The organism is uncultured Piscinibacter sp. (genome assembly GCF_937952055.1).
Lineage (GTDB): Bacteria > Pseudomonadota > Gammaproteobacteria > Burkholderiales > Burkholderiaceae_C > Piscinibacter.
Genome location: NZ_CALFYO010000019.1, coordinates 1 through 110,386 on the forward strand (window position 1 = coordinate 1; position 110,386 = coordinate 110,386).

General features: G+C 69.5%; 109 protein-coding genes, 2 pseudogenes and 1 riboswitch (1 of these 112 cut by a window edge). Of the genes and pseudogenes, 60 read left to right on the plus strand and 51 right to left on the minus strand.

The genetic code is table 11. The features are described from left to right. Nucleotides 1-203 (plus strand): annotated as a pseudogene (locus tag Q0599_RS07440) (histone); the annotation flags it as partial. Between the two features lie 62 nt (nt 204-265). On the opposite strand, the gene Q0599_RS07445 reads toward Q0599_RS07440, so the two are convergent. Next, complete coding sequence (locus Q0599_RS07445) at nt 266-1,213, minus strand: tetratricopeptide repeat protein (RefSeq protein WP_298827842.1); 948 nt, start codon at nt 1,211-1,213, stop codon at nt 266-268. A gap of 108 nt (nt 1,214-1,321) precedes the next feature. On the opposite strand from Q0599_RS07445, the gene purE reads away from it, so the two are divergent. From purE to Q0599_RS07475, 6 genes are all read left to right on the plus strand, one after another. Further along, nucleotides 1,322-1,786, plus strand: coding sequence for a 5-(carboxyamino)imidazole ribonucleotide mutase (purE, locus tag Q0599_RS07450; protein WP_298829316.1), 465 nt, complete (start codon nt 1,322-1,324; stop codon nt 1,784-1,786). A gap of 8 nt (nt 1,787-1,794) precedes the next feature. After that, nucleotides 1,795-2,967 (plus strand): 5-(carboxyamino)imidazole ribonucleotide synthase, encoded by a 1,173-nt coding sequence (locus Q0599_RS07455; protein WP_298829318.1) that lies wholly within the window; start codon nt 1,795-1,797, stop codon nt 2,965-2,967. A 3-nt stretch (nt 2,968-2,970) separates the two neighbouring features. Continuing rightward, on the plus strand, nt 2,971-3,951 hold the full coding sequence (locus Q0599_RS07460) for an L-threonylcarbamoyladenylate synthase (protein WP_298827844.1): 981 nt from the start codon (nt 2,971-2,973) through the stop codon (nt 3,949-3,951). A 45-nt stretch (nt 3,952-3,996) separates the two neighbouring features. Then, on the plus strand, nt 3,997-4,968 hold the full coding sequence (locus Q0599_RS07465) for an SGNH/GDSL hydrolase family protein (protein ID WP_298827847.1): 972 nt from the start codon (nt 3,997-3,999) through the stop codon (nt 4,966-4,968). A gap of 175 nt (nt 4,969-5,143) precedes the next feature. Beyond that, a complete protein-coding gene (locus tag Q0599_RS07470; protein ID WP_298827849.1) occupies nt 5,144-6,298 on the plus strand; it encodes an SGNH/GDSL hydrolase family protein in 1,155 nt (384 codons plus the stop codon). Between the two features lie 22 nt (nt 6,299-6,320). Continuing rightward, nucleotides 6,321-6,962, plus strand: a complete 642-nt coding sequence (locus tag Q0599_RS07475; RefSeq protein ID WP_298827851.1) for an OmpW family outer membrane protein — start codon at nt 6,321-6,323, stop codon at nt 6,960-6,962. 19 nt (nt 6,963-6,981) lie between these two features. Here Q0599_RS07475 and Q0599_RS07480 read toward each other — a convergent pair whose 3' ends face one another. Both Q0599_RS07480 and dacB read right to left on the minus strand, forming a co-directional pair. Continuing rightward, nucleotides 6,982-7,248: a SemiSWEET transporter gene (locus tag Q0599_RS07480; protein WP_298829319.1), complete on the minus strand. Its 267-nt coding sequence runs from the start codon at nt 7,246-7,248 to the stop codon at nt 6,982-6,984. A gap of 23 nt (nt 7,249-7,271) precedes the next feature. Next, nucleotides 7,272-8,708 (minus strand): D-alanyl-D-alanine carboxypeptidase/D-alanyl-D-alanine-endopeptidase, encoded by a 1,437-nt coding sequence (dacB, locus tag Q0599_RS07485; protein WP_298827854.1) that lies wholly within the window; start codon nt 8,706-8,708, stop codon nt 7,272-7,274. Between the two features lie 58 nt (nt 8,709-8,766). Between dacB and tsaB the strand changes: the two genes are divergently transcribed. The 4 genes from tsaB to Q0599_RS07505 are packed head-to-tail and all read left to right on the plus strand — an operon-like array spanning nt 8,767 to nt 13,178. Continuing rightward, entirely contained in the window at nt 8,767-9,483 is a 717-nt protein-coding gene (tsaB, locus tag Q0599_RS07490) for a tRNA (adenosine(37)-N6)-threonylcarbamoyltransferase complex dimerization subunit type 1 TsaB (protein ID WP_298827857.1), read from the plus strand. Nucleotides 9,484-9,521: 38 nt separating this feature from the next. Beyond that, a complete protein-coding gene (rimI, locus tag Q0599_RS07495) occupies nt 9,522-9,974 on the plus strand; it encodes a ribosomal protein S18-alanine N-acetyltransferase (protein ID WP_298829320.1) in 453 nt (150 codons plus the stop codon). Further along, nucleotides 9,961-10,740, plus strand: a complete 780-nt coding sequence (locus Q0599_RS07500; RefSeq protein WP_298827859.1) for a uracil-DNA glycosylase — start codon at nt 9,961-9,963, stop codon at nt 10,738-10,740. Before rimI ends, Q0599_RS07500 begins: the two co-directional genes overlap by 14 nt. Further along, nucleotides 10,737-13,178, plus strand: coding sequence for an EAL domain-containing protein (locus Q0599_RS07505; protein ID WP_298827862.1), 2,442 nt, complete (start codon nt 10,737-10,739; stop codon nt 13,176-13,178). The genes Q0599_RS07500 and Q0599_RS07505 overlap by 4 nt, the downstream gene beginning before the upstream one ends. Here the strand turns inward: Q0599_RS07505 and glmU are convergent. Further along, nucleotides 13,168-14,556 (minus strand): bifunctional UDP-N-acetylglucosamine diphosphorylase/glucosamine-1-phosphate N-acetyltransferase GlmU, encoded by a 1,389-nt coding sequence (gene glmU / locus Q0599_RS07510; RefSeq protein ID WP_298827866.1) that lies wholly within the window; start codon nt 14,554-14,556, stop codon nt 13,168-13,170. The two genes, Q0599_RS07505 and glmU, sit on opposite strands and share 11 nt — an antisense overlap. Here glmU and Q0599_RS07515 point away from each other — a divergent pair. Further along, the gene (locus tag Q0599_RS07515; protein WP_298827869.1) at nt 14,555-15,448 is read left to right on the plus strand and encodes a DUF6279 family lipoprotein; all 894 of its coding nucleotides are present in this window, start codon (nt 14,555-14,557) and stop codon (nt 15,446-15,448) included. The two genes, glmU and Q0599_RS07515, sit on opposite strands and share 2 nt — an antisense overlap. Nucleotides 15,449-15,469: 21 nt before the next feature. Here the strand turns inward: Q0599_RS07515 and Q0599_RS07520 are convergent, their stop codons facing one another. The 4 genes from Q0599_RS07520 to Q0599_RS07535 are packed head-to-tail and all read right to left on the minus strand — an operon-like array spanning nt 15,470 to nt 18,163. After that, nucleotides 15,470-16,057, minus strand: coding sequence for a DUF4136 domain-containing protein (locus tag Q0599_RS07520; RefSeq protein ID WP_298827872.1), 588 nt, complete (start codon nt 16,055-16,057; stop codon nt 15,470-15,472). Nucleotides 16,058-16,086: 29 nt separating this feature from the next. Further along, nucleotides 16,087-16,995, minus strand: a complete 909-nt coding sequence (ttcA, locus tag Q0599_RS07525) for a tRNA 2-thiocytidine(32) synthetase TtcA (RefSeq protein ID WP_298827875.1) — start codon at nt 16,993-16,995, stop codon at nt 16,087-16,089. Beyond that, on the minus strand, nt 16,992-17,390 hold the full coding sequence (locus Q0599_RS07530) for a dihydroneopterin aldolase (protein WP_298827879.1): 399 nt from the start codon (nt 17,388-17,390) through the stop codon (nt 16,992-16,994). The genes ttcA and Q0599_RS07530 overlap by 4 nt, the downstream gene beginning before the upstream one ends. Before the next feature lie 2 nt (nt 17,391-17,392). Further along, nucleotides 17,393-18,163 carry an SDR family oxidoreductase gene (locus tag Q0599_RS07535; RefSeq protein ID WP_298827881.1) on the minus strand — a complete coding sequence of 257 codons (771 nt, stop codon included), beginning with the start codon at nt 18,161-18,163 and terminating at the stop codon, nt 17,393-17,395. A 19-nt stretch (nt 18,164-18,182) separates the two neighbouring features. On the opposite strand from Q0599_RS07535, the gene Q0599_RS07540 reads away from it, so the two are divergent. Both Q0599_RS07540 and Q0599_RS07545 read left to right on the plus strand, forming a co-directional pair. After that, a complete protein-coding gene (locus Q0599_RS07540; protein WP_298827883.1) occupies nt 18,183-19,280 on the plus strand; it encodes an SAM-dependent methyltransferase in 1,098 nt (365 codons plus the stop codon). 9 nt (nt 19,281-19,289) lie between these two features. Further along, the gene (locus Q0599_RS07545; protein ID WP_298827885.1) at nt 19,290-19,481 is read left to right on the plus strand and encodes a DUF2905 domain-containing protein; all 192 of its coding nucleotides are present in this window, start codon (nt 19,290-19,292) and stop codon (nt 19,479-19,481) included. Here the strand turns inward: Q0599_RS07545 and Q0599_RS07550 are convergent. The 4 genes from Q0599_RS07550 to Q0599_RS07565 form a co-directional block, all read right to left on the minus strand. Next, entirely contained in the window at nt 19,478-20,701 is a 1,224-nt protein-coding gene (locus Q0599_RS07550; protein WP_298827887.1) for a multifunctional CCA addition/repair protein, read from the minus strand. The two genes, Q0599_RS07545 and Q0599_RS07550, sit on opposite strands and share 4 nt — an antisense overlap. A 34-nt stretch (nt 20,702-20,735) precedes the next feature. Continuing rightward, entirely contained in the window at nt 20,736-21,416 is a 681-nt protein-coding gene (locus Q0599_RS07555) for a glutathione S-transferase family protein (RefSeq protein ID WP_298827889.1), read from the minus strand. Nucleotides 21,417-21,521: 105 nt separating this feature from the next. After that, nucleotides 21,522-22,478, minus strand: a complete 957-nt coding sequence (locus Q0599_RS07560) for a complex I NDUFA9 subunit family protein (protein ID WP_298829321.1) — start codon at nt 22,476-22,478, stop codon at nt 21,522-21,524. Between the two features lie 41 nt (nt 22,479-22,519). After that, nucleotides 22,520-24,571 (minus strand): lytic transglycosylase domain-containing protein, encoded by a 2,052-nt coding sequence (locus tag Q0599_RS07565; protein WP_298827891.1) that lies wholly within the window; start codon nt 24,569-24,571, stop codon nt 22,520-22,522. 17 nt (nt 24,572-24,588) lie between these two features. Between Q0599_RS07565 and Q0599_RS07570 the strand changes: the two genes are divergently transcribed. Next, a complete protein-coding gene (locus Q0599_RS07570; protein ID WP_298827894.1) occupies nt 24,589-25,155 on the plus strand; it encodes a 5-formyltetrahydrofolate cyclo-ligase in 567 nt (188 codons plus the stop codon). Here the strand turns inward: Q0599_RS07570 and Q0599_RS07575 are convergent. Next, nucleotides 25,133-26,119, minus strand: coding sequence for a LysR substrate-binding domain-containing protein (locus tag Q0599_RS07575; protein ID WP_298827897.1), 987 nt, complete (start codon nt 26,117-26,119; stop codon nt 25,133-25,135). The genes Q0599_RS07570 and Q0599_RS07575 overlap by 23 nt on opposite strands. 91 nt (nt 26,120-26,210) lie before the next feature. Here Q0599_RS07575 and Q0599_RS26150 point away from each other — a divergent pair. Beyond that, nucleotides 26,211-26,393, plus strand: a pseudogene (locus Q0599_RS26150) (DUF2917 domain-containing protein); the annotation flags it as partial. Nucleotides 26,394-26,455: 62 nt separating this feature from the next. Here the strand turns inward: Q0599_RS26150 and Q0599_RS07580 are convergent. Further along, nucleotides 26,456-26,836, minus strand: coding sequence for a TfoX/Sxy family protein (locus tag Q0599_RS07580; protein ID WP_298827900.1), 381 nt, complete (start codon nt 26,834-26,836; stop codon nt 26,456-26,458). A 47-nt stretch (nt 26,837-26,883) separates the two neighbouring features. Here Q0599_RS07580 and Q0599_RS07585 point away from each other — a divergent pair, with 47 nt between their 5' ends. After that, nucleotides 26,884-27,465: a 5-formyltetrahydrofolate cyclo-ligase gene (locus Q0599_RS07585; RefSeq protein WP_298827902.1), complete on the plus strand. Its 582-nt coding sequence runs from the start codon at nt 26,884-26,886 to the stop codon at nt 27,463-27,465. 111 nt (nt 27,466-27,576) lie between these two features. On the opposite strand, the gene Q0599_RS07590 is transcribed toward Q0599_RS07585, so the two are convergent. The 4 genes from Q0599_RS07590 to ahcY all read right to left on the minus strand — a co-directional run bounded on the left by Q0599_RS07590 (nt 27,577) and on the right by ahcY (nt 31,390). Continuing rightward, nucleotides 27,577-28,182 (minus strand): OmpW family outer membrane protein, encoded by a 606-nt coding sequence (locus tag Q0599_RS07590; RefSeq protein ID WP_298827904.1) that lies wholly within the window; start codon nt 28,180-28,182, stop codon nt 27,577-27,579. A gap of 140 nt (nt 28,183-28,322) precedes the next feature. Beyond that, nucleotides 28,323-29,171: a methylenetetrahydrofolate reductase [NAD(P)H] gene (gene metF, locus Q0599_RS07595; RefSeq protein ID WP_298827906.1), complete on the minus strand. Its 849-nt coding sequence runs from the start codon at nt 29,169-29,171 to the stop codon at nt 28,323-28,325. After that, nucleotides 29,164-29,937 (minus strand): TlyA family RNA methyltransferase, encoded by a 774-nt coding sequence (locus Q0599_RS07600; protein WP_298827909.1) that lies wholly within the window; start codon nt 29,935-29,937, stop codon nt 29,164-29,166. The genes metF and Q0599_RS07600 overlap by 8 nt, the downstream gene beginning before the upstream one ends. Before the next feature lie 19 nt (nt 29,938-29,956). Continuing rightward, a complete protein-coding gene (gene ahcY / locus Q0599_RS07605) occupies nt 29,957-31,390 on the minus strand; it encodes an adenosylhomocysteinase (protein ID WP_298827912.1) in 1,434 nt (477 codons plus the stop codon). 78 nt (nt 31,391-31,468) lie between these two features. Beyond that, a riboswitch (S-adenosyl-L-homocysteine riboswitch) is annotated at nt 31,469-31,544 on the minus strand. 86 nt (nt 31,545-31,630) lie between these two features. Between ahcY and Q0599_RS07610 the strand changes: the two genes are divergently transcribed. From Q0599_RS07610 to Q0599_RS07620, 3 genes are read left to right on the plus strand one after another with little or no spacing between them, the layout of a single operon-like run. Then, nucleotides 31,631-32,401: a glucose 1-dehydrogenase gene (locus Q0599_RS07610; protein ID WP_298827915.1), complete on the plus strand. Its 771-nt coding sequence runs from the start codon at nt 31,631-31,633 to the stop codon at nt 32,399-32,401. Nucleotides 32,402-32,403: 2 nt separating this feature from the next. After that, nucleotides 32,404-33,315 carry a DMT family transporter gene (locus Q0599_RS07615; protein ID WP_298827918.1) on the plus strand — a complete coding sequence of 304 codons (912 nt, stop codon included), beginning with the start codon at nt 32,404-32,406 and terminating at the stop codon, nt 33,313-33,315. Nucleotides 33,316-33,374: 59 nt separating this feature from the next. Beyond that, nucleotides 33,375-35,435, plus strand: coding sequence for a spermidine synthase (locus Q0599_RS07620; protein WP_298827920.1), 2,061 nt, complete (start codon nt 33,375-33,377; stop codon nt 35,433-35,435). Between the two features lie 34 nt (nt 35,436-35,469). Here Q0599_RS07620 and Q0599_RS07625 read toward each other — a convergent pair whose 3' ends face one another. The 6 genes from Q0599_RS07625 to Q0599_RS07650 form a co-directional block, all read right to left on the minus strand. Continuing rightward, a complete protein-coding gene (locus tag Q0599_RS07625; protein WP_298827925.1) occupies nt 35,470-37,200 on the minus strand; it encodes an IlvD/Edd family dehydratase in 1,731 nt (576 codons plus the stop codon). Beyond that, the gene (locus Q0599_RS07630) at nt 37,200-38,111 is read right to left on the minus strand and encodes an NAD(P)-dependent oxidoreductase (protein WP_298827928.1); all 912 of its coding nucleotides are present in this window, start codon (nt 38,109-38,111) and stop codon (nt 37,200-37,202) included. Before Q0599_RS07630 ends, Q0599_RS07625 begins: the two co-directional genes overlap by 1 nt. Before the next feature lie 4 nt (nt 38,112-38,115). Beyond that, the gene (locus Q0599_RS07635; protein ID WP_298827930.1) at nt 38,116-38,988 is read right to left on the minus strand and encodes a carbohydrate ABC transporter permease; all 873 of its coding nucleotides are present in this window, start codon (nt 38,986-38,988) and stop codon (nt 38,116-38,118) included. Further along, nucleotides 38,985-39,884 carry a carbohydrate ABC transporter permease gene (locus tag Q0599_RS07640; RefSeq protein ID WP_298829322.1) on the minus strand — a complete coding sequence of 300 codons (900 nt, stop codon included), beginning with the start codon at nt 39,882-39,884 and terminating at the stop codon, nt 38,985-38,987. The genes Q0599_RS07635 and Q0599_RS07640 overlap by 4 nt, the downstream gene beginning before the upstream one ends. Before the next feature lie 105 nt (nt 39,885-39,989). After that, a complete protein-coding gene (locus Q0599_RS07645) occupies nt 39,990-41,321 on the minus strand; it encodes an extracellular solute-binding protein (RefSeq protein WP_298827933.1) in 1,332 nt (443 codons plus the stop codon). Between the two features lie 52 nt (nt 41,322-41,373). Next, the gene (locus Q0599_RS07650; protein WP_298827935.1) at nt 41,374-42,447 is read right to left on the minus strand and encodes an ABC transporter ATP-binding protein; all 1,074 of its coding nucleotides are present in this window, start codon (nt 42,445-42,447) and stop codon (nt 41,374-41,376) included. 97 nt (nt 42,448-42,544) lie between these two features. Between Q0599_RS07650 and Q0599_RS07655 the strand changes: the two genes are divergently transcribed. The 5 genes from Q0599_RS07655 to Q0599_RS07675 are packed head-to-tail and all read left to right on the plus strand — an operon-like array spanning nt 42,545 to nt 46,768. Then, the gene (locus tag Q0599_RS07655) at nt 42,545-43,294 is read left to right on the plus strand and encodes a FadR/GntR family transcriptional regulator (protein ID WP_298827936.1); all 750 of its coding nucleotides are present in this window, start codon (nt 42,545-42,547) and stop codon (nt 43,292-43,294) included. Next, nucleotides 43,195-44,205, plus strand: coding sequence for an L-threonate dehydrogenase (ltnD, locus tag Q0599_RS07660; RefSeq protein WP_367180928.1), 1,011 nt, complete (start codon nt 43,195-43,197; stop codon nt 44,203-44,205). The genes Q0599_RS07655 and ltnD overlap by 100 nt, the downstream gene beginning before the upstream one ends. An 11-nt stretch (nt 44,206-44,216) precedes the next feature. Next, nucleotides 44,217-45,008, plus strand: a complete 792-nt coding sequence (otnI, locus tag Q0599_RS07665) for a 2-oxo-tetronate isomerase (RefSeq protein WP_298827938.1) — start codon at nt 44,217-44,219, stop codon at nt 45,006-45,008. Nucleotides 45,009-45,011: 3 nt separating this feature from the next. Further along, nucleotides 45,012-46,019 (plus strand): D-erythronate dehydrogenase, encoded by a 1,008-nt coding sequence (gene denD / locus Q0599_RS07670; RefSeq protein WP_298827939.1) that lies wholly within the window; start codon nt 45,012-45,014, stop codon nt 46,017-46,019. Next, nucleotides 46,016-46,768: an SDR family NAD(P)-dependent oxidoreductase gene (locus tag Q0599_RS07675; protein WP_298827941.1), complete on the plus strand. Its 753-nt coding sequence runs from the start codon at nt 46,016-46,018 to the stop codon at nt 46,766-46,768. The genes denD and Q0599_RS07675 overlap by 4 nt, the downstream gene beginning before the upstream one ends. Before the next feature lie 13 nt (nt 46,769-46,781). On the opposite strand, the gene Q0599_RS07680 is transcribed toward Q0599_RS07675, so the two are convergent. Beyond that, the gene (locus Q0599_RS07680; protein ID WP_298827944.1) at nt 46,782-47,879 is read right to left on the minus strand and encodes an enolase C-terminal domain-like protein; all 1,098 of its coding nucleotides are present in this window, start codon (nt 47,877-47,879) and stop codon (nt 46,782-46,784) included. Nucleotides 47,880-47,913: 34 nt separating this feature from the next. After that, nucleotides 47,914-48,054: a hypothetical protein gene (locus Q0599_RS07685; protein WP_298827947.1), complete on the minus strand. Its 141-nt coding sequence runs from the start codon at nt 48,052-48,054 to the stop codon at nt 47,914-47,916. Nucleotides 48,055-48,306: 252 nt separating this feature from the next. On the opposite strand from Q0599_RS07685, the gene Q0599_RS07690 reads away from it, so the two are divergent. After that, a complete protein-coding gene (locus Q0599_RS07690) occupies nt 48,307-48,756 on the plus strand; it encodes a DsrE family protein (RefSeq protein WP_298827950.1) in 450 nt (149 codons plus the stop codon). A 10-nt stretch (nt 48,757-48,766) separates the two neighbouring features. Here the strand turns inward: Q0599_RS07690 and Q0599_RS07695 are convergent, their stop codons facing one another. Then, on the minus strand, nt 48,767-49,474 hold the full coding sequence (locus tag Q0599_RS07695; protein ID WP_298827953.1) for a haloacid dehalogenase type II: 708 nt from the start codon (nt 49,472-49,474) through the stop codon (nt 48,767-48,769). A gap of 42 nt (nt 49,475-49,516) precedes the next feature. On the opposite strand from Q0599_RS07695, the gene Q0599_RS07700 reads away from it, so the two are divergent. Further along, entirely contained in the window at nt 49,517-50,320 is an 804-nt protein-coding gene (locus Q0599_RS07700; protein WP_298827956.1) for an HAD-IIB family hydrolase, read from the plus strand. After that, on the plus strand, nt 50,317-51,468 hold the full coding sequence (locus Q0599_RS07705; RefSeq protein WP_298827959.1) for a YbfB/YjiJ family MFS transporter: 1,152 nt from the start codon (nt 50,317-50,319) through the stop codon (nt 51,466-51,468). Before Q0599_RS07700 ends, Q0599_RS07705 begins: the two co-directional genes overlap by 4 nt. 241 nt (nt 51,469-51,709) lie before the next feature. Here Q0599_RS07705 and Q0599_RS07710 read toward each other — a convergent pair whose 3' ends face one another. Beyond that, complete coding sequence (locus Q0599_RS07710) at nt 51,710-52,795, minus strand: crosslink repair DNA glycosylase YcaQ family protein (RefSeq protein WP_298827961.1); 1,086 nt, start codon at nt 52,793-52,795, stop codon at nt 51,710-51,712. 43 nt (nt 52,796-52,838) lie between these two features. Here Q0599_RS07710 and Q0599_RS07715 point away from each other — a divergent pair, with 43 nt between their 5' ends. Next, on the plus strand, nt 52,839-53,792 hold the full coding sequence (locus Q0599_RS07715; RefSeq protein ID WP_298827964.1) for an MBL fold metallo-hydrolase: 954 nt from the start codon (nt 52,839-52,841) through the stop codon (nt 53,790-53,792). Nucleotides 53,793-53,820: 28 nt separating this feature from the next. Here the strand turns inward: Q0599_RS07715 and metK are convergent, their stop codons facing one another. Then, complete coding sequence (gene metK / locus Q0599_RS07720; protein WP_298827967.1) at nt 53,821-55,002, minus strand: methionine adenosyltransferase; 1,182 nt, start codon at nt 55,000-55,002, stop codon at nt 53,821-53,823. A gap of 132 nt (nt 55,003-55,134) precedes the next feature. On the opposite strand from metK, the gene Q0599_RS07725 reads away from it, so the two are divergent. The 6 genes from Q0599_RS07725 to Q0599_RS07750 all read left to right on the plus strand — a co-directional run bounded on the left by Q0599_RS07725 (nt 55,135) and on the right by Q0599_RS07750 (nt 60,646). Further along, nucleotides 55,135-55,995, plus strand: coding sequence for a lysophospholipid acyltransferase family protein (locus Q0599_RS07725; protein ID WP_298827969.1), 861 nt, complete (start codon nt 55,135-55,137; stop codon nt 55,993-55,995). A 7-nt stretch (nt 55,996-56,002) separates the two neighbouring features. Next, nucleotides 56,003-56,878 (plus strand): lipid A biosynthesis acyltransferase, encoded by an 876-nt coding sequence (locus Q0599_RS07730; protein WP_298827972.1) that lies wholly within the window; start codon nt 56,003-56,005, stop codon nt 56,876-56,878. Nucleotides 56,879-56,896: 18 nt separating this feature from the next. Beyond that, nucleotides 56,897-57,751: a diaminopimelate epimerase gene (dapF, locus tag Q0599_RS07735; protein ID WP_298827975.1), complete on the plus strand. Its 855-nt coding sequence runs from the start codon at nt 56,897-56,899 to the stop codon at nt 57,749-57,751. Between the two features lie 10 nt (nt 57,752-57,761). Next, the gene (locus Q0599_RS07740; protein WP_298827979.1) at nt 57,762-58,439 is read left to right on the plus strand and encodes a DUF484 family protein; all 678 of its coding nucleotides are present in this window, start codon (nt 57,762-57,764) and stop codon (nt 58,437-58,439) included. After that, complete coding sequence (locus Q0599_RS07745) at nt 58,439-59,377, plus strand: tyrosine recombinase XerC (protein WP_298827982.1); 939 nt, start codon at nt 58,439-58,441, stop codon at nt 59,375-59,377. The genes Q0599_RS07740 and Q0599_RS07745 overlap by 1 nt, the downstream gene beginning before the upstream one ends. An 87-nt stretch (nt 59,378-59,464) precedes the next feature. Then, entirely contained in the window at nt 59,465-60,646 is a 1,182-nt protein-coding gene (locus Q0599_RS07750) for a class I SAM-dependent methyltransferase (RefSeq protein ID WP_298827984.1), read from the plus strand. Here Q0599_RS07750 and Q0599_RS07755 read toward each other — a convergent pair. Beyond that, nucleotides 60,636-61,124: an Lrp/AsnC family transcriptional regulator gene (locus Q0599_RS07755; protein ID WP_298829323.1), complete on the minus strand. Its 489-nt coding sequence runs from the start codon at nt 61,122-61,124 to the stop codon at nt 60,636-60,638. The two genes, Q0599_RS07750 and Q0599_RS07755, sit on opposite strands and share 11 nt — an antisense overlap. A 148-nt stretch (nt 61,125-61,272) precedes the next feature. On the opposite strand from Q0599_RS07755, the gene glmS reads away from it, so the two are divergent. Together glmS and Q0599_RS07765 are read left to right on the plus strand one after the other, a co-directional pair. Then, complete coding sequence (gene glmS / locus Q0599_RS07760; RefSeq protein WP_298827986.1) at nt 61,273-63,141, plus strand: glutamine--fructose-6-phosphate transaminase (isomerizing); 1,869 nt, start codon at nt 61,273-61,275, stop codon at nt 63,139-63,141. Nucleotides 63,142-63,693: 552 nt separating this feature from the next. Further along, a complete protein-coding gene (locus Q0599_RS07765) occupies nt 63,694-64,302 on the plus strand; it encodes a hypothetical protein (RefSeq protein ID WP_298827989.1) in 609 nt (202 codons plus the stop codon). A 645-nt stretch (nt 64,303-64,947) separates the two neighbouring features. Here Q0599_RS07765 and Q0599_RS07770 read toward each other — a convergent pair. After that, complete coding sequence (locus Q0599_RS07770) at nt 64,948-65,757, minus strand: DUF2182 domain-containing protein (RefSeq protein WP_298827992.1); 810 nt, start codon at nt 65,755-65,757, stop codon at nt 64,948-64,950. Between the two features lie 236 nt (nt 65,758-65,993). Here Q0599_RS07770 and Q0599_RS07775 point away from each other — a divergent pair, with 236 nt between their 5' ends. From Q0599_RS07775 to Q0599_RS07835, 13 genes are all read left to right on the plus strand, one after another. Next, on the plus strand, nt 65,994-66,608 hold the full coding sequence (locus tag Q0599_RS07775) for a DUF1326 domain-containing protein (RefSeq protein ID WP_298827995.1): 615 nt from the start codon (nt 65,994-65,996) through the stop codon (nt 66,606-66,608). A 179-nt stretch (nt 66,609-66,787) separates the two neighbouring features. Beyond that, nucleotides 66,788-68,392: a PQQ-binding-like beta-propeller repeat protein gene (locus Q0599_RS07780; protein ID WP_298827998.1), complete on the plus strand. Its 1,605-nt coding sequence runs from the start codon at nt 66,788-66,790 to the stop codon at nt 68,390-68,392. Nucleotides 68,393-68,607: 215 nt separating this feature from the next. After that, nucleotides 68,608-68,820, plus strand: a complete 213-nt coding sequence (locus Q0599_RS07785; RefSeq protein ID WP_298828001.1) for a hypothetical protein — start codon at nt 68,608-68,610, stop codon at nt 68,818-68,820. A gap of 366 nt (nt 68,821-69,186) precedes the next feature. Next, nucleotides 69,187-69,483, plus strand: coding sequence for a hypothetical protein (locus tag Q0599_RS07790; RefSeq protein ID WP_298828004.1), 297 nt, complete (start codon nt 69,187-69,189; stop codon nt 69,481-69,483). A 196-nt stretch (nt 69,484-69,679) separates the two neighbouring features. Beyond that, nucleotides 69,680-70,033 carry a hypothetical protein gene (locus Q0599_RS07795; protein WP_298828007.1) on the plus strand — a complete coding sequence of 118 codons (354 nt, stop codon included), beginning with the start codon at nt 69,680-69,682 and terminating at the stop codon, nt 70,031-70,033. Between the two features lie 265 nt (nt 70,034-70,298). After that, nucleotides 70,299-70,682, plus strand: a complete 384-nt coding sequence (locus Q0599_RS07800) for a hypothetical protein (protein ID WP_298828009.1) — start codon at nt 70,299-70,301, stop codon at nt 70,680-70,682. Between the two features lie 99 nt (nt 70,683-70,781). Then, nucleotides 70,782-71,126: a hypothetical protein gene (locus Q0599_RS07805; RefSeq protein ID WP_298828011.1), complete on the plus strand. Its 345-nt coding sequence runs from the start codon at nt 70,782-70,784 to the stop codon at nt 71,124-71,126. Between the two features lie 1,279 nt (nt 71,127-72,405). Next, nucleotides 72,406-73,584: a serine hydrolase gene (locus Q0599_RS07810; protein ID WP_298828013.1), complete on the plus strand. Its 1,179-nt coding sequence runs from the start codon at nt 72,406-72,408 to the stop codon at nt 73,582-73,584. Nucleotides 73,585-73,978: 394 nt separating this feature from the next. Then, nucleotides 73,979-75,082 (plus strand): transposase zinc-binding domain-containing protein, encoded by a 1,104-nt coding sequence (locus tag Q0599_RS07815; protein ID WP_298828016.1) that lies wholly within the window; start codon nt 73,979-73,981, stop codon nt 75,080-75,082. Next, nucleotides 75,004-75,750 carry a transposase gene (locus tag Q0599_RS07820; protein WP_298828019.1) on the plus strand — a complete coding sequence of 249 codons (747 nt, stop codon included), beginning with the start codon at nt 75,004-75,006 and terminating at the stop codon, nt 75,748-75,750. The genes Q0599_RS07815 and Q0599_RS07820 overlap by 79 nt, the downstream gene beginning before the upstream one ends. Before the next feature lie 103 nt (nt 75,751-75,853). After that, a complete protein-coding gene (locus Q0599_RS07825; protein WP_298828021.1) occupies nt 75,854-77,620 on the plus strand; it encodes an ATP-binding protein in 1,767 nt (588 codons plus the stop codon). A gap of 2 nt (nt 77,621-77,622) precedes the next feature. Beyond that, entirely contained in the window at nt 77,623-78,438 is an 816-nt protein-coding gene (locus tag Q0599_RS07830) for a response regulator (RefSeq protein WP_298828023.1), read from the plus strand. Nucleotides 78,439-78,466: 28 nt separating this feature from the next. Beyond that, nucleotides 78,467-79,207, plus strand: coding sequence for a Crp/Fnr family transcriptional regulator (locus Q0599_RS07835; protein WP_298828025.1), 741 nt, complete (start codon nt 78,467-78,469; stop codon nt 79,205-79,207). Between the two features lie 6 nt (nt 79,208-79,213). Here the strand turns inward: Q0599_RS07835 and Q0599_RS07840 are convergent, their stop codons facing one another. Beyond that, a complete protein-coding gene (locus tag Q0599_RS07840) occupies nt 79,214-79,414 on the minus strand; it encodes a hypothetical protein (RefSeq protein ID WP_298828027.1) in 201 nt (66 codons plus the stop codon). A gap of 433 nt (nt 79,415-79,847) precedes the next feature. Here Q0599_RS07840 and Q0599_RS07845 point away from each other — a divergent pair, with 433 nt between their 5' ends. Next, on the plus strand, nt 79,848-80,162 hold the full coding sequence (locus Q0599_RS07845; RefSeq protein WP_298828028.1) for a hypothetical protein: 315 nt from the start codon (nt 79,848-79,850) through the stop codon (nt 80,160-80,162). Between the two features lie 770 nt (nt 80,163-80,932). On the opposite strand, the gene eutC is transcribed toward Q0599_RS07845, so the two are convergent. The 4 genes from eutC to Q0599_RS07865 form a co-directional block, all read right to left on the minus strand. Beyond that, nucleotides 80,933-81,721 (minus strand): ethanolamine ammonia-lyase subunit EutC, encoded by a 789-nt coding sequence (gene eutC, locus Q0599_RS07850; RefSeq protein ID WP_298829324.1) that lies wholly within the window; start codon nt 81,719-81,721, stop codon nt 80,933-80,935. Between the two features lie 104 nt (nt 81,722-81,825). Next, the gene (locus Q0599_RS07855) at nt 81,826-83,223 is read right to left on the minus strand and encodes an ethanolamine ammonia-lyase subunit EutB (protein ID WP_298828030.1); all 1,398 of its coding nucleotides are present in this window, start codon (nt 83,221-83,223) and stop codon (nt 81,826-81,828) included. A gap of 1,595 nt (nt 83,224-84,818) precedes the next feature. After that, nucleotides 84,819-86,444: a GMC family oxidoreductase gene (locus Q0599_RS07860; protein ID WP_298829325.1), complete on the minus strand. Its 1,626-nt coding sequence runs from the start codon at nt 86,442-86,444 to the stop codon at nt 84,819-84,821. An 86-nt stretch (nt 86,445-86,530) separates the two neighbouring features. Then, complete coding sequence (locus Q0599_RS07865) at nt 86,531-88,045, minus strand: CoA-acylating methylmalonate-semialdehyde dehydrogenase (RefSeq protein ID WP_298828031.1); 1,515 nt, start codon at nt 88,043-88,045, stop codon at nt 86,531-86,533. 118 nt (nt 88,046-88,163) lie between these two features. Here Q0599_RS07865 and Q0599_RS07870 point away from each other — a divergent pair, with 118 nt between their 5' ends. Then, on the plus strand, nt 88,164-89,051 hold the full coding sequence (locus tag Q0599_RS07870) for a LysR family transcriptional regulator (RefSeq protein ID WP_298828033.1): 888 nt from the start codon (nt 88,164-88,166) through the stop codon (nt 89,049-89,051). Between the two features lie 176 nt (nt 89,052-89,227). Here the strand turns inward: Q0599_RS07870 and Q0599_RS07875 are convergent, their stop codons facing one another. Genes Q0599_RS07875 through Q0599_RS07895 form a run of 5 tightly spaced genes read right to left on the minus strand, consistent with a single transcriptional unit; the run spans nt 89,228 to nt 94,111 of the window. Continuing rightward, the gene (locus tag Q0599_RS07875) at nt 89,228-89,638 is read right to left on the minus strand and encodes a globin family protein (RefSeq protein ID WP_298828035.1); all 411 of its coding nucleotides are present in this window, start codon (nt 89,636-89,638) and stop codon (nt 89,228-89,230) included. Beyond that, a complete protein-coding gene (locus tag Q0599_RS07880; protein WP_298828037.1) occupies nt 89,635-90,018 on the minus strand; it encodes a c-type cytochrome in 384 nt (127 codons plus the stop codon). Before Q0599_RS07880 ends, Q0599_RS07875 begins: the two co-directional genes overlap by 4 nt. Continuing rightward, nucleotides 90,018-90,596 (minus strand): DUF3365 domain-containing protein, encoded by a 579-nt coding sequence (locus tag Q0599_RS07885; protein ID WP_298828039.1) that lies wholly within the window; start codon nt 90,594-90,596, stop codon nt 90,018-90,020. The genes Q0599_RS07880 and Q0599_RS07885 overlap by 1 nt, the downstream gene beginning before the upstream one ends. 58 nt (nt 90,597-90,654) lie before the next feature. Further along, a complete protein-coding gene (locus Q0599_RS07890) occupies nt 90,655-92,130 on the minus strand; it encodes a cytochrome c3 family protein (RefSeq protein WP_298828040.1) in 1,476 nt (491 codons plus the stop codon). Nucleotides 92,131-92,134: 4 nt separating this feature from the next. Beyond that, nucleotides 92,135-94,111, minus strand: coding sequence for an FAD-dependent oxidoreductase (locus tag Q0599_RS07895; RefSeq protein WP_298828042.1), 1,977 nt, complete (start codon nt 94,109-94,111; stop codon nt 92,135-92,137). 291 nt (nt 94,112-94,402) lie between these two features. Here Q0599_RS07895 and Q0599_RS07900 point away from each other — a divergent pair, with 291 nt between their 5' ends. The 3 genes from Q0599_RS07900 to Q0599_RS07910 all read left to right on the plus strand — a co-directional run bounded on the left by Q0599_RS07900 (nt 94,403) and on the right by Q0599_RS07910 (nt 99,363). Next, nucleotides 94,403-94,855 (plus strand): Rrf2 family transcriptional regulator, encoded by a 453-nt coding sequence (locus Q0599_RS07900; RefSeq protein WP_298828044.1) that lies wholly within the window; start codon nt 94,403-94,405, stop codon nt 94,853-94,855. Nucleotides 94,856-95,141: 286 nt separating this feature from the next. After that, a complete protein-coding gene (locus tag Q0599_RS07905; RefSeq protein ID WP_298828046.1) occupies nt 95,142-96,125 on the plus strand; it encodes a tripartite tricarboxylate transporter substrate binding protein in 984 nt (327 codons plus the stop codon). A gap of 22 nt (nt 96,126-96,147) precedes the next feature. Further along, nucleotides 96,148-99,363 (plus strand): BTAD domain-containing putative transcriptional regulator, encoded by a 3,216-nt coding sequence (locus Q0599_RS07910; protein ID WP_298828049.1) that lies wholly within the window; start codon nt 96,148-96,150, stop codon nt 99,361-99,363. Between the two features lie 51 nt (nt 99,364-99,414). Here Q0599_RS07910 and Q0599_RS07915 read toward each other — a convergent pair whose 3' ends face one another. The 5 genes from Q0599_RS07915 to Q0599_RS07935 form a co-directional block, all read right to left on the minus strand. Next, nucleotides 99,415-100,755 (minus strand): hypothetical protein, encoded by a 1,341-nt coding sequence (locus Q0599_RS07915; protein ID WP_298828051.1) that lies wholly within the window; start codon nt 100,753-100,755, stop codon nt 99,415-99,417. Next, entirely contained in the window at nt 100,752-101,600 is an 849-nt protein-coding gene (locus Q0599_RS07920) for a hypothetical protein (RefSeq protein ID WP_298828053.1), read from the minus strand. Before Q0599_RS07920 ends, Q0599_RS07915 begins: the two co-directional genes overlap by 4 nt. A gap of 73 nt (nt 101,601-101,673) precedes the next feature. Next, a complete protein-coding gene (locus Q0599_RS07925) occupies nt 101,674-101,964 on the minus strand; it encodes a hypothetical protein (RefSeq protein ID WP_298828054.1) in 291 nt (96 codons plus the stop codon). An 82-nt stretch (nt 101,965-102,046) separates the two neighbouring features. Beyond that, a complete protein-coding gene (locus Q0599_RS07930) occupies nt 102,047-102,469 on the minus strand; it encodes a group III truncated hemoglobin (RefSeq protein WP_298828055.1) in 423 nt (140 codons plus the stop codon). After that, nucleotides 102,466-102,900, minus strand: a complete 435-nt coding sequence (locus Q0599_RS07935) for a cupin domain-containing protein (RefSeq protein WP_298828056.1) — start codon at nt 102,898-102,900, stop codon at nt 102,466-102,468. The genes Q0599_RS07930 and Q0599_RS07935 overlap by 4 nt, the downstream gene beginning before the upstream one ends. A 96-nt stretch (nt 102,901-102,996) precedes the next feature. Between Q0599_RS07935 and Q0599_RS07940 the strand changes: the two genes are divergently transcribed. After that, nucleotides 102,997-103,452: an Rrf2 family transcriptional regulator gene (locus tag Q0599_RS07940; RefSeq protein ID WP_298828057.1), complete on the plus strand. Its 456-nt coding sequence runs from the start codon at nt 102,997-102,999 to the stop codon at nt 103,450-103,452. Nucleotides 103,453-103,524: 72 nt separating this feature from the next. Here the strand turns inward: Q0599_RS07940 and Q0599_RS07945 are convergent, their stop codons facing one another. Beyond that, nucleotides 103,525-103,767: a hypothetical protein gene (locus Q0599_RS07945; protein WP_298828059.1), complete on the minus strand. Its 243-nt coding sequence runs from the start codon at nt 103,765-103,767 to the stop codon at nt 103,525-103,527. Between the two features lie 180 nt (nt 103,768-103,947). Between Q0599_RS07945 and Q0599_RS07950 the strand changes: the two genes are divergently transcribed. The 3 genes from Q0599_RS07950 to wrbA are packed head-to-tail and all read left to right on the plus strand — an operon-like array spanning nt 103,948 to nt 106,272. Further along, nucleotides 103,948-104,862 carry a DMT family transporter gene (locus Q0599_RS07950; RefSeq protein ID WP_298828061.1) on the plus strand — a complete coding sequence of 305 codons (915 nt, stop codon included), beginning with the start codon at nt 103,948-103,950 and terminating at the stop codon, nt 104,860-104,862. Continuing rightward, nucleotides 104,859-105,632: a pirin family protein gene (locus tag Q0599_RS07955; protein WP_298828063.1), complete on the plus strand. Its 774-nt coding sequence runs from the start codon at nt 104,859-104,861 to the stop codon at nt 105,630-105,632. Before Q0599_RS07950 ends, Q0599_RS07955 begins: the two co-directional genes overlap by 4 nt. A 13-nt stretch (nt 105,633-105,645) precedes the next feature. Next, on the plus strand, nt 105,646-106,272 hold the full coding sequence (gene wrbA, locus Q0599_RS07960) for an NAD(P)H:quinone oxidoreductase (protein WP_298828065.1): 627 nt from the start codon (nt 105,646-105,648) through the stop codon (nt 106,270-106,272). Nucleotides 106,273-106,290: 18 nt separating this feature from the next. On the opposite strand, the gene Q0599_RS07965 is transcribed toward wrbA, so the two are convergent. From Q0599_RS07965 to Q0599_RS07975, 3 genes are all read right to left on the minus strand, one after another. Then, nucleotides 106,291-107,187: a LysR family transcriptional regulator gene (locus Q0599_RS07965; protein ID WP_298828067.1), complete on the minus strand. Its 897-nt coding sequence runs from the start codon at nt 107,185-107,187 to the stop codon at nt 106,291-106,293. A gap of 460 nt (nt 107,188-107,647) precedes the next feature. After that, entirely contained in the window at nt 107,648-107,893 is a 246-nt protein-coding gene (locus Q0599_RS07970) for a hypothetical protein (protein WP_298828069.1), read from the minus strand. Between the two features lie 32 nt (nt 107,894-107,925). Continuing rightward, nucleotides 107,926-108,450 carry a DUF4396 domain-containing protein gene (locus tag Q0599_RS07975; protein WP_298828071.1) on the minus strand — a complete coding sequence of 175 codons (525 nt, stop codon included), beginning with the start codon at nt 108,448-108,450 and terminating at the stop codon, nt 107,926-107,928. Nucleotides 108,451-108,653: 203 nt separating this feature from the next. Between Q0599_RS07975 and cueR the strand changes: the two genes are divergently transcribed. Beyond that, entirely contained in the window at nt 108,654-109,223 is a 570-nt protein-coding gene (gene cueR, locus Q0599_RS07980) for a Cu(I)-responsive transcriptional regulator (RefSeq protein WP_367180913.1), read from the plus strand. Here cueR and Q0599_RS07985 read toward each other — a convergent pair. Further along, nucleotides 109,217-110,386: the 3' portion of an efflux transporter outer membrane subunit gene (locus Q0599_RS07985; protein ID WP_298828072.1), read on the minus strand. The gene runs 279 nt beyond the window's last position; the window shows 1,170 of its 1,449 coding nt (coding positions 280-1,449); its start codon lies beyond the right edge, outside the window; its stop codon occupies nt 109,217-109,219. The genes cueR and Q0599_RS07985 overlap by 7 nt on opposite strands.

Below are 110,386 nucleotides of genomic sequence, written 5' to 3' on the forward strand. Positions count from 1 at the left end.
AGAAGGCTGCGGCGAAGAAGGCCCCGGCGAAGAAGGCTGCGGCGAAGAAGGCCCCGGCGAAGAAGGCTGCGGCGAAGAAGGCCCCCAAGAAGGCCGCCGCGAAGAAGGCGCCTGCGGCGCCTGCCCCTGCGGCTGCCGCTCCAGCGAAGACGGCGCTCAGTCCGCAGGCTGCCTGGCCCTTCCCGACGGGCACGAAGCCTTGACACCTTGACCACGGGGCTCCCGCAACGGAGCCCCGTTCTCACTGCTGTGGCGACGACGCTGGTCAGAACAGTGCCATGCTGAGTCGCCGGTGGTAGGTGTCCGCGACGGACTGCTGTGCGGGCGGCGAAGCCCGTGCAACCAGTGTGCTCGTGGCGTCAGGGAGCGCGGCAGTGGAGGCGGCCTGCATTTCTTCACGGCGCAGCAACTGGAGTACCGCGAGATAGGTCGTCCGAGCCAGTCCTTCGTGCCATTGCTTGTCGCGCATCAGAATCTCTAGCAATTGGTCGAGCGCGTCCGTGAATCGGCCTCGAGAGAACTGCCACTGCGCGAGCTGGAAACGTGCCTCCAGGTCTCTGGGGTTGGCCTGGATTCGGCTCAGTGGACCCTTGTCGCTCTCACCTCGCATTGCCTTGCAGGCTCGAAGCCACATTGCGCAGGCCGCCAGATCCTCTCCCAGCGTCGTTGATCGACCGGCCACCGGCCTCATCGCAGCTTCCGCCTCCGCAATCCTGCCTGCGCCGAGCAAAGCCCGCAGATAGACGGCTCGCGCTGCATCGTTGTCCGGATCGAGTGCAACGGCCTGTTTCAGGCGCTCGATCGCATCGTCCACGCGGCCGGACTGGAGCAACTCGTGGGCCTCCGAGACATCCTCGCGTCCCGCCTGCTCCTGCTCACTTGGCACGTGCTTGTCGAGGAACTGGCGCAGTTCCCCTTCCGGCAAGGCGCCGACGAAGCCGTCGACCGGCTGTCCTTGTTTGAACATCACGCAGAAGGGGATGCTGCGCACGCCGAACATCTGCGACAACTGTCCGGCGATCTCCGGCTGCTCGTCGGAATTCAACTTGGCGAGCACGAACCGGCCGGCGTACGCCGTCTCCAGCTTCTCGAGCACCGGCCCAAGCGACTTGCACGGGCCGCACCACGGCGCCCAGATATCCAGCAAGACGGGCTGCCGCATGGACGCGTCGATGACATCGTGCTCGAAGTTGGTGAGGGTGATATCCAGCATGGCGGGCGGTAAGGTCGGGCAGTGTCACGGACGCGCCGCCTACAATGGCGGGCTGTTCGGAGACCGGAGAGAGCCGTGACCACCGCCCCCTGTCTCGTCGGTGTCGTCATGGGATCCAGCAGCGACTGGGAGACCATGCGTCACACGAGCGAGATTCTCGCCGAGTTCGGCGTGCCGCACGAAGTGCGCGTCATCTCCGCGCACCGCATGCCCGATGACATGTTCGCCTATGCCGAAGCAGCGGTCGGTCGCGGATTGCGTGCCATCATTGCCGGTGCCGGCGGAGCCGCCCACCTGCCTGGCATGTTGGCGTCGAAGACGACCGTGCCGGTGTTGGGCGTTCCGGTGGCGAGTCGGCACCTGCAAGGGGTGGACTCGTTGCATTCGATCGTGCAGATGCCCAAGGGAATTCCCGTCGCCAGCTTCGCCATCGGCACTGCCGGGGCCGCCAATGCCGCCCTGTTTGCCGTGGCCATGCTGGCTGGGGAGGACACTTCGGTGCGCGCCCGACTCGAGGCCTTCCGCTCCCGCCAGACGGAAGCCGCCCGCGCGATGACCGCCGAGCTGAAGTGATCGAGCCGATGCCGACTTCCTCCCGCTTCGTTCCTCCTGGCGCCACGCTCGGCGTGATGGGTGGCGGCCAACTCGGCCGCATGTTCGTCCATGCAGCGCAGCAGTTGGGCTATTTCACGGCTGTGCTGGACCCCGACCCCGCGAGCCCGGCCGGACTGGTCGCTCAATTCCACATTCAAGCGGCCTATCTCGACGAACAAGGCCTCGCGCAGTTGATGCAGCGCAGTGCAGCCATCACCACGGAGTTCGAGAACGTGCCGGCTGCCGCCCTGGTCACGCTCGGCGCACATCGACCGGTGGCACCGGATGCCGACGCGGTAGCGATCTGTCAGGATCGTGCGCTCGAGAAGTCGCACTTCCTTCGTTGCGAGGTGCCCTGCGCAGCCCATGCGGTGATCGAGAGCGCCGAGCAATTGGAGGCACTGGATGCTGGCGCGCTGCTGCCAGGCATCCTCAAGACCTCGCGCCTGGGCTACGACGGCAAGGGCCAGGCCCGCGTAGAAAGCCGTGCCGACTTGTTCGCGGCCTGGAATGCGATGAAGCGGGTGCCTTGTGTGCTCGAACGGAGACTCGATCTCGCGGCCGAGATCAGCGTCATCGTCGCCCGATCGGCCGACGGCACGCTCGTCCACCTGCCGCTCCAGCATAACCTGCACCGCGACGGCATCCTGGCCGTGACGACCGTGCCCGCTCCCGACTTGGACGACGCAATTCAGCGCAAGGCGATCGATGCCGCCGCGCGCATCGCCGCGTCGATGGCGTACGTCGGCGTTCTGTGCGTCGAGTTCTTCGTGCTGCGCGACGGCTCGCTGGTCGCCAACGAGATGGCGCCGCGTCCGCACAACTCCGGCCACTACAGCATCGATGCCTGCGACGTCTCGCAGTTCGAACTGCAGGTGCGTGCGTTGACCGGTGCGCCGCTGGTGCAGCCGCGTCTGCACTCGCCTGCCATCATGCTCAACCTGCTCGGCGATCTGTGGTTTCGCGCCAGCGACGAAGCGGTCGAACCAGACTGGGCCGCGGTGTTGGCGCTCCCCGGTGTGCACCTGCACCTCTACGGCAAGGCACAGGCGCGACGGGGACGGAAGATGGGTCACCTGACCGTGACCGCGGACACGGCTGCCCACACCCGCGCGGTGGCGCTCCAGGTCGCTGCGCTTCTGGGCATCGAGGCGTTCTGAATCGTGTTGCTCCCGGGGTGTGATGAAGCGGCGATCGAGCGCGCGGCCGATGCGCTGGCGGCGGGAGAACTGGTCGCCTTCCCGACCGAGACCGTCTATGGCCTCGGTGCGCGCGCCGACAGCGACGAGGCGGTGGCCGCCATCTTCGCGCTCAAGGGCCGCCCCAGCGATCACCCACTGATCGTGCATGTGGCCGATGCGAACGATGCGGAACGTTTCGCAGCCGGCCTTCCCGAGGTGGCGCGCCGCCTGATCACCGAGTTCTGGCCGGGACCACTGACCGTCATCGTGCCGCGTGCGCCCGGCTTGGCCGAGGCCGCAGCCGGTGGCCAGGCCACGATCGGCCTGCGCTGCCCGGCTCACCCGGTCGCACGCGCCTTGCTGGCGGCGGCACGCCGGCGCGGCGTTCTCGGGGTTGCCGCGCCCAGCGCGAATCGATTCGGGCGCATCAGCCCGACACGAGCGCGTCATGTCGTCGATGAGTTCGGCGACGGACTGCTCGTGCTGGACGGCGGCGACTGCGCGGTCGGCATCGAGTCCTCGATCGTCGACTGCTCGGGCTCCGCGCCTGTCCTGCTGCGACCTGGGCAGATCGGCCGCGAACGCATCGAGGCCGCCGGCGGAGTGCCGCTCGGCAAGCCGAACGAGGAGTCCCCGCGCGCCCCGGGAACCCTCGAGGCACACTATGCGCCGCGTGCACGCCTTCGCTTGATGCCGGCGGAAATGTTGAACACGGCGTTGCAGATGCTCGGCGACAGTGCTCTGAAGCTGGCGGTATATTCCCGCTCGGTGGCGTTGCCCGCCGGTTCGCGCCTGACCCGACGTGTCATGCCTGCCGATCCCGAGCAAGCGGCTCGCGAACTCTTCGCCACCTTGCGTGAACTCGACGCCGAAGGCCTGGATCTCATCTGGGTCGAGGAACTGCCTCCGTCGCCCGAATGGGATGGCGTTCGGGATCGCCTCACGCGCGCCGCGGCCGCGTGAGCGCGGGCACGTCCAAGTCTTGCACCCTCAATTTCTGGAGCATCGATGAACTTGCTGGCCCATGGACATCGCCGCGTCGCGCTGGCGCTCACGCTCGCAGGGGCGGCGCTGCTTGCCTCGTGCGGGGGCGGTGATCCGGTCGTTCCTTTCGAGCCGACGCGCGTGCTCGCTTTCGGCGACGAGAACAGCGTCATCACCAGCGAGGGACGCAAGTACACGATCAACACGCTGGCGACGGACGCTGACGGCGTGAAGACGATCGACTGCGAACTCGGCGGGTTGTGGGTGCAGCGCCTGGCGACGGGATATGGCCTGGTCTTCCCGGACTGCAATCCGAATGCCGTGCCCGATCCGCGCAGTCGCATCTATGCAGTGGCATTCAGCAAGGTGGCCGATCTGGAGGCGCAGATCAGGGCACATCTCGACACGCCGGACACCTTCTCCGGCAAAGACTTGGTCACGCTCCTGACCGGCCAGAACGACGTGCTCGCGCAGTACGCGCTGTACGACGGCACCAACGAAGCGCAACTCCAGGCCGCCATCTACGCGGCCGGGTTGGAACTGGCAAGACAGGTCTCCCGCATCGCCAGTGCCGGCGGCAAGGTGCTCGTGTCGACGGTGCCAGACCTCAGCCGCTCACCGTTCGCGCTGGCCGAGAACACCGCAGCCGGAGATACCAGCCGCAGTGCCCTGATCGGACGCCTCGTGGCCAAGTTCAACGAAGGTCTGCGCGTGGGCATCGCCGGAGAATCCGGCGCCGAGGTGGCCATCATGCTGACCGACGAGCTGATCCAGTCGATGGCCAAGTTCCCGTCCTCCTACGGCATGTCCGACGTCACCACGCCGGCCTGCGACGAGGCGCTCGCGGCGACCGTCGACCTGTGCACGACCGACACGCTCGTCACTGGCGCGACCGCGAACAACCACCTGTGGGCCGACGAAACGCACATCAGTGCCGGCGCGCACATCTATGTCGGTTCGCTGGCTGGCACGCGCGCGCGGGCGAATCCGTTCTGAACCCTTGCGCTCGATCAACCGGAACGCAATCGGCCGGGTTTGTCCCTGATCGTCCCTTCAGATCGCCCCCCTAGAGTGGGCGCGGGGGGCGGAGAATCGTCCGTCGTTCCCCTGACCTCGGGAGGTGTGCATGAGATCGATCCGGACCTTCGCCTCGCTGACCATTGCGGCGCTGTTGCTCGCCGCGTGCGGCGGTGGCGACCCTTACGTACCCGGCAGCGGTGCCCCCACCGGCGGGCCGACCACGAAGGGAACCTTCAGCGCCGTGGTGTCGTTCGGCGACAGCCTCAGTGACCTGGGCACCTACACGCCGGCCACTGCCATCCCGAACACCGACCCGCAGTTGTACTTCGGCGGGAAGTTCACCACGAACAGCGCCACGAGCACCGTCTGGGTCGAGAACGTCGCGGCCTCGCTGGGGCTGAGCATCACGCCGGCCGAGGTGGGTTACGCGGGCGTGTCCGTGAAGTGCCCTGCGGCGGCCGACCCGGCACTGGCGAACACCTGCACCGGCTACGGCCAGGGCGGTGCACTCGTGACCGACCCGGACGGAGTGCGTCACAGCAGCGGAGCCCTGACGGTGCCGCTGAAGACCCAGATCGCCAACCACCTCGAGCGGTTCGGCAGCTTCAAGGACAGCGATCTGATCCTCGTGCAGGGGCCGGGCGGCAACGAAGTCTTCAAGCTGATGGACACTTCGGATCCGACGAGCTTCGGTTCATTCGTGGTCCAGGTGCTGACGCAGGTGCAGACCGGGGCCATCACTGCGGAGCAGGCCTCTGCGTTGCTGTTCCAACCGCAAGCCGACGCCCAGGAGGTCATGAAGAAGGCTGCAGTCGAAACGGCCGGCTATGTCCGTGACGAGATTCTCGCCAAGGGCGGCAAGTATGTTGCGGTGACGAACATGCCCGACCTGTCCGTCACGCCGGAGGGTTCGGCCTTTCCGGCGCCGATCTCGAACATCCTGTCCGTGCTGTCGCAGACCTACAACCTGTGGCTTCGCGAGGGGCTGTCAGGACAGCCCGTTCAATGGATCGACCTGCCCGCGGTCTTCAGCGACGTCAAGGCCAACCCGGCGGACTACGGCCTCCTGAACGTCACCGACCGGGCTTGCAGCATTTCGACCATTGCCGCCATCACCGGCGGATTGATCACCGACGGCTTTTCGCTCTTCTGCAACGCCACACCCGGCGTCCCTTACAACGGCCTGGAAGCCGGCGCCGATCCGCTCACCTGGCTGTGGGCCGACGGCAATCACCCGTCGACGGGCGGACACAAGGCATTGAGCGACGCAGTCACCCGGCAACTCCAGGCCGCGGGCTGGCTCTGAAGAACGCGACATGGAGAACAGCATGAGCAAGACAACAATCCAGGCGTTCGTACTCTCGGCACTTGTGGTAGTTCCCTTCGCGGCCGCACAGGCGCAGGACTCGTCGATCAAGGTCGGCGTGGCGCGCTACACCACGAACTCGAAGAGCACGGGAATCACCGGCGTAGGCATCCCGAGCGGCGCCGATGCCGAGACGGGTGACGCGACGACCCTGCTGTTCGAGTACGAACGCTGGCTCAACCCGAACGTAGGCATCGAACTGGCGCTCGGCCTGCCGCCCAAGATCGATGCCAAGGCGACAGGCAGCGTGGCCTTCCTCGGCGAGGTGCTCTCGGCCAGAAACGTGACGCCTACGCTGTTCGTCAACTACCACTTCGGCGGGACCGGCGACCGTTGGCGCCCCTATGTCGGACTTGGCGTGAACTACACCAAGTTCACCGACATCAAGAACCCGTTCGGATGGAACGTGGAGATGAGCGACTCGGTCGGTATTGCCGGCAAGGCCGGCATCGAGTACGCGCTGTCGGGCCAGTGGGGCATCTTCGCCAGCGTGACCGCCCTGAAGGTGAAGAGCGACCTGGTCGCCAGCGGCTCGACGGTGCTGACGACGACAATCGATTTCCGGCCGGTGGTGTACTCGATCGGGGCTTCGTACCGGTTCTGAGGCCGTCGCGACGCGGGGCTCAGGGGTCCCGCCGCCCGAGCACGATCTTCATCGTCAGGATGCACGCGGCCAGTGCCAGCGTGATGAGATTCGCCACGATCACCGGCCAGGCACCGAGCATCACGCCGTAGACCAGCCACAGCAGCACGCCCAGCGTGAAGGCGCTGTACATGCCCAGCGAGATGCCGCTCACGTCGCGCGTCTGGAAGGTGTGCCAGGCCTGCGGCACGAAGGACAGCGTGGTCAGCGCGGCGGCGGCGTAGCCGAGCCAGTCGGTGGTGCTCAGGGTCGGGGTCATCGGAGGGGCCGTCAGTTCCGGCGTTCGCGCTGCGGGTGCTGTGCGCCGGCATCGTCGACGACCCATTGCACCAGCGCATCGATCGCCGACCTCGCCGCATTGGCATTCGGATGGTTGACCACCGCGACGACGACGTAGCGGTGCCCGTTCTGCGCGAGCACGAAGCCCGCGACGCCGGCGACGTCGCGCAGCGAGCCGGTCTTGAGATGCGCGCGGCCGGCCGACGCCTTCGACCGCAGCAGCGTGCCGTCGGTGCCGGAGACCGGCAGCGAGGCCAGCAGCTCGGGCATCACCGTGCTGCTCCAGGCCGACTGCAGCACGCGCGCGAGCTGCTGCGCAGTGAGCCGCGTCTCGCGCGACAGGCCCGAGCCGTTGTCGAGCACCGCGCCCTCGGCGGCACCGCCGATGCGCTCGGCCAGCCAGCCGCGCAGCACCTCGCGTGAAGCTTCGGGGGAGCCCGAGCCGGCGCGTGCCAAACCCAGCGTGAGGAAGAGCTGCTGCGCCATCACGTTGTTGCTGAACTTGTTGATCTCGCGCACCACCTCGGACAGCGTCGGCGAGACGCTGGTGAAGCTCGGCGGCGCGGCAGGTGCCGTGCCGTCGCGAACCGTCCCCGTCAGCGTGCCGCCCATCTCGCGCCACAGTCCGGCAAGCACGCGGTCGTCGTAGCGGCGCGGGTCGGCATAGGCCAGAGGCCAGGTCTTTTCGCCGCAGGCGGCGGGGAAGCTGCCGGTCAGCCTCATCCGCGTCGTGTCCCCGAAGTCGGCCTTTAGCTCGGCGCGCCAGTCGCCGCACGGTCCCGGGGAGAGCGGCACGCTCGTGTCGATGCGCACGCCCGCCAACGTCGGCTCCATGCCGACCAGCGCCATGCCGCGCGCCGGATCCGGCGTGATGGTCAGCACCACCGAGCGGTAGGCCAGCAGGAGAGCGTCGGGCCGCACGTTATAGGGCCGCAGCGGCTCGCCGTCGAAGTCGGCCGCATGTCCTTCGGGCACGCTGAAGGCACTGCGGTCGAGCACGATGTCGCCACGGATCTCGCGCACGCCCAGCTGCTGCACGCGCCGCAGCAGCAGCCAGAGCCGCTCGGGCACCAGCTTCGGGTCGCCGTTGCCCTTGATGACGAGGTTCCCTGCGAGCACACCATCGGTCACCGTGCCCTGCAGCCAGACCGGCGTGTCCCAGGCCCATGCCGGGCCAAGCAGGTCGAGCGCCGCATAGGTGGTCAGCAGCTTGGTCAGCGAAGCCGGGTTGACCGGAACGTCCGCGCGCCACGCCAGGCGCGCGCGCGACGTGCCGGCTTCCTGAACGACCACCGACATTGCATCCGCCGGAAGCCTGGCGCGGTCCAGCGCGATGCGCACCTCGGGCGGCAGGCGTGCCGCGGCCGGACCGGCGATGACGACGAACAGCGCCAGCAACAGCGATCGCAAGAACGACGTGCAGGTCATGCTGCGATGATCGCATGGGCTCCCGGGGCGCAGCGGGCCTTGACCTAAACTCGCCGCCATGACCTGCCTGCTGGCCATCGACAGCTCCACCGAGGCAATGTCCATTGCCCTGAGCCGCGCCGGCGAGACCCATGTCTTCGAAGGCGAGGGCGGCGCGCAGGCGTCCGCCCGCCTGCTGCCGGAGCTGCTGTCACTGCTGCAGCGCGCCGGCTGCACGCTGCGCGAAGTCGATGCCGTCGGCTTCGGTCGGGGCCCGGGCGCCTTCACCGGCCTGCGCAGTGCCTGCTCGGTTGCCCAGGGCCTTGCGCTCGGCGCGGGCAAGCCGGTGCTGTCGCTGGACAGCTTGCTTCTCGTCGCGCAGGACGCGCTCGACGAACTCGGTGAGGACGGCGCGGACTGCTGGGTGGCGATGGACGCCCGCATGGACGAGGTCTATGCGGCGCACTATCGCTTCGCGGCGGGCCGTTGGCAGGTGCGAGCGGCGCCGATGTTGTGCCGCCCTGCCGCATTGAACGAACGCTGGGCGGTGGAGCCGCCGCTGCTCGTGGCCGGAACTGCCCTCGACGCGCTCGGCGCGCAGCTGCACCTCGCCACGGCGCAGGCGAGGCCCCGGACAAGGTCGCGCGCCCGGGCGCTGGCACGCCTGGCCGAGGCCGCCTGGCACGACGGTGGCGCGATCGACGCCGCCTTGGCGCTGCCGGTCTACCTGCGCGACAAGGTCGCGCAGACGACGGCCGAGCGCGAGGCCGAGCGCAGCGCGAAGGTGTCTGCGTGAGCGCCGTGGCTCCGTCGCAACAGCGCGTGCTGCTGCCGATGACCACGCTGCACCTCGACGCGGTCATGGCCATCGAGGTGTCCGCGTACGCCTTTCCCTGGAGCCGCGGCAACTTCGTCGATTCGCTCGCTTCCAGCTACATCGGCCGCGTGCTGTACGACGATGCAGGCGCGATCCTCGGCTATTTCGTCGCCATGGCCGGCGTCGAGGAGATGCACCTGCTCAACATCACCGTGGCGCCGCGCGTGCAGCACCGCGGCCATGCGCTGTTCATGCTCGACGCGCTGGCCGCACTGTGCCGCCAGCGTGGCGCGCGGCAGCTCTGGCTGGAGGTGCGCGAAAGCAATCAGCGGGCGCGAGCCATCTACCTGCGGCACGGCTTCGTCTACGTGGGGCGGCGCAAGGGGTACTACCCTGCGCCGAAGGGCCAGCGCGAGGATGCCGTGGTCATGAGCCTGGCGATCGATGGAGCGGGCCATGAGCTGGACTGAGCGCCAGCGCGCCATGCTCGCGGAGATGGGAGTCAGGCTGTGGACTGCGCCTCGGCCCGAGCACATCCAGGTGGAAGTCCGCGCTCCCGTGCCTCCCGCGCAGCGAGGGCAGGGCGCGGCAACTGCCACGACCGAGCCCGTTGCGCGTACGGTCTCGCCGGTGCGCGGTGATCGACCCACCGGCGTCGAGAGCATGGACTGGCCCGCCTTGCGCGAGGCGGTGGCGAACTGCCGGGCCTGCAAGCTTTGCGAAGGACGGCGACAGACGGTATTCGGCGTCGGGAACACGGGCGCGCACTGGATGGTCGTCGGCGAAGCGCCAGGCGAGCAGGAAGATCGCCAGGGCGAGCCCTTCGTCGGCAAGTCCGGCCAGTTGCTGGACAACATGCTGCGCGCCATCGGCCTCACGCGGGCCGAGGCCGACGCGGCGCACCAGGTCTACATCGCCAACACCATCAAGTGCCGTCCACCGGGCAACCGCAACCCGGAGCCCGAGGAACTGGCGCAGTGCGAACCGTTCCTGATCCGCCAGGTCGAACTGGTCAAACCGCGCATCATTCTCGCCATGGGCCGTTTCGCCGTGCAGAGCCTCTTGCGCAGCAACGAAGCGATCGGCAAGCTGCGGGGCCGCGTGCATCGCTACCAGGGCGTGCCCTTGATCGTGACCTATCACCCCGCCTACCTGCTGCGCAACCTCGACGACAAGGCCAAGGCATGGGAAGACCTCTGCCTGGCCATGCAGACGATGAGGTCGGCATCGCCATGAGGTCCGGCGACATGCCCACGCTCGCCGAGACCGCGGCCTGGGACGCGCTGCCGGGCATGGTGATGCTGCTCGACGAGGCGGGCGGCGCGCTGCACGTCAACGCGGCCCTCGCCGCCTTCGCCCGGCGAGACACCGCCCGGCTGCTCGGCCGGGCGTGGCAGGAACTGCTTTCCGCGGACAGCCGGCACCAGCTGCTCGACCTGCTGGCGCGTCGCGTCGACTTCTCGACGGCCCTCTTCGTCGCTGGCGTCGCCTGGGTCGAGTGGACCTGCCGCTGGTGCGCGAAGACGCGGAGCTGGCTGTGCCTGCTGCACGACGCCAGCGCGGCAAAGCAGGCAGAGAGCGAAGCGCGCGCGCAGGCCGCATTGTTCCGCCTGCTCGCCGACAACGTGCCGGTGCTGATCGCCTACTACCGCGCCAGTGACTTCCAGTGCGAGTTCGCCAACAAGGCCTACGCGCGCACCTTCGGTACCGACGAGCGCTCGGTTGTCGGCAAGACTTTCGCCGAGGTGATCGGCCAGGGCGCAGCCGACCAGATCCAGCCGCGCGTCGAGCAGGTGCTGCGGCACCAGCAGGCGGCTTCCTACGAGCGCCAGCTGCCGCAGCCCGATGGCAGCAGCCGCTTCATCGACGTCAACCTGTTGCCGCATGTCGGCGAGCAGGGGGACACGGTCGGCGCGTTCGTGCTGATTTCCGACATCACCAAGCACCGGCTTTCCGAGCGCGCGGTGCGTGAATCGGAGGAGCGCCTCGCCAAGTTCATGCAGGCCAGCGCGGAGGGCATCGTCTTTCACAAGGACGGATTCATCACCGATGCCAATCCTCCCCTGTGCGCGCTGATGGGCTACACGCTGGAGGAACTGAAGGGACGCTCGGTGCTGGAGTTCATCGCGCCCGACCATGTGTCGCGTGTCGCGGCGGTGATGAATGCCGGCCAGGAGACCGCCTACGAGAGCGTGATACTCGACAAGGCCGGCCACCGCGTCGCGGTTGAGTTCATCGTGCGCACCATGGTGCGCAACGGCGAGCGCATGCGCATGACCATCGTGCGCGACATCCGCGACCGCCAGGCGGCGCAGGCGCGCATCCACCACCTCGCGCACCATGACGCGCTGACCGGCCTGCCCAACCGCATGTCGTTCATGGAGCAACTGCAGCAGCACATGGCGGCAGCGGAGGCCGAAGGCACGCGACTGGCGTTGCTGTTCATCGACCTCGACCACTTCAAGCGTGTCAACGACTCGCTCGGCCACCTCGTTGGCGACACGCTGCTGCGCACGGTATCGGCGCGCATCCTCGCCAGCCTGCGCGTGACCGACCTCGTGGCGCGCTTTGGCGGCGACGAATTCATGGTGCTGCTGCACGGCGGCCCGTCGGCGGAGCAGCAGCACCACGACGTCGACGAGGTGGCGCGCAAGCTTCTTTCCGCGATCGAGGTGCCGGTCACCGCCGAGGGCCGGCCGATCTCGGTCACGCCATCCATCGGCGTGGCCTTCTTCCCCGGCGATGCGAACACGCCCGACGAGCTGATCAAGAACGCCGACAGTGCGATGTACCTCGCCAAGTCGCGCGGTCGCGCCAACCACCAGTTCTTCGATCGCGGCATGGCCGACAGCGCCTACGCGGCGCTGGTGCTCGAGGGCCAGCTCGCTCACGCGCTCGAGCGCGGCGAGTTCGAGCTCTACTTCCAGCCGCAGGTGCGGCTGCGCGACGACGTGCTGGTCGCCTGCGAAGCCTTGCTGCGCTGGAACCACCCGGAGCGCGGCCTGCTGATGCCGGACGAGTTCATCCCGGTGGCGGAGCGCCAGCGCTTGATGCTGCCGATGGGCCAATGGGCGCTGAAGGAGGCGGCGCGCTGCGCGGCGCGATGGCACGCGCAGGGCCTCGGCATCGCGCCGGTGGCCGTCAACCTGTCGACGGTGCAATTCCAGTCGGTGGGTTTCGTCGAGGCGGTCGCTCAGGTGCTCGCCGACGACGGCGACGTGCGCCAGGCCGCGAGCCTGCTCGAGCTCGAGCTGACCGAGCGCATGCTGATGGACGACCTCGGTGAGGTGAAACACCGTTTGCTGCGGCTGAAGGCCATCGGCCTGGGCATTGCCGTGGACGACTTCGGCACCGGCTATTCCTCGCTCGGCCACCTGAAGGAGCTGCCGATCGACAAGATCAAGATCGACCGCTCGTTCATCCACGACCTGCCGGGCAACCGCGACTCGGCGGCGATCACGCGCGCGATCGTGCAGCTCGGTCTGAGTCTTGGCATGACGGTCACCGCGGAGGGTGTCGAGACGGACGCGCAGCGGCAGTTCCTTGCGCAACAGGGCTGCGCGCAGATTCAGGGCCTGCTGATCGGCGCGGCAATGCCGGTGGCCGAATTCGAGGCTTGGGCGCGGGCGCGCCGGGAAACCGAACGGCGCGTCGCGGCCGCGGCTACTTCTTGACCTTGACCGGGCGCCGCCAGCCGTCGAGCGACACGGCCTTCGCGCGCGCCACGGTGAGCTGGCCTGCCGGCGCATCCTTCGCGACGGTGGAGCCCGCGCCGATGGTCGCTCCGGCGCCGACGGTGATCGGCGCCACCAGCACGCAGTTGCTGCCCACGTGCACGTCGTCACCGAGCACGGTGCGATGCTTGTAGGCACCGTCGTAGTTCGCGGTGATGCTGCCGGCTCCGTAATTGACGCGCTCGCCGACTGTGGCGTCGCCCAGGTAGGCGAGGTGGTTGGCCTTCGAACCCTTGCCCAGCACCGAGTTCTTCACCTCGACGAAATTGCCGATGTGCACGTCCTCGCCGAGGTCGGCACCGGGGCGCAGGCGCGCGAACGGGCCGACCTCCGCGCCTCGGCCGATGCGCGCGCCGGCCTTCTCGCCGTCGGCGTGGGTGAACGAGTGCACCACTGCGTTGTCCTCGATGCGCAGGTTGCGCAGCACGCAGTGCGATTCGATGCGCACGTTGTCGCCCAGCTCGACGCGACCCTCGAACACGCAATTCACGTCGATCTCGACGTCTTGGCCACAGAGCAGCGTCCCGCGCACGTCGATGCGTGACGGATCGGCCAGACGCACGCCGGCTTCCATCAGCGCGTCGGCCACGCGCCGCTGGTAGCGGCGCTCCAACTCGGCGAGCTGCGCCGGGCTGTTGATGCCCAGCACCTCGGTCTCGTCGTGCGCATGGGTGGCGACCACCGACACATGGTCGGCCACGGCCATCGCCACGACGTCGGTGAGGTAGTACTCGCGCTGTGCGTTGTCGTTGCTCAGTGCGGCGAGCCAGCGCTTCAGATGGGCCGTGGGCGCGGCCATCACACCCGTGTAGACCTCCTGGATGTGGCGCTGCTGCGGCGTCGCGTCCTTGTGCTCGACGATGCCTTCGATGGTGCCGCCGACAGGGTCGCCGCTGCGGATCAGCCGGCCGTAGCCGCTCGGGTCGTCCAGCACCACGGCCAGCAACGCCAGGGCCTTGCCGCCGCAGGCGCGCACCAGCCCCTGCAGGGTGTCGGGCTCGATCAGTGGCACGTCGCCGTTGAGGATCAGCGTGGTGCCCTCGTCGTGCAGATGCGGCGCGGCCTGCTGCACGGCGTGGCCGGTACCGAGTTGCGGCTCCTGGCGGGCGAACACTCTGCCCGGCCCGTGGACCGCGGCCTCGACCAGATCCGCGCCATGGCCGGTGACCACCACGGTGCGCTCGGCCTGCAGCGACGAGGCCGCGTCGAGCACGTGCTCAAGTAGACTGCGACCGGCCAGGCGGTGCAGCACCTTCGGCCGGGTCGACTTCATGCGGGTTCCCTTGCCCGCGGCCATGATCACGATGTCCAGAGCCATGACGCGTTTGTTCCTGCGGAACGTGGTGTCGAGACTGCGCATTATGGTGGCGCTGGTCGCGCTCGCCGGTGTTCTGGCGGGCTGCAGTGCGGTCCGATTCGGCTACAACCAGGCACCCGAGCTGGTCTTCTGGTGGCTGGACGGCTACGCAGACTTCGATGATGCGCAGGCGCGCCGCACGCGCGACAGGCTCGAGCAGTGGTTCGCCTGGCACCGCCGCACGCAGTTGCCGGATTACGCCGAGCTGCTCGTCCGCGCCCGCGCTGACGTACTGGCGGACACCTCGCCAGACCGCGTCTGCCGCTGGTGGGCGGAGCTGCGCCGACGCGGCGAGCGGGCAGTCGATGAGATGCTGCCTTATGCCGCGGAACTGATCCCGACGCTGACGGCGCGGCAGCTCGCGCATGTCGAGCAGCGCTATGCGCGGCTGAACGAGGAGTTCCGCAGCGACTTCCTGAATCCGGATCCGGCCAAACGGCGCGAGCGTGCCGTCGAACGCACGCTGGATCGGGTCGAGATCCTCTACGGTCCGCTCGACGACGCGCAGCGCGCTCTCGTCGAGAGTCTTCTGGAGGCATCGCCTTTCGACGCCGAAACCTGGCATGCGGAGCGCCTGCAGCGCCAGCAGGAAACGCTGCAGATGCTGCGGCGCCTGAGCGGCGAGTCCGCCTCGCGCGACGCGGCGCTGGCCGCGCTGCGCGCCCAGGTCGAGCGCGTGTCTCGGTCGCCGCGCGAAGGTTACCGGCGCTACCAGGAGCGGCTGCAGACCTACAACTGCAGCTTCGTGGCCAGCCTGCACAACAGCACCACACTGGCGCAGCGCCAAGCCGCGGCGGCAAAGCTCAAGGGCTGGGAGACGGACTTGCGCGCCCTGGCGGCAACGCCGGACTGAGGCGCAGGCCGGCCGCGAAGCTCAGGGCGGGCTGATCTCGGTGGTCACGCGCCGAGGCGTCACGCTGCCGGCCGGAAAGTCCTTCATTGCCGCCTCGAACATCGCCGGCAACAGCGACTTGATCGCCGACGAGGCGCCGTCGTTGCTGGCGCGTGTCTCGTACAGCGGCTGGCCGCTCTTGCGATCGCGGATCAGCACGGCGACCTCGCGTTCGTAGGTGGTGGTCGGGATGGCGGCTCCCACGCCGTAGTAGGGCCAGGGCCGCGCGAAGCGGTAGTAGTACAGGCCGCCGCGCCACCAGAACGGATCGTCGTAGTACTGCTCGGTGATGCTGACGCGCGCACCGAGCTGGACGACGAACTCGCTGGCCTGACCCTCGGCGACGGGCGTGAAGCCAGCTGTCTCCAGCGCGCGGCGGGCGCTGTCCTCCAGCAATTGCTGCTGCTGCGGACGCGACTGTTGCGAAGGCAGGCGCTCGAAGGCGTAGCTGCCCGGCTTGCGATCGGCCGGCCAGACGCTGTAGCTCGACACCTCGCTGGTCAGGCTGTTCAGCGATGCGCAACCGGCCAGCATGGCGGTGCCGATGAGGAGCATCAGGGTGCGGATCATGGTGAGCGCCTCCTGGAATCTGTCGTACCTCAGTCGTCGCGGTGGACGCGGATGGGGGCGGTGGCCGGTGTCGCGCAGTCCTCGTCCTCGTCGAACGCACGGTCCCCGTCCGGGTTGACCTTGCCGCTAGTGTGCAGCGTGGTGAACGGGTAGAGCTTGCGATCCATCATGTGCGAGGGAACGATGTTTCCCATCGCGGTGAAGATGTTGTCCAGCCGCCCGGGGTATTGGCGCTCCCATTCGCGCAGCATCTTCTTCATCTGCACGCGCTGCAGGTTGTCCTGGCTGCCGCACAGCGTGCAGGGGATGATGGGGAACTGGCGGTGCGCCGCCCAGCGCTCCAGGTCGGTCTCGGCGACATAGGCGAGCGGGCGGATGACGATGTGATTGCCGTCGTCGCTGGCCAGCTTGGGCGGCATGCCCTTCAGCCGGCTGTTGAAGAACATGTTCATGAACAGCGTCTGCAGCATGTCGTCGCGGTGGTGGCCGAGCGCGATCTTGGTCGCGCCGAGCTCCCCGGCCACGCGGTACAGGATGCCGCGGCGCAGGCGCGAGCACAGGCTGCACATCGTCTGGCCCTCCGGGATGAGGCGCTTGACGATCGAGTAGGTGTCCTGGTTCTCGATGTGGAACGGGACGTCGCGGCTGTTCAGGTACTCGGGCAGCACGTGAGCCGGAAAGCCCGGCTGCTTCTGGTCGAGGTTGACGGCAACGAGGTCGAACCGGATCGGCGCGCGCTGGCGCAGGTTGATGAGGATGTCCAGCAGCGCGTAGCTGTCCTTGCCGCCGGAGACGCAGACCATGACCTTGTCGCCGTCCTCGATCATGTTGAAGTCGGCGATCGCCTGGCCGACCAGGCGGTGCAACCGTTTCGACAGCTTGTTGGTTTCATGGGCAGCCTTCGCAGCCGCCTTCGGGTCGTCGAGCACCGCGCTCATGCCGGCTCCTTCATTGCGAACACTTCACACCCGACCGCATCGCAGTCGGGATACACATCGGGCTTCTCGGTGGACACGCGCGCGGCGCGCACCTTGGGATGGGCGAGCATCATCGCCAGCACGTCGTCGCACAGCGTCTCCTGCAAGTGGACGTGGCCGCGCGCCAGCCGAGCGCTGATGCTGCGGCGGATGAAGTCGTAGTCCACCACCTCGTCGAGGTCGTCGTGCGTCGGTGTCGACAGCGCCAGCGGCACGTACAGGTCGACGTTGATCAGCACGCGCTGTTCGCCCTGCTTCTCGAAATCGTGTACGCCGATGTTCATGCGCACCTCGTAGTCGCGCAGAAACAGGCGCCTGCAGTCCATCAGGCTGGCGTGGTTGAGCAGGCTCTGCATGGTCAGGGGGTCTTGACGAGGAAGGCGACATCGCGCGGTTGGGCCACCAGGTGCTGGCCGCCGTCGACCAGCAGCGTGGTGCCGGTCACCGCGCTCGCCTCGATCAGGTAGCGCACGGCGTGGGCAATGTCCTGTGGCGTCGACGAGCGCCGCAGCGGCGTGAGACGGTGGGCGCTGGCGAAGTCGGCCTCGCTCATCTCGCCGGAAAGCAGCGTCACGCCGGGCGACACGCCGCACACGCGCAGCCGCGGCGCCAGGGCCTGCGCAAGCATCACCGTCGCGCTGTGCAGGGCCGCCTTGGAAAGCGTGTACGACAAGTAGTCGGGGTTGGGGTTGTCCAGCTTCTGGTCGAGCAGGTTGACCACGCAGCCGTCTGCCTCGCGTCTGCACAGCTGATCGTGCAGGGCGCGTGTCAGCAGGATGGGGGCCGCCGCATTGACGCGCCAGTGAGCTTCCATCTCGGCATGGCCGAAGCTTGCCGCATCGTCATAGGCGAAGCGCGAGGCATTGTTGACCAGCGCATCGACACGGCCGAAGGCCTCGGCCACCGCCGGCATGAGCGCGCGGCAGGCCGCCTCGTCGGCCAGATCGGCGGCGAAGAGCTCGGCGCGTGCCCCCAGCGCGCGCAGCTCGGCCAGCGTCCGTGCCGAGTCATCGGAGGGCCTGTGGCAGTGCAGCGCGACGTCGTGGCCATGTGTCGCCAGGTCGAGTGCGATCGCCCGCCCGATGCGACGGGCGGCGCCGGTGACCAGTGCGACGGGCCGGGAGGGCATGGCTTCCTACAATGCGGCGATGCAACAGAACGAGGGCGACAGTGTATCGGCGGCCCTGCGCCGGCGCATTCGCGAGGCCATCGCCGCGGGCGGCGGCTGGATCGGCTTCGATCGCTTCATGGCCATGGCGCTGTACGAACCCGGCCTCGGCTACTACAGCCGCGCCAGCCGCAAGTTCGGCATGCTGCCCGCTTCCGGCAGCGACTTCGTCACCGCCCCCGAGCTGTCGCCGCTGTTCGGCCGCGCCCTCGCCCGCCAGGTGGCGCAGGCGCTGGAGGCCGCCGGCAGTGCGGAGGTGTGGGAGTTCGGTGCCGGCTCGGGCGCACTGGCCGCGCAGCTGCTCGAAGCGCTGGGCGAGCGCGTGCAGCGCTACACCCTCGTCGAGCTGTCGGGCTCGCTGCGCGAGCGGCAGCGCGAGCGGCTCGCGCCCTTTTCGGACCGGGTGCGCTGGGTCGACGAATGGCCGCCCCTGCTGCAGGGCGTGATCGTCGGCAACGAAGTGCTCGACGCGATGCCGGTGCAACTGCTGCACTTCGACGGCGAGTGCTGGCTCGAACGCGGCGTGTCGCTGGACGGTGATCGCCTCACCTGGGCCGATCGGCCGACCGCGCTGCGCCCTCCTGTCGACGCGGCGTTCGCGCCTGGCACCGTCACCGAGATCCATGCGCAGGCGCGTGCCTTCGTCGCTACGCTGGCCGAAAGGCTGGAGCGCGGCGCGGCCTTCTTCGTCGACTACGGCTTCCCCGAGGCCGAGTATTACCACCCGCAGCGCCGCGGCGGCACGTTGATGTGCCACCGGGCGCATCGCAGCGACGACGCCCCATTGAGCGACGTGGGCGAAAAGGACATCACCGCCCATGTCGATTTCACCGGCATCGCGCTGGCGGCGCAGGATGCCGGCCTCGACGTGATCGGCTACACCACGCAGGCACACTTCCTGATGAACTGCGGCCTGCTCGAACTGCTGCAGGGCGCCGACCTGCGCACGACGGCGAACGCGCAGAAGCTGCTCACCGAGCACGAGATGGGCGAACTGTTCAAGGTGATCGGCCTGGCCAAGGGCATCGACATCGAGCCGATCGGCTTTTCGACCGGCGACCGTACCCACACCCTGTGAGGCCGACCCATGCGCTGGCTCATCGTCTTCCTGCTCGCTTTCGTGCTCTTCCAGGGCCTGGTCGTCTGGCTGCGCCGCATCGGCCTCGGCCGGCTGCCCGGCGACTTCAGCTTCCGCTGGCGTGGCCGTGAGTGGCACCTGCCGATCGCGAGCAGCCTGCTGCTCAGCCTGATCGCGATGGCGATCGGCGCATTGATCTAGCCGAGCCGGGCGGCGATCGCCTGCGCGCGAGCCTCGCGCACCGCATCGCCGATCGCAGGCCCCTTCAGGCCGCGTGCCGCCGCGGCCTCGGCGACCGGACCCGTGTCCACGGCCTGAGCGGCAAGCAAGGCGCTCGCCAGTCGGTCACGCTGCGGGTAGGGCTCCTCCGCCTTGCCCAGGCGTCCCCGCGCATCGCATTCGCAAGCGAGCAGCAGTTCGTCGAAGCGCTCCGGGCGGCGCAGTGCATCGCAGCGTTCCAGCAGCCGCAACACCGCCTTGGCGTCGAGCCCTTCGCTGCGATGCACGTTGCCGTGCTCGCGCGCCACCACCTCGGCGAGTTCGCGGCAATCCGTGGGCACCTTCCAGCGCTCGCACAGGCCGCGCACCAGCGTCACGCTGCGCGTCTCGTGGCCGAGGTGCCGCGGCAGCACGTCGGCGGGCGTCGTGCCCTTGCCGAGGTCATGGCCCAGGCAGGCGAAGCGCACTGGCAGGCTGGCCGCGAGGCGCGCCGACATGTCCAGCACCATCATCAGGTGCACGCCGGTGTCGATCTCCGGGTGGTAGTCGGGCCGCTGCGGCACGCCCCAGAGACGGTCGACCTCGGGCAGCAGCCGTTCGAGCGCGCCGCAGTCGCGCAGCACCTCGAACATGCGGCTGGGCCGTGCTTCCATCAGCCCGCGGGCGAGCTCCTGCCAGACGCGCTCGGCGACCAGCGCATCGACCTCGCCGGCGTCCACCATGCCGCGCATCAGCCTCACCGTCTGCGGCGCCACCGAGAAATCGTGGAAGCGTGCCGCGAAGCGCGCCAGGCGCAGGATGCGCACCGGGTCCTCGGCGAAGGCGGGCGAGACGTGTCGCAGCACGCGCTGCGACAGGTCGTGCCGGCCGCCGTAGGGGTCGAGGAGCGCGCCGTCTTCGTCGCGCGCCATCGCGTTGATCGTCAGGTCGCGGCGCGCCAGGTCCTCCTCGAGCGTGACCTCGGGCGCGGCATGGAAGGCGAAGCCGTGGTAGCCCGGCGCCGTCTTGCGCTCGGTGCGCGCCAGCGCGTATTCCTCATGGGTCTCGGGATGCAGGAAGACCGGGAAGTCGCGACCCACCGGCTCGAAGCCGGCCTCGATCATCTCGATGGGGGTGGCGCCGACCACCACCCAGTCACGGTCGCCCGACGCACGGCCTAGCAACTCATCGCGCACCGCGCCGCCGACCAGGTACACCTTCATGCGGCGGCAGTGTATGCGCCGCCCCGGACCGGGCTCAGCGGTGCGTGCGGTAGGGCTCCTCGAAGTCGAGGAAGTCCTGCTCGGCCAGCGCGTCCTTCACCCAGGCGGCCACGCCGGGCAGGGCCCGCACGCGTTGCATGTACTCGGCAATCGCGGAGGGCAGGGGCGGCGCGTAGGTGGTCAGCCGCATCACCACCGGCGCGAAGTAGGCGTCGGCGATGCCGAAGCGGCCGAACAGCATGGGCCCTCCGTGCTGCTGCAGCAGTTCGCTCCACATCGACACGATGCGCGCGAGGTCGCCACGCACGGCCGGCTGCTCGGCGAGCACGCGCGCGCCGACCTCGGGCAGGCGTGCCTCGACGTTCATCGGGAAGTGGCTTCGCAGCGCGCCGAAGCCGGCGTGCATCTCGGCGCAGACGCTGCGCGCGCGGGCACGGGCTTTCGCATCCTCCGGCCAGAGCGGCTTGTCCGGAAAGCGTTCGGCGAGGTACTCCGCGATGGCCAGCGTGTCCCACACCGTGAATCCGTCGTCCACCAGCACCGGCACGCGGCCGGCCGGCGTGTGCTTCGCGAGTTCGGTCTTGAAGCTCGACCCCGGCGTGAAGGCGTCGAAGCGGATCTTCACCTCGTCGAAGGGGATGCCGGCCTGCGTCATCAGCACCCAGGGGCGCATCGACCAGGACGAGTAGTTCTTGTTGCCGATGAAGAGCTGCATGGCGGTTCCGGGATGGGGGTGTCCTGCCATGCTAGCCGCCGACGGCGCATGCCGGGGTGACGGATGCGCATCGCCGCCATGCGCGGCGCACATCGCGCGGAAGCCTCAGGTGCGCCGCGCTCGCGCGCGCCAGGCGTCCAGTCGGGCCGGCCCCTGGCCGGGTGCCAGGTACTGGGGCGCGACGGCGGCCAGCGCGGTGGATCGGATGCCCAGGGCGTCGAGGCCGGGCAGCGTGCCGCTGGCGACGCTGGGCACGGTCATCGACGCCAGGTTGTCGCGCGACATCAGCGGCTCGCCGGGCAGCAGCTCCATCAGCATGGCCTGCAGCGTCGCCAGGCCGCCCGGCAGGCCGATCACCGGCCGCGGGCAGCCCGCCCATCGGCCGGCGGACTGCACCAGTTCGCGCAGGGTGAAGACGTCGGGGCCGGCGCATTCGTAGACCTTGCCGATCGTCGACGCGTCGTCGAGGCAGCGCACGATCGCCGTGGCGACGTCGTCCACCCAGACCGGCTGGTAGCGCGACTCGGCGCCGGCCAGCGGCACGAAGGGCGCGACCGATTGCAGCGTGGCGAAGAGATTGAGCAGCCGGTCGTGCGCGCCGAAGATCACCGAAGGCCGCAGCACGGTCAGGTCCAGACTGGCTTCGGCAAGCGCCTGCTCGCCGGCCGCCTTGGAGCGCAGGTATCGGCTGGGCGCGCTGGCGCCCACACCCAGCGCACTCACGTGCACCAGGCGCCGCACGCCCGCCGCGCGGCAGGCCTGCGCCAAGCGTCGCGGCAGCTCCACGTGGACCTGCTGGAAGCGGCGCTCGTCGCCCTGCAGCACGGCGACCAGGTTGATCACCGCGTCGCAGCCCGACACCAGCCGCGCGAGCTGCGCATCGTCGTGGAGGTCGGCCGGCAGCAGTTGCAGCGTGGGCAGCATCTGCAGGTGCTTGCCGCGCTCGGGGTGCCGCGTCGGCACGAGGATGCGCCCGCCGGCGCCGCCGCTGCGCTCCACCAGTTTCTCGCACACGCTGCGGCCCACGAAGCCGGTCCCGCCGAGCACCAGGATGTTCTCGATCATGTGGTTCTTCCAGGTCGGCCCGCGCGAGCGGGCGGGGGTCAGGGAAGGTCCTTGTCTGCGGTCGGCGCCGAAGCGTCGCGCGGCCCCACCGTCGCACCGAGGCGTTCCTTGAGCGACGGCGTCCGACCGCTGATGATGGCCGCATAGTAGGTGGCGTTGCTCAGCACCTTCTTGACGTAGTCGCGCGTCTCGTTGAATGGGATGTTCTCTGCCCACACCGCCGTTTCGAGCACCGGCCCCTCGCGCCAGCGGCGTGGCCGGTTCGGCCCGGCGTTGTAGGCCGCCGCCGCCATCGCCTGCGAGCCGCCGAAGTCATCGAGCACGAGCTTCAGGTAGCTCGTACCCAGGCGCAGGTTGACTTCGCGGTCGGTGATCATGTCCTGCCGGTAGTCGAGCCCGATCTTCCGTGCCGTCCAGCGCGCGGTGGCCGGCATGATCTGCATCAGACCCGAGGCGCCCACGTGCGAGCGCGCATCCATGATGAAGCGCGATTCCTGGCGGATCAGTCCGAAGACATAGCTCGGGTCGAGGTCGATCTCCTTCGCGCGCGCGAGGACCTGCTCACGGAAGGGCATCGGGAAGCGCTGGTCGATGTCGATTTCGCCGCGCGTGCGATCGCTGGTGTTGATGCAGCGGTCCCACACCTCGGCGTCGCAAGCGCGCTGCGCGGCGGCGAGCAGTTCACGGTCGCCCATGCCGCGCAGCGAGAAGTTCCACTCGCGCACGCCCTCGCTGCGCAGGCCGAGGGCGATGAGCTGCAGTGCGCGCGTGAGTCCGGGATGGCTGCGCGCGGCATCGGTTTCCTCGGCGGTCAGCGGCGCCGGCTTGGGCGGCAGCACCAGGGGCCGTCCCAAGTCTTCGGCGGCGAGCTTGCCGTAGAAGTGCATGTGCCCGGCGATGCTGCCGAGCAACTCGGCAGCGAGCACGCGCATGCCTTCGTCTTCCTGCGAGTTCGGCGCCAGGGCCTGGAGGGCGCGTGCCTTCCAGTACACCCAGGCCGGATCGCGCTGCTGCTCGGCGCCCATCGCGTTGATGGCCTGCATCACCTGCTGCCAGCGGCCACGGCCGTCGTTGGCGCGAAGCGCAGCCCGCACCTTCCAGGCCAGGGTGTCGTCCGGCCAGTCGGGCTCGGCGCCGTCGCGGCTGGCGCGCAGCGCGGCGCGCTGGAAGTGGTCGGTGGCGCTGGGCAGCAGCTTGAGCGCGGCCTGCTTGCCCGCGCTGGCCCAGGCCCAGGCGGCGAGGTCAGGCGGGAGCGCGCGTTCCCAGCGCTCGTCGAGTTGCAGGGCGGCGGCGTCGGGGTCGTTGGTGGCGAGCCGCATCAGCGCCAGGGTGGCCAGCTCGGCGCCGGGGCGCGACGAGGCCGAGGCGTTCCGGACCAGGTAGCGCATCGGGTTGTCGGTCAGTTCGCCCACGCTGCTGGCCGTGTTCACGCTGAGCAGCGCCAGCGCCTGCCGTGCCGCCTTCGGTCGGCCGGCGTCGACCGCAAAGCGCGCCTTGCGCCAGACCTCGGCGCTACCGAACCGGTTCGCATCGACCAGCGTCGCGGCCATCAGCGCGCAGCCTTCGTCGGCATCGCGTTGCGCGAGCCACGCGTCGAGGGCCTGCTTGCGCACGTCCTTTCCGGCCTGATGGTCGAGCATCAGCGCGTAGCAGCGAACCTCGCGGTCGTCGTTCATGCGGAAGCGCGGGTACTCGACAGCGAAATTGGCCCAATCGCGGCGCTTGCCGAGTTCCAGCAGCCAGTCGTTGCGCAACCGGTCCTCGACGTAGGTGCCCGGCCAGCGGGCGTAGAAGGCATCGAGCTCGGACTGCTGCGCCTCGGCAAGGCGGTTGCTCAGCTCGAAGTAGTCCGCCCACATCGCCAGGGGGTGACCGGCGGCGACGGCGGCGGCGCGGGCGACGACCAGGGCATTGGCGTCCTTCCGGTTCAGCGCCTCGCGGGCCTCGACGATCGGCGCATCGCTGGGCGCCGACGAGGCGGTCAACGGCATGGCCAGCCCTGCGCCCACCACCATGAGCCAGGCTGCGCGCCGCCATTCGCCGGCGATGCCTCGCCCATATACTGCCTTGGCCATTCCCGCTTGCTTCAACGTCGTTCCCGTTCTTCTTGGTCGAGATCCCATCCTCGCGCGCCGATCTGCGCACGAAGCTGCGTGCCCAGCGCCAGCAGTTTGCCTTGTCGTCCGGCTACGCCGACGCGCAGGCCGCCCTGGCGCGCCACTTGACGCAAGTCATCACTCAGCTGGAGCCCGAGTGTCTGGGCCTGTATGCCTCGATACGATCCGAATTTAACGCAGTGGTTGCACTCGGCGCCGACTCCTATTGCGACAAGTTGCCATGGGCATTGCCGTACTGCCTGCGCGAGCACCGCGAGATGCACTACCGGCAGTGGGATCGCCGGGCGGCGATGGTGCCGGACGAGTGCGGCATCGCCAGTGCGGCCGGCCCCGTCGTGGTGCCCGACGTCGTGCTGGTGCCCTGCGTGGGATTCGCCGCCGGCCACTATCGCCTCGGCTATGGCGGCGGCTATTTCGATCGATTCCTCGCCGCCCACCCGCATGTCACCGCCGTGGGTGTGGCCTGGGCATTCAGCGAACTCGGCGCCGAGGACTTCGTGCCGCAGCCGCACGACATCCCGCTGTCGCTGATCGTCACCGAGCAGGGCGTGGCGTAGCCTCGGCGGCGGCCTCACCGATGGCGGCGCGCGTCAGCGCTGCCTGGGCTTCCACCCACTCGCAGAACTGCCGCACCTCGGCCCGCGCGCGGCTCGCCGCCGAAGCGATCAGCCAGTAGCAGTAGGGGCTGGTGGTGCGGCCGGCCATGCCGAAGGGCTCGAGCAGTTCGCCGCGCGCCAGCGCCTCGTAGACCAGGGCCACGCGCGCCAGCGCCACGCCCTGGCCGGCCAGTGCCGCCTGCACCTGCTGGTAGGTGAAGTTGAGGTACAGCCAGCGGCGCGGCTGCAGCGCAGCTTCGCCGTGCTGGGCGAGCCAGTGCCGCCAGCTCAGGTACTCGGTGCTCGCCTTGTTGTCGTCTTCCTCGGCGAGCGTGTGCTGGGCGAGGTCGGCCGGACGCGCCAGCGGCGGTGCCCGGCCGGTTTCGATCTGCGCCATCAGCGACCGGCTGACTACCGGCGTGAGCGTCTCGCCGAACAGGCGCAGCGCGCCGGCCGGCGCCTGCGCCGGGCTGCAGTAGCGCAGCGCGAGGTCGAGCTCGGGGTCGTCGAGGTCGGCCAGCGAGTCGTGCGCCGAGACGCGAATATCGATGTCCGGGTGGTCGCGCTGGAAGGCCTCGATGCGCGGCAGCAGCCACAGCGATGCGAACGAGGCGAAGGTGGTCACGCTGACGCGCTGGCGGCTGTGCTTCTCGCGGATCTGCCGTACGCCGGCGTCGAGGCGAGCGAGCCAGGGCTCGACGGTGCGCAACAGGATCTGCGCGTCCTGCGTTGTCTCGACGTGGCGTGTGCCGCGCACGAACAGCGCCGCCCCGAGTTCCTCCTCCAGGGCCTTGATCTGGCGGCTGATCGCCGACTGGGTGACGAACAACTCGTCGGCGGCATCGCTGAAGCTGGACAGCCGAGCCACCGCCTCGAAGGCACGCAAGTAGCTCAGCGAGAGGGGGCGGCGCCGCGGCGTATTCATATCAAACGCGCATCAATCGTGGATCGCGAAGTCATTGGAGTTTCCCTGCAGAAACGACGAATATCGTACCGTGACGAGAAGGAGATTGATGATGAATGCGCAAAAGGATGCAGTTCTTTTCCTGACCCCGGGCGAGGCCCGCCGAGTGGGCTTGGGCGCGGGCGAACTGACCGTGCTGCGCGGCCGCGTGTGGCTGACCGGTTCCTGCGGCGACCCCGACCGGGTGCTGTCGCCCGGCGAGACTCTGCCGCTGGCCGACGCGCAGGATGTGGTGGTCGAGTCCTGGAACCGGGGCGAGGGTGCCTCGCTGCGTTGGCGGGCCCGGCCGTCGCTGCTTCAGCGGCTGCCCCTGCGAGGCTTCGCCGGCGCCTTCTTCGCCGCCTTGGCGGCCCTGCCGCGCAGCGCCGCCTCGAGCGCCAATCGCGCCCACGGCTGCATGAAGGCGGGCGACTCCATCGCGTCCTCGGGCGCGCTGAAGTAAGCCATCGTCACCGGCTTGCCCTGCCCTTCGTAGACGAAGGGCTGACAGCCGGCGGCCTCGAAGCGCCCGCGTGTCTGCATGTCGGCCTTGAGGTAGAGGCGGCCGAAGGCGATCAGCGCGATGAAGATGTCGTCGACGTACAGGCCATGGCCGCCGAACATGCGCCTCGCACGCGCATGGCCCATGGGCGCGAGCAGTTCGAGGCAGTGCGCCACGAGTTCACGGTCGGCGGCCATGCGGCAGTCTTGCACAATCGCGCTTCCGCCGGCTTCCCCCTCGCGCCATGCTGCCCACCGAACGAGATGCCCTGCGCAAGCGACTGGTCGCCGCCCGCCAGGCCCTGCCCGACCGGCTCGAGCGTGCGGTGGCGCTGCAGAGCGTTCTACGCGTCTGGCTGGTGGGCCGGCCGGAACGCACGATCGGCGCCTACTGGCCGATCAAGGGTGAGTTCGATCCCCTGCCGGCGCTGTACCGCTGGACCGAAGGCGCACCGGAGGGCGTGGCGCGGCGCATCGGCCTGCCGGTGAAGGACCGCGAGACCGGCTCGCTGCGCTTCCACGTGTGGTATCCCGGTTGCCCGATGGAACTGGATGCCTACGACATCCCCAAGCCGAAGGACACGGAGGAATTCGTGCCCGAACTCCTCGTCGTGCCTTGTCTCGGGTTCGGGCCGGGCGGGGTGCGCCTCGGCTACGGGGGCGGCTTCTTCGACCGCACGCTGCGCTCGATCCGGCCCCGTCCGGTCACGGTCGGGGTCAGCTACTCGCACGGCTTCCTGCCGCTGCTGCTGCCCACCGAGCAGGACTTCGTGCTCGACGCCATGCTCACCGAGGATGGCGTCAGCTGGAGCAAGCCGCTGGTGTGAATCGTCGGCCCCTCGGCCGTCGAGACGCCGGCCGATCCCCCCCGGGGAGTGGCCGACCGGCCCGGGAGCGGCACGGCGCTCGGCCGCTCCTGCGCTGCCACCGTGGTTGACTCAGAAGCGGAAGCCGACGCCCACGCCGACCAGCAGCGGATCGACCTTGAAGTCGCCGATGTCCGTGCCGCCGACGCTGACCGTCGTCTTGATCTGCACCTTCTTCACGTCGACGTTGAAGTAGATGTTCTTCTGGATCTCGTAGTCGAAGCCGGCGCCCACGGCGAGGCCGACGCTGTTCTTGTCGATCTCCACGCCGGCGGGCAGGTCGATGCTGGAGAAGCGCGTGTAGTTCAGACCGGCGCCGACGTAGGGCTTGAAAGCGCCCATGTCGGTGAAGTGGTACTGCGCCGAGAGTGTCGGCGGAAGGTGCTTCAACGAGCCGATCTCGGTGTCGCCGGCCTTCACCGTGTGCTTCTGCGGGTAGGTGAGCACCAACTCGGCCGCCAGGTTCGGCGTGAAGAAATAGGAGACATCGACTTCCGGGAACACTTTGTTGTTCACGGTCAGGTCGAGGCCGGTGCCATCCTTGTTCGCGCTGTCGAGGCTGAGCGCGTGCACGCGCACCATCCACGGGGTGCTCTGCGCCTGGGCAAGCATGGGAAGCGCGAAGCCGCCGGCAACGGCGAGAGCGAGGGCGGCGCGTTGGAAGGTCTTGCGGTTCATGGTGATTTCCTGTCGAAGCGAGGTGATTTCCTCGACAGGAATTTCACTACTGCCAGAAGGGTTATTTGTTGCGGCGCATCAATCTCTTCCGGCGCCTGTGCCGTCGGCGCAACGCTGCCGCGAACGCATCCTGAGGCGGCTCAATCGGGCCGCGCCAGCCTTCTGCAGATCTCGAGCGGGAGCGCCGACTGGTTGAGCGTGTAGAAGTGGATGCCGGGCGCGCCGCCGTCGATGAGGCGCTCGCACAAACGCGTGATCACGTCCAGGCCAAAGGCGCGGATCGATGCGGCATCGTCCATGAAGCCTTCCATCTTCAGCGCCACCCAGCGCGGGATCTCGATGCCGTCGCGCGCGGCGAACTGCGCGATGCGCGCGTAATTGTGGAAGGGCATGATGCCCGGCACGATCGGCACCGTCACGCCCAGGGAGCGCACCTCGTCGACGAAGTGGAAGTAGGCGTCCGGGTTGAAGAAGAACTGCGTGATGGCCGAGTCCGCACCGGCCTGCACCTTGTCGGCGAAGTGCTGCAGGTCGCGCATCGCATAGCGCTGCTGCGGGTGGTACTCGGGATAGGCTGCCACCTCGATGTGCCAGTGGTCGGGCTCGGTCTCGCGGATGAAAGACACCAGTTCGCTGGCGAAGCGGAACTCGCCGGCGGTGGCAGTGCCGCTGGGCAGGTCGCCGCGCAGCGCGACGAGCCGGTGGATGCCGCGCTCGCGAAACGTGGCGAGGATCTGGGCGATGCCCTCGCGGGTCGAGCCCACGCAGGACAGGTGGGCCGCCGCCTCGAAGCCCATCGCCGCGATCTCGCCGACCGTGGCCAGGGTCTTCTCGCGCGTGGAGCCGCCGGCACCGTAGGTCACGCTGAAGAACTCAGGTTTCGTCGCCGCGAGTTCCTGCACCACTGTGCGCAGCTTATCGCTGCCCACCAGCGTGTTGGGCGGGAAGAACTCGAAGCTCACCGGAACGGACAGTCGGATCTCATCCATGGTCGGTCTCCTGGGCGCCGCCACCTCGGTGCGCCCGCACAAAGAACTCTCGGTTGCCATCGCCGCCGGCGACGGCGCTCTCGAACCAGTCGGTCACTTCCAGGCCACTGCCGGCGCAGGCCTGGCGGATGCGCGCCTCGACGCGCGCATAGGCGGCTTCGTCGCGCACGATGCCGCCCTTGCCGATGTCGGCCGGCTGCAACTCGAACTGCGGCTTCACCAGCATCAGCAACTCGCTGCCGCCGGAATCGAGCAGCGGCGCGAGCACCGGCAGCACCAGCGCCAGCGAGATGAACGACAGGTCGCCGACGATCAGGCCGTAGCATGTCTCGGGCAGCCCGGCCGCGTCCAGATGGCGCGCATTGACGCCCTCCAGCGCCACCACGCGCGCATCGCCGCGCAGCCGCGGGTGCAGCTGGCCGTGGCCGACGTCGATGCCGACCACCCGCTTCGCGCCGCGCTGCAGCAGCACGTCGGTGAAGCCACCGGTGCTCTGGCCGACGTCGAGGCAGGTGCGGCCGGTGACATCGATGCCGGTGTGCGTCAGCGCACCCTCCAGCTTCAGTCCGCCGCGCGACACCCAGCGCAGCTCGGCATCGTCGGTGAGCTGAAGCTCGCAGTCCGCTGGCAGCTCGTCGCCGGCTTTGCGCGGCACCGCCCAGCCGGCGGGCCCGAGCCAGCGCACCGCGCCCTGCGCGATCAGCCGCTGTGCGGCCGAGCGCGAAGGGGCCAGACCGCGCTGCACCAGCAGCTGGTCGGCGCGCATGGGCTTGACCCGCTCGCGATCAGTACCTGTAGCTGTCGGCCTTGTACGGACCCTGCTTGGGCACCCCGATGTACTCGGCCTGCTCGTCGGTCAGCTCGGTCAGCATCGCCCCGACCTTCTTCAGGTGCAGGCGCGCCACCTTCTCGTCCAGGTGCTTGGGCAGCACGTAGACCTTGCCCTGCTCGTAGTAGTCGCTGTGCGTGAACAGCTCGATCTGCGCGATCGTCTGGTTCGCGAACGACGACGACATCACGAAGCTCGGGTGGCCGGTCGCGCAACCCAGGTTCACCAGCCGGCCCTTGGCCAGCAGGATGATCTTCTTGCCGTCCGGGAAGATCACGTGGTCGACCTGCGGCTTGATCTCGTCCCATTGGCACTGGGCCAGCGAGGCGACGTCGATCTCGTTGTCGAAGTGGCCGATGTTGCAGACGATGGCCTCGTCCTTCATCGCCGCCATGTGCTCGTAGCGGATGACGTTCTTGTTGCCAGTGGCCGAGACGAAGATGTCGGCCTTGTCGGCGGCGTACTCCATCGTCACGACCTTGTAGCCTTCCATCGCCGCCTGCAGCGCATTGATCGGGTCGATTTCGGTGACCCACACCTGCGCCGACAGCGCGCGCAGCGCCTGCGCCGAGCCCTTGCCCACATCGCCATAGCCGGCCACGCAGGCGACCTTGCCGGCGACCATCACGTCGGTGGCGCGCTTGATCGAGTCGACCAGCGACTCGCGGCAGCCGTACAGGTTGTCGAACTTGCTCTTCGTGACGCTGTCGTTCACGTTGATGGCACGGAACATCAGCGTGCCCTTGGCCGACATTTCCTTCAGACGGTGCACGCCGGTCGTCGTCTCCTCCGTGACGCCGATGATCTGCGCGCTCTTGCGCGAGTACCAGCTCGGGTCCTGCGCCAGCTTGGCCTTGATCGCAGCAAACAGGCAGGTCTCTTCCTCGCTGCCCGGGTTGGCCAGCACGGAGGCATCCTTCTCGGCGCGCTTGCCCAGGTGCATCAGCAGCGTGGCGTCGCCGCCGTCGTCGAGGATCATGTTCGGGCCTTCACCATCGGTGCCCTTCGCGCCGAACTCGAAGATGCGGTGCGTGTAGTCCCAGTAGTCGGTCAGCGTTTCGCCCTTGTAGGCGAACACCGGCGTGCCGGTGGCCACCAGCGCGGCGGCGGCGTGGTCCTGCGTGCTGAAGATGTTGCACGAGGCCCAGCGCACCTGCGCGCCCAGCGCCTGCAGCGTCTCCACCAGCACGGCGGTCTGGATGGTCATGTGCAGAGAGCCGGTGATGCGCGCGCCCTTGAGCGGCTGGCTGGCGGCGAACTCCTGGCGGATCGCCATCAGGCCGGGCATCTCGGTCTCGGCGATCTTGATTTCCTTGCGGCCCCAGTCGGCGAGCGACAGGTCGGCGACGGCGTACTGGTCGTTGTGCAGCGGTTTGAGAACAGCGTTCATGTGAGGCTCCAGAATTGATGGAACCCGCACCGGGACACGTCAGGGGACTTGTGCAATCTCACCCACGAGGTCTGGTCGTGCGGGTGAGCGCCGTTGCAATCGAAGTTTCCGAGCCTGGGGCCTGAGTGCAGGCCTTGCAACGCTCCTCGGAACGGGACGAATTCTAGCAGCGCGCGCCGCGCGTGTGGGCGCCGGGGATGCGAGACTGGCAACCCTCGCATGCAAGGCCCACCGACACCCATGAACGTTCTCGACAGCTTCCGCCTCGACGGCCGGCTCGCGCTGGTCACCGGTTCCTCGGCCGGCATCGGCCTGGCGCTCGCCCGCGGCCTGGCCCAGGCCGGCGCGAGGGTGGTGCTCAACGGCCGCGACCCGGCCCGGCTCGCGCAGGCCGAGGCGCAGTTTCGCGGCGAGGGCCTTGCCGTCGCGTCGCGCGGCTTCGACGTCACCGACCGCGCCGAGGTCGATGCCGCGGTGGACGGCATCGAGCGCGAACTGGGCGCGATCGACATCCTCGTCAACAACGCCGGCATCCAGCGCCGCGCACCGTTCATCGACTTCACGCCTGCCGACTGGGACGAGCTGATGCGCACCAACCTCGACGCGGCGTTCCACGTCGGCCAAGCGGTGGCACGGCGCATGGTGCCGCGCGCTCGCGGCCGCATCATCAACATCTGCTCGGTGATGAGCGAGCTCGGACGCCCCGGCATCGTGCCCTACACCGCCAGCAAGGGCGCCGTGAAGATGCTCACCAAGGGCATGGCGGTCGACCTGGGCCCGCTGGGCATCACCGTCAACGGCATCGGCCCGGGCTACTTCAAGACCGAGCTGAACCGCAAGCTCATCGACGACCCGGACTTCAGCGGCTGGCTGGTCGGCCGCACGCCCGCGCGGCGCTGGGGCGAGGTCGAGGAGCTCGCCGGCGCTGCGGTGTTCCTCGCCAGCGAGGCGGGGCGCTTCGTCAACGGCCACATCCTCTACGTGGATGGCGGCCTGACGGCCAGCGTCTGATCATGGCGGGCGACTCCAGGCCGGCGGCGCTGTCCAGCGCCGCCTTCGCCACGCTGCTGCTGATCGCGCTGTTGATGGGCGCGAACCATGTCGCCGCGCGCGTCGCCTTCAACCACGGCGTGGACGTGGCCACCGCCGTGGTGTTCCGCAGCGCCGTCACGGCGCTCGTGGTGGGCGCCTTGCTGCTCGCGCAGCGCGTGCCGCTGCGGCTCACGGCTGCACACCGCCGCGCACTGCCGGCCATCGGCGTGCTCATCGCGGTGCAGAGCCTGTGCCTGTACTCGTCGGTGGCGCGCCTGCCGGTGGCGCTGGCGCTGCTGGCCTTCAACACCTATCCGTTGTGGACGGCGCTGTGGGCACGGGTGCTGTATCGGCATCGCCCGGAGCGCCGTGTATTGATGGCCATGCCCGTGATGCTGGCCGGCCTGGCGCTCGCACTCGACGTGTTCGGCGCCGCATCGGGCCTCGGCGCGGCCGGGCAGTGGAGCCGCATCGGTGCCGGCGTGACCTTCGCACTCGCCGCCGCGGCGACCTTCGGTCTGGCATTGGTGTTCACGCAGCACGAGGCGGGCGACCTCGACGGGCGGGTGCGCACCGCCGCCACGATGGGTCAGGTGGCCCTGCTGGCACTGCTCGGCGTGGCGGTGCAGGGCGGTTTCCACCTGCCGACTGCCAGCGCGGGCTGGTGGGGCCTCGCCGGCCTGACGCTGCTGTACGGCACGGGCTTCACCATCATGTTCACCGTGCTGCCGCGCCTGGGCGTGGTCGGCAACTCGGCGATCATGAACGTCGAGCCCATCTTCGCGCTGGTGCTCGCCTGGGTCATCCTCGGCCAGGCGATCGCGCCGTCGCAGGTGGCGGGCGGTCTGATCGTCGTCGCCACGGTGATCTGGCTGGGACGGCGACGGCGCTAGGCGACGCGGCACGCGACTCGCCACAGGACGCATCGCCCGCTTGACAAGACCTCCTGAGCATGACGACGTCAGCCGTACGAGCCCTGTTCGCCGGGACCATCTTCACCAGCGCGTTCCTGCTGTTCCTCGTTCAGCCGCTGATCGCCAAGCAGATCCTGCCCTGGTTCGGAGGATCGGCGGCGGTGTGGTCGATCTGCATGGTGTTCTTCCAGTGCCTGCTGCTGGCAGGCTACGCGTACTCGGACGGCCTGGTGCGCCGAGTGGCCTCGGCAACCCAGACACGTGTGCATGCCGGATTGCTGCTGCTCAGCCTGGCCACGCTGCCCATCGTGGCGTCCGCGCGCTGGAAGCCCGCGGGCGACGAGGAGCCCACGTTGTGGATCCTGGGCCTGCTGCTGGCGACCGTGGGACTGCCTTATTTCCTGCTCTGCACCACGGGGCCGCTGCTGCAGTCCTGGCTGTCGGGCACCACGCTGGCCGCCGGCCTCGGTCGGCAGGTGTACCGCTACTTTTCGCTGTCCAACCTGGCCTCGCTGGTCTCGCTGCTGTGCTACCCGGTGCTCATCGAACCGTACTTCGCGCTCTTGCCGCAGGCCTGGGGCTGGTCGGCGGGCTACGCGGCCTTCGTGCTGCTCGGCTGCGGCGTCGCCTGGCAAGTGGCAAGGGCGACGGCGCCGCGGGCCGCGCCTGTAGCGGCGCAGTCCGAAGGGCCGGAATCCGCCGAGAGATCCCCTGGCCCGGCCCGCCAGGCACTCTGGCTGATCCTGCCGGCGTTGGGCTCCTGGCTGCTGCTGGCGGTGACCAACCACCTGACGCAGAACGTTGCCGCCATTCCGTTCCTGTGGGTCCTCCCGCTGGTGGTGTACCTGTTCACGTTCGTGCTGTGCTTCGAGAGCGACCGCTGGTACCGGCGGCGAGTCTGGCTGCCCCTGGCCGCCGTCGCGCTGCTGCTGTGTGCCTGGGGACTGCAGGACAGCATCGGCTCGCGCCTGCAGACGGCGCTGCCGCTGTATGGCGGCGGCCTGTTCGTGCTGTGCATGGCCTTGCATGGCGAGATGGCGCGCGATCGTCCGGGCCCGCGCTGGCTGACGCGCTTCTACCTGATGCTGGCCTGCGGCGGCGCGTTGGGCGGCATCGCCGTCGGCCTCGTCGCGCCGCGGGTGCTTCCGGCCTATTACGAACTCGGCATCGGGCTGGTGCTCACCGCGCTGGCCGGCGCGGCGGTGATGTGGTCTCGCCGCATGGCCCGCGCCGCGGCCCTCGTGCTCGCGCTCGCCTGCGCGACGAGCCTGGGCGTGCAGGTGTGGGAGGACGCGTCGGATGCCCGCGTGCTCCAGCGCAACTTCTACGGCACGCTGAGCACCTTGGACACGCACCGCGACGACCCGGCGGACAACGTGCGGCAGATGTACCACGGCTCGGTCAAGCACGGCGAGCAGTACCTCGCCCCGGCACGGCGCCGCGAGCCGACCACCTACTACGGCGCCACGGCCGGCATCGGCCGCGCGCTGCAGGCGGCCATGGCGAGTGCGCCGGGCCGGCCGCTGCGCGTCGGGCTCGTCGGACTGGGGGCGGGTACCCTGGCGGTCTACGGCCGGCCGGGCGACGTCTATCGCGTCTACGAGATCAATCCGCAGGTGTTCGACGTCGCCGACCGCGAGTTCAGCTTCCTGCGCGACAGCGCCGCCTCGATCGAACGCGTGCTCGGCGACGCCCGCCTGGCGCTGGAGAGCGAGCCGCCGCAGCGCTTCGACGTGCTGGCCGTGGACGCGTTCTCGGGAGACTCGGTGCCGATCCACCTGATCACGACGCAGGCGCTGGTGGTCTACGAACGGCACCTCGCGTCCGGCGGGCTGATCGCCTTCCACGTCACCAACCGCTTCCTCAACCTGCCGCCCGTCGTGCAGCGGACCGCGCAAGCCCTCGGGCTGCAGGCGCAGCTGATCCACGACGAGGCCGAGGATTCCGACTTGCGCCGTACCGACTGGGTGCTCGTCGCGCGTGATCGCGCGGCGCTCGACCGGCCTGGCCTGCGCGACGCCGGCTCGGCGTTTCCCGAGGCGCCCGGCCTGCGGGCGTGGACCGACGACTTCAACAACCTGTTCAGCGTCCTGAAGTAGTCCCCGGCTCTCGCCGGACCGGGACCCGCGGCCGTCAGTGGTTGTCCCGCGGCACGAACGAACCGCGCTTGCCGACCAGGAAGTCCAGGTCCACGCCTTCGTCGGCCTGCAGCACGTGGTCGATGTAGAGCTTCCAGTAGCCGCTCGCGAGCGGCGGCTTCGGCGCTGTCCACGCCGCGCGGCGCTGCGCGAGTTCCTCGTCGCTGACGTGCAGGTGCAGCTTGCGCTTGGGCACGTCGAGTTCGATCAGGTCGCCGTTCCGCACCAGCGCCAGCGGGCCGCCGGCCGCGGCTTCCGGCGCGGTGTGCAGCACCACCGTGCCGTAGGCCGTGCCGCTCATGCGCGCGTCGCTGATGCGCACCATGTCGGTGACGCCCTTGCGCAGCACCTTGGGCGGCAGCGGCATGTTGCCGGTCTCGGCCATGCCGGGATAGCCCTTGGGGCCGCAGTTCTTCAGCACCAGGATGCAGGTCTCGTCGACGTCGAGGTTCTCGTCGTCGATGCGTTGGTGGAAGTCCTCGATGTCCTCGAACACCACGGCGCGGCCGGTGTGCACCATCAACTCGGGCGTCGCCGCGCTGGGCTTGATCACCGCGCCGCGCGGCGCGAGGTTGCCGCGCAGCACCGCGATGCCGGCCTTCTCCTTGAAGGGCGCGGCCATGGTCTTGATGACGGCCGGGTTGTAGTTCTGCGCCGCGGCGACGTTCTCCGCCACTGTCTTGCCGGTGACGGTCACGTGGCCCGTGTGCAGCTTGTCGCCGAGTTCCTTCATCACCGCCGGCAAGCCGCCGGCATAACAGAAGTCCTCCATCAGGAACTCGCCCGAGGGCTGCAGGTTGACGAGGCAGGGCAGCTCGCTGGCGAGGCGGTCGAAGTCGTCGATGGTCAGGTTCACGCCGATGCGCCGCGCGATCGCGACCAGGTGGATCACCGCATTGGTCGAACCGCCGATCGCCGCGAGCGTGCGGATCGCGTTCTCGAAGCCCTCGCGCGTCAGTACCTTGGACAGCAGCTGGTCCTCGTGCACCATCTGCACGATGCGCCGGCCAGCGTCGCGCGCCAGCACGTTGCGGCGGCCGTCCACCGCCGGGTAAGCGGCGTTGCCGGGCAGGCCGACGCCGAGCGCCTCGACCATGCTGGCCATGGTCGAGGCCGTGCCCATGGTCATGCAGTGGCCATGGCTGCGGTGCATGCAGCTCTCGGCCTCGAAGAACTCGGTCAGCTTGAGCGTGCCGGCGCGCACCTGCTCGCTCATGCTCCACACGCCGGTGCCCGAGCCCAGCGTCTGGCCTCGCCACTGGCCGTTGAGCATCGGCCCGCCGGAAACGCCGATGGTCGGCAGGTCGACGCTGGCTGCGCCCATCAGCAGCGAGGGTGTGGTCTTGTCGCAGCCCATCAGCAGCACCACGCCGTCGATCGGGTTGCCGCGGATCGATTCCTCCACGTCCATCGACGCGAGGTTGCGGTAGAGCATCGCGGTGGGGCGCAGCAGGGTCTCGCCGAGCGACATCACCGGGAACTCGAGCGGGAAGCCGCCGGCCTCGTAGACGCCGATCTTCACCTGCTCGGCGAGCGTGCGGAAATGCGAGTTGCAGGGCGTCAGCTCGCTGAAGGTGTTGCAGATGCCGATCACCGGCCGGCCGTCGAACTGGTCGTGCGGCACGCCCTTGCCCTTGACCCAGCTGCGGTAGACGAACCCGTCGCGGTCCTGGCGGCCGAACCACTGCTGCGAGCGCAGCTCGTGCGGCGCCTTCTTCTTCGTCATCACTTGCTCCCGGCGGGTGGCAGCCCGTTCATCCCTGCGATGAAGTCGGCCAGCATGGGCACGAAGCGCTCGCCCTGGCCGGCGGCGTCCATCGCCGCGAACATGTTCTTCACCTGCGGCTGCAGCAGGTTCACCGCACCGGCCTCGTTGGCCATCGCGGCGAGGTAGCGCATGTCCTTGTGGGCGTTGCTGATGGTGAAGCGGTGGGCGTTCTCGTCGCCGGCCAGCGTCCACTGCATGAAGGTGTCGTAGAAGGGACTGCGCATGCGCCCCGAGCCGATCACGGCGTGGAACTGCTCGACCGTCAGCCCGGATCGCCGCGCGATCGCCAGTGCCTCGGAGAACAGCGCCGCGTAGCCCATGGCGATGAAGTTGTTGATCAGCTTCATCTTGTGGCCCAGCCCCACCGGGCCGAGGTGCACCACGTTGCCGGCCCAGGCGCGCAGCACCGGCTCGATGCGCGCGAACACCTCGGGCTCGGCACCGACCATGGTGTCCAGCGTGCCGGCCTCGGCTTCCTTGGGGGTGCGCGACAGCGGCGCGTCGACGAAGTGCACGTCCTTGGCCTTCGCCTCCTCGGCCAGCGACAGCGTGGAGACCGGGTTGGAGGTGGAGCAGTCGATGATCACCGTGCCCGGCTTCGCGCCGGCGAGCAGCCCGTCCGGGCCGCGCATCGTGGCTTCCACCTGCGGCGAGCCGGTCACGCACAGGTGCACGATCTCGCACTGGGAGACCAGTTCGCGCGGCGTGGCGGCCTCGCGGGCGCCGAGCGACTTGAGGTGCTCCACCGGCTCGCGCTTGCGGTGCCCCAACAGCACCAGCGGCCAGCCCTTGGTGACCAGGTTCTTCGCCATGCCGTGGCCCATCAGGCCCACGCCGATGAAGCCGACGGTCGGCTTGCGGTCGTTCATCGCTTCACTCCTTGACGGAACCGGTCATGCCCGAGACGTAGTGCTCGACGAAGAACGAATAGACGAAGGCCACGGGCAGCGAGCCGAGCAGGGCGCCGGCCATCAGCGATCCCCAGTGGTAGACGTCGCCCTCGACCAGTTCCGTCACCACGCCCACCGGCACGGTCTTGTTCTCCGACGACGAGACGAAGGTCAGCGCGTAGATGAACTCGTTCCAGCTGAGCGTGAAGGCGAAGATGCCCGCCGAGATCAGCCCCGGCACGGCCAGCGGCAGGATGATCTTGACGAGGATCTGCCAGCGGCTCGCGCCGTCGATCAGCGCGCATTCCTCCAGCTCGAACGGGATGGAGCGGAAGTAGCCCATCAGCAGCCAGGTGCAGAAGGGGATGAGGAAGGTGGGATAGGCGATGATCAGCGCCAGCTTGGTGTCGAACAGGCCGAGCTGGAAGATCACCGCCGACAGCGGGATGAAGAGGATGGACGGCGGCACCAGGTAGGCGAGGAAGATCGCGCCGCCCACCGGCTTGCTGCCGGAGAAGCGCAGCCGCTCGATCGCGTAGGCCGCCAGCACCGACGCCACGATCGAGACGAAGGTCGACACCACCGACACCAGCACCGTGTTCCACAGCCATTCGGGGTAGGGCGTGTCGAAGATCAGCTTCTTGAAGTGAGCCAGCGTCGGCTCGATGACCCAGAAGGGGTTGCCTTCGCGCGAGAGCAGTTCCTCGTTCGGCTTGAACGAGGTGATCACCATCCAGTAGAAGGGAAACAGCAGCACGAAGACGAAGATGCCGATCGGGATGTAGGTCGTCACCCAGCGCCGCGGCAGCGACTGCAGGTAGTCCATGCCCACCACGTCGTCGTTGGGCTGGCTCACTTGTCACCTCCTTGTTGCCAGGCCCGGCGCTGCAGCCCGAAGTAGCTGAACATCACCGCCGCCAGCAGGAACGGCACCATCAGCGTGGCCAGCGCCGCGCCCTCGCCGAGCGAGCCGCCTGGGATGCCGCGCTGGAAGGCCAGCGTGGCCATCAGGTGGGTGGCGTTGAGCGGGCCGCCGCGCGTCAGCACGTAGATCAGTTGGAAGTCGGTGAAGGTGAAGAGCACCGAGAAGGTCATCACCACCGCAATGATGGGCGTGAGCAGCGGCAGCGTGACGTGGCGGAACTGCTGCCAGGGCGTGGCGCCGTCGATCGCCGACGCCTCGTAGTACGACGGCGAGATGGTCTGCAATCCGGCCAGCAGCGAGATCGCCACGAAGGGCACGCCGCGCCAGACGTTGGCGGCGATGGTCGACAGGCGCGCGTTCCAGGGGTCGCCGAGGAAGTCGATGTAGCGGTCGATCCAGCCGAGCTGGGTGAGCACCCAGGAGAACACCGAGAACTGCGCGTCGTACAGCCACCAGAAGGCGATCGCCGACAGCGCCGTGGGCACGATCCACGGCAGCAGCACCACCGCACGGAAGAAGCTCTTGAACGGCAGGTTCTTGTTCAGCAGCAGCGCCAGCCACAGCCCGAGAACGAACTTCAGGACGCTGGCCACCACCGTGTAGAAAAGGGTGTTGAACAGCGCCAGCTGCGTGACGCTGTCGCCCACCAGGTACTGGAAGTTCTCCAGCCCCACCCACTCGCCGGGCCGCCCGATCTTGGCGTCGGTGAAGCCCAGCCAGGTGCCCAGGCCGAGCGGGTAGGCCAGCAGGCCGATCAGCAGCACCGCTGCCGGCAGCATGAAGGCCCAGCCCAGCGCGTTGGGGTTGTTCTGAAATTTCTCGAGCAATCGCATGGGTCGGCCTTGCCAAGCAGTCGCCGCGGGACCGGCTTGGCCGGACCGCTGGCGGCGCCCCTGGGGGGAGCGCCGCAGGCGCTACGGGGGAGTTGTCACTCAGAGCTTGTAGTACCGCTTGGCGCGCGCCTCGGCGCGCTCCGCGGCTTCCTTCGGCGTCTTCGAGCCGCTGGAGGCCTCGGCCACCATGTCGAGCACGATGTAGTCGGCCATCGCCGCCGCCGAGGCATAGCCCAGCGGGCCTTCGTGACCATGGTCGAGCATGATCGAGCCGCCGTCGCGGTAGGCCGTGTGCTTCGGGTCCACGGTCCAGATGGGGTTCTTCTCGTAGGCCTTCAGCGGCTGCGACACGTAGCCGATCGCCGACTCCATCCACGGGTTGTACTGCTCGCCTTCCATCAGGAAGCGCACCAGTTCCTTGGCCGCCTGCGGGTACTTGGTGTGCTTGAAGGTCATGAACTGGGTGATCTGCATCAGCTCGGTGGGCTTGCCCACCGGACCGATCGGGAAGCGCGCGTGCTGGATGTCGGCCACCATCTCCTTGACCTTGTCGTCCTTGGAGTTCTTCGCCGCGTAGTAGACGGAGATGCCGTTGGCCGTCAGCGAGACCTGGCTGTCGAGGAAGGCCTTGTTGTTGTTCGGATCCTGCCACGACAGCGTGCCGGGCACGAAGGTGTCGTAGAGCTGCTTGGCGTACTCCAGCGCGGCGATCGTCTCCGGCGAGTTGACGACCACGTTGCCGGCCTTGTCGACCAGCTTGCCGCCGTGCGACCACAGCAGCCAGTGCACCCAGTTGTTGCCGTCGCCCACCGCCTTGCCCAGCGCGAAGCCGGCCGGCGTGCCCTTGGCCTTCATCGCCTGGCACAGCTTGAGGAAGCCTGCGGTGTCCTTCGGAATGCCGTCGAAGCCGGCGGCCTTGACGTGGCTGTCGCGGTAGACGATCGCGTTCCCGACGATGCCCCACGGAATCGAGATCCACTTGGTGGTGCCGTTGCGCTGGCCGTATTTCTTGCAGACGTCGTACCAGCCGCCGTACTTCTTGCCGAGGTAGTCGGCCAGGTCGGTCATGTCGAGCAGCTTGTCCGGGTACTGATGCGGGTCGTCGAACCAGCCGATGATGATGTCGGGGCCGCTGCCGATGTTGGCCGCCACCGCCGCCTTCGGGCGCACGTCCTCCCAGCCCTCGTTGTCGACGCGCACCTCGATGCCGGTCTTGTCGGTGAACTTCTTGATGTTCGCCATGAACGCATCCTCGTCGCCCTGCACGAAGCGCTTCCAGCGCAGCAGGCGCAGCTTGGCGCCCTTCTCGGGCTTGTAGGCGAGGGACTGCGCCTGTGCGAACGGCGTCCACAGCGTGCCGGCGCCGAACGTCGCGGCGGCGGCGACTCCGGCGGAACTCTCGAGAAACTGGCGGCGGTTCTTGTCTTGCATGCTTGTCTCCAGGGGTGGTTGTCGCGGGACCGGCCCGCTTCGGAAGGAAGCCTCAGGCCGCGAGCCGTCGGCCAGACTGCGCATCGAACAGGTGGGCCCGCGCCGCATCGGGCAGCAGATGGATGGTGTGGCCGGGCGCGAAGGCGTGGCGCTCGCGGAACACCACCGACAACTCGCTACCGTGGTGGCGGCAGGAGATGAAGGTGTCGGCGCCGGTGGGCTCGACCACCACCACCTGGGTGGGGATGCCGCCGCCCTCGGCGAGCGAGAGGTGCTCCGGCCGCGTGCCGAAGATCACCGGCTGGCCGTCGCTGCCGGCCGCATCCTGCGGCGCCGGCAGCTTCGTGCCGTCGGCGAGCTCGACGCTGGCGCCGCCGCCGCTGCGACGCAGCGTGCCGGGCAGGAAGTTCATCGCCGGCGAGCCGATGAAGCCGGCCACGAAGGTGTTCGCCGGCCGGTCGTACAGCTCCAGCGGGCTGCCAGTCTGCTCGATGCGGCCGTCGCGCATGACGACGATCTGGTCGCCCATGGTCATGGCCTCGATCTGGTCGTGGGTGACGTAGATGGAGGTGGTCTTCAGGCGCTGGTGCAGCTCCTTCAGCTCGGTGCGCATCGCCACGCGCAGCTTGGCGTCGAGATTGGACAGCGGCTCGTCGTAGAGGAACACCTGCGGGTCGCGCACGATCGCACGCCCCATCGCCACGCGCTGCCGCTGGCCGCCGGAAAGCTGGCGCGGGTAGCGGTCGAGCAGCTGCGTCAGGCCGAGGATCTCCGCGGCACGGCCGACCTTCTGGTCGATGGTGGACTTGTCGTTCTTCGCCAGCATCAGCGAGAAGGCCATGTTGTCGCGCACCGTCATGTGCGGGTACAGCGCGTAGTTCTGGAACACCATCGCGATGTCGCGCTGCTTCGGCGGCACGTCGTTGACGCGCCTGTCGCCGATGAGGATGTCGCCGCCGCTGACGTGTTCGAGGCCGGCGATCATGCGCAGCAGCGTCGACTTGCCGCAGCCCGAAGGCCCGACCAGCACGGTGAACGAACCGTCGGGAATGGCGATGTCGACGCCGTGCAGGATCTCGACGTCGCCGAAGCGCTTCTTCGCCGCCTGGATGGTCACGCTGGCCATGCCTGTTGTCCCCGTTGTTTGCCGTTGCTCTCCGGCCAAGTTGTATGATAACCTGATCATCATGTCAATCGGCCCCGCCCCGACCCTGGTTTCCCCGATGAGCGGGACTGGCCGTCTGGTGGCCGAGCGGCTGTCGGACCGGCTGGCTGCACTGCTTGCCGCGCAGTTGGAGGGTGGCGCGCTGCGCCCCGGCGACCGCCTGCCCAGCGAGCAGCAGCTTGCCGAGTCGCACGGCGTGTCGCGCACCGTGGTGCGCGAGGCGGTGCACCAACTCAAGTCGCGCGGCCTGCTCACCTCGCGCCAGGGCTCGGGCGTGTTCGTCACTTCGCCGGCCGTCAACCGGCCGCTCGCCTTCGATCCGTCCGTGCTCGAATCGGTGGGCGCCGTGGTGCACGTCGTCGAGGTGCGACGCGTCCTCGAGGGCGAGATCGCCGCGCTGGCCGCACAGCGCGCCACCCGCGCGCAGGTGGCCGGCCTGAGGCGTGCGCTCGCCGAGATCGACCGCGCCGAGGCCGAGGGACGCGATGGCGTCGCCGAGGACCTGGCCTTCCACCGTGCCATCGGCGAGGCCACCGGCAACCCGCAGTTCGGCCGCCTGCTCGGCTTCCTCGAGCAGTACCTGCGCGAGGGCATGCGCATCACGCGCGGCAACGAGGCACGGCGCAAGGACTTCATGCAGCAGGTGCGCGACGAGCACCACGCCATCGTCGACGCGATCGCCAAGCGCGACGCGGCCGCGGCCAGGCGCTGCGCCACGCAGCACATCCTGCACGGCGAGCGGAGGCTGGAGCTCGGCGGCGTGCTGCCGCGCAGCACGCGCAAGCCGTCTCGAGGAGGACGCAAATGAGCAAGGACAAGGCGCTGGGCGTGATCGGTCTCGGCTCGATGGGCTACGGCGCCGCGGTGTCGGCGATGCAGCGCGGCGTGGCCACCTGGGGCCTCGACACCGGCGAGGCGGCGCGCGCACGCTTTGCCGCCGCAGGCGGGCAGCTTGCGGCATCGCTGCAGGACCTCGCCGCGCGCTGCGACGTGGTGCAGCTGCTCGTCGTCAACGCGGCGCAGACGGAGGGCCTGCTGTTCGGCGCGAACGGCGTGCCGGGCCTGGACACCTTGCTGCGCCCCGGCTCGGTGGTGATCGCATCGGCGACCGTCGATCCGGCGCTGCCGCCGCAGTGGGAGGCGAAGCTTGCCGAGCGTGGCCTGCACCTGATCGACGGCCCGGTGTCGGGCGGCGCGAAGAAGGCCGCCGAGGGCCAGATGACGGTGATGGCCTCTGGCCGGCCCGAGGCCTTCGAGGCTGCTGGCACGGTGCTCGACGCCATCGCCGGAAAGATCTATCGCCTCGGTGACCGGGCCGGCGTCGGCTCGACGGTGAAGATGGTCAACCAGCACCTCGCCGGCGTGCACATCGCCAGCGCCTGTGAGGCGATGGCGCTGGGCATGCGCGCCGGCGCCGATCCGGCGCAGCTCTACGAGGTGATCTGCAATTCGGCGGGCATGAGCTGGATGTTCCAGAACCGCGTGCCGCACATCCTGGAGGGCGACTACACGCCGCTGTCCAGCGTGAACATCTTCGTCAAGGACCTCGGCATCGTGCTCGACGCCGCGCGCAAGCTTGCCTTCCCGCTGCCGCTGGCCGCGGCCGCGCACCAGCTCTACCTGGCCACTGCGGCGGCCGGCCACGGCAACGAGGACGACGCCGCGGTGGTGAAGTTCTACGCCGAGCTCGCCGGCCTCGAGCTGCCCGGCAGGTCCTGAGGAGCACCGCCATGCCGCGCTTTGCCGCGAACCTGTCGATGATGTACGGCGAGCATGCCTTCCTCGACCGCTTCGCGGCCGCGGCGGCGGATGGCTTCGACGCCGTCGAGTACCTGTTCCCCTACGACTTCCCTGCCGCCGAGATCGCCGCGCGGCTCGCCGGCGAAGGCCTGAGTCAGGCGCTGTTCAACGCACCGCCCGGCGACTGGGCGTCCGGTGAGCGCGGGCTGGCCTGTCTGCCCGGCCGCGGCGGGGATTTCCGCAGCGGCGTCCTGAAGGCGATCGAGTACGCGCGGGCCTTGCGCTGCCCGCGCATCCACCTGATGGCCGGCCTGCTGCCCAAGGGGCACGACCGCGCCTCGCTGCGCGATACCTATGTCGAGAACCTCGCCTGGGCAGCCGAGCAGGAGCGCGGTATCGACTTCCTCGTCGAGCCGATCAACACACGCGACATCCCCGGCTTCTTCCTCAACCGGCAGGACCATGCGCACGAGATCGTGCAGCTCGTTGCCGCGCCGAACCTCAAGGTGCAGATGGACCTGTACCACTGCCAGATCGTCGAGGGCGACCTGGCCATGAAGCTCAGGCAGTACCTGCCCACCGGGCGCGTCGGCCACATCCAGATTGCCGGCGTGCCCGAGCGCCACGAGCCCGACGTGGGCGAGTTGAACCACCCCTATCTCTTCGAGCTGATCGACTCGCTGGGCTATGCCGGCGTGATCGGCGCCGAGTACCGCCCGCGCGCCGGCACGTCCGCCGGGCTGACCTGGTTCCAACCCTACAGACCCCAGAAGGATCGATAGACGATGAAGCTGCTCATCACCGGCGGCGCCGGTTTTGTCGGAGCGCGCCTGGCGCGCACCTTGCTCGCGCGCGGCTCGCTGGCCGGCAAGAAGATCGAGCAGGTGGTGCTGGCCGACCAGTTCGCGCCGCCGGCCGACCTGGTGGCCGATGCGCGCGTCGCTGCGCGCACCGGCGCGCTGCTGTCGCAATGCGCCGCGCTCGCCGAAGAAGGCTTCGATGGCGTGTTCCACCTGGCCTCGGCGGTGTCGGGCGAGTGCGAGCTCGACTTCGAGCTCGGACTGCGCAGCAACCTCGATACCACGCGCGCGCTGCTCGACGGCTTTCGCCTCACCGGCAAGGCGCCGAGGTTCGTGTTCAGCAGCTCGGTCGCGGTGTTCGGCCCCGATCCCGCCGTGCCGCTGCCGCCCATCGTCACCGACACCACGCTTCCCGCGCCGCAGACCTCCTACGGCACGCAGAAGCTGATCTGCGAGCATCTTGTCGCGGACTACACGCGCAAGGGCTACATCGACGGCCGCAGCGCGCGGCTGATGACGGTGACGGTGCGCCCGGGCAGGCCCAATGCCGCGGCGTCGTCCTTCTTCAGCGGCATCATCCGCGAGCCGCTGGCCGGCGAGGAAGCGATCTGTCCGGTGTCGCCCGAGGTCTCGCACCCGGTGTCGTCTCCGGGGCGCACGGTGGACGCGCTGATCGCCATCTACGAGGCCAGCCGCGAGGCCTTCAACGGCCGTACCGCGATGAACCTGCCGGCACTGAACGTGAAGGTCGGCGAGATGCTCGAGGCGCTCGAGCAGGTTGCCGGCAAGGCGGTGCGCTCGCGCGTGCGCTTCGAGCGCGACGAGCGCATCGCCGGCATCGTTGCCAACTGGCCGACCGGGGCCAGTGCGGCACGCGCCGCGGCGCTGGGCCTGCAGCCCGACAGCTCGTTCGCCGACATCATCCGCCAGTACATCGCCGACTGCGAGCAGGGCCCGAACGCCGCGCAGGCGCTGAAGGGGCTGGCGCGATGAACCAGCTCGACCTCAACGGCCGCGTCGCCGTCATCACCGGCGGCGCGCAGGGCATCGGCTACGCCACCGCCGAGCGCATGCTGCTGTCCGGCGCCGGCGTGGTGCTGTGGGACATCGACGCCAAGGCGCTTGCCGCGGCGAAGGAGGCGCTGTCCTCGCTCGGTGCGGTGGATGCCGCCACGGTGGAGCTCACCGATGCCGACGCGGTGCTCGCCGCCACCGGCGAGACGGTGCGCCGGCACGGCCGCATCGACATCCTCGTCAACAACGCCGGCATCACCGGCGGCAACGCCACCACCTGGGAGCTGCAGCCCGAGGTGTGGCGCCGCGTCATCGAGGTGAACCTGGTCGCGCCGTACCTCACCTGCCGCGCGGTGGTGCCGCAGATGCTGCAACGCGGCTACGGCCGCATCGTCAACATCGCCTCGGTGGCGGGCAAGGAAGGCAACCCCAACGCCTCGCACTACAGTGCGTCGAAGGCCGGCCTGATCGCGCTGACCAAGTCGCTGGCCAAGGAACTGGCCACGCAGGGCGTGCTCGTCAACGCGGTGTCGCCGGCGGCGGCGAAGACCGCGATCTTCGACCAGATGTCGCAGCAGCACATCGACTTCATGCTGTCGAAGATCCCGATGGGCCGCTTCGTTCAGGTGCAGGAGATCGCCGCGCTGATCGGCTGGCTGTCCTCGGAGGACTGCTCGTTCTCCACCGGCGCGGTGTTCGACATCTCGGGCGGGCGGGCGACCTACTGAGCGTCACTGCGGCTCACGCCAGCCGGTAGCGTTCGACCGCCGCCTCGTCCCAGGCGACGCCGCTGCCGGGCGCTTCGCCGGGCAGTGCGTGGCCGTTCTCGATCTTCAGCGGCTCGCGCAGGACCGGCTCGGCCCAGTCGACGTACTCCAGCCAGTGGCAGGTCGGCGAGGCGGCGAGCAGGTGCGCGCTGACCTCGGGGAAGAGGTGGCTGGAGATCGGCATCCCCGCCGCGTCGGCGATCGCCGCGGCGCGCTGCCAGCCGGTCACGCCGCCGATCTTCATCGCGTCGGGCATGCCGAGGTCGGAGCCGCCGGCGGCGACGCAGCGCGCCATGTCGTGCGGTCCCCACCAGTTCTCACCCATCTGGATGCGCAGCCGCGTGCGCCGCCGTATCTCGGCGTGGCCGGCATGGTCGTCGGCCAGCGTCGGCTCCTCGATCCATGCCAGTCCCTCTCCGGCGAGCACGTCGAGGCGGTGCACCGCCTCGGCGACGGACAGGCCCTGGTTGTAGTCGGACATCAACGTGATGCCATCCCCCACCGCGCCGCGCACGGCGCGCACCACCGCGAGGTCGGTGGCGGCATCGTCGTAGCCCAGGCGCAGCTTGATGGCGGCGAAGCCGGGCGCGACCAGTTCCCGCGCCTCGGCCGCGGCGCGCTCGGCGCCGATGATGCCCAGGCCGTTGCTGTTGTAGGCGGGCACCGGGCGCGGCGTGCCGCCGAGCAGGCGCACCAGCGGCAGCGCGTGTGCGCGCGCCAGCGCGTCCCAGGCGGCCATGTCGACGCCGGCCAGCGCCATCGCCACCGGGCCCTTCGCGCCGAGCAGGCGGAACTGGCGCTGCAGCTGGCGGTCGAGGTCCAGCGGAGCGACGGCCTGGCCTCGGAGCAGCGGCTCCAGATTGGCCAGCATCTGCAGCACCGGTTGCAGCACCAGCGGGGTGTAGCAGAACAGGTAGGTCGAGCCGGTCACACCCTGGTCGGTGTGCAGGTCGATCAGCGCCAGCGGCGCGGTGCCCACGGTGCCGCCGCGTGTGGCCAGCGGCCGGCGCATCGGCACGTTGACGCCGCGCACGCGCAGGCCGGTGATGTGGAGGCGTGGGTGTGTGCTCATGGCGGGCTCCCGCGAGTGTCCAGCCTTGCGGCTCTCAGGTCCCAAAGGCCTCGCCATGCTGCCACCAGGCCAGCAGCGCGATCGATGTCAGCCTTGATTCCAGGCACTCTTCCAGCGCATCGACCAGCGCCTTCGGCCTGCAATGCGAGGCCCGTCGGGCGTTTTCGGCGAGCATAGGTGCGGTCCGGCCGCTTGACCAGCCTGATCGTCGCCAAGTCCACGGCGAGCGGGGCCACCGCCGTGTCGTGGCGGCGCAGGACCCGCCGCGCCCACCGGCTGGCGGGGCTCGGAGGACGGCGCCTTCTCCAGCGGCACGGCGCTCGACATCCCGGACAGGCGCACCGGGTACTAGTCCCAGTCCTGCGCAGCCGTTGTCTGTGCAAAATACCCTGGGGTGCATCCGAGAGACACCGAGAGGAGACAAGCAATGGGACGTTTCGTGGGGAAGTGGCTGGCGATGCTGGCCGTCATCATGGCGCTCGGCGGTTGTGCCGGGATGCAAGGCCAGGGCGCCAGCGCAGCCGGGGCCGGCGCCAAGCCTGGCGTCGTGATCCAGGTCAGCGATGGCGACCCGAAGACCTGGAATCAGGCGCTCAATGTCGTGCGCAACATCCAGAACGAGTACGGCATGGACAAGGTCAATGTCGAGCTCGTCGTGTTCGGCAACGGCATCGGCCTGCTCGAGAAGTCTTCGCCGCATGCGTCGCGCATCAGCGAGACCTCGCTGACCGGCGCGAAGGTGCTGATGTGCGAGAACACCATGACCGGGCGCAAGAAGACGCGCGACGACATGTTGCCCGACATCGGCTACGTGAAGGCGGGCGTGGTGGAAATCATCGAGAAGCAGAAGCTCGGCTGGTCCGTCGTGCGGCCCTGAGCGATCCGGCTCAGCGGCATTGCAGCCGCTCGGCCAGGTCCAGCAGGCCGTCGGCGGAGACATCCACGGGCACGCTCGCGGCGGACTCGCCGATGCCGGGGCCGTGCTCGTCGGGCCGCGCAATGAAGGCGGTGCGCAACCCCGCGCCCGCGGCCGCGGCCAGGTCCGATGAATGCGCGGCCACCATCATCGCCTCGTGCGGCGCGCAGTCGAAGGCGTCGGCCGCCGTGAGGTAGACGATGGGCTTGGGCTTGTAGTCGCGCGCCAGCTCGGCGCCGGTGATCGCGTCCCAGTGCCAGTCGTGGCGCCGGGCGAGGTCGGCCATCAGCGAGATGTTGCCGTTCGAGCAGGGCGCCAGGCGATACTTCAGGCGAAGCCGTGCGAGGCCGGGCGTCACGTCGGGCCAGGCCTCGAGCCGGTGCCAGGCGTGGTTGAGGTGCCGTCGCGTCGGCTCGTCGACGTGGTCGAGGCCGAACGCCTGGAGCACGATGTCGAGGTTGCGCCGGTGCAGCACGTCGAGCTTGCAGAACGGAATGCGGCCGCTGCGCACCTCCTCCATCGCGCCCTGGTACTCGGCGCGCCAGGCGGTCGCGAAGGCCGCACCGTCCACCGCCATGCCGCGCGCGGCCAGCAGGCCGTGCACCTCGCGGGCGATCGAGCCGTGCCAGTCGGTCAGTGTGCCGAACACATCGAAGAGGAGCAGCTTCACTTCGTTCATGGCCGCAGCATAGCGCCGCGCCGCCATGCGAGACTCGCGGCCATGCCCGAGACGCCCAGGCCCTTTGCGCATTGCCCGGATTCCCTGCTCGCCGGCGTGGCGGGCGTGCTCACCGACATCGACGACACGCTCACCCACGAAGGCGCGATCGAGCCCGAGGCGCTGGACGCGCTCGCCGCGCTGCATGCCGCAGGGATCCCCGTCATCGCCGTCACCGGCCGCCCGATGGGCTGGAGCGAGCCGTTCGCGCAGGCCTGGCCGATCGCGGCCATCGTGGCCGAGAACGGCGCGGTGGCGCTGTTCGCGCAGGGCAAGGTGCTGCACGTCGAGTACGCGCAGGACGACGCCACGCGCAGCCACCACGCGAAGCGCCTCACCGAAGTCGCGCAGCGCGTGGTGCGCGAGGTTCCCGGCGCCACGCTCTCACGCGACAGCGCCGGCCGCGTCACCGACATCGCCGTCGATCACAGCGAGTTCGCGCACCTGGACGAGGCTGCCGTTGCGCGCGTGGTCGCGCTGATGAAGTCCGAGGGCATGAACGCCACCGTCAGCTCCATCCACGTCAACGGCTGGTTCGGCGAGCACGACAAGTGGAGCGGTGCACGCTGGATCGTTCGCCGCTTGCTCGACCGCGACGTGGCGGCCGAACGCGATCGCTGGATCTACGTCGGCGATTCCACCAACGACCAGCTGATGTTCGAGCACTTTCCGCTCAGCGTCGGTGTGGCCAACCTGATGCGCTTCGCCGCGCAGTTGCACACCTGGCCGGCGTGGATCACCCGGGAAGAGCGCGGCCGCGGCTTCGCCGAAGTCGCGACGCGGCTGCTGGCGGCGCGCGGCCGATGACCGAGCGGCGGATCTTCGTCACGGCATTCGCGCTCGCCATGGGCGCGGCCGTCTCGCTCGGGCTGGCGCGCTTTTCCTACGCGCTGCTCTTGCCGCCGATGCGGTCCGACCTTGGCTGGAGCTACTTCACTGCCGGCGCAATGAACACCGTCAACGCCGTGGGCTACCTTGCCGGCGCGCTGCTGCTGCCGCGGGCGCTGGGTCGGCTCGAGGCGCGCACGGTGTTCCTCGCCGGCGGCTGGGGCGCGGCAGCGCTGCTCGCGCTGCACGGCCTGGTGCGCGACGATGCGCTGCTGTACGTGCTGCGCGGGCTGACCGGAGTGGTCAGCGCGATCAGCTTCGCCAGTGGCGGGCTGCTCGCGGCGTGGCTCGGCCAGGCGCCGGGCGCGAAGCCCTCGCTGGTGCTCGGCCTGTACTACGGTGGCACGGGGCTGGGAATTGTCGCCTCCGCGCTGGTCGTGCCGCCGCTGCCCTGGCCGTCCGCCTGGCAGGGCCTGGCGCTGGCCGCGCTCGCGGCCACGCTGGTGATGGCCTGGGGCACCAAGCCGCTGGCAGCCGCGCCCGCAGCACCGCCGGCGCGCGGCGAGGGCTTCCGAGCGCGCGACTTCGCCTTCGGCCTGGCCGGCTACCTGATGTTCGGCCTCGGCTACATCGGCTACATGACCTTCATCGTCACGCTGCTGAAAGAGCAGGGCGCTTCCGCCGGCACGGTGGTGGCGTTCTACATCCTGCTCGGCACGGGCGTGATCGCCTCGTCGTGGCTGTGGGCGCCGCTGCTGCAGCGCTACCGCGGTGGCCAGCCGCTGGCCCTCCTCAACGCCCTGCTGGCACTGGCCACGCTGCTGCCCGTGCTCAGCGCGCATCCGCTCGCGGCCTTTGCATCCGGCGCGCTGTTCGGCGCGGTGCTCCTCTCGCTGGTGGCCTCCACCACCGCCCTGGTGCGGCACAACCTGCCGCCGGCCGCCTGGCCGGCGGGCATCGCGGCCTTCACCAGCATCTTCGCGGCCGGGCAGATCGTCGGGCCCATTCTGGTCGGCTGGGTGGCCGACGGCGCCGGCGGCCTGCTGCGCGGACTGGCGATCTCGGCCCTGCTGCTGGCGGTGGGCGCCGCGCTGGCGGCGCTGCAGAAGCCGCTGACGCTGCACTGACGGGTCGATCCCTACAACTCCCTTCTACGGCCTGCGACCCGCGCCGGGGAGCGGAACCTGGAGCGCTTGCGGCTTGGTCTGGGGGCGATCGTTCTGGCGACGGTGGGTGCTGGTGGGCGGCGGCGGAGGCGGCGGAAACGATGCCACCCCGGCGTCCAGTGGCGCGTCCAGCCTCCGCGCTGCGGCGCGTGGAATCGAGCGCCCCGGCAGGGGCACGGTTGAGGTCGGCCGGCAGCGAGCGTCAGTCCGGCGTGCTGGCGAGGAAGGCTCGCAGCCGCTCGATCTCCGCGTCCAGCTCGCGGCGGAAGGCGGCCTCGCGCGGTGCCTTTCCACCGACGTAGCCGAAGCGCAGGTCGAGCGTGCCGCCGACGTTGACCGCGTTGGCCCAGCCGAGTACGCGGTCGCGCCACAGCAGCGGCAGCGCGTAGTAGCCGAACTGGCGCCGCGCCGGCGGGGTGTACGCCTCGAAGCGGTAGGCCCAGTCCCAGAACAGCTCGAAGCGCCGCCGGTCCCACACCAGCGGGTCGAAGGGCGCGAGCAGGCGTACGCACTCCTCGGGATCGCGACTCCGCAGCCGTTCGCCTGCCGGCCAGTACCAATCGACGCCTTCGATGCGTGCGTGCGCCAGACGCTGCTTCGCACGCGCCATCGCCGCCGCGCGTTGGCCGCGCCATTGCGGCACGCCGCCGCACAGATGACTGAGCAACTGCCCCAGTGTCGGGGCAGGCAGCGGTGCGTACTTGGCGACGACGACGTCGATCAGCGCGTCGTGGGCCGCGCGCGGATCCTCGGGCGCCGGCATCGCGTCGCGCTCTGCGTAGAGGCGGATGCCGCCTTCGCGCCTCGCCACGCGCAGCAGGCCGCGGTAGTGCATGCCGTCGAGCAGCTGCGTGCTCGCGTTCGAGGAGCCGCCGAACCAGTTGATCGTCTTGCCGTGCGCGAATTCGGCGTCGACCTCCCTCGGATGCACCACGCCGCGATCGCGCACGAACTCGAGCACCGCGTGCGCCTGCTTCCAGCGTGCCTTCGTCCACACCGCGCGCGGCGTGCGCGGATGCATCAGGTGGTGCAGGGGGCGCGTCACGAAGCCGTAGTTGACGAAGTAGTCCTCCTCGACCGCGAGCTTCGGGTAGCGGCGCTCGAGCTCGCCGGCGCGGTAGTCGGCGACGCGCTGGCGCAGCATCAAGTCCTGCGCGCGCGCCGGCGCGCGGATCGGGTCGGCCTGCACGAAGCCGAGCCTCGCGATGGCGCGCGGCAGCGTGGTCGGCGCGAAGAAGGTACGCGCGATGGCATGGCGGCGCAGCGCGTCCAGCGTGGTCTTGGGCATGTCCCGATGATGCCGCGTCGTGCGCTCGGGGAGAATCGGACGCATGAGCAATGCCGCCTCCGTGCATGAGCATCCCGCCCTGGCCGGGCTGCGCGTGTTCGAGCGCGGCTGGCTGTCCTCGAACAACATCCTCGTGAGTGCGGCCGAGGGCGAGGAGGGTGCGACGCTGATCGACACCGGACACGTCAACCATGCGGCGCAGACGCTGTCGCTGCTGCGCCATGCGCTGGGCGACGCGCCGCTGGCGCGCATCGTCAACACCCATCTGCACAGCGACCACTGCGGCGGCAATGCCGCGCTGGCGCGGGCCTTCGGCGCACGCATCATCATCCCACCGGGGCTGGCGGCGGCGGCGCGCGCCTGGGCGGCGGACGCGCTCAGCTACGAGGCCACCGGCCAGCGGTGCGAGCGCTTCGAGGTGCATGCCACCCTGTCCGCCGCCGAGGTGCTGGAGGCCGGCGGACGGCGTTTCGAGGCCATCGCCGCGCCGGGCCACGATCCGCATTCGGTGATGCTGTTCGATGCGGCGAACGGGCTGCTGATCTCGGCCGATGCGCTGTGGGAAAACGGATTCGGCGTGGTCTTCCCCGAGATGGAGGGCGAGCCCGGCTTCGCCGACGTGGCCGCGGTGCTCGACGCCATCGGGCGCCTGCCGGTGCGGCTGGTGGTGCCGGGCCACGGCGCGCCGTTCACCGATGTCGAGGCTGCGCTCGGTCGCGCCCGCTCGCGCCTGGCGTCCTTCCTCGCCGAGCCGGCGCGCCACGCCAGGCACGGCGTGAAGGTGCTGATCAAGTACCACCTGATGGAGGTGCGCGAGCAGCACGAGGACGACTTGCTGCGCTGGGCGGCGGCCACGCCGCTGTTCACCGGCGTGTGGCACCGCCATGGCCGCGCGCAGGCTGATTCACCCGAGGGCTGGTGCGCGGCGCTGGTGAACGAACTGGTGGGATCGGGCGCGCTGCGGCGGCGTGCGGGCGTCGTCTCCGACGCAGGCTGAACCCGCAGCCGGCGACGACGCGCGGGCCTTACAGCCCGGCAGCCGCCTTCAGCGCCGCCGCCTTGTCCGTGCGTTCCCAGCTGAACTCCGGTTCCTCGCGGCCGAAGTGGCCGTAGGCGGCCGTCTTCTCGTAGATCGGGCGCAGCAGGTCCAGCATCTGGATGATGCCCTTCGGGCGCAGGTCGAAGTGTTCGTTGACCAGCGCCGCGATTTTCGCGTCGGGGATCTTGCCGGTGCCTTCGGTGTAGACGGTCACGTTCATCGGCTTGGCCACGCCGATCGCGTAGGCCACCTGCACCTGGCACTGCTTGGCCAGGCCGGCCGCGACCACGTTCTTCGCCACGTAGCGCGCCGCGTAGGCGGCCGAGCGGTCCACCTTGCTCGGATCCTTGCCGGAGAACGCGCCGCCGCCGTGCGGGCAGGCGCCGCCATAGGTGTCGACGATGATCTTGCGTCCGGTCAGGCCGCAGTCGCCCTGCGGGCCGCCGATGACGAAGCGGCCCGTGGGGTTGACCAGGTAGCGTGTGTCCTTCAGCCATTCCTTGGGCAGCACCGGCTTGATGATCTCCTCGATCACCGCCTCGTAGAAGCTCGCCTTCAGCTTGGTCGCCGTCTCGCTCTGGTCGGGGTGGTGCTGGGTGGACAGCACCACCGTGTCGATCGAGTGCGGCCTGCCGTCCACGTAGCGCATCGTCACCTGGCTCTTCGCGTCCGGGCGCAGGAAGGGCAGGCGGCCATCCTTGCGCAGCTGCGCCTGGCGCTCGACCAGGCGGTGCGCGTAGTAGATCGGCGCGGGCATCAGCTCGGGCGTCTCGTCGCAGGCGTAACCGAACATCAGGCCCTGGTCGCCGGCGCCGGTGTTCAGGTGGTCATCGCTGGCGTGGTCCACGCCCTGGGCGATGTCGTTGCTCTGCTTGTCGTAGGCGACGAGCACCGCGCAGCCTTTGTAGTCGATGCCGTACTCGGTGTTGTCGTAGCCGATGCGCTTGATGGTGTCGCGCGCGACCTGGATGTAGTCGACATGCGCATTGGTGGTGACTTCACCCGCCAACACCACCAGGCCGGTGTTCGTCAGCGTCTCCGCAGCGACGCGCGAGCGCGGGTCCTGCTTGAAGATCGCATCGAGGATGGCGTCCGAGATCTGGTCGGCGACCTTGTCGGGGTGGCCCTCGGAGACGGATTCGGACGTGAAAAGGAAATCGTTCGACACTCTTAAACTCCAGTCAGGTTGCACTTGCGTTGCCGGCCTGGGGAATCTGGAGGAGCGGCGAACGCTTTAGCAGGATTTGTGAGTCGCCCCGCAAGTAGTTCAGTAACTCGGCGACGCCCCGATTATAGAAAGATGATCCGACTGTTCCGCTGGCTGTCTCGCCGCCCCTTGGGCCTATTGCACACCCTGGGTGCGGGGGTCGGCTGGATCGGCTACCTGCTCTCGCCGACTTATCGGCACCGCTTCCGGGACCATGTGCGCCAGGCCGGCGTGAGCGCCGCCGCGGCGCGCGCGGCCATCGCCGAAGCCGGGCGCATGGTGATGGAGCTGCCCTTTCTCTGGTTGCGGCCGGCGACGCGGCCGCTCGCGGAGTTCACGCGCATCGAAGGCGCCGAGCTGGTCGCGGCTGCCCACGCGGATGGCCGCGGCCTGCTGCTGCTGACACCCCACCTGGGGTGCTTCGAGATCTGCGCGCAGGCCTACGCCGAGCGATTTGCACCGCAGTACGGGCCGGTCACCGTGCTCTACCGGCCGGCCAAGCAGGGGTGGCTGCGCGAGGTGATCGAGAGCTCGCGTGCGCGGCCGGGACTGGCCACCGCGCCGGCCTCGCTCGCGGGCGTGAGGCAGATGATCCGCGCGCTGCGCCGCGGCGAGACAGTGGGCCTGCTGCCCGACCAGGTGCCGCCGGAGGGCATGGGCGAGTGGGCGCCCTTCTTCGGCCGCCCGGCCTACACGATGACGCTGGCCGCGCGGCTGGCGCAGCAGACCGGTGCCGCGGTGCTGCTGATCTGGGGCGAACGGCTTCGTGGCGGCCGGGGTTACGTTGTGCGAATCCTGCCCATGAACGAGGCGTTGCCGGTCGACGTGGCCGCGCAGGCGGAGTCCGCGGCGGTCATCAACCGTGCGATGGAGTCGCTGATCCGCCAATGCCCGCAGCAGTACCTGTGGGGCTACCACCGCTTCAAGGAGCCGCGCGCGGGCGCGGCGGAGTGAGACCGCCTTGGCGACCCGACTGCTGCTCGGCCTGCTGTGGCTGCTGCACTGGCTGCCGCTGCCCGTCCAGGCCGCCTTCGGCCGCGGCCTTGGCGCAGTGCTCTACCGGCTGGCCCGTTCGCGCCGCCGCATTGCGCTGCGCAACCTCGAGCTGTGCTTTCCAGAGATGGGCGCGGCCGAGCGCGAGGGGCTCGCGCGCGACCACTTCGGCTGGCTCGGGCGCAGCATCGTCGAGCGCGGCCTGCTGTGGTGGGCGCCGCGCGAGCGGCTGATGCGGCTGATCCACGTCGAGGGCGAGGTCGACCTCGCCGAGCGCAGCGAACGCCCGGTGATGTGGCTGGTGCCGCACTTCATGGCGCTCGACGTGGCCGGCGCCTCGGTGCTGCTGTTCCAGAAGAAGAAGGGCGCATCGATCTACCAGCAGCAGACCAATGCGGTGATGGACGCGGTGATCCGCCGCGGCCGGCTGCGCCTGGGCAACGCGGTGATCTTCCCGCGCAGCGACTCGGCCAAGCCACTGATCCGCGAGATCCGCCAGGGAACGGGCTTCTTCAACCTGCCCGACATGGACTTCGGCGAGCGCGACGCCGCCTTCGTACCCTTCTTCGGCGTGCCGGCGGCGACGCTGCTCGCGCCTTCGCGCATGGCCAAGCTGCTCGACATGGTGGTGCAGCCGGTGCTGGCCGAGATGCTGCCGGGCGGGCAGGGCTACCGCGTGCGCTTCCTGCCCGCCTGGGACGACTTCCCCAGCGACGATCCGCTCGCCGACACCGCTCGCATGAACCGCTGGATCGAGCAGGAGATACGCCGCAATCCGGCGCAGTACCTGTGGGTGCACAAGCGCTTCAAGACGCGGCCCGCCGGGGAGCCTTCGCTGTATTGACGCAGCCATAATCGCGCGATGCGGCTCCACTTCACCAAGATGCAGGGCGCGGGCAACGACTTCGTCGTGCTCGACGCCACGCGCAAGCCGATCACGCTGACGACCGAGCAGCTGCGCCGCCTCGGCGACCGCCGCTTCGGTGTCGGCGCCGACCAGATCCTCGTCGTCGAGAAGAGCACCACCCCGCGCGTGGACTTCCGCTACCGCATCTTCAACGGCGGCAGCGGCGACGAGGTCGAGCAGTGCGGCAATGGCGCGCGCTGCTTCGTGCGCTTCGTGCAGGAAAAGGGCCTGACGGCCAAGAGCACCGTGCGCGTCGAGACGATGAACACGCTGCTCGAGCTGCATTCGCAGGCCGACGGCCGCGTGACGGTGGACATGAACGCACCGGTCTTCGAGCCGTCGCGCGTGCCCTTCGATGCGAGCGGGCTGGTAGCGCGCGAGACGAACGGCTTCACGCTCTGGCCGCTGGACCTGGGCGACTACAGTGTCGAGGTGGCGGTGCTGTCGATGGGCAATCCGCATGCGGTGCAGTTCGTGCACGATGTCGACGAGGCGCTGGTGGCGCAGCAGGGTCCGGCGATCGAGACGCATGCGCGCTTCCCCCGTCACGTCAATGCCGGCTTCGTGCAAGTGCTCTCGCGCAAGCGCATCAGGCTGCGCGTGCACGAGCGAGGTGCCGGCGAGACGCTGGCCTGCGGCACCGGCGCCTGCGCGGCGGTGGTGGCGGGCATCCGGCTCGGCCTGCTCGACGCGAAGGTCGACGTCGAAACGCGCGGCGGCCTGCTCTCCATCGAGTGGGGCGGCAGCGCGCAGCATGTGTTCATGACGGGGCCGGCGGTCACCGTCTTCGAGGGCGAGATCGACTTATGAAGGGCGCGCTGTGAGCATCCAAGGCATCACCGAGCAGGACATCGCCAACTACCTGGCCAACACGCCGGGCTTCTTCGAGCGCCATGCCGAGCTGCTCGGCTCGGTGCAGCTGACCAGCCCGCACGGCCAGCGCGCGGTGTCGCTGCAGGAACGGCAGATGGAAATGCTGCGCGACAAGATCAAGGGCCTGGAGTCGAAGATCATCGAGATGATCCGCCACGGCCAGGAGAACGTCGCCATCGCCGACAAGCTGCACCGCTGGACGCGAGCCTTGATGTTCACCGCCAGCGCCGGAGAGCTGCCCGAGGTGCTGACGCGCGAGCTGATGCACCAGTTCATGATCCCGCAGGCCGGCATCCGCGTATGGGGCGCCGCCGACGCCTACGCGGCACTGCCGTTCGCCCGTGCCGTCAGCGCCGACGTGAAGAGCCTGGCCGGCAGCCTGACGATGCCGTACTGCGGCGTGAACAGCGGCTTCGAGGCCGCGCAGTGGCTGGACGATCCCGCCGCCGCGATGTCGATCGCGATGATCCCGCTGCGCCACGGCGCGGGCGTCGAGTCCTTCGGCATGCTGGTGCTCGCCTCGCCCGACCCGACGCGCTACACCGCCGAGATGGGCACCGAGTTCCTGCAGCGCATCGGCGAGCTGGCCAGCGCCGCGCTGTCGCGGCTGCTGCCCGTGCGCTGATGGCCGACGCGCCGGCGCCTGACGACATCGGGCGACATCTCGTCCACCTGGAAGTCGAGCGTCGGCTCGCGCCGCGCACGCTGGCGACGTACGGCGAGGCCTTCGAGCGCCTGCGCCGGTTCGTCGACCGGCAGCCGGTCGCGCTGCGCGACGTGCAGGTGCACCACGTGCGCCGCTGGGCCGCGCAGCTGCACGCGCAGGGCCTCGCGCCGCGCAGCATCGCGATCATCCTGTCGGCCTGGCGTGGCCTGTACCGCTGGCTGGGGCGCGACGGGCTCGTCGCGCTGAACCCGGTCGACGGCGTGCGGGCGCCCAAAGCCGGCAAGCCCTTGCCCAAGGCGCTGCCGGTGGACCAGGCGATGGCGCTGGCCGAGCACAGCCCCGACGTCGGCGACGACGGCGACCCGCGCCTGGAGGCGCGCGACCACTGCATCGTCGAGCTGCTCTACGGCTGCGGGCTGCGCGTCGGTGAGCTGATCGGCCTGGACGCGGGTGCGAGCGCGCAGGCGGCCGGCTGGATCGATGCGAGCGATGCCAGTGCCCACGTGCTCGGCAAGGGCAGCAAGCGGCGCAGCGTGCCGGTGGGTGGCGCGGCGCTGCAGGCGCTGCAGCGCTGGCTGGCGCTGCGCGCTGAACTCGCCAGGCCCGACGAGCCGGCACTCTTCGTCAGCATGCGCGGGACGCGGCTCACGCCCAGCCAGCTGCGCTCGCGACTGAAGCGCCGCGCGCTGCAGGCCGGGCTGCCGACGCACGTGCACCCGCACATGCTGCGCCACTCCTTCGCCTCGCACCTGCTGCAGTCCAGCGGCGACCTGCGCGCGGTGCAGGAGCTGCTGGGCCACGCCAACATCACCACCACCCAGGTCTACACGCGGCTCGATTTCGGGCACCTGTCCAAGGTCTACGACGCCGCCCACCCGCGCGCCAAACGCAAGTGAATCCCCGATGAAACCGCCAAGCTCGCCTGCGCTCGCGGCCCCCCGAGGGGATGTTCAGCGGCCTCGGGCAGCCGGACCCCACCGATCATGAAGGTCATCACCCTGCGCGAAGGCAAGGAGCGTTCCCTGCTGCGCCGCCACCCCTGGGTGTTCCAGGGCTCCGTCGACAAAGGCAAGGCCGATACCGGCGAGACCGTGCGCATCCAGTCGAGCGACGGCCGCTTTCTCGCCTGGGCCGCCTACAGCCCGAGCTCGATGATCCGCGTGCGTGCCTGGAGCTTCGAGGAGTCCGAGCGCATCGACGCCGACTTCTTCGAGCGCCGCATCGCCCGCGCGCTGGCACTGCGCGCGCGGCTGCCCATCGAGAGCGACGGCGTGCGCCTGATCCACGGCGAAGCCGACGGCCTTCCCGGACTGATCGTCGACCGCTACGGCGACTTGCTTTCCGCGCAGTTCCTCTCCGCCGGCACCGAGCGGTGGAAGGGCACCCTGGCCGATCTGCTGCTGAGGGCCGCCGGCTGCACGCGCCTGTACGAGCGAAGCGACTCCGGCGTGCGCAAGCTCGAAGGCCTGGAGCCGGCCAGCGGCTGGCTGCGCGGTGACGGCGACACCGAGCTGATCATCCGCGAGCACGGCTGGAAGCTCACGCTCGACGTCGCCGAGGGCCACAAGACCGGCTTCTATCTCGACCAGCGAGACAACCGCAAGTTGTTCGCCGACACCGTGCGCCACTTCGGCCTGCGGCGCGTGCTCAACTGCTACTGCTACACCGGCGGCTTCAGCGTGGCGGCGCTGGCCGGCGGGGCCGAGCGGGTCGTCAGCGTCGACTCGTCCGCACCGGCGCTGGCGCGGGCCACGGCGCATGTCGCGCTCAACGGCTTCGATCCGTCGCGCCACGAGGCGCGCGATGCCGACGTGAACCAGACGCTGCGCGATGCGTTGAAGAACGGCGAGGTGTTTGATGCCATCGTCCTCGATCCGCCCAAGTTCGCACCCACCGCCGCGCATGCCGAACGCGCCGCGCGTGCCTACAAGGACATCAACCGCCTCGCGCTCAAGCTGCTCGCGCCGGGCGGCGCGCTGTTCACCTTCTCCTGCTCCGGCGGCGTGGGCACCGAGCTGTTCCACAAGATCGTCGCCGGCGCGGGCATGGATGCGGGCGTGGATGGCGTGATCTATGCGCGCGTCGCCGCCGCGCCCGACCACCCGCAGACGCTGGTCTTCCCCGAAGGCGAATACCTCAAGGGGCTGGTGGTTCTCAAGTCGTAGCCGTCGCGGGCAGCGCCAGTCCGGGTTCGAATTTCGCGCGCGAGACGCTGAAGAAAGCCTTCACGTTGCGCACGTTGGCGTCCTGCGTGAACAGGCGCTGCACCAGCGCGTGGTAGGCCGGCATGTCGGCCACCTGCAGGACGAGCAGGAAGTCCGGCCCCGGCGAGACGCGGTAGCACTGGCGCACCGCCTCGTCGGCCACTGCGCGGGCTTCGAAGGCCGCGAGGTGCTCGGCGCCTTGCCGGTCCAGCGTCACCTCCACGATCGACGTCAGCCCGGCGCCCAGCTTCGCCGGCGAGAGCAGCGCCACCTGGCGCTCGATCACCCCGGTGTCGACCAGGCGCTTGACCCGGCGCAGGCAGGTGGCCGGCGAGGTGTGGACGGCCGCCGCCAGCGCCTGGTTGGTGAGCGAGGCGTCGCGCTGCAGCTGGTCGAGGATGCGCAGGTCGGTGGCATCCAGAGCGATGGAAGCGGCAATATCTGTCACGAACTATGTTCTGGTGAATCTTTTCTTCACCCGATTCAAGGGATGGTTGAATATTGCATCGATCGACGAAGATTGCAATCAATCGTTCCGGGGGTCTGCCTAGCATCCGATCCCGTCTCCATCCGAAGGAAGCTCCACCATGTGCGGAATCGTCGGCGCCGTCTCCACGCGCAACATCGTCCCGGTCCTGATCGAGGGCCTGCGTCGCCTCGAGTACCGCGGCTACGACTCCTGCGGCGTGGCGGTGCACCAGGGCGGCGAGTTGCGGCGCGCGCGCAGCACCTCGCGCGTGGCCGAACTCGACGCGAACGTCAAGGCCGAGGGTGTCGAGGGCGGCACCGGCATCGCCCACACCCGCTGGGCCACGCACGGCGCGCCGGCGGTGCACAACGCCCACCCGCACTTCTCGCACGGGCCCGCCGCCAAGCAGGCGAGCGCGGGGCGTATCGCGCTGGTGCACAACGGCATCATCGAAAACCACGACGAGCTGCGCGCCGAACTGAAATCGCGCGGCTACGAATTCACCAGCCAGACCGACACCGAGGTCATCGCCCATCTCGTCGATCGCCTGTACGAGGGCGACCTGCTCGATGCGGTGCAGCGCGCCGCGGTGCAGTTGCGCGGCGCCTACGCGATCGCGGTGTTCTGCCGCGACGAGCCGCACCGCGTGATCGGCGCGCGCGAGGGCTCGCCGCTGGTGCTGGGCGTGGGTACCGGCGAGCGCAGCGGCGACACCTTCCTCGCCAGCGACGCGATGGCGCTGGCCGGGGTGACCGACCAGATCGTCTACCTCGAGGAAGGCGACGTCGTCGACCTGCAGCTCGGCAAGTACTGGATCACGAGGCGCGAGGGCGAGGGTCCGTTCAAGCCGGTGACGCGGGAAGTGCGCACCGTTCACGCGCACACCGGCGCGGCCGAGCTGGGGCCGTACCGCCACTACATGCAGAAGGAGATCTTCGAGCAGCCGCGCGCCATTGCCGACACGCTCGACGCGGTGGAGAGCATCACGCCGGAACTGTTCGGCGACGGCGCCTACAAGGCCTTCAAGGAGATCGACAGCGTCCTCATCCTCGCCTGCGGCACCAGCTACTACAGCGGGTCCACCGCGAAGTACTGGCTGGAGAGCATTGCGAAGATCCCCACCACCGTGGAGATCGCCAGCGAGTACCGCTATCGCGACAGCGTGCCCAACCCACGCACGCTGGTCGTCACCATCACGCAGAGCGGCGAGACGGCCGACACGCTGGCGGCGCTCAAGCATGCGCGGTCGCTCGGCATGAAGCACACCCTGACGGTGTGCAACGTGGCCACCAGCGCGATGGTGCGCGAGTGCGAGTTCGCCTACATCACGCGCGCCGGCGTCGAGATCGGTGTGGCCTCGACGAAGGCGTTCACGACGCAACTGGTCGGGCTGTTCCTGCTCACGCTGGCACTCGCGCAGGTGCGCGGCCACCTCGGCGACGAACAGGAGGCCGCGCACCTGAAGGCGCTTCGCCACCTGCCGGTGGCGGTGCAGTCGGTGCTGGCGCTCGAGCCGCAGGTGGTGGCCTGGAGCGAGGCCTTCGCGCGCAAGGAGAACGCGCTCTTCCTCGGCCGCGGCCTGCACTACCCGATTGCCCTGGAAGGCGCGCTCAAGCTGAAGGAGATCAGCTACATCCACGCCGAGGCCTACCCAGCCGGCGAGCTCAAGCACGGCCCGCTGGCGCTGGTGACCAGCGCGATGCCGGTGGTGACGGTGGCGCCCAACGATGCGCTGGTCGACAAGCTGAAGAGCAACATGCAGGAAGTTCGCGCGCGCGGCGGCGAGCTGTTCGTGTTCGCCGATGCCGACACGCGCATCGAATCCGGCGAAGGCGTGCACGTGATCCGCATGCCGGAGCATTTCGGCGTGCTCTCGCCGATCCTGCACGTGGTGCCTCTGCAACTGCTCGCCTACCACACGGCCTGCGCGCGCGGTACCGATGTCGACAAGCCGCGCAACCTGGCCAAGAGCGTGACGGTGGAGTGAGTGCCAGAGCGGGGTGGTAGAGAACAAATGAGTTCGGCAGCGCGAACAAAGATCGGAAAACGCAGCGGCTCGTGAGCAATTAAGTTCGGAACTCCTCGGATCGAGGACTGTCTGCCGATGAGCTTTTCTGCCCTCGACGCAGCGTCTCAAGAGCCAGCGTCAGCTCCTACCGCAACGGGATCGGTCGGGGGCCGATGGCGAGCAGGCGCATAAGACTGAACTGAGTCAGTTGCGGCCAGAGACCTGGACGACTGCTTCCACAAACACGGGTCATTGAAGGTCGCCGGCTTCGACTGACAGCCTCACCACCGACACCGGTCACTCAACCGCCGTTCCCCAGCAAGCCGGCACGACCGGCCGCTTCTGCTTACCGCGGCCCGCTCAACACGACCCCCAGGAGACCACCGAGGCGCGAGATCGCTCGCCGGGAAGTCGACATTGCAGCAGCGGGCCTGTCGGGGATGCCCGCAGTCTCTGGCTTGCGAATCGTCAATTCTGGCGCCGACCGCAGGCACAAACTCGCGCACCTAGGACTCTTGAGGAGAGCGCACCATGCTCCAGCCCAGCATCCTGTTCGCAGGCGCAACACTTGCGCTGTCGGCACTCGGGTCGGCCCACGCGGCCGACCTGTACCCGTGGCGGAATCATGACGCGCCCTTCAACTTCGTCTTTGGCAACGAGATCGACACGCACCAGCAAACCCGCCTGACCCGCGACGGCAGCCTTTTCGGCTTCTTCTACATCCGCTTCACCGGCGTGCAGACGAGGGACCGCTATCCGGTTGCGACCCACGTCGACTGCAACACCAGTCCCGAGTGCACTGTCGGATGGGCGCTGAGTGGCAAGGCCGTCAGCGCGACCTTCCTCTACCAGACCATGAATGAACACCCCGTGTTCCTGGTCAAGCGCGCCGACATCACGCAACCGGGGAGTCCCTCGCACTTCCACTGGCTTGGCGCGGTGATGCCAATGCCACGCCAGACCGTCAACGGCTACCTGCTGCAACTCACCGCGGCTGACCGCTTCTGCTTCATCCACCATGGCGCCGAAGCGGCGAATGCCGCCGCCACGTGTCGACAAAACGGTGGCGTCAATGTCGACCCGGGCGTTGACGTCGCAACGCATCTCAACATCGTTGCGAGCGCTCCACCCGGGATGTGACCGTCATTGCAGACAACCTCGTCAACTTCGCCAACACGATGGTTCCGCCGGCTCCGAGCCGATGAGTCCCTTCCGGCCTTGCGCCGGAACGTACCCAATGACTGGTGAGGAGCGGCCAGGAAGCCGTGCGTCGGCGAGGGCCGTTGATGGCCGGTACAAGCCAGTCGACGTCCTGGCCGGCAGCGTGAATTCGAGCCCGCGCCAGGAAGCCGACTTCCGACTCGGCGGCCTTGCCGACCAAGGTCAGCTTACGGCGATCTTGTCCTAGACCCGGATTCGGCCAGGAGCCGTCGGTCATGAATGTCCGCACTGGGGCGGTCCGGCCTCTTCCTGCCGAGACAACCACCGCCGCACCGTTGTTCCTCAGCTCACGGGCTCCGGGTCGCGCCTGGTGCTGCTTGGGTTGATCCAGTTCGCGGGCTATCCCGGCTCGGCTGCCTCGGGCCTGTTGCGCGGACGCAAGGACGCTCGCGCGCCGATGGCCTTCATGTTGATCGGCTACTGACTGGTCGGTGCGCCGCTCGGCCTCTATCTCTTCGGTGGCATGGGCCTGGGCGTGAGCGGCCTGTGGATCGGGTCGGCAACGGGTGCATGCGTCACCGCAGCGCTGACACTGATGCGCCTGCCAACCTCCCACGCGGGCGTCTACCTCATCAGCGGCGTCAGCAAGCGGACGGCGCCCGCGGTGATCAACCCGTAGCCGAGGATCCTCGCAATCGCCGCACCCCGTGGCGCCAACTTCTCGATCGCGGCTGCCACAGAGAGTGCGGCGATCCAGGCGAGATTCATCACCCCACCGACGAACAGCAGTGCCATCAGCGCCCAGCAACAGCCAAGACAGAACAAGCCATGCCGCAGCCCCATCACGAGTCCGCCATAGGCTCCGGCTCGCCACCCACCGATCAGGGAAGCCATCGGTGTTCGGCAGTGCCCCAGACAGGTTCGCTTCAGCGGTGAGAACTGGTAGACGCCGGCAATCAAGAGCAAGGTGCCCGTCAATCCGGCGGAGGCGCTGACGATCATTGGACTCAGCAGGTTCATCGCCTGGAGCGACCACTGCATTGCCGCTGCGGCGACGCTGAAGCCGGACCAGATCAGCAGGTACGCGCCGACGAACGCGCTCGCGCGCAACCGCTCGCCGGCTGCTCGGCAGGTGCTCGTGAAGGCCAGGACCATCGGCATGGCCGACGGCAACATCATCGCGGCCATCATGATGGCCCACATGCTCCAGATCGCCAGCAAATTGCCTGCGGTCCAGTTCGATGACGCGGGCATCGCCAGTTGCACCAGTGGATGCCCCATGTCGAGCGCCATCCAGGCCAGAGCGGCCCAGCCACTCACACTGAGCACCAGCAGGAGCGGCGTCATGTCGTTCGCCCTCTTCGCCGCGTTGGCCGCAATGGCGAGTTCCGATGACGATGCGCCGTCTATGGGATCCGGCACACGCGTGCTCATAGCGGTGCAGCTCCGATGACAGAGTTCATCGGCCGACCATGGGCGCATAGGCACGCCTTGTCAACCTCAGTCACGGGATCGCAGCGATAGGGCCTTCCCAGCATGACCGGCCAGGAGGGTCATCGGTTGCGTGTCGATGCGAATGGGCATACGGTGTCCCGTGACGGGTGCATGGTGCGGTCGTCCAATCACTGGGTCGCCGTCGACATGTCGGCGACCGAACGAAAGGAACAGAGATGGCCGCCTGGAAGATCAGTGGCGAATACATGGAGACGTGCAACTGCACATTTCTCTGCCCATGCATCACCGCCAACCTGGCGGCACCGCCGACGGAGGGCGATTGCAAGGCGGCCGTCACGATGCGCATCGACAAGGGCCAGCACGATGGCGTGGCATTGGATGGCGTCTCGTTCATCGTGATGATGCATTTTCCAGGGGTGATGGGCGCTGGCAACGCCACCGTCGGGCTGATCATCGACGACCGTGCATCGGATCAGCAGGTCGCAGCGATCAGCGCCATTGCAACGGGAGAGGCCGGTGGCCCCATGGCCGCGCTCGCGCCCTTGGTGGGACGAGTTGCCGGTGTCGAACGCCGGCCCATCACGTTCGAGATCGACGGCCTGAAGCGCGCGGTCCGAGCCGGCGAACTCATCGAACAGGCCTGCGAAGGTGTGCCCAGTGCAAGTGTCCCGGGTCAGGCGCTGTGCATCGACAACACCGTCCATCCAGTGTCACCTCGACTGGCCTTGGCGAAGGCGCTGTTCAGCAAGTTCAACGTCTTCGGCATCCTGTGGGACAACTCGAGCGGCACACGCAACGGGCACTTCGCGCCATTTGCTTGGTCCGGCTGAGTGTGATCCTCGGCATTGATTGATTCAACTGCTGTGGTCGGTAGACGCCTGCTGCAGATCCTGATTCACCCGCAGTCGCCGACGCCGAAGCACGTCAGAGGCCCCGGCGCGGCGCAGTGGTCGAGCAGCGCGCGCCTGGAGCGCAGGCATCGTTGGCGAATCACCAGAGAGGACATGCGATGAACTCGACAAGGCGACGAAGCCAGTGGTTCTATTCGGCCATGACTTCTGCGTTGCTGCTGACGGGTCTGGCGATTCCCGCATCAGCATGGTCCGCCGAAGCCGGTAGTTGGAGCTTTGCCGGGGGCGACCTTAGGAACAGCCGATACCAAGATGCGGAGCACACGCTTAGCGTAGACAACGTTGGCGCTCTGGTCGTGAGATGGGTGTTCACGACTGCCGGCGATGTGTCCGCCACGCCGGCGGTCGACGCATCGACAGTCTACGTTCCGGACTGGGCAGGCTACCTGTATGCCGTGGACAAGTATTCAGGCGCTCTCAAGTGGGCAGCGCACATTCCAAGTGCAACTGGCGTACTGTCCGACAAGGCGCGCACGACGCCGGCTGTGACCAAAGACAAGGTCATCGTCGGTACGACCGGAGCCATATTGGTCGGCGGAGGAGCAGGGGGCAAGCTGCTCGCGTTCGACAAGCTCTCGGGGGCGCTTGTGTGGAGCACTCAGCTTGACACGCATCCGGCAGCCGTCGTGACCCAATCACCAACCGTGTTCGCAGGACGCGTGTACGTCGGTGTGTCGTCGGTGGAAGAGATACTTGCGGCGATCGTGCCGGAGTATCCCTGCTGTTCGTTTGCTGCGAGCATGTTCGCTCTCGCCGAGGATACGGGCGCACGTCTTTGGAAGACGAGCATGGTACCGACCGGATTCAGCGGCGGTGCCATTTGGGGCAGCTCACCGTCGGTCGACGCGAAGCGTGGACAGATCTACATTGCTACTGGGAATAACTACTCTGTGCCACCGTCGGTTCTTGCCTGCGTGGCTGAAGCCGGATCCGACCCGATTGCCACGACAGCCTGCTTGCCAAGCGATGACCATTTCGACAGCGTGCTCGCCCTCGACCTGAGGACCGGGGCCGTCAAGTGGGCTACGCGCGCCATTCCCTACGATGCGTATACCGTGGACTGCCTTCCCGTATTCGGCGACGGTGGCAACTGCCCGTCTCCGGCAGGTCCTGATTTCGACTTTGGTCAGGCCCCGGCGCTGTTCATGGTCAAGGGTGTCAATGGAAACAAGAGACCGATCGAGTTGGTCGGCGCGGGACAAAAGAGCGGTCAGTACTGGACCTTGAATCCCGACACCGGCGCCGTGCAGTGGGTGGCACATGCTGGTCCTGGCGGATACAGCGGCGGCTTGCAGTGGGGGTCGGCCGTCGACGGCGCCCGCGTCTACACCGCAAATGCAAACAGCAATCGCATCCCTTGGCCCGGCGCCGCCGATCCGACAAGCGGTGTGTGGACAGGCCTGGATGCCGCAAGCGGAACCTTACTCTGGCAGGCACGGCCTCCGGATGGCGGCAGCACTTCCGGTCCAGTTACTACCGCCAACGGCGTGGTGTTCGGCTGCTCGTTGGATCCGCTCGGGCACATGTATGCGCTGAACGGGGCGACAGGAGCCGTCTTGTGGAGTTTTGTCAGCGGCGGCTCGTGCCTGTCCGGCGCCGCAATCTCAGACGGAATGCTCTTTTGGGGCTCCGGCTATGGCAATCTCAACGGCTTCTACGGAACACCGAACAACAAGCTCTACTCCTTCGGACTGCCGAACTGAACCGCGGTGGGATAGCAGGCCCGCCCTCGAGGCGGCTCGCACGGAGCAGGCCCGCGTGCTGCGCTACAAGCGCCACCACCTCGCCGCCGCGGGGGTGGCCCCGTCGACGATCGGGCGGGTATTCCTGGTATGTGCCAACGAAGGGGCGACCCATTCCGGCCGGCTCGTCCGGCGCATCGTGCAGCTCGGCGGACGGCCCAACGTCGCCCCCCGTCTTGCCGGCCGCGCACGACCACTCCGACTTCAAAGCATCGACCTACCTGGGCGCCATGATCTGCGCCAACCTCGCGTCCGAGCGTGCGGCGATCGACGCCTACCGCGAGATGGCGCAGCTGATCGGCGACCCCACCTCCCGACTGCTCGTCGAGCAAATCATTGCCGACAAGCAGAAACACGCGCAAAAGCTGAGCGAATGGCTCGCCGCTTGAACAACTGCCGGCAGTCCGTCACCGGACTCTCGCCATAGCACTGGCCGCGACCGGCCTTCACGCCGCTGGCGGTTGTGCGGTCATGCGCAGCCAGGAGGCCGCAGGCGCTTACGTCTACTACACCGGGATCACAGCCGTGGTGAAGGTGCGCTTCGTTGACTCCGCGACGTCGAACACTCGAGCATCCGAGTCGAGACGCTTGAGTCCGAGTCCGCGGTGATGCTGTCTGGCTTCGCTTAAGGCCTGCTCGCGAAGAGCAACGTCGAATACATAGGAACGCAAGCGCTGGACTGCCAGAGTGCCAAGCCACGCAAGGCATCCTCGTATTCGCTCAGGGTCTACGACTCCCTGATCAAGAGCGGGGAGTTGATCCGTGCACGTGTGGCCTGCGACTGCACATTTGGAGCTGTCCTTCGCACCTCGGAGGTTCCGGATGGTCATTACTTCCCGGCAATCAACGTCTACTCGCGTCAAACGAGTGTCGACTTCCCTTCCCAGGTCGACATCACGGCGGCGGTGTCAGACGTGTCGAACCTCGGTACCGTGCGAATCGATACCGTGGTCACGATCCTTTGCGCCATCGACTTCGGCTGGGTCGCACAAAGGCGGCACGCGATGGTCAACTTCACCGCAAGCGGCAGTCAGGGACTGCGACGCAATTGACAAACAGGATGCCGGGGCCCGCAGGGGGCTCAGGGTCATAGCGCTGCTAGGGGCGGGCAGCACGATTCCGACAGTCGAGGTCGACATCAAGCGTTAGGCGAGCAACGAATCGACGAGGCCGAGAAAAGGCCGCGGAATGAGGCTCGCGCAGGAACTTTCCTCTTCACTCGCAAGTCGGATCAAAAGAGGTAAGTACATGAACATTCCCGTTGAGACGAAGCCGGCACTGTGGGGTGCCGTGGGCGGTGCGATCCTTCTGGCCATCGTCGGGTTCAGTTGGGGCGGTTGGTTGACCGCCGGCAAGGCCGAGGCGGCTGCCTCGATGCGGGCTGATGCCGCCGTGGTCGATGCGCTCGCGCCAGTCTGCGCTGCAAAGTTCCGTCGGGATTCGGCAGTCCAAGCCAATCTGGAAGCTCTGAAGAAAACCGACTCGTGGTCGCAGGCCGAATTCATTGAGAAAGGCGGGTGGGCGACGGTAGCCGATTCAAGTGCCACCGCTCAGGTGTCGTCGGTGGCGAGGGCATGCGCCGAGCTTCTGACCAAGACTTAGACCGTCTCGGCGCACTAGGCAACGGCTGAGAATCCACCTGACGGGACCGCCGATATCCAGCGGTTCGGCTCGGTCTTCCGAGAGGTCGGTGCGCGCCTTCCCTTCAAGCTTCCCGACTTCAGCATGCGAGTGCTGCTGGTATCGCTGGCACGAGCCCTCGGATGCGTAACGACGTCTTGACCCTTTGATCTCTCGCTACCCGGCACTTCGGTCGCGTGCCGTACCGATGCCGAGCCCCTACAACCTCACTCGAGAGGAAATCACCATGGAAACAAGGGCAGCCTACCGGGCCAAGTTTGAAGCGCAATTGGAACAGGCTCAGGCCCGCCTGGAGCAGATGCAGGCGACCGTCAAAGAACGGATGGCTGATGCCGCTATCGCGATGGGCTCGCAGATCAACGAACTCGAGCAGGACGTCGCAGAGGCGCGAGGACGGCTAGGGGAGATCGGACAGGTACACGACGACAAGTGGGAAGATTTCAAGGCGTCAATGAAAGGCGCCTGGGAGAAGGCGGCCGCTCGATTTGCCAAGATCGATCGTCCGGCTGGTGACCCCACCCCGGTCCCGCCTACCTACGATCCAGCGCCGCCGGCCCGCTCGCCAGAAGACGCCAAGGGCACGCACAACCCTTTGGAGCGGACAGGATGAACGGCGCATCGTGGGCGCCTGACAGGTCCTCGCCCAGCACAAGCAGACTCCTGCCACACGGCGGGCTGCGGTGGCCCGTTGCGATCCTGGGAGACCGAGATGCACGCCGGGCGGTCATTCGCTGAGGTGGGCTGCCTGCAAAGCGACGATTGGAGTTGGTTCTGCGACTTCTGGTTCGACACCGCCGTGACCGAGATCCGGCTCGTCGACCAAGCCAAGTTCTCTACCCTGGTTGCGACCCTGCGGCGTGAGACCACACGGCGCGTCGCGATTGACGGCGCGGTGCGCGATCGTGGAGTCGACACCGACAACCCATGGGTCGCCAATCTGCAACGATCGCTCATGGGTGCGGGCATCGACGCGGGACGCATTGTCGTCGGCGAACTCGGTCGGGCGGGGATGTACCACGCACGACGCGTCGAGGTGCTGATCGGGCCGCCGTGAAGCCGCCGCTTGCGGTGCGCCGACTCGATCCGCGCGCCCCAACCGGGGCGCGCTCTGCACGCGCAGCCGTCGAGCCGAAAGCCGTGACCGGGGCGCTCTGCACGATAGCAGGACCAAGCGTCGCCACCGCGCCAAAGTCCGGCGCTAACGCCGACCACGCACTCGCGCTCGACAACTTCGATTGGCACCCAGTCGCCTGCATTGCGGCAGTCCGATCAAGACCGCAGATGTCTCCTCAGGGTCGTGTTGAGCGGGCCGCGGTAAGCAGAAGCGGCCGGTCATGCCGGCTTGCTGGGGAACGGCGGTTGAGTGACCGGTGTCGGTGGTGAGGCTGTCAGTCGAAGCCGGCGACCTTCAATGACCCGCAGTTCAGTCTTATGCGCCTGCTCGCTATCGGCCCCCGACCGATCCCGTTGCGGTAGGAACTGACGCTGGCTCTTGAGACGCTGCGTCGAGGGCAGAAAAGCTCATCGGCAGACAGTCCTCGATCCGAGGAGTTCCGAACTTAATTGCTCACGAGCCGCTGCGTTTTCCGATCTTTGTTCGAGTTGCCGAACTTCTCTGTTGTATCGACTGAAGTCCGTCGACACTTGTCGATCCCCTGCCTTGGCGGGTGTCCGATGTGGATTGAAGTCCGTCGAGGACATCCGGCGCCACGTGACCTTTCCTCATCACGATCTCTCACTGGCGGCTCAAGACTGGACTGAGTCACTCGGGGACGGCTGCCTGAGGGGCGGCGACGGCCGTCAGCGGTCATCTGACGATCGACGACTTGTGCGACTGCTCAACCTTCAGGACCGGGTACTTACCGGCGGTGGCAACAAGCCCGCATTGAAGGACCGATATCGCTCGGGGCGTACTGGCACTTCCGACCCAAACCGGCCCGTCGGACTTCTCCGAAGCTGCCCGTCGTTCCGCGCCGGCACTTCGCGCTTCGCATCCACAAAGCAGCCAGTCGTGACTACCGGCAGCCGGCCAAAGCCGGTCCTTCATGACTCGCTCTCAGTCCGCGCCAAGTAACGCCTACGAGTGACAGGTTTCAGGCGACCAATCCGCCGGGTTCGTTGGCTCGACCCGGTCAGAACCGTCCGGTCGTCAGGTGATGCCCGCAGGCGAACGGACAGCCCGGTGGTGAAGCGTCACGACCGATCCTCTCGTGACACGTCCGAGCCCTCACTGATGCGCCGAGTCGCTGAAGCCATGCCGAGCCCAGGTCGCGGCCCCCAGCCGTGCGAACATCGCTCTCCACGATCATCAACTTTCGCCGGAGAAGGCCACGATGAACAGCCTCGACACTACGGCCTTGCACGCCGCCATGCAGACCCAGGTCGATCTGGGATTTCTGCCCGGCGTATCTACGGCGCTGCTTCGCGGCGGCGAGGTGTCGGACCTCTTCGTCTACGGATTTGCCGACAAGGAAGCCAGCATCGCCTTGCGCGAAGATCACATCTTTCGGGCGTTCTCCAACACCAAACTGGTCACCTCTTGTGCCGTGCTCCTTCTGTGGGAAGAAGGCAGATTCGACTTCGACGACGCCATCGAGAAATACATTCCAGAGCTTGGCAAGCGCCAGGTTCTGCGGCCAGGTGCAGCCAGCATCGAAGACACCGAGCCGGCCAGCACATCCATCACCATCCGGCAGTTGATGACGCACACGTCCGGGCTGACCTACGGCATCTTCGACCCGACCACGGTTCTTGCCAAGGCGTACGGCAAGGCTGGATTGCGTCACCCTGGCAGGCCGTTGAAGGACTTCATCGCGGACTTGGCTCCGCTTCCCCTTGCCTTTCAGCCCGGTGAGCGCTGGGAGTATTCCGTCGCCACTGATGTACTCGGCCGCCTCATCGAAGTCATATCGGGGCAGACATTCGGCGCCTTCATCTCGAGCCGCATCTTCGAACCCCTGGGGATGGTGGACACGGACTTCTACGTCCCCGAATCCAAGACCAGTCGACTCGCTTCGCTTTACGTCGGGGTTGACATCACGAATCCGACGACGGCAGGTCTCATGCGCGCCGATGCCGCGCCCTATCCTGGCGCCTACTTGAAACGTCCAGCTTTCGAGTCGGGAGGAGGGGGCCTCGTCACGACGCTGGGTGACATGGTTCGGCTGGTACACAGCATGTTGCCTGGGGGGCCGCCACTCCTGAAGCCCGGGACCATCGACATGATGTCGACCAATCAATTGCCCGATGGCATGTGGGTCGAATTCCCGAACATGCCGCCCTTTGTCGGACGGGCATTTGGATTGGGCTCGTCAGTCGCCGTGCACCCTGGTCCTTACGATCCGCAGGAGGTCACCGGAGAAGTCTCCTGGGGCGGTCTGGCCGGAACCGTCTGGTGGTTCAACCCTCGCCTTGACATCGCTGGTGTCCTGATGACCCAACGGTATTACGGACAGGGAGGCTTGCACACGATCGCGTTCAGGAAGGAGGCCTACAAGGCCCTCGGCTACTAGTCCAACTGCCCGTGGATCACTTTCGGTTCGGCACTGTTGCTCGGGCTTCTTCCCTCGAGTACGACCTTCTCCTGCTGCGCCAAGTGGCCCTTCGCTGTCGCGAGGGCAATCTCTGCCACGGGTCGAAGTGACTCGCCCGCGAGCGACAGCTTGCGGGCATTGAGCCCTCAACGTCGGCTATCCGGCGATGAATCCAATGGGTCGGCCGTCTCAAGCCGACCCATCAGCGCCATTCGCGGCCCTGAACTCGCCGCCCTGAAGCTGCCGGCGGACACCCCGCAGTCCCCGTAGGCGCCCCCGCAGCGGAGGGCACACGTCGGAGGGCAGCACTCAAGGCGATTGAGGCGTAGCGCGCGGCTTGAGACCTTCCGAGTCCCAACCTCGGGAGCCTTGCGTGCAAGCCATCGGCCGGCAGCCCCAGCGGGCGCCCGATGGCGCGCCGCTCCACTACGAACGCCACCGCCCCGAGCAGATGACGCTGCATCGCCTGGTGCAGCAGCATGCCGCCAGCTTCATCGCCCACACCGAGGCCAGCACCGGCGCCGAGTTGCCTCGATTCATCAAGGACGAGTTCGACGCCTTCCTGGAGTGCGGCATCCTGGCCCACGGCTTCCTCAGGTTGCGCTGCGGCGAGTGCGGCCACGACAAGCTGGTCGCATTCAGCTGCAAGCGGCGCGGGTTCTGCCCGTCATGCGGCGCGCGCCGGATGTCGCAGACCGCGGCGCACCTGGTCGATCACGTCATCCCGCATGTGCCGGTGAGGCAATGGGTGCTGTCGCTGCCGATCCCGCTGCGCGTGCTGCTGGCCGCGCAGCCCGAGCTGGTCACGCCGGTGCTGCAGGTGGTGCAGCGTGTGGTCACGCGCCATCTGCTGGACGCTGCCGGTCTCAAGGCCGACGAAGGCCACGGCGGCGCCGTCACGCTGATCCAGCGCTTCGGCTCGGCCGCCAACTTGAACATCCACCTGCACTGTCTGGTGCTGGACGGCGTGTACCGGTGCGGCGGCGATGGTGTGCCGGTACTCGTCCAAGCCGGTGCGCCCAGCGACGACGAACTGCACGCGCTGCTGCACACGGTCATCCCCGGGCTGATGAAGATGCTCACGCGCCACGGCGTGCTGATTGAGGAGATGGGCCAGATCTACCTGGCCGATCCCAACGCCGATGGGGATGATGCGCGCACCCTGCGGCCACTGCAGGCGGCGGCCGTTACCTACCGAGTCGCCTTCGGCCCCCGCGCCGGGCAGAAGGTGCAGACCCTCAGGGGCGCGATGCCGCGCGAGAGGGCAGCGCGGCTGCCTTTGTGCGCCGATGTCGACGGCTTCAGCCTCCACGCGGCCGTGCGGGTGCAAGCCACGATCGCAAGCGGCTGGAGCAACTGTGCCGCTAGTTCACCCGGCCGGCGCTGTCCGACGAACGGGTGCAGATCAACGCCGCCGGCCAGGTGGAGCTCAAGCTCAAGACACCGTGGCGCGATGGCACCACGCACCTGGTCATGAGCCCGCTGGAACTCATGCAGCGGCTGGCGGCGCTGGTGCCGCGGCTACACCTGATCAGGTTCCATGGGGTGCTGGCGCCGAGCGCGAAGCTGCGGCCTCTGGTGGTGCCGCAAGGCCCACCCGTACAAGCACAGGCGGCAACCGAGGCTGCAGCCGGCGCCGAGCGCGAAGTCGAGCCTGTCCAGGCTCGGCCGCACCGCATCAACTGGGCACGGCTGCTCGAGCGGGTCTTCGACATCGACATGCAACTCTGCCCGAACTGCGGCGCCGGGGAACTGAAGATCATCGCGGCCATCCTCGAGCGGGCGGTGATCGAGAAGACCCTGACTCACCTGGGCCTGGATCCGCAGCCGCCACCCCGGGGGCGGGCGCGCGAGGCTGGGCACGACCGAAGCCGCCTGAGCCGCCTGAGCCGCCTGAGCCGCGCTGGGCCGCGCTGGGCCGCCGGGGTGGTGCTGCGCCGCCCGCGGAATCGACGCCGCAAGACTCCGGGTCAACCCCCTGATGTCGAGGTCGAACGAACTCCAGGCCAAACGTCGCGTGCCGGCCGAACCGGGGCAAGGCAAGGGCCCAGGTGCCAGTTCCCAGCCCTGCGGACCGACATCGGCCGCCCACGCAGGCGTGACTCGGGCGGCCAAGATGCCCGAGATGCCCAAGATGCCGTTTGAAATTCCCATGCGCCGGTGCGGTGCCGTCGCAGGCGCTGTGTACGCCAGCGCACCGACGCGGGGCGCGTGCACGCCTAGGCTGCGTCATCACGCATCCCCCTCCATGGCCACCCTCAAGCGCCATCCTCGAGACATTGCAGACCCCGCAGGCAGCGGCCATCTGGCGGGCCGCTCGACGGAAGCCCGGCGCCGGCAGCGGCTGCTGCAGGCCGGCGCCCTGCAGAGTGCGATCCTCAGCAGCGCCAACTTCTCGAGCATCGCCACCGACGCCGCCGGCGTGGTGCAGATCTTCAACGTCGGTGCCGAGCGCATGCTCGGCTATGCGGCCGCCGACGTCGTCAACCGGCTCACGCCGGCCGACTTCTCCGACCGCGAGGAAGGCATCCGCCTCGCCGCGGAGCTCAGCCTCGAGACCGGGACGGCGATCTCGCCGGGTTTCGAAGCGCTGGTCTTCAAGGCATCGCGCGGCATCGAGGACATCCACGACCTGACCTACGTCTGCAAGGACGGCAGCCGTCTGCCGGCGGTCGTCTCGGTGACGGCGCTGCGCGACGCGCGCAACACGATCATCGGCTACCTGCTGATCGGCACCGACAACACGGCGCGCAGGAAGGTGGAGGCCGAGCGCGAGCGGCTCGACCAGATCCTGCGCGACACCAACCTGGAGCTGCAGGAGGCCAGGATCGCCGCGGATCGGGCCAACCAGGCCAAGTCGGACTTCCTCTCCAGCATGAGCCACGAGCTGCGCTCGCCACTGAACGCGATCCTCGGCTTTGCGCAGCTGCTCGACTCGGGCTCACCGCCGCTGACCGAAGCGCAGAAGAGCAGTGTCGACCAGATCCTGCAAGCCGGCTGGTACCTGCTGGAGCTCATCAACGAGGTGCTCGACCTCAGCCTCATCGAGTCGGGCCGGCTGTCCCTGTCGATCGAACCCCTCTCGCTGCCCGAGGTGCTCGCCGACTGCGAGGCGATGATCGGGCCGCAGGCCCGCCAGGGCGGCATCGCCATCTCGTTCGACACGTGGGACAGTCTGCCGTCCGTCCAGGCCGACCGCACCCGCGTCAAGCAGATCCTGGTGAACCTGCTGTCCAACGCGATCAAGTACAACCGCGTCGGCGGCAGCGTCGAGGTCAGTTGCCGGCGTGCCGCAGGCGGCGGCGTTCGTGTCAGCCTGCAGGACACCGGCGAGGGCCTGTCGGCCGCCAAGCTGGCCCATCTGTTCGAACCCTTCAACCGGCTCGGCCAGGAGGCGGGTGCCGAGCAGGGCACGGGCATCGGCCTCGTCGTCTGCAAGCAACTGGTGGCGCTGATGGGCGGCGAGATCGGCGTCGAGAGCACGGTCGGCGTCGGCAGCGTGTTCTGGATCGAGCTGCCTGCGGCCACCGGCACCGGCATGCGCGCGGAACCGGAACCGGTCGAGCGCCCGCCGCCGCACCTGGCGGCAGGCGATCCGCTGATGCGCACCGTGCTGTGCGTCGAGGACAACCCGGCCAACCTCCTGCTGGTCGCGCGGCTGCTGGCGCGCCGGCCGGACATCCTGCTGCTGAGCGCGAAGGACGGCCGGCGCGGCATCGAAATGGCGCGCGAGTCGGCGCCCGACCTGATCCTGATGGACATCAACCTGCCGGGCATCAGCGGCAACACCGCCCTGCGCATCCTGGCCGGCGACCCCGCCACCGCCCACATCCCGGTGGTCGCGCTGAGCGCGAACGCCATGCCGCGCGACGTCGAGAAGGGCCTGAAGTCGGGCTTCTTCCGCTACCTGACCAAGCCGATCAAGGTGTCCCAGTTCCTCGAGACCGTCGACCTGGCCCTGGACGAGGCGCGCCTGCGCAGTGCCAGGCGCGATGCCGAGTCCTCCATGCCCTGACCATGGAACAGCGAATCCTCGACGCGCGCATCCTGATCGTCGACGACCAGGATGCCAACGTGCGCCTGCTCACCCGCATGCTCGAGGAGGCGGGCTACACCCGCGTCAGCGCGACCGCGGCACCGACGGAGGTCTGCGCGATGCACCGCCGCGACGCCTACGACCTGATCCTGCTCGACCTGCAGATGCCGACCATGGACGGCTTCGCCGTGATGGCGGCGCTGAAGGCCGGCGACGACAGCGGCTACCTGCCCGTCATCGTGCTGACCGCGCAGCCGGGCCACAAGCTGCGGGCACTGCAGGCCGGTGCGAAGGACTTCATCAGCAAGCCGTTCGACCTCGTCGAGGTGCGCACGCGCATCCACAACATGCTGGAGGTCCGGCTGCTGTACCGGATGCTCGCCGAGCACAACCTGTTGCTGGAGCGCACCGTGGCCGAGCGCACCGCCGAGTTGCGCGAGAGCGAGGCCCGCTACCGTGCGCTGACCGAGCTGGCGTCCGACTGGTACTGGGAGCAGGACGAGTCCGGCGAGTTCACCAAGGTGTCCGGTCCGGTGCTGGAGATGCTCGGCATCCGTGTCGGGCCGCTGCTGTCCGACCCGGCGCCGCTCGCCGACGACGGCTGGGACCCCGCGCAGCGGCAGGACCTGCTGGCCAGGATCGCCGATCGCCAGCCCTTCCTCGACTTCCTGTTCCAGCGCACCCGCGCCGATGGATCGCGGCAGCAGTTCCGCGTCAGCGGGCAGCCGATGCTCGACCAGTACTGCCGCTTCATCGGCTACCGCGGTGTCGGCGTCGAAGTCATGCCGGGTAACTAGCGTGCGCGCGGTCCCTGCCGCTGCACGCGTGCATTCGCCGAGCGAGAACAACCTCATCGCCGCGTTGACCGATGCCGAACTGGCGCCGATCGTCGCCTCGCTGGAGCGGGTGTCGATGCGGCTGGGCGATACGCTGTACGAAGCCGGGTCGCCGATGCGGCATGCCTACTTCCCGACCACGTCCGTGGTTTCGCTGCACCACGTCATGGCCTGCGGGGCGAGTGCCGAGGCGGCCGGGGTCGGTCGGGAAGGCATGGTCGGCATCGCGCTGTTCACCGGCGGAGTGAGCGCGACGGGTTCTGCCGTGGTGCGCTCCTCCGGCTGGGGCTACCGCATGGACGGCGTGTCCCTGGCGCGTGCCTTCGAGGCCGAGTGCAGCATGCGGCGCGTGCTGCTGCGCTACATGCAGGCACTGGTCACGCAGATCGCGCAGACGGCGGTCTGCTACCGCCACCACACCATCGAGCAGCAGCTCAGCCGCTGGCTGCTGTCGACGCTGGAGCGGCTGCCCACCGGCGAACTGGTGATGACGCAGGAGCTGATCGCCAACCTGCTCGGGGTGCGGCGCGAAAGCATCACCCAGGCGGCCTGCGCGCTGCAGGATGGCGGCTACATCCGCTACCGGCGCGGGCACATCACCGTGCTCGACGCCGGTGGGCTGCGGACCCGCGCCTGCGAATGCCATGCCGTCGTCACGGCAGAGTTGCGCCGACTGCTCGGCCCGGACGACGGCGCGACGACCACCGCCTGCGGCGCCGCCCGCGGGTGATGCCCGTCAACGCGCCTCGCGTTCGGGCTGCCGATGCCGGCCGAGCGCGGCGATGAACTCCGTCAGCGCCTCGTCGACGTCGGTGCCGGTGAAGACGCCGGGGTCCGGCCGGCCATCGGGCAAGGTCGCGGCGACGCCGGCCTGGTCGAGCCAGGCGCTCGAGGCCGCGAGGCGGAGAAGGGTCTTTCCGTGCCGGTGCTGGGCCACGATGAACTCCAGCACCTCGACCTGGCTGCCCGGGCGCCGCGTCCCACCCCGCCGTCCGGCAGCACCATGCCGTCGAACAGCACCGGCGGGGCGTTCTCGAACGTTGCCGTGGCCTGCAGGCCCGCAGCGGCGCGCGAGTTGACCGGCCCGAGCCGCGCCGCGATGAAGTGGACCTTCACGCCGGCGTTGCGCAGCCCGGCCTGGATCATCGACACCGCAGCACCATCGACGCCGTCCGCGATCAGGATGGCCACGCTGCGCGTGCGGACGCTGCCGTCGCCGGGCGGCGCGCGGCGGGCGCGTCCCGACGCGGCGGTGAGAAGCTGCGTTAGATCCAGCGCAAGGCTGCCCGGGCACGGGCAGGCTGGCACGATCACGGCGCGCCGTGTCCACCGAAGTACCAACGTCCCATGGGCCGGGCGGTCCTCGCCGGATGCTGGCATGCATCGCCGTTGCGCGGCTGGCCGCCTGCACGTCGCCGCCGCAGCAGCAGGGCCAGAGTGACCTGCTGGACTTCCTGCAGGGCGGCAGCACGCGGCGCGAGGAGGTGCAGATGCGCCTCGGCGAGCCGAACGCCCTGTACGAGGGGAATCGCATCTTGGCCTACCGGCTGCGCCGTGACCAGGGCGGCTACGTGCTGGTGAAGGGTGGCTCGGACTGCCAAGAGGTGCGCTACAACCTGATGCTGGCATTCGACGCGCAGGGCGTGCTGCGGCGCCACACGCTGGTGGAAGTGAACCCGCGATGAGGCATACGGCCCATGCGCTGCGGGCCTGGGTGCTCGCCGCCGTGGCAGCCTCCGAGCTCACCGGCTGCGTCCTGCCCGTCGCCGAGCCGCCCCGGACGCTGGAAGGGCAACGCGGGAACCTGGAGGACCGGATGCCCGCCTTCATCGTCGAGGGCCGCACCACCCGCGAGGAGGTGCTGCTCACGCTGGGCGAACCCGACCGGATCGCCGACGAAGAGCGCTGGCTCGCCTACGACACCGCGCGCCTTGTGGGCGGCATCACCCTCTACGGCCTCGCCGCGGGCGGCTATTCGAGCTCGGCGGGCGGGGTCATCGGCACCTACCACACCGTCGCCTGGCGGGAGCTGGTGCTGCGCTTCGACGCGCAGGGCGTCGTCAGCAAGGCCGAATTCGTCGAACAGAGGGATCGCCGGCTATCGCTGCTCGACATGGAGCGTCCCTATCCGCATGCGAAGCGCGTGTTGCAGCTTAGTCCGACCGTGCAGGCCCACCGCGAGGCCATGCGCACGTTCGTGCCGGCCGAGCCGGACGAGCGGCTGCGCGAGGGCTTCATCGCCGCCGCATGCCAGGTTCACGGGCAGTGGCACGAGGCGCTGGCCAGCATCACCGACCGGGCGGTGTACTGCTGGACCCCCGCGCAGGCCGACGGCACCGCCGGCCAGGTGCTGCTGCGCTGGGCGGCCGCCGACATCGATCCGCCCGACTGGGCCGCCGGCGAAGCGGCCTCCGAGCGCGGCCGGCCGTTGGCTTCGTCGACGCCGCCGCGTCGCCTACGCTTGCCCCGACACCCGGGACGAACCGCGATCGATCGCGGCAGGGGCGTCGGCGCTCTCGTCCTTCAGCATCACGCCGGTGCCGCGCAGGCGCCGCGCCGCGGCGAGCAGCCAGGCGATGCGGTAGGCGGCACTCGCTACGGCCAAGCCATCCGGGCGAATGTTGGACACGCAGTTGCGCTTCGAGTCCGCGCAGCCGATGCGCGGCGCCCAGGTCAGGTAGGCGCCCAGGCTGTCGGGCGACGACAGGCCGGGCCGTTCGCCGATCAGCATCAGCACCGCGTCGGCGTTCACGCACTCGCCGATCTCGTCGCCGAGCGCGACGCGCGCCTGGCGCGCCAGCACGATGGGCGCGAGGCCCCAGCCGTCGGCCTCGAGCCGCGGGCGCAGCGCCAGCAGCAGCGGCAGCGCGTGGCGCTGCACCGCGGTGGACGACAGGCCGTCGCCGACGACGATCTGCACCGTGCCAGCGACCGTGGCCGGCGCCGGCGATGCCAGCGCGCGCCGGCTCTCCGGCGCGAGGCGCCGCCCCAGGTCCGGCCGGCGCAGGTAGGTGGCGCGGTCCGGCGCGGCGCTGTGCACGATCGCCGTCGCGAAGCCATGCGCCTGCAGCTGCGCCGCGAGTGCCTCGGCATCGAAGGCCGCGTGCACCGCGTCGCGCGCCAGCGCGTGGGCGACGCCGAAACGCAGCACCTCGGCGGTCGGCAGGCTGCTGCCGACGCGGCCGAGCGCGATGCGCGCGGCGGTGTGGCGCCGCAGCGCCACCCAGGGGTCGGCCGGCACCATGTCCGCCGGCCCGCCTGCCGCACCCTCCGCCGCTGGCTGCGCGCCCGCTTCCCCGACGGACACGACGGACGGGGCGCCGCCCCCGGGCGGCCGCGCGGCGGGGCTCATCGTGCACCCTCCCGCAGCGCCGGCATGCCCGCGAGCAGCCGGTGGCCCGGTGCCACCGGCAGCAGCCGGCCGGCGTCGTCGGTGACGCCCATGCGCTGCAGCCAGGCCTCGAACTCCGGCGCGCGCTGCAGGCCGAGCAACTCGCGCAGGTAGAGCGCGTCGTGGAACGAGGTGCTCTGGTAGTTCAGCATGATGTCGTCGGCGCCCGGCACGCCCATCACGAAAGTGACGCCGGCCGTGCCGAGCAGGGTCAGCAGCGTGTCCATGTCGTCCTGGTCGGCCTCGGCGTGGTTGGTGTAGCAGACGTCGCAGCCCAGCGGCAGCCCGAGCAGCTTGCCGCAGAAATGGTCCTCCAGCCCGGCGCGCACGATCTGCTTGCCGTCGTAGAGGTACTCGGGGCCGATGAAGCCGACCACGGTGTTCGTCAGCAGCGGCTCGAAGGCGCGCGCCACCGCGTAGGCGCGCGCCTCGCAGGTCTGCTGGTCGACGCCGTGGTGCGCGTCGGCCGACAGCGCCGAGCCCTGGCCGGTCTCGAAGTACATCAGGTTCTCGCCCAGCGTGCCGCGCTTCAGGCTGCGCGCCGCGTCGTGCGCCTCGCGCAGCAGCGCGAGGTCGATGCCGAAGCCGGCGTTCGCCTTCTGCGTGCCGGCGACCGACTGGAACACCAGGTCCACCGGCGCGCCCGCCTCGATCAGGCGCAGCGTGTTCGTCACGTGCGTGAGCACGCAGGCCTGCGTCGGGATGGCGAAGCGCTCGATCACCTCGGCGAGCATCGCCACCAGCGTGCCGAGCGCGGCGAGCCCGTCGCCCGCCGGATTCACGCCGACCACCGCGTCACCGCAGCCGTAGAGCAGGCCGTCGAGCATGGATGCCGCGATCCCTTTCGGGTCGTCGGTCGGGTGGTTCGGCTGCAGCCGCACTGCGAGCCGGCCCGGCAGGCCGATCGTGTTGCGAAAACGCGTGACGACGCAGCACTTGCGCGCGACGAGGATCAGGTCCTGGTTGCGCATCAGCTTGCTGACCGCCGCCGCCATCTCCGGCGTCAACCCCGGCGCCAGCGCGGCCAGCATCGCGCTGTCCGCCTGCGGCGAGAGCAGCCAGTCGCGCAGGCCGCCGACCGTCAGGTGCGCCACCGGCGCGAAGGCGCTCGCGTCGTGGCCGTCGACGATCAGCCGCGTGACCTCGTCGGCCTCGTAGGGGATCACTGCCTCCTGCAGGAAGTGGCGCAGCGGCAGGTCGGCGAGGGCGAGGCGCGCCGCCATGCGCTGCGCCGCGCTGTCGGCGGCGAGGCCGGCGAGCCGGTCGCCGGAGCGCTCGGGCGTCGCCTTCGCGAGCAGCGTCTTCAGGTCGGCGAAGCGGTGGACCTCGCCAGCGAGCGTGCAGGAAAAGCTCATCGTGTGGGCTCCGGCGGTGCTGCGCGGCGGAACTGAGCTGCATCGGAACGCAGCGCGGCGCAGCCCCTAAGGTAGCCGATGCGGCACGCGCCGGCCGGGCCGCGGCGGGGGGCGAGCGATGGACGACACGATCAGGCGTCAGATCGTGGAGTTGCTGGACCAGCACCGCATCATGACGATCGCCACGATGCTGACTCACCTGGGCCTGGATCCGCAGCCGCCACCCCGGGGGCGGGCGCGCGAGGCTGGGCACGACCGAAGCCGCCTGAGCCGCCTGAGCCGCCTGAGCCGCGCTGGGCCGCGCTGGGCCGCCGGGGTGGTGCTGCGCCGCCCGCGGAATCGACGCCGCAAGACTCCGGGTCAACCCCCTGATGTCGAGGTCGAACGAACTCCAGGCCAAACGTCGCGTGCCGGCCGAACCGGGGCAAGGCAAGGGCCCAGGTGCCAGTTCCCAGCCCTGCGGACCGACATCGGCCGCCCACGCAGGCGTGACTCGGGCGGCCAAGATGCCCAAGATGCCGTTTGAAATTCCTCTGCGCGGGACTCAGCCGCAGGAGCCGAAGCGCCATGCTCGTGAGTGACCTTGGCGAGTCACAGAGTCGGCATCTGCGACTCAGCTCCTTGACGGGTATCCCGCCATCGGCTTTCCACGGGAGCACCATGATCCTCTCTTCCGCGTACCCCTCCTTCGGAGCCCGATCTCCTTCTCTGTGATCGAACTGACGAGCCTCATGTTGGTGTTGTCCCGTTGCAGCACACGGGGGCAAGCCTGCTGAGGCCACGCTCTTCGAGAATCGCTGCTTCATGGTGGACCTTGAACGTCCGCCATTCGGAGATCGATTTGAGCTTGTCGAGCGGCCGATTAGGGTCGGTATCGCCACCACGGCAGACGTGGAAGCGGTCGCCGGCCGCGTGATCCGCCATGCGCCGACCTACGACCGTTGTACCTGTTCAGCTGACCTTCGCCGGCTCCGCAGCCGCGAGGGCGAGTGACGGCTTGGTGTCAGTCAGCGTGAGTTCGCCCCTTCAAGATGACCGGCAGCAACCGCTGCTGAGCCGTCACCGGTATCGGCGTCGAGGCGGTTGATGGAGACACCTGAGCGGACTCCAGCGGGGCACGGGTCGCCTCGTGGACGGCGCCGCGAGGCTGTTTGCGACGATGACTGTCGAGCCTGGTGCCCTTTGGACCTGCCTGACTCGTGGTGTTCTCAGTCCCCTGCGGCCGAATCGCCAGGCTTCTCGCAGGTCGCCGTTCATGACTGTGTTTGGTCGGAACCATCCTGCTGGACTGGCCGTCGGCATCGGCCCCTTCACGCTCGACGTCATACCGAGGAAGGTGACGCGTGCGGGCTTCGCGGAGTCGAGAGCAACACCTTCGCGCTCGTGGTGAGCAGCTTCGGCGCCGCCGGTGTCCACGCCGAGCAGAACGGCAAGGGCGACGACATGCAGCGCGAGCTCGCGGCGCTCTCCGAGCGCGAGAACCGCCACGCTTCGAAGAACCCGACGAGCATTCCGGCCACCGTGCTCAAGGCGACGGTGGACTGCCTCCGACGACCTGGGGCACTTGCCGCGGCCAGGCCGGCCATCGACCGTGCTCAGGCCGCCATGCGTCGGTCCGCCTGCCGGTCCGCGCGCATCATGTCCGCGCCGCGGCAGGCGATCATGACGGTGGGCGAGCTGGTGTTGCCCGAGGTGATCGTTGGCATGACCGACGCGTCGACCACGCGCAGGCCCACGAGGCCTTGCACCCGCAGGCGACTGTCGGTCACCGCGCTTGCGTCGCCGGGACGGCCCATCTTGCACGTGCCCACCGGATGGAAGATGGTGGTGCCGATGTCACCCGCCGCCTTGGCCAGGTCTTCGTCTGTTTCGAAGCGGGGTCCCGGCAGGTATTCCTCCGGCCGGTAGGGGGCCAATGCGGCTTGGCCGGCGATGCGGCGAGTCAGCCGGATGGCCTTCGCCGCCTTGACGCGATCCGCCTCGTGCGACAGGTAGTTGGGCGCGATCTTCGGGGGCGTGGCCGGGTCGCGGTCGCGGATCAGGATGCTGCCGCGGGACCGCGGGCGCAGGTCGCACACGCTGGCCGTGAACGCCGGGAACGCGTGCAGCGGGTCGCCGAACTTGTCCAGCGACAGCGGCTGGACGTGGTACTCCAGGTCGGGCGTGGCCACCGTCTCGTCCGAGCGGGCGAACAGGCCCAGCTGGCTGGGCGCCATCGTCAGCGGGCCGCTGCGCAGCAGCGCGTATTCCAGCCCCATCCTGGCCTTGCCCAGAAGGCTGTTCGCCTGCCGGTTCAGGGTGCGGATGCCCTGCACCTTGTAGATGCTGCGCAGCTGCAGGTGGTCCTGCAGGTTCTGGCCGACGCCGGGCAGGGCGTGTGCGACGGGGATGCCCAGCGACTGCAGGGAGTCCGGGTCGCCGATGCCCGAGCGCTGCAGGATGCCCGGCGAGCCGACCGAGCCGGCCGCCAGCACGGTCTCGATGCGCGCCCTGGCCGTGCAGCGCTCGCTGCCCTGGCGGAACTCGATGCCGATGACTCGCTTGCTGTCCAGGACCAGCTTGTCGGTCAGGGCGCCGGTGGCGATGCTCAGGTTGGGCCGGTGCCGCACCGGGTCCAGGAAGCCGCGCACCGCGCTCCAGCGGGTGCCCTTCTTCTGGTTCACCTCGAAGGAGCTCACGCCCAGGTTGCTGCCCCGGTTGAAGTCCGGGGTCGCCGGCACGCCCGCCTGCACGGCCGCCTCGGCGAAGCGGTCGAGGATGTCCCAGCGCAGGCGCTGCCGTTCCACGCGCCACTCGCCGCCGCTGCCGTGGTGTTCGTCGCCCCCGTGCCAGTGGTCTTCCGCGCCCTTGAACACCGGCAGCACGTTGCTCCAGGCCCAGCCGCGGTCCCCGGTCAGCTCCGCCCACTCGTCGTAGTCGCGCTGCTGGCCGCGCAGGTAGAGCATGGCGTTGATCAGCGTGCTGCCGCCCAGCCCCTTGCCGCGCGCGTAGATGATGCTTCGCCCGTTCAGGCCCGGCTCGGGCTCGGTCCGGTAGCACCAGTCGGTGCGTGGGTTGCCGATGCAGAAGAGGTAGCCGACGGGGATCCTCGTCCAGATCCACTTCTCGTCGTTGCCGGCCTCGAGCAGCAGCACGCTCACGTCCGGGTCGGCCGACAGCCGGTTGGCCAGGACGCACCCGGCAGCGCCGCCGCCCGCGACGATGTAGTCGAATTCGCCCACGTCTTTCATGCTCGTCTCTCCGTGTTCCTCGTCGTGCGCCGTGGCGCCATGGCGTGGCGGAGCCAAGCCACAGGACGCTGTGCCGCTCAGTTCACCGGCATCACGAACTCGGGCCCCTTGGAACCGCTGTCAGGCCAGCGCTGCATGACGCTCTTGTAGCGGGTGTAGAAGCGCACGCCCTCCTCGCCGTAGGCGTGGTGGTCGCCGAACAGGCTCTTCTTCCAGCCGCCGAAGGAGTGCCAGGCCATCGGCACCGGGATGGGCACGTTGACGCCCACCATGCCGATGCGGATCTTGTCGGCGAAGGCCTGCGCCGTGCGACCGTCACGGGTATAGCAGGCCACGCCGTTGCCGAACGCGTGGTTGTTGACGAGGTCGACTGCCTCGGCAAAGGTGTCGGCACGCACGACGCACAGCACCGGACCGAAGATTTCCTCGTCGTAGATCCTCATGCCGGGCTTCACGTGGTCGAACAGCGTGGGTCCGACGAAGAAGCCCTTCTCGCGACCGGGCACTTTCAGGCCGCGCCCGTCCATCAGCAGCCTGGCCCCTGCTTCGACGCCACTGCCGATGTAGCCCTCGATGCGGGCCTGGGCCTCGGCGGTGACGATGGGGCCCATCTCGGCCCCTTCGGCTTCGCCGTCGCCGACGCGCAGCTGCGCGGCGCGCGTGAGCACCTTGTCGATCAGTGCGTCGGCAACGGGGCCCACCGCCACGGCGACCGAGATCGCCATGCAGCGCTCCCCGGCCGAGCCGTAGGCCGCTCCGATGAGTGCATCGGCGGCCTGGTCCAGGTCGGCGTCGGGCATGACCACCATGTGGTTCTTCGCGCCGCCCAGGGCCTGGGCGCGTTTGCCGTGCTCGGCGGCCGTCCGGTAGATGTACTGCGCGATCGGCGTCGAGCCGACGAAGCTCACCGCCTGCACGTCTGGATGGGTCAGCAGCGCGTCGACTGCCGCCTTGTCGCCCTGCACGACATTGAACACGCCGTCGGGCAGGCCTGCCGCCTGGAACAGCTCGGCCGTCAGCAGCGAGGCGGAGGGGTCGCGTTCGCTGGGCTTGAGGACGAAGGCGTTGCCGCAGGCCAGGCTCACCGGCACCATCCACATGGGCACCATGAACGGGAAGTTGAACGGCGTGATGCCGGCCGTCACGCCCAGCGCATGGCGCTGCGCCCAGTTGGCGATGCCGCCGCCCACGTTCTGCGAGTACTGCCCCTTGAGCAGTTGCGGGATGCCGCACGCGAACTCGATCACCTCCAGCCCACGCTGCACCTCGCCGAGCGCGTCCGGCAAGGTCTTGCCGTGCTCGCGGGTGATGAGGCGGGCCAGGTCCGTCGCGTGGCGCTCCACCAGTTCCTTCATCTTGAACATGACGCGCGCCCGGCGCTGAGGCGCCATCTCACCCCAGGCCACCTGCGCCTTCACCGCACTGGCCACGGCACGGTCGACGTCGGCCTGGCTTGCCAAGGCCACCCGGCGCGCTACCTCGCCCAGGGCCGGGTCGAAGACGAGGCCGACCTTGTCGCCGGTCGCCTCGACCGCCTGGCCGTCGATCCAGTGGCTGACCGTCTCCGGGGCATTGATGTAAGTAAAGCTCATGGCAATCTCTCCTGCGTGATGCATCTGGCGATGGTCCTGCAGTGATTAAAGCGATGAATTGAGGAGGAATCCAATGACTTCGATCGGACATGGATATTCGAATGTCTTATAACTACTCATGGACATTCCCTTGCTCAAGGCCTTCGTCACCGTCGCCCGTGAAGGCAATCTGACGCGCGCGGCCGAGCGGTTGTTCGTGACGCAGCCGGCGCTGAGCCTGCAGGTCAAGAAGCTCCAGGAGGGGCTGGCGCTGACGCTGTTCGAGCGCACCCCGCGGGGGATGCGCCTCACCGAAACCGGGCAGCGCCTGCTGCCGGTGGCCGAGAAGGCCCTCGGTGGTTTCGCCGAGTTCCGGGCCGCGGCCGCCGGCCTCAAGGCCACGATCAGCGGCCGCTTGCGCCTGGGCACGGTGGTGGACCCGGAGTTCCTCCGGCTCGGTGCCTTCCTGAGCGCCCTTGCCGAACGTCACCCGGCCCTTTCGTTCGAGCTCAGCCACGGCATGTCCGGGACAGTGACGCGGCAGGTGGAGCAGGGCGAGCTCGACGTCGCCTACACCCTCGGCGCGCCTGGCTTTCCGGATCTCGCCGGCCGCTTCCGCGTCGTCGGCCTGACCGACTTCAGCTACCGCGTCGTCGCACCGCCCGGCTGGGCCGGACAGGTGCGCGGCAAGGGCTGGCGCGCACTGGCAGCGTTGCCGTGGATCGAGGCCCCGCCCGACTCCGTGCACCACCGCCTGCTCTCGGCCGTGTTCGCTGCCGAGGGTGTGCAACCCCATGTGGTGGCGCGAGTCGACCTGGAGCCTTCCATGCTGGACCTCGTGCGCTCCGGCGTCGCGCTGGCCCTGGCGCGCGACAGCCTCGCGTTGCGGGCCGCGCATGCCGAAGGCGTCGTGATCGCGGACCGGGTGTCGCTGGCGGCGGAACTGGGCCTCGTGTGCCGCGCGGACAGGAGCACCGAGGCGGCGATCAAGGTGGCGATGGAGGTGATCGAGGAGGTCTGGCGCTGATGGCAGGCCGGGCTCCGGCGCTGCCGCGGGCCCGGCACGCCTGTGCGCTCATGCATTCGCGAGCGCGCCGGCGGATCCTGAACGGGATACCCAGGCGGGCCGCCATGAGGCTTCCCGCCGGCCACGGCAGCGGCCATGCGCAGGCGCGCTGTCCGTGGGTCGCGATCGGCAAGGCCTCAGGCCGTGGCGGCGGCCTCGGTCATCACGCCGGAGAGAACGCCGTACGCCTGGGCCCAGGCGCCCTTGACGTCCTCGGTGAAGGCATCGCCCAGGCCGGCGGCCAGCGTCCACAGCAGCGCGCCGCCGACGGTGGCGTAGTGCGCGTCCGTCACGCCGTAGGCGACATGGCGTTTGCCGAGGTCCTGCACGGCGGGCACCAGGGTGTCGAGCTTGTCGAGGTTGGTGACGACGACGTTGATCATCGCCATCAGCTTGCGCCCCTGCTCCTTCATGTCGCCCTTGAACAGCGGCTGCAGCGTCGGGTCGAGCTCGAAGAGCTTGCCGTAGAAGAGCTCGGCGGCCTTTTCCTTGATCGGCACGACGGACTGCCAGGTACTCTGGATCATCTGCACTTGTTGCGGGGTCATGGCTTTTCCTTCAGGTGGGGGGAAGAGGGCTGGCGCACCAGCGCCAGCATGTAGTCGAGTGCGGCGCCGACCTCGGCGTCGCTGAGCGTCGGGTTGCCTCCGCGCGGCGGCATCATGCTGTGGTCGGGGCCGAAGAAGCCTGCCAGCGCGTGCTGCAGCAGTGTCGGCCGCCCCTTGGCCACGCGCGGCGCCCAGGCCGCGGCGTCACCCACGGGCGGAGCGCCGGCCAGGCCGTCGGCATGGCAGCCGATGCAGGTGCCCTGCCAGACGCGCCGCCCCACTTCGTGGCCGGGCAGGTCCGGCGCGTCGAAGGGCTGGGCGCGTGCCGCCGGCGGCAGCATCAGCGCCGCCGACAGCATCGCGGGCAGGGCCTGCCGCATCACTGCACCGGCACGCGGATGACGACGCCGCCCATGGTCATGCCGATCTTGAAGTCGGAGCGCGGCGTGTCCTTGTGGTCGTTGTGGCAGGTCACGCAGGCCGGTGCCACGGCGCGGTCGGCATAGACGGCGGTGAAGTACTTCTTGCCGCCCAGCGTCTCCTCCTTGTAGAAGGCCTTGGCGGGGTTGTCGACCACGTACTGCAGTCCTTCCTTCTCCACCGGCGTGCGCGGCGCGTTCTGCTTGTTGATCGGCCACAGGCTCAGCAGCGAGTAGCTGAAGCTCTTGTTCGTCTTGGCCACTTCCTCGGCGCCGTAGCGGAACATCTGCGCCGGCAGCACCAGCGCCTTCTCGTCCTTCCAGTGCTCGCTGGCCTTGAGGAGCTTCTCGTCGTTCTGCAATCGGTTGACGATCAGCTTGGTGTAGACCGTTCGGTCGGCGGCCATCACCGCATGCAGGGCGTCGGTCATGGTCTGTGGCGAGATGCCTTGCGCGGCGGCAGGCAACACGCAGCCGGCGCCGAGCGTGGCCGCGATGAACATCCGGCGGATGCGGGCGTCGAGGTTTCGAGAGGTCATGCAAGCTCCTTGGGTCAGGTGGGTGGCAGGGAAAATCGGTGGCGACGTCGATGCGTGCTCATGGACTGACGGCCGACGCGGCTGCCGCGGCGGCGGCGCGCCGCGCGGCGACCGCTGCGCTCTTGGCCAGCGCCATCTCGATGCTCTTGTGCGTGGCCGCCGGGCGACCGTCGAAGTTGCGGGCCACGAGCGCCGCATCGCTCAAGGCGTCGAGCGCGAAGCCCAGGCCGTGGCAGCTCTGGCACACCGGCCGGACCATCTTGCTGAAGGGCCGCATCGTGGCGCTGTTGTCGTGCTGCACGGCGATGCGCGTGCCCTCTTCGGTGTCGATGCGCTCGCGGGGCATGTGGCAGGTGGCGCAGGTCACGCCGCTGCCCGCGGGGGCTTCGCCGCGGGCCTCGCGCTCGGCCAGCCGGTGGTGCGGCGAGCCCTCGTAGGCACGGCTGTGCCCGTCGTCGTGGCAGCCCAGGCAGGCCTGCACCGAGGCCTTCAGCCCCGACGTGTCGAAGCGGTGCGCGCCATGGCAGCTGGTGCACTGCAGCGTGCGATCGGCGGCGTCCTCGCGCGTCGGCAGGCGCGCGTCGGCGACCCGCATCGCCGGCAGGCCGGCGGCCGCGCGCATGCCGTGATGACCGCGGCCGAAGGCCTTGGCCTCGTCCCCATGGCAGCCGGCGCAGGCCTGCGGCTGCGCGGGCCGCAGCTGCCAGGCCGCCTCCGTGCCGCCCGGCTGGTGGCAGCCGCTGCAGTTGACGCCGGCGCGCGCGTGGGAGGTGTCCAGCGCGCCGGCGTGCGCGGCGGCATGTGCCCCGTCGCGCCAGGCCGCCGGGGCGTCGGCACGCTCGGGCGGCACGGCATCGAACGGGAAGCGGTCCTGCGGATACGACGCGCTCATCTGCAGCGCCTCGAGCAGGCCGCGCGACGGCACGACGGCTTTGTCGAGGACCGCCGGCGCGGTGGCGTGGCGCAGCAGGTAGTCCTCGTACAGCGCGCGGTTGTCGTGGTAGTTGTGGCAGGCGGTGCAGCCGTCGAAGCGATAGCCATCGTGGCTGGGGGGCATCTCGTCCTTGCCGGCGTGGCAGTGCACGCAGTAGTCGGCGGGCTGCGTGACGCCCATCGCGCGCGTGGCCTGCGGACGGTGCTCGACATGACAGGTCGCGCAGCGCAGCGCGTCGATCTTGTCCAGCCGATGGGCGTTGCGCGGGTCCTCGAACTTGCTGGCCGGGTGCTTGTCGTCGGCGGCTTCCAGCGCCTTGCCGTGGCAACCTGTGCAGGCCTGCTGCAGCACCTCGCCGCCGCCGAACGGGTCGGAGTGGCAGGCCTGGCAGTCGAGTTCGATCTGATGGTGACCATGGCTCGTGGCGCCGGGCAGCAAGGCCAGCCGCAGCGGCGTGGCCAGCGGCGCGTCGGTCCGCCCGTGAAGCGCGAAGGCCAGGGCTGCGTAGGTGACCAGAGCCGCCGTGAGCACGGCCCACCAGGACCACAGCGCGCGACGGCGGCGGCGCGCGGGATCGACGGGAGGGGTGTCGTCGGCCATGCGTTCAGAACCAGTAGGCCTTCAGCACATGCAGCCCGAGCAGGACGGGCAGCGGCCAGGTGAGCAGCACATGGGCCCAGTCCGCACCACGGCGCCAGCGCTGCAGCTGCCGTGGCGGCAGCCGGTGCTGCCACGCCGTCACGCCGGCGGACAGCGCGCCCACCAGCGCGAGGCCGAGGAACGCGAGCACCAGCGCCAGGTCCAGCCGCGCGCCGAGTCGCGCGCCGGTGTGGGCAGCGAGCACGGCCAGCGCCAGTGCGCCCAGGGCGACGTGGGCGAGCCGCCAGGCGTCGAATCCGCCAGCGCGGGACAGGCGCCGGCCGCGCTTGCGCCAGGTCAGCAGCAGGCCCAGCGCCGCCAGGGCCAGCACTGCATAGCCGCTCCACTGCTTGAACTGCGGGTCGGTCCACAGTCGGTGCCAGGCGGGCGACGACTGTGCGCTGTCCCAGTACGCGATGCCCGGCGTCAGGACCAGCACGAGGGCGAGCATCGCGGCGGCCGCCGTCGCGACCGCCAGACTGCGCCACCACGACGCCGCCGGCAGGGTGGCCGCGGCGCCGGCAGACGACAGCAGTTCGGCCAGCAAGGGCCTGCAACTGCCGCAGACGGTGCCGGCCTTCGTCGCCGCGCACAGCGCCGTCACGTCGCTGCAACCTGTGGCGATGGCCTCGCCCAGCGCCCCGCGGCTGACCCCTGTGCACTGGCACACGCGCGCGTCGGCGGGCCATGCGGCGACGGCATCGCCTTCATCGGCAGGCCATGCGCAGCCGGTCCGGCGCAGGCGCCTGGCCTGCCAGAGGCTCAGACGTTGTCGGGCGAGCACGGCGGCCTGCAGGCGCGCGAGCTGGGGCAGCTCGCCCACGGCGGCCACACCCACCAGCCGCCCCTGGGACAGCGCGACGGACAGCGTGCGGCCGGGGGCCTGGTGGCGGACGAACTGCAGCGGACTCTCGTGCTGCTCGGCGTCCACCACGCCGGCCGCAGTGACCTGCATGCCCGCCACCTTCAGGCGCGTGGGTGCCACCCGGCCCTCGTAGGTCGCACTGCCGCCGAGCAGGGTGTTCACGGCAACACCGGCCTGCTCGAGGCCCGGCGCCACCAGACCGTGCACCACCCCCCGGTGCTCGGCGCACTCGCCGATCGCGAGCACGCGCGGATCCGCCGTGACCATCCGGTCGTCGACCCGGATGCCGCGGCCGATCGGCAACTGCGCGTCCAGGGCGAGTCGCACCTGGGGCACGATGCCGGTCGCCACGATCACCGTGTCGCAGTCGATGCGCTCGCCATCGCGCAGCTGGACGCCGGTGACGCGACCGTGGCCCGTGATGGTCTTCACCGCCGTGGCGGTACGGACCTCGATGCCCATGTCGTTCAGCCGCTGCGCCAGCGCGCCGGCGGTCGCATCGTCGAGCTGTCGGGCCATCAGCCGCGGCGCGTGCTCGATCACTGTCACTCGCGTGTGCAGGCGCTGCATTGCACGCGCCGCCTCCAGGCCGAGCAGACCGCCGCCGAGCACCACGGTATGCACGCTGCGCGCCCGACGGGCCTGCAGCGCCTGGGCATCGGACAAGTCGCGGAACGCAAAGACGCCGGACTGCCCGACGCCAGGCAGGTCCGGCACACGCGCGCTCGAACCGAGGGCGAGCACCAGCGTGTCGTAAGGCTGCCAGCGCCCCAGGCTGTCGCGTACGCACTGCCCCGCGCGATCGATCTGCAGCACCTCGGTGTGCAGGCGCACCTCGATGTGTGGCGCCACCGGCAGGTCCAGGCCTCGGGTCAGGGCATCCCAGTCGGTCAGGCCGCGCAGGAACGCAGAGAGCTGCACGCGGTCGTAGGGTTGCCAGGCTTCCCGTCCGTAGATCACGATCGGTCTGGACGGGTCGCGTTCGTGCAACTGCTGCACGAAACGCACCCCCACGGGCCCCGTGCCGACCACGACCACGGGCGCGCCGACGACGCTGCGATTCAGCATGTCTGGCATGGACCCAATCAGTCGGTGATTCATCGGCGTGACTTCGCTTTGATGCAACGCAAGGCAAGCGCCGTGCCACGCTGATAACGAGCGCAAACATCGACCGGCGATGAATGTTTTGCACCGACAACGTTCAAATGCATACGCGCGATGTATGTTTTGGTGCGCATGCACCGACAGGGCTCCATGGGGTGGCGGTGCGCGCTGCACCGAATCGAGTCGATGCACGCACCGCGCTCTGCGCGGCACGATCCGTGCTGCGGGCCTAAGATCCCCGGACCCACAGCCCACGAGCCGCGCATGCGCCTGAACCGCTTCACCGACATCGGCCTGCGTGCCTTGATGTACCTGGCAACCCAGGACCGCGAGCCGCCCGTCACCGTGGCCGAACTCGCCGAGCAGCTCAACGTGCCGCGCAGCCACATGGTCAAGGTCGTGCACCGGCTGGGCCAGCTGGGCTGGGTGCTGACCCAGCGGGGACGCCAGGGGGGATTGCGGCTGGCGCCCGCCGCGATGGACGTGGGCCTCGGGCAGGTGGTGCGTGTGCTCGAGGACGACGAAGCGCCGGTGGACTGCGGCAAACCGGCTTGTCCGCTGGACGGGCGCTGCGTGCTGCAAGGCGCGCTGGGGCGGGCCATGCGGGCCTTCTATGCAGAGCTCGATGCGGTCACGCTGGGAACCGTGAACCACCGGCCCACCTCGGCAGTTCTCATGCAGCTGCATCGCAGCTACCTGAGGCGGCTGTCCTCCTGACGCTCGGCGGACGCCGGAGGCCGGTGCTCGCCGCCCCGATGGGGCGATTCGTGAAGGCGGCTGGTCATGCCAGCGCCCAGGACGCAGGGCCAGGTCGCGCGTGGTCGCTCAGGGTGGCGCTGACGTTGCGGCACAGCAGCAGGGCCAGGCGATGCCAGCGGGTGTCGCCCCTCCAGCGAGTGTGCGGCGGGCAGCCCTTCCGCGATCGGTAGGTTCGGTGTAGGTTCGTGGGGCGCAACATGGTCCCGACCCGCCAGCCGGCGGGTGTCCCGTGGAGGAAACGACCATGCCTGACCATCGCCTCACCCGCCGCTGCCTGCTCGGCGCGGCCATCGCACCCTGGATCGTCCCGGCCGCGAGCCATGCGCAGGCCGGCTTCCCCGACCGGCCGCTGCACCTGATCGTGCCGTTTCCGGCCGGCTCCATTTCCGACGTGCAGGCGCGACCGCTTGCGCAGAAGCTCGCCGACTCGCTGGGCCAGCCGGTGATCGTGGACAACAGGCCCGGCGCCACCGGCACGCTCGCCGTCGATGCGGCCGCGAAGGCGCCGCCGGACGGCCACACGCTGGTGCTCGCGGCGATCGCGGCGCTGAGCATCCTGCCGCACCTGATGAAGCTGCCGTTCGACCCGCTGCGCGACCTCGCGCCGATCACCAAGGTGACCGTCGGGCCGATGCTGCTGGTGGCGTATTCCGGTGCGTCGTTCGACAGCGTGCGCCAGCTCGTCGAGCACTCGCGCGCGCGGCCGGGACAGGTGAAAGTGGCCGGCTTCGGTGTCGGCTCGATCGGTCACCTGGCCACGCTGATGATCGCCTCCGCCACCGGCGCCGACCTGACGCATGTGCCCTACCAAGGCGGCCCGCAGCAGGTGACCGACACCATCGGCGGTCAGGTGCCGCTGCTGCTCGACTTCCCGGCGGTGATCGCGCAGCACGTGAAGGCCGGCAAGCTCAAGGCGCTGGCCGTGACTGGCGCGCAGCGCTACACCTCGATGCCCGACCTGCCCACGTTCGAGGAGTTGGGCTACCAGGGCGTGCTGGCCACCGCGTGGCAGGGCGTGCTCGTGCCGGCGGCCACCCCGGCACCGGTGCAGCGGCGGCTGAGCCAGGAGTTGATGAAGGCGCTCGCGTCGAGCGACCTGCGCGACCTGTATGCGAGCCAGGGCGCACAGATCGGCGGCGACACGCCCGAGGCGTTCGGCAAGTTCATCCGCGACGAGTACGAGCGCTGGGGCAAGCTGATCCGCGAGCACGGCGTGCGGCTGGGTTGACGCTCTCCCGAGGACGCTTCGCTTGGGCCGGTCGCCACAACCTCCTCGCAACGCGGCCGGCCGTGCGGCCGCGCCTGCCCCGGCCAAGCTCACGCGCCCGGCCGCCGGCAGCCTGCTGCGTCGCGAGCGGCTGTTCCGCCACCTCGATGCAGCCACCCGCCAGCGCATCGTGTGGATCTGCGCGCCTGGCGGTGCCGGCAAGACCTCGCTCGTCACGACCTGGATCGCCACCCGCGGCATCGCCGCGCGGTGGTACCGGCTCGACCCCGGCGACGCCGACCTGGGCGCGCTGTTCCAGGGCCTGCGCGCCGCGGTCCCCGAGCGGCCACGCGCCGAGCCGCTGCCGGCCTTCTCGCCCGCGAGCCCGGCGTCGCTCGATGCCTTCGCGCAGCGCTTCTTCGACGCCTGGTTCGCGCGCTTCGACGAGGCGATCACCCTCGTCTTCGACAACTACGAGCAACTGCCCGCCGACGCGCGCGTGGGTGAGGTGCTGGCCGCGCTGCTGGCGGCGATGCCCGACCGCGCGCGCGTCGTGGTGCTCAGCCGCGGCCGTCCGCCGGCGGCACTGGCGCGCTGGGAGGCCAGCCCGGACTTCGTCGACGTCGGCTGGGACGAACTGCGCTTCTCGGCCGACGAGGCCGCGGCGCTGGCGGCGCAGTGGGGCGTGGTCGATGCCGGCGTGGTGGCGCCGCTGGCCGCATCGAGCCGCGGCTGGGCCGCAGGCATCGTGCTCATGCTGCGTGCCGCGCGCGCCGGCGTCCTGGTGCACGACGACGGCAGCGAATCGCCGCGCGGCCTGTTCAACTATTTCGCCGAGGAGATCTTCGCGCGGCAACCCGCGGCGACGCAGCAGTTCCTGCTGCGCTGCGCGTTCCTCGGCGACATCACGGTCGCGCTCGCGGAACTGCTCACCGGCGAGCCGCGCGCGGCGCGCATCCTCGCGGAGCTGAACGCCGACCACTTCTTCGTCGAACGCAAGCAGTCGGCCGACGCCGGCGCGCCCGCGATCTACGAGTTCCACCCGCTGTTCCGCGATTTCCTGCGCGACTGCGCGCGCGAGCGGCTCGGTGCCGCGGCGCTCAATGAGGTGCGCCGGCGCGCCGCCGCGCTGCTGGAAGGCGTGGACCAGATCGACGCCGCGGCGCGGCTGCTGATCGATTGCGGCGACGGCCCGCGCCTGGCTGCCTTCATCGAGGCACACGCGCCGGCGCTGGCGCACAGCGCGCGCTTTGCGACGCTCTCGGACTGGCTGGACCGGCTGCCGGCGGCGCAGATCGAGCGCACACCGCGGCTGCTGCTGTGGCACGGCCAGTGCCGGCTTGCGGCGCGCGGCGCCGACTGGCCGCAGGCGATGGAGCGCGCGCGCATGGCGCTCGACGCGGCGCAGGACGTGGTCGGGTCGTTCATCGTGCGCTGCTGGCGCATCCCGGTGCTCGCAGACCTGGAGGCGGTGCGCGCCGACATCGAGGCGCTGCACGCGATCGTCGAGCGCCACTGGAGCGACCTGCGGCCCGAGCAGCAGGCCGAGGCGCTGGGCGAATGCCGCATCGACCTGCGCACGCCGCTGATGCTGCCGCTGATGCGCATGCTCGGCGAACGTGTGGAGCCGCTCTTCCACGCCAGCACGGACAGCGAGACCAAGCTGCAATTCGGTACCTTCCTCACGCACTGCGCCGCGGCCCACGGCGACATGGACCTCCATCGACGCCTGGTGGCACCGATGCGCGCATTGATCGATCAGGGCACGGGCACGCCGCGCTTGCGAGCTGCGGCACTCGCCTTCCAGAGTTTCTACTGGAACCAATGCGGCTCGTGCGAGGACAACCGGCGCATGCTCGCCGAGATCGAGGCGTACGGCGACCTGGGCGGTTACTTCCCGGATCAGGCGCTGGTCTGGTCGGCGGCGCTTCGCTCCGCGCTGCACGGGCTCGACGGCGACGCGGCCGAGCGGCTGGAGCGGCGCGTGCGGCCCTCGGCCCGGCTGGTGCCGTGGCGCTACCTGATGTTCCTCGCCAGCGCGGTCCTGCAGCACCTGCGCCGCGGGCACCTCGCGGCCGCGGCCGCCGACGCACGCGAAATGCTGGCGCTGACGCCACCCGAGTCGCCGATGCGCGGTCTCGCGCTGCCCGCGGTGGCGCAGCTGCGGCTGATCGAGGGCCGCCCCGAGGAAGCACTCGCGTCGCTGCGTGGCGGCCTCGAAGCGGGGCTGGCCTGGGGGAATCCGGCGGTGCAGTTCACCAACCTCGCGCTGCTCGGGGTCGCCCATCTTCGTCTCGGACAGCATGGCGATGCGCGCGAGGCCATCGCGCGGGCGCTCGTGCTCAGCGCCGTGACGGGGATCGTGCGGTCGACGGTCGGCCATCCCGCCCTCTTCACCGAAGTCCTGGCGTTTGCGCTGCGCGACGGCATCGAGGTCGCGCGCGCGCAGCACCTGATCGCGATGTGCGAGCTGCCGCCGCCCGACGACGACGTCGAGGAGTGGCCGTGGCTCAACCGCCTGCGCCTGCTCGGCGACCTGGCGTTCGAGCATTGCGGCCCCGAAGGCGGCGCCGCGCCGGCACACGGCAGACGCACCGCGCGTCGCCCTCTCGAGCTGCTGGCCTTCGTCACCGCGCACGGCGGCGGCCCGCTGCCCGCGACGGCGGCGATCGACGCACTGTGGCCCGACGCGGAAGGCGACGCGGCAAAGAAGAGCTTCGACGTCACGCTGCACCGGCTGCGCCGGCAGCTCGGCAGCGACGCCGCGCTGCGGCTCGAAGGCGGCCGGCTGGTGCTGGACCGGCACCACTGCTGGGTGGATGTGCTCGCGTTCGCTCGCCTCGCCGAGCGCATCGAGGCCGGCGCGGCCGACGGCGACGAGATGGAGCGGGCGCTCGCGCTGTACCGAGGCCACTTCCTCGGCGACGATGCCGACGCACCGTGGGCCGCGGTGGCGCGCGAACGGCTGCGCCGGCAGCACCTGCGCGTTGTCGAGCGCGCTGTCGCGTGGCACGAACAGCACGGCCGGCACGACGACGCCGAGCGCTGCGAGCGGCGAGCGTTCGCGCTGGAGCCCGCGGCGGAGCCGATGGCGCGGCGGCTGATGTTGCGCCTGGCCGCGCGTGGCGCGAACGACGAGGCGCTGGAGGTCTACGAGCGCTGTCGCGCTGACCTGGCGGCACTGCACGGCGCGAAGGTGTCGCCGGAGACGCTGGCAGTCGTCGAGCACGTCCGCGCGGCGACGGTTGGGGGCGGGTGAACGGCGGCCAGGCTCGGACCGCTCGATCTCCCTTGCGCCTCGGTTCGCACGCTAGGTGCTCCAGCCGGCACGCACCGCGCGCCACAGCAGCGCCGGGCTCAGCAGCGCCGCAGGCGGATCGACCAGATTGACGACGCGCAGCCAGCGGTAGTGCAGCGGCAGGTCGTGCATCGCTGCGCGGGCCATCGCGTCGCCGAAGCGGTGACGCAGGCCCAGCCAGCGCGACCGCGACGCGCCGCGTGTGCCGGGGTAGCGGTAGTCCTCGCTCGTGGCCATCGCCCACGGGCCGGACAGCACGTCGGGCAGCGCATGGCGCAGCCGCTCACCGAGAGCGAGCGTCGCTCCGTGGCGTTCGAGCAGGTCTTGCAGCCATGCCGCTTGCATCGCCGCGATGCTCATGCCCTGGCCGTACAGAGGGTTGAGCGCACACACCGAATCCCCGAGTGCCGCTAGCCCGAGCGGCCAGCGCGGCATGCGTTCGTAGTGGCGCCACAGGTTCATGGTTTGCCGGTAGCCCATCGCGTCGGCGAGCGGCGCCGCGGTGTCCATCGCGTCAGCGATGTCGGGCGTCGCGAGGCTGCGGGCGAACGCCCGAAAGCCGGCGTCATCGGTGGCTGGGTGGTCTCCGGAAAAGCCGGCCAGCGTCACGATCCAGCGCCCGCCTTCGAGGGTCAGGATGCCCCCTGCGCGCGGCGAGGGCCACGGGTTGCGCACCAGCAGCATTCGCCACTCCGGCGCCGTCGGCGGGATGCGGTACAGGCGCGTGGCATAGCCGAGCTGCGCGTCAACCTCGGTGATCGGCGGCGCCTGGCCGACCAGGGCTTCGAGCCAGTCTGGCAGACGGGTGCCCCGGCCGCTGGCGTCCAGCACCAGGTCCGCCTCGATGTCGAGGCTCGCGCGTGGGTCGTCAGCGGGCGCGCAGCGCACCCCTCGCACGCGCTGCGCGTCGCCGAGCAGCGCCACGACACGGTGACGCTCCAGCCAGCGCACCTTGGGCAGCCTGCGAACGCGCTCGCGGACCACGTGCTCGATCAGCGGTCGCGACGCGAGGCACGCCTGGAGGTCCGACGCGTAGCGCGGAAACCAGCCCCAGATGGAGTGAAAGCGCATGTCGCGCGCCAGGTCGATGGGCACGCCGCCCCTTGCCACCAATTCGGCCCCGAAGCCCGGGAACAACTGCTCGAGCTCGTGCAGGCCCCGCAGCAGCAGGTTGTGGATGTGACGCGCTTGCGGTGTTCCGCTGCGCACCTGAGGCCCGTCGGGCAGCTGGTCGCGGTCGGCGACCCACACCTCGTCGACGTGGTCCGACAGCACGCGTGCCGCGGTCAGGCCGGCCAGGCCGAAGCCGATGACCAGCGCGCGGCGGATCGGCGTGCCGCCGCGAGCCTTCACGGCGCCGGCCCGCTGACAGCGCGCCACAGCCGGGTGGCCGGATGCAGCAGCGCTGCGTACAGCGCGAGCAGCGTGCTGGCCGTCAGCACGGAGAGATAGATCGCCAGGCTCGCCATGTTGACCTGCTGGCCCGCGCCGTAGATGTCGTCGGCTGCGGCGCCGCCGACCGACAGCAGCTGGAGATAAGGCACGAACAGCACGAGGTCGTAGGCCAGGAAGCCCCACAACGCAGGCGCGGCGATCGCCCAGCGGCCGCTGTGCACCGCATTCGCGAAGAACGCTGCGGCGCCGAGGAAGATGCAGCCGAACAGCGTGGCGCTGGAAGGATGCAGCGCCCAGGGGAACACCTGCCGCTGCAGCACCAGCGCCGTGCCGGCGACGATCAGCGTCACGGTGAAGGCGAGGTAGGCCCAGCGCACGAAGCGCGGCAGCGCTCGCGGATCGTGCACGGGCAGGGCACGCGTCGCCCCCCACAGCCACAGGCCGAAGAGACCGGACGCGACCGCAAGCCCGAGCGCGGGCCAGAGGCCGGCCGGTCCGCTCGCCACGATCTGCCACGCGAGGAACAACACGGCTCCGCCGGCGGCCACGACGATGTTCAGCCCGACCCCGGCGAGCGCGGCAAGCTCGCCGGTCAGCGCGACGCTGAACCAGACCGTCGCCACCGATGCGGTGATCGAGGCCAGAAAGACGAACGAGATGGGCGCTTCCGGCCAGGGCCAGGCCGACACCACCCAAGGCTCATGGCGATACATCGCGGCCGCCAGCATCGCGAAGATCAGCGCCGTGAGGCCCGTCAGCACGCGGGTCGGCCGCGCTGACGTCTCATTTGCAGCAGTGCGCATGGCCGGCCTCCGCTGTCGAAACCACCATGGTGAGGGCAAGCCGGCGTCAACCGTCAAGCGGAGATGCCCTCGCTCACCCCCCCATATCCATGGCCCCACATGGACCCGCCTTGGCCTGCGGCACGCGGGCCTGCGGCCCGGCCGGGGCGACCGGCTGCACCAGTTCGTGCTGCGCCGCAAGCCGGATGACGTAGCCGAGCTTGAAGACGCCGGCCGCGATCGCGATCGACAGGTGGGCGACGATCTGCAGTACCAACCCGAGGTGGTGCGCAAAAGGATAGGCGGCGCCGATGCCGAGCAGCATCGCGGCGCCCGAGAGCGCCATCGCGCGGTTGCCCATCGAGAGGTAATCCTGGATGGCCATGGTGTCTGGACTCCGGGTCAAACATGTATGGGATGAGAATCTTTTTGGACGAGATGCGGCGCGACGGTGGCAAAGCCTGCGTTCAGCCGGCCACGCGCACCGCGTCGCCGTCGTCCCTCGGTTCCGGCAGCGTGCCGAAGCAGCCCAGGTGCAGGTTGCGGGCTATGCCGCGGGCGGTCGCGAACAGCTCATCGGCATCGGCCGCTGGAACCTGCTCGGCGACATGGCGCCGCCACAGCGTCAGCCAGCGTCCGAAGTGGGCCGGCTGCAGCGCCGGCAGCAGCGCCTGGTGCTTGCGCAACACGTTGCCGCGGAAGCTGCGCGTGTGCAGCAGCGTCGTGCACCAGAAGTCGGTCATGCGCCGTCGGTGTTCAGGCCAGCGTTCGCCGGCCAGCGGCGCGAACAGGGGCCCGAGTTCAGGGTCGGCGAAGACATCCGCGTAGAAGCGGTCGACCAGGCGCGCCAGGTCCTCGGGCGTCGCGTGATGGGCGGCAGCGGTGTTCATGTGGCCCGCGCCACACCGTGCTCGGCCATCGTCGCCTCCAGCGCCGGCAGGTCCTGCGGCAGCCGATGCACGCGCTCGGACACCTTCACGAAGAAGCGGTCCATCGGCCCGCCGACGGTCCAGGCGAGAAATCGCGCCGGGCGGTCGCCGGGGTTGCGGTAGCCGTGCGGCGTGGCCGGCGGCAGGTGCACCATGTCGCCCGGTGCCAGCAGGTGACGCGCCGAGGGCGTGTGCATCAGCAATTCGCCTTCGAGCAGGAAATACACCTCCTCCTCGGCAGCGTGCGTCACGCAGGGCGTGCCGCTGCCGGGTGGCACGAGCACGGTGACGATGGCCTGGCCGTGCGGCGACTCGTCGGAGACGAGCTTGAGAGTCACTTCGTCGCCCAGCACGCGCAGGGCTCGTCCTTCGGTGGAGCGGATCACGTTCATCGGCTTGTTCTCCTTGTTTGCTTAAACATGCATGTGGCGTACATCTTATGAGCGGCTAGAATAGATGTCAACTGAATGCATCTTCAAGGAGTCGCGATGCGCCTCACCCAGCACACCGACTACGCGATTCGCGTGCTGATGTTCGCCGCCAGCCGCCACCTCCGCGACGGCCCCGAGGCGCTGAGCTCGATCCGCGAGATCGCCGAGGCCTACGGCATCTCGGAGAACCACCTGATGAAGGTGGTGAACCGGCTCGCGCAGGCGGGCTTGCTGCACACCCAGCGCGGCCGCAATGGCGGCCTGCGCCTGGCGCGTGACCCCGCCGAGACGCGCCTGGGCGACATCGTGCGTCTGGTCGAAGACGACATGGCGCTGGTGGAGTGCTTCGGCGAAGGATCGGCCTGCCCCCTGACCGCCGCCTGCCACCTCGCCGCGGCGCTGGAGGAGGCGCGACGCGACTTCCTCTCCTCGCTCGACCGCCGTACGCTGGCCGACCTCGTGCCGCGTGCGCGGGCACGCGAGATCATGGCGCTGGTGGTGCGCCGCCGCTAGGCGCGCGGGGCCACCGATGCCCGAAGGGGCCATGCGGCGCCACTGAATGCGGACGGGCGCGTGGTCGCTACGTCACCGGCAGGCGCGCGGCGTCCACGCCGCCGGCGCGTGGCTCAGCCCGAGGTCGCGCAACGTCGCCGCGTCGAGCGCCGGCAGCTGTTCGTGTTCGCGCAGATGGTTCCCCGCGGCATGCAGCGCATCGCGGCAACGCTCCGCCCAGCGGCGCAGCGTCGAGCGCCAGTCGCCCGTGCGGGTGGGCGTGATGCGGGCGCAGCAGGGCGTGGACCGGGTGATGGCGAACAGTGCCTGTGACATGGTGTGCTCCTCGAGCGGTGGGATCTGGGCGAGCCACTGTCGACCTTCCCAGGATGTCAATGTCAACGACACCAGGTCGATTCCACACCCGCCGTGAACAGTGATGTTCCGTGGCACCCCTCGTTCGGCGGGCGGCTGGTTCCTAGACTGGCCCGCACATCGACGAGGAGTCACGACCCCATGAACCTGTCCCGTCTCTGGCCGCTGCTGCTGGGCACCGGCATCACGCTCGGCCTCGGTGCGCCGATCGCCAAGGCGGCGTCCGAGCACGGCGTGGGCGCGCTTGCCTTCGCGCTGTGGCCGACGCTGGCCGCCGGGGTGCTGCTCGGCGCGATCGGGCTGCTGCGGCAGGGCCGTCCGGCCGATCTGCCGCGGCTGATCCGCTTCGGCGGCGTCGCCGGACTGTTCGGCCATGCGCTGCCGATGTCGGCGCTGTTCTGGCTGTCGTCGCACGCCGGCGCCGGCTTCGCCTCCCTGTCGCTGGCGCTGCCGCCGGTGTTCACGCTGCTCGTCTCGCTGCTGCTCGGCCTCGAGCGCCCGGCGCTGCGCCGCGGTGCGGCGGTGGGGCTGGGGCTGTCCGGAGCGATGCTGATGCTCGCCGGACGCGGCGGTTCGTTCGAGGCTACTGCGGCGGTGCTGGCCATCGCACTGGCCATTCCGGCCTCGATCGGTGGGGCCAACGTCTACCGATCGCGCCACATGCCTCCTGGCGCCAGCGGCGAGTGGATGTCGTCGGGCACGCTGCTCGCCTCGTCGTCGATGCTCGCGCTGGCGGGCCTCGCGTTCGGCGGGATCGGGCTGCCGCTGACGGCGCCGGCGCTCGGCTGGCTGGCGCTGCAGGCCGGCGTGCTCACCATCGGCTATCTTCTCTACTTCGCGCTGCAACGGCGCGCCGAGCCGGTCACCTTCAGCTTCATCGGCTACGTGATGATGCTCGCCGGCGTGGCGATCGGCACGCTGGTGTTCGGCGAGCGCCTGCCGTGGACGGTGTGGCCAGCGTCCGGCCTGGTGCTCGCGGCACTGCTGCTGCTGCAGGCCCCGGCACGGCGCCACGAGCCCGTCGACATCCGCCACGGACAGGGGACGCCGGCATGAGCCACTTCGAGATCCGCCGCAGCGCCACGCGTGGCGCCATGCGCACCGACTGGCTGGATGCGCGCTTCAGCTTCAGCTTCGCCGACCACGTCGATCCGCATCGTCCGCGCTTCGGCCCGCTGCTGGCGCTCAACGAGGACCGCGTGCAGCCGGGCACCGGCTTCCCGATGCACCCGCACCGCGATCTCGAGATCGTCATGCTGCCGCGCAGCGGCAGCGTCGAGCATCGCGACAGCGAGGGCCGCCACATGCTCGTGCGGCCCGGCGAGCTGCAGTGGATGCGCGCCGGCCGCGGCATCCGTCACCGGCAGTGGAATGCGTCTTCGCAAGACGTCGACCACCACTTCCAGCTGTGGTTCGCGCCGTCCGCCATTGGTCTCGAACCGACTGTCGAGTGCCTCGCGTACGAGATGCCCGCGCCCGGCGCCTGGCGCACCCTGGTGTCGCCCGGCCCGCAGGACGGTGCGCTCGACATCGGCGTGGACGGGGTGCTCGCCCTCGGCTGCGCCGCGCCGGGCCGGGCGCTCAAAGTGGCCGCCTGCGCCACGGGCGGCCTCTACCTGCACGTGATGCACGGGCGCGTCGAGGTGCACGGCGCCGGCATTGGCCTCGCCGCGCTCGAGGACGGTGACGCGATCGTGTTCTTCGACGGCATGCCTGAACTGCAGTTGCAGGCGGTGGCGCCGGCCGAGCTGCTGCGCTTCGACACCGCCGGGGTCGACCGGCGAACCGGCCTGACCGCCTGCCCGACCCTTAGCACGACCACTTGAAGGAACGCCTGCCATGACCCGCATCCTCGTCCTCTACTACTCCAGCTGGGGCCACGTCGAGACCATGGCCGAGGCCGTGGCCGCCGGCGCGCGCTCGGTGCCCGGCGTCGCCGTCGACGTGAAACGCGTGCCCGAGCTCGTGCCCGAGCCGGTGGCGCGCGCGTCGCACTACAAGACCGAGCAGCGCGCGCCGCTGGCCCGGCCGGAGGATCTGGCCGACTACGACGCCATCGTCTTCGGCACGCCGACCCGCTTCGGCAACATGGCCGCACAGATGCGCAATTTCCTCGACCAGACCGGCGGCCTGTGGGCCAAGGGCCGTCTGGTCGGCAAGGTGGGCAGCGTGTTCGCCGTCACCGGCACGCAGCACGGCGGCCAGGAGACCACCCTCACCAGCTTCCACACCACGCTGTTCCACCACGGCATGGTTGTCGTCGGCCTGCCGTACACGTTCGACGGCCTGGTGAAGATGGACGAGATCACCGGCGGCACGCCCTACGGCGCCACGGCGCTGGCCGGCGGCGACGGTGCGCGTGCGGTGTCGGCCAACGAGCTCGCCGGTGCGCACTTCCAGGGCCGCCACGTGGCCACCATCGCGCGCGAACTGGCGCGGGGCCGGCAGCACCGCGAGGCGGCTTGAACGAACCCCGCCGCGCGTTCAGCCGCCCGATGCGGCCAGCCGTTCCTTGAGGAAGCGCACCAGTGTGCGCACCCGCTGCGGCAGGTGCTCGCGGCTGGGGTAGATGGCGAACACCTGGCGCGCCTCGGCGCGCCAGTCGTCCAGCGCGGTCTCGAGCCGGCCCTCGGCGATCTCGGTGCGCATCATCACGCGGGGCACCAGCCCCACGCCGACACCGCGCAGCATCGCGTCGATCAGCATCAGGCTGTTGTCGGCCCGGAAGCTGCCGTGCACCTCCACGACCTGCACGCCGCCGGGCCCGTCGAACTGCCAGCGCGTGGCGTCGCTGCCGAGCAGGTAGGGCAGGCAGTTGTGCGCCGCCAGGCCCGACGGATGATCGGGCTTGCCGTGCCGGCGCCAGTAGTCGGGCGCAGCGGCCACCACGCGCTGCATCGCCATCAACGGCACCGCGATCAGCGACGAGTCGCCGAGCTGAGCCTGGCCGCGCAGCGCCACGTCGATGCCATCGCGCACCATGTCGACGGGCCGGTCCGACAGCCGCAGTTCGAGCTCGATGTCCGGATGCGCCGCCTGGAAGGCGTGCAGGTGATCCTTGAGGAAGGACAGCGTGAGCGACACCGGCACCGCCAGCACGAGCCGGCCGGAGAGCTCGCCGTGGGCAGCGCGGATCGCGCCCAGCGTACGCTCGGTGTCGTCGAGCACGCGCCGGCAGTACGCATAGAAGCGCTCACCGGCCTCGGTGAGCTGCATGCGCCGCGTGGTGCGGGCGAGCAGGCGGCTGCCCGTCCACTCCTCGAGGTGCTGGATGGTCTTGCTGACCATCGATGGCGAGCAGTCGAGGTCGCGCGCCGCGGCAGCGAACCCGCCGGTCTCGACGACGCGGCAGAAGCATTGCAGGGCCAGGTGTCGGTCCATGGGTCTCCTGAGGGATGGCGTGGCGGCGACGATAGGGCACGGCAGCGGCAGGGTCGGCCGGAATGTCACTTGACCCGGTCTCGGCAGCAGACACCAGACTGGGTTTTCCCATCCCACCCTTCCGAGGAGAACCGATGAACGAGTTCCAGCCTCGCGAAATGGCCTGCGGCCACTGCGCCGGCAGTCGGGCTCGGGCCCCCCAGGAGGCCGATCCCGGCTGCACGATCGAGATCGACCTGAAGGCATAGACCGTGCGCGTGCACGGAAGCGGGACGCGCGACGCCCTGGTCGAGGCGCTCACCGATGCCTGCCAGGCGCCCGCCCGTTGCCCGTGCCCGCACAGTCGTGGGCAGGTGCTGCTGCTCGGCCGTCATGCCGGAAGGGACGCCGCCCGCCGGCCGCGGCGCAGCCTGGTGCGCATCGAACCCTGCGCCGGCACCCGCCTGGACCGCGCGCGTCGTCAGCCGGGCGTCGTGTCTCGCGCGACGGGCGCGGAGGTGGACGACCGCGTCGTCACGTTCGGCTTCGTTGCGCCCGCCTGGCCGGCCGAACTGACGCCAGCGTCGGGTTGCCGATCGGCGATGGCATCGATGCGCAGCACGACGGCCACCCAGGCCAGCACCACCAGCACCCCGAGTGCCGCCTCGACGAGGGGGCCGAGCCGGCGCGAGCGCGGCATGCGCGGCGAGACTCGTGGGTCGCTCATCGCCAGGCCCCTGCACCTTCCCGCCACGGCGTTCAGCCGTGGTCGTGGTGGCGGTGCACCAGCGCGTGGCCGCGACCGCGCGAGAGCAGCCACGCGTTCAGCGGCCAGGCCGCCAGCAGCGCGACCGCCAATGCGAAGGCCATCGAGCCCCAGAACAGCGGCGATGTCAGCGAGGCATCCATCGCCCCCGGCACCAGCCACATCACGCCGTTGTCGACGATTTCCATGACGGCGATGGACGCGGTGTCGGCGGCCAGCGCCAGCCGCGCCGCGTCGCGCCACGGCATGCCCTGCCGGCGCATCGGCACGATGGTGAAGGCGTAGCCGAATCCGAACGCGAGGGCGACCGCCAGTGCGATCGTCGCCACGTTGCCCCAGCCCAGCGCGGTGCCGATCACGAGGCCGAGCACCTCGCCGACCGCACAGCCCATCAGACAGTGCAAGGTCGCGAAGAAGGCCTGGCGGGCGAGTCCCGGGGGGTGGCCCGACGCCGCAGCGCGGGCAGGCGTCGCCGCGTGCCCGTGCTGGTGGTGGTGGGAAAGCTGCGCGGTGCTCATCGGGGTCTCCTCTCCGCCGGGGTTGCGGGTGAGAACCAGTCTCGACCTTCCCACGGCGAGAAGGTCAAGCGCCGGCGCGCGCCCCCCTGGCGCTGGCGGACTCGCCGCCAATCCAGGTCGGCATCAGGGCCAACCGGCTTGACTTTCACACGATGTCAAGGTTAAGAGTGCGCGCCAGCGTTCCCCTTGCCCCAGGAGGCCCCATGCACCGTCAACTGAACATCGGCGAAGCGGCCGAGGCCGCCGGCGTCTCGGCGAAGATGATCCGCCACTACGAACAGATCGGCCTGCTGCCCGCCGCGGCACGCACCGACTCCGGCTACCGCCAGTACGGCGAGCGCGACGTCTCCATCCTGCGCTTCATCCGCCAGTCGCGCCAGCTGGGTTTCTCGATCGAGCGCATCGCGGAACTGCTCGGGCTGTGGAGCCGGCAGGACCGCCCGAGCCGCGACGTGAAGGCGCTGGCGCAGGCCCACCTCGACGAGCTGCAACGCAAGATGCTGGAGCTCGCGCAGATGCAGGAGGCGCTGGCCGCGCTGGTGGGTCGCTGCCAGGGCGACGACGCCCCGCACTGCAGCATCCTCGCCGGCCTCGCCGCCAGCAGCCCCGAAGCGCCGGAGCCCGGCGCGGTGGGCGGCAAGCCGCTGCGCCGGCCGGTCGCGAAGGCCGGCGCGGCGAGGGGCGCTGCGAAGGTCGAAGCGCGCGCCGAGTCGGCCACGCACCTCGACCTGATGGCGTGGACGCGCCACCTGCACACGCCCGGCCATCACTGACGCCCCGCGTCCGCCATGGCGGACGCGGCACCGGCCTCGCCTTCCGGCAGGAAGCGCGCGCCCAGCGCGCGCTGCAGCGCCACCAGCTGCTGGCGCTGCGTGGTGTGTGCCGCGGCCAGACCCAGCGCCGCCTGCTGTGCGCCGCGCTGGGCATCGAGCAACTCCAGCAGGTCGGACGCTCCGGCCGCGTAGCGCGTGCGCGCCAGCCGCTCGGCCGTGGCCGCATGGCGTGAACGCTCCTGCAAGGCCGTGAGGCGGCGCTGCCCCTCGGCCACCTGCACCAGCGCCGACTCCACCTCCTCGCTGGCCAGCAGCACGCGCTGGCGGTAGGCGAGCAGCGCCTCGCGCTGTTCGGCGCGCGCGGCCGCGAGGCGTGACTCGATGCGGGCATGGTCGAGCACCGGCCACGACAGGCTGGGCGCCACGAACCAAGCGGCGCTGCCGCCCGAGCCCAGCGCCGCCAGCGAGCCGGCCACCGTGCCGATCGCTCCGGCGACCGACAGGCGCGGCAGCCACTCGGCACGAACCGCCTCCACATCGAGCGAGAGCGCGCGCAGCCGCGCCTCGGCGGCGCGCAGGTCGGGGCGGGACTGCGCCCACTGCGCCGGCGCGGGCAGGCGCAGCGCCACCGGCCGGGCCTCGCTCGCGGTGGCCGCCGGCGCGTCGAACGCCGAGGGCGACTGACCGAGCAGCACCGCCAGCCGGTGCACGGCCACCACCGCTGCCGTCTCGTGCGCGGGCAGCTCGGCCTCGGCAGCCGCCAGCTCGGCGCGTGCGCGGGCGTCGTCCAGCGGCGCCGAGTGGCCCACGGCCACGCGGCGCTGCACCAGCGCCAGCGTGGCGCGGCGGTTCTCGATCACGGACCGCGTCAGGCGTGCCTGCTCGCGCGCACCTTCGAGGGCGAACCAGGCCTGCGCGATCTCGCCGGTCACCGCGAGACGCAGCGCCTCGGCGTCCGAGGCCACCGCCTCGCTGCGCGCCTGCGCCGCGCGGGCGGCGCTGCGCAGCCGTCCAAACAGGTCGAGCTCCCAGCTCAACCCCAGCGAGGCCGAGGCCGTGTCGCCGCGGCGCGCGTCGCGGTCCAGCCCCGGTGCCTCGACCTCGGCGAGCTGCTGGGCGCGAGCGCCCACGCCCACGCCGCCGCTGGGGCCGAGGTCCGCACG

Excerpts from the sequence above, each read along its gene's own strand:
- Q0599_RS07445 (WP_298827842.1), bottom strand. The coding sequence starts at position 1,213 with ATGCTGGATATCACCCTCACCAACTTCGAGCACGATGTCATCGACGCG.
- purE (WP_298829316.1), top strand. The coding sequence starts at position 1,322 with ATGGGATCCAGCAGCGACTGGGAGACCATGCGTCACACGAGCGAGATT.
- Q0599_RS07455 (WP_298829318.1), top strand. The coding sequence starts at position 1,795 with ATGCCGACTTCCTCCCGCTTCGTTCCTCCTGGCGCCACGCTCGGCGTG.
- Q0599_RS07465 (WP_298827847.1), top strand. The coding sequence starts at position 3,997 with ATGAACTTGCTGGCCCATGGACATCGCCGCGTCGCGCTGGCGCTCACG.
- Q0599_RS07475 (WP_298827851.1), top strand. The coding sequence starts at position 6,321 with ATGAGCAAGACAACAATCCAGGCGTTCGTACTCTCGGCACTTGTGGTA.
- dacB (WP_298827854.1), bottom strand. The coding sequence starts at position 8,708 with ATGACCTGCACGTCGTTCTTGCGATCGCTGTTGCTGGCGCTGTTCGTC.
- tsaB (WP_298827857.1), top strand. The coding sequence starts at position 8,767 with ATGACCTGCCTGCTGGCCATCGACAGCTCCACCGAGGCAATGTCCATT.
- rimI (WP_298829320.1), top strand. The coding sequence starts at position 9,522 with ATGACCACGCTGCACCTCGACGCGGTCATGGCCATCGAGGTGTCCGCG.
- Q0599_RS07500 (WP_298827859.1), top strand. The coding sequence starts at position 9,961 with ATGAGCTGGACTGAGCGCCAGCGCGCCATGCTCGCGGAGATGGGAGTC.
- Q0599_RS07505 (WP_298827862.1), top strand. The coding sequence starts at position 10,737 with ATGAGGTCCGGCGACATGCCCACGCTCGCCGAGACCGCGGCCTGGGAC.
- Q0599_RS07515 (WP_298827869.1), top strand. The coding sequence starts at position 14,555 with ATGACGCGTTTGTTCCTGCGGAACGTGGTGTCGAGACTGCGCATTATG.
- glmU (WP_298827866.1), bottom strand. The coding sequence starts at position 14,556 with ATGGCTCTGGACATCGTGATCATGGCCGCGGGCAAGGGAACCCGCATG.
- Q0599_RS07520 (WP_298827872.1), bottom strand. The coding sequence starts at position 16,057 with ATGATCCGCACCCTGATGCTCCTCATCGGCACCGCCATGCTGGCCGGT.
- ttcA (WP_298827875.1), bottom strand. The coding sequence starts at position 16,995 with ATGAGCGCGGTGCTCGACGACCCGAAGGCGGCTGCGAAGGCTGCCCAT.
- Q0599_RS07530 (WP_298827879.1), bottom strand. The coding sequence starts at position 17,390 with ATGCAGAGCCTGCTCAACCACGCCAGCCTGATGGACTGCAGGCGCCTG.
- Q0599_RS07535 (WP_298827881.1), bottom strand. The coding sequence starts at position 18,163 with ATGCCCTCCCGGCCCGTCGCACTGGTCACCGGCGCCGCCCGTCGCATC.
- Q0599_RS07540 (WP_298827883.1), top strand. The coding sequence starts at position 18,183 with ATGCAACAGAACGAGGGCGACAGTGTATCGGCGGCCCTGCGCCGGCGC.
- Q0599_RS07545 (WP_298827885.1), top strand. The coding sequence starts at position 19,290 with ATGCGCTGGCTCATCGTCTTCCTGCTCGCTTTCGTGCTCTTCCAGGGC.
- Q0599_RS07550 (WP_298827887.1), bottom strand. The coding sequence starts at position 20,701 with ATGAAGGTGTACCTGGTCGGCGGCGCGGTGCGCGATGAGTTGCTAGGC.
- Q0599_RS07555 (WP_298827889.1), bottom strand. The coding sequence starts at position 21,416 with ATGCAGCTCTTCATCGGCAACAAGAACTACTCGTCCTGGTCGATGCGC.
- Q0599_RS07575 (WP_298827897.1), bottom strand. The coding sequence starts at position 26,119 with ATGAATACGCCGCGGCGCCGCCCCCTCTCGCTGAGCTACTTGCGTGCC.
- Q0599_RS07580 (WP_298827900.1), bottom strand. The coding sequence starts at position 26,836 with ATGGCCGCCGACCGTGAACTCGTGGCGCACTGCCTCGAACTGCTCGCG.
- Q0599_RS07585 (WP_298827902.1), top strand. The coding sequence starts at position 26,884 with ATGCTGCCCACCGAACGAGATGCCCTGCGCAAGCGACTGGTCGCCGCC.
- Q0599_RS07590 (WP_298827904.1), bottom strand. The coding sequence starts at position 28,182 with ATGAACCGCAAGACCTTCCAACGCGCCGCCCTCGCTCTCGCCGTTGCC.
- metF (WP_298827906.1), bottom strand. The coding sequence starts at position 29,171 with ATGGATGAGATCCGACTGTCCGTTCCGGTGAGCTTCGAGTTCTTCCCG.
- Q0599_RS07600 (WP_298827909.1), bottom strand. The coding sequence starts at position 29,937 with ATGCGCGCCGACCAGCTGCTGGTGCAGCGCGGTCTGGCCCCTTCGCGC.
- ahcY (WP_298827912.1), bottom strand. The coding sequence starts at position 31,390 with ATGAACGCTGTTCTCAAACCGCTGCACAACGACCAGTACGCCGTCGCC.
- Q0599_RS07610 (WP_298827915.1), top strand. The coding sequence starts at position 31,631 with ATGAACGTTCTCGACAGCTTCCGCCTCGACGGCCGGCTCGCGCTGGTC.
- Q0599_RS07615 (WP_298827918.1), top strand. The coding sequence starts at position 32,404 with ATGGCGGGCGACTCCAGGCCGGCGGCGCTGTCCAGCGCCGCCTTCGCC.
- Q0599_RS07620 (WP_298827920.1), top strand. The coding sequence starts at position 33,375 with ATGACGACGTCAGCCGTACGAGCCCTGTTCGCCGGGACCATCTTCACC.
- Q0599_RS07625 (WP_298827925.1), bottom strand. The coding sequence starts at position 37,200 with ATGACGAAGAAGAAGGCGCCGCACGAGCTGCGCTCGCAGCAGTGGTTC.
- Q0599_RS07630 (WP_298827928.1), bottom strand. The coding sequence starts at position 38,111 with ATGAACGACCGCAAGCCGACCGTCGGCTTCATCGGCGTGGGCCTGATG.
- Q0599_RS07645 (WP_298827933.1), bottom strand. The coding sequence starts at position 41,321 with ATGCAAGACAAGAACCGCCGCCAGTTTCTCGAGAGTTCCGCCGGAGTC.
- Q0599_RS07650 (WP_298827935.1), bottom strand. The coding sequence starts at position 42,447 with ATGGCCAGCGTGACCATCCAGGCGGCGAAGAAGCGCTTCGGCGACGTC.
- Q0599_RS07655 (WP_298827936.1), top strand. The coding sequence starts at position 42,545 with ATGAGCGGGACTGGCCGTCTGGTGGCCGAGCGGCTGTCGGACCGGCTG.
- otnI (WP_298827938.1), top strand. The coding sequence starts at position 44,217 with ATGCCGCGCTTTGCCGCGAACCTGTCGATGATGTACGGCGAGCATGCC.
- denD (WP_298827939.1), top strand. The coding sequence starts at position 45,012 with ATGAAGCTGCTCATCACCGGCGGCGCCGGTTTTGTCGGAGCGCGCCTG.
- Q0599_RS07675 (WP_298827941.1), top strand. The coding sequence starts at position 46,016 with ATGAACCAGCTCGACCTCAACGGCCGCGTCGCCGTCATCACCGGCGGC.
- Q0599_RS07680 (WP_298827944.1), bottom strand. The coding sequence starts at position 47,879 with ATGAGCACACACCCACGCCTCCACATCACCGGCCTGCGCGTGCGCGGC.
- Q0599_RS07685 (WP_298827947.1), bottom strand. The coding sequence starts at position 48,054 with ATGCTCGCCGAAAACGCCCGACGGGCCTCGCATTGCAGGCCGAAGGCG.
- Q0599_RS07690 (WP_298827950.1), top strand. The coding sequence starts at position 48,307 with ATGGGACGTTTCGTGGGGAAGTGGCTGGCGATGCTGGCCGTCATCATG.
- Q0599_RS07695 (WP_298827953.1), bottom strand. The coding sequence starts at position 49,474 with ATGAACGAAGTGAAGCTGCTCCTCTTCGATGTGTTCGGCACACTGACC.
- Q0599_RS07700 (WP_298827956.1), top strand. The coding sequence starts at position 49,517 with ATGCCCGAGACGCCCAGGCCCTTTGCGCATTGCCCGGATTCCCTGCTC.
- Q0599_RS07705 (WP_298827959.1), top strand. The coding sequence starts at position 50,317 with ATGACCGAGCGGCGGATCTTCGTCACGGCATTCGCGCTCGCCATGGGC.
- Q0599_RS07710 (WP_298827961.1), bottom strand. The coding sequence starts at position 52,795 with ATGCCCAAGACCACGCTGGACGCGCTGCGCCGCCATGCCATCGCGCGT.
- Q0599_RS07715 (WP_298827964.1), top strand. The coding sequence starts at position 52,839 with ATGAGCAATGCCGCCTCCGTGCATGAGCATCCCGCCCTGGCCGGGCTG.
- Q0599_RS07725 (WP_298827969.1), top strand. The coding sequence starts at position 55,135 with ATGATCCGACTGTTCCGCTGGCTGTCTCGCCGCCCCTTGGGCCTATTG.
- dapF (WP_298827975.1), top strand. The coding sequence starts at position 56,897 with ATGCGGCTCCACTTCACCAAGATGCAGGGCGCGGGCAACGACTTCGTC.
- Q0599_RS07745 (WP_298827982.1), top strand. The coding sequence starts at position 58,439 with ATGGCCGACGCGCCGGCGCCTGACGACATCGGGCGACATCTCGTCCAC.
- Q0599_RS07750 (WP_298827984.1), top strand. The coding sequence starts at position 59,465 with ATGAAGGTCATCACCCTGCGCGAAGGCAAGGAGCGTTCCCTGCTGCGC.
- glmS (WP_298827986.1), top strand. The coding sequence starts at position 61,273 with ATGTGCGGAATCGTCGGCGCCGTCTCCACGCGCAACATCGTCCCGGTC.
- Q0599_RS07765 (WP_298827989.1), top strand. The coding sequence starts at position 63,694 with ATGCTCCAGCCCAGCATCCTGTTCGCAGGCGCAACACTTGCGCTGTCG.
- Q0599_RS07770 (WP_298827992.1), bottom strand. The coding sequence starts at position 65,757 with ATGAGCACGCGTGTGCCGGATCCCATAGACGGCGCATCGTCATCGGAA.
- Q0599_RS07775 (WP_298827995.1), top strand. The coding sequence starts at position 65,994 with ATGGCCGCCTGGAAGATCAGTGGCGAATACATGGAGACGTGCAACTGC.
- Q0599_RS07780 (WP_298827998.1), top strand. The coding sequence starts at position 66,788 with ATGAACTCGACAAGGCGACGAAGCCAGTGGTTCTATTCGGCCATGACT.
- Q0599_RS07795 (WP_298828007.1), top strand. The coding sequence starts at position 69,680 with ATGAACATTCCCGTTGAGACGAAGCCGGCACTGTGGGGTGCCGTGGGC.
- Q0599_RS07800 (WP_298828009.1), top strand. The coding sequence starts at position 70,299 with ATGGAAACAAGGGCAGCCTACCGGGCCAAGTTTGAAGCGCAATTGGAA.
- Q0599_RS07805 (WP_298828011.1), top strand. The coding sequence starts at position 70,782 with ATGCACGCCGGGCGGTCATTCGCTGAGGTGGGCTGCCTGCAAAGCGAC.
- Q0599_RS07810 (WP_298828013.1), top strand. The coding sequence starts at position 72,406 with ATGAACAGCCTCGACACTACGGCCTTGCACGCCGCCATGCAGACCCAG.
- Q0599_RS07825 (WP_298828021.1), top strand. The coding sequence starts at position 75,854 with ATGGCCACCCTCAAGCGCCATCCTCGAGACATTGCAGACCCCGCAGGC.
- Q0599_RS07830 (WP_298828023.1), top strand. The coding sequence starts at position 77,623 with ATGGAACAGCGAATCCTCGACGCGCGCATCCTGATCGTCGACGACCAG.
- Q0599_RS07845 (WP_298828028.1), top strand. The coding sequence starts at position 79,848 with ATGCTGGCATGCATCGCCGTTGCGCGGCTGGCCGCCTGCACGTCGCCG.
- eutC (WP_298829324.1), bottom strand. The coding sequence starts at position 81,721 with ATGGTGCCGGCCGACCCCTGGGTGGCGCTGCGGCGCCACACCGCCGCG.
- Q0599_RS07855 (WP_298828030.1), bottom strand. The coding sequence starts at position 83,223 with ATGAGCTTTTCCTGCACGCTCGCTGGCGAGGTCCACCGCTTCGCCGAC.
- Q0599_RS07865 (WP_298828031.1), bottom strand. The coding sequence starts at position 88,045 with ATGAGCTTTACTTACATCAATGCCCCGGAGACGGTCAGCCACTGGATC.
- Q0599_RS07870 (WP_298828033.1), top strand. The coding sequence starts at position 88,164 with ATGGACATTCCCTTGCTCAAGGCCTTCGTCACCGTCGCCCGTGAAGGC.
- Q0599_RS07875 (WP_298828035.1), bottom strand. The coding sequence starts at position 89,638 with ATGACCCCGCAACAAGTGCAGATGATCCAGAGTACCTGGCAGTCCGTC.
- Q0599_RS07880 (WP_298828037.1), bottom strand. The coding sequence starts at position 90,018 with ATGCGGCAGGCCCTGCCCGCGATGCTGTCGGCGGCGCTGATGCTGCCG.
- Q0599_RS07885 (WP_298828039.1), bottom strand. The coding sequence starts at position 90,596 with ATGACCTCTCGAAACCTCGACGCCCGCATCCGCCGGATGTTCATCGCG.
- Q0599_RS07890 (WP_298828040.1), bottom strand. The coding sequence starts at position 92,130 with ATGGCCGACGACACCCCTCCCGTCGATCCCGCGCGCCGCCGCCGTCGC.
- Q0599_RS07895 (WP_298828042.1), bottom strand. The coding sequence starts at position 94,111 with ATGCCAGACATGCTGAATCGCAGCGTCGTCGGCGCGCCCGTGGTCGTG.
- Q0599_RS07900 (WP_298828044.1), top strand. The coding sequence starts at position 94,403 with ATGCGCCTGAACCGCTTCACCGACATCGGCCTGCGTGCCTTGATGTAC.
- Q0599_RS07905 (WP_298828046.1), top strand. The coding sequence starts at position 95,142 with ATGCCTGACCATCGCCTCACCCGCCGCTGCCTGCTCGGCGCGGCCATC.
- Q0599_RS07920 (WP_298828053.1), bottom strand. The coding sequence starts at position 101,600 with ATGCGCACTGCTGCAAATGAGACGTCAGCGCGGCCGACCCGCGTGCTG.
- Q0599_RS07925 (WP_298828054.1), bottom strand. The coding sequence starts at position 101,964 with ATGGCCATCCAGGATTACCTCTCGATGGGCAACCGCGCGATGGCGCTC.
- Q0599_RS07930 (WP_298828055.1), bottom strand. The coding sequence starts at position 102,469 with ATGAACACCGCTGCCGCCCATCACGCGACGCCCGAGGACCTGGCGCGC.
- Q0599_RS07935 (WP_298828056.1), bottom strand. The coding sequence starts at position 102,900 with ATGAACGTGATCCGCTCCACCGAAGGACGAGCCCTGCGCGTGCTGGGC.
- Q0599_RS07940 (WP_298828057.1), top strand. The coding sequence starts at position 102,997 with ATGCGCCTCACCCAGCACACCGACTACGCGATTCGCGTGCTGATGTTC.
- Q0599_RS07945 (WP_298828059.1), bottom strand. The coding sequence starts at position 103,767 with ATGTCACAGGCACTGTTCGCCATCACCCGGTCCACGCCCTGCTGCGCC.
- Q0599_RS07950 (WP_298828061.1), top strand. The coding sequence starts at position 103,948 with ATGAACCTGTCCCGTCTCTGGCCGCTGCTGCTGGGCACCGGCATCACG.
- Q0599_RS07955 (WP_298828063.1), top strand. The coding sequence starts at position 104,859 with ATGAGCCACTTCGAGATCCGCCGCAGCGCCACGCGTGGCGCCATGCGC.
- wrbA (WP_298828065.1), top strand. The coding sequence starts at position 105,646 with ATGACCCGCATCCTCGTCCTCTACTACTCCAGCTGGGGCCACGTCGAG.
- Q0599_RS07965 (WP_298828067.1), bottom strand. The coding sequence starts at position 107,187 with ATGGACCGACACCTGGCCCTGCAATGCTTCTGCCGCGTCGTCGAGACC.
- Q0599_RS07970 (WP_298828069.1), bottom strand. The coding sequence starts at position 107,893 with ATGAGCGACCCACGAGTCTCGCCGCGCATGCCGCGCTCGCGCCGGCTC.
- Q0599_RS07975 (WP_298828071.1), bottom strand. The coding sequence starts at position 108,450 with ATGAGCACCGCGCAGCTTTCCCACCACCACCAGCACGGGCACGCGGCG.
- cueR (WP_367180913.1), top strand. The coding sequence starts at position 108,654 with ATGCACCGTCAACTGAACATCGGCGAAGCGGCCGAGGCCGCCGGCGTC.